This window comes from Sphingomonas sp. (assembly GCF_035714405.1).
In the GTDB taxonomy this organism is placed as follows: Bacteria; Pseudomonadota; Alphaproteobacteria; order Sphingomonadales; family Sphingomonadaceae; genus Sphingomonas.
In genome coordinates this window covers 1-96,222 of sequence record NZ_DASTMA010000001.1, presented here as the reverse complement: position 1 = coordinate 96,222, position 96,222 = coordinate 1, and the positions used below count along the sequence as shown (strand labels likewise).

Annotated in this window: 95 protein-coding genes; 47 read left to right on the top strand and 48 right to left on the bottom strand. The window is 67.6% G+C overall.

Going from position 1 to position 96,222, the window contains the following annotated elements; genetic code table 11:
• Positions 1 to 760: peroxidase family protein (locus VFQ64_RS00470; RefSeq protein WP_325101326.1), on the bottom strand; the 760-nt coding region annotated here is incomplete at its 3' end.
• Positions 761 to 885: 125 nt separating this feature from the next.
• Here VFQ64_RS00470 and VFQ64_RS00465 point away from each other — a divergent pair.
• Complete coding sequence (locus tag VFQ64_RS00465) at positions 886 to 1,824, top strand: hydrogen peroxide-inducible genes activator (protein ID WP_325101333.1); 939 nt, start codon at positions 886 to 888, stop codon at positions 1,822 to 1,824.
• On the opposite strand, the gene VFQ64_RS00460 is transcribed toward VFQ64_RS00465, so the two are convergent.
• From VFQ64_RS00460 to VFQ64_RS00440, 5 genes are read right to left on the bottom strand one after another with little or no spacing between them, the layout of a single operon-like run.
• The gene (locus tag VFQ64_RS00460) at positions 1,775 to 2,695 is read right to left on the bottom strand and encodes a hemolysin family protein (protein WP_325101325.1); all 921 of its coding nucleotides are present in this window, start codon (positions 2,693 to 2,695) and stop codon (positions 1,775 to 1,777) included. The two genes, VFQ64_RS00465 and VFQ64_RS00460, sit on opposite strands and share 50 nt — an antisense overlap.
• A gap of 3 nt (positions 2,696 to 2,698) precedes the next feature.
• Positions 2,699 to 3,238 (bottom strand): rRNA maturation RNase YbeY, encoded by a 540-nt coding sequence (gene ybeY, locus VFQ64_RS00455; RefSeq protein WP_325101324.1) that lies wholly within the window; start codon positions 3,236 to 3,238, stop codon positions 2,699 to 2,701.
• Positions 3,235 to 3,633: a type II toxin-antitoxin system VapC family toxin gene (locus tag VFQ64_RS00450; protein WP_325101323.1), complete on the bottom strand. Its 399-nt coding sequence runs from the start codon at positions 3,631 to 3,633 to the stop codon at positions 3,235 to 3,237. The genes ybeY and VFQ64_RS00450 overlap by 4 nt, the downstream gene beginning before the upstream one ends.
• Complete coding sequence (locus VFQ64_RS00445; RefSeq protein WP_325101322.1) at positions 3,630 to 3,872, bottom strand: type II toxin-antitoxin system VapB family antitoxin; 243 nt, start codon at positions 3,870 to 3,872, stop codon at positions 3,630 to 3,632. Before VFQ64_RS00445 ends, VFQ64_RS00450 begins: the two co-directional genes overlap by 4 nt.
• A 45-nt stretch (positions 3,873 to 3,917) precedes the next feature.
• Complete coding sequence (locus tag VFQ64_RS00440) at positions 3,918 to 4,928, bottom strand: PhoH family protein (protein ID WP_325101321.1); 1,011 nt, start codon at positions 4,926 to 4,928, stop codon at positions 3,918 to 3,920.
• Between the two features lie 174 nt (positions 4,929 to 5,102).
• On the opposite strand from VFQ64_RS00440, the gene VFQ64_RS00435 reads away from it, so the two are divergent.
• The gene (locus VFQ64_RS00435; RefSeq protein WP_325101320.1) at positions 5,103 to 5,708 is read left to right on the top strand and encodes a hypothetical protein; all 606 of its coding nucleotides are present in this window, start codon (positions 5,103 to 5,105) and stop codon (positions 5,706 to 5,708) included.
• 8 nt (positions 5,709 to 5,716) lie between these two features.
• Here VFQ64_RS00435 and VFQ64_RS00430 read toward each other — a convergent pair whose 3' ends face one another.
• The 9 genes from VFQ64_RS00430 to VFQ64_RS00390 form a co-directional block, all read right to left on the bottom strand.
• Complete coding sequence (locus VFQ64_RS00430) at positions 5,717 to 6,760, bottom strand: patatin-like phospholipase family protein (protein ID WP_325101319.1); 1,044 nt, start codon at positions 6,758 to 6,760, stop codon at positions 5,717 to 5,719.
• Between the two features lie 36 nt (positions 6,761 to 6,796).
• Positions 6,797 to 8,110 carry a tRNA (N6-isopentenyl adenosine(37)-C2)-methylthiotransferase MiaB gene (gene miaB / locus VFQ64_RS00425; protein WP_325101318.1) on the bottom strand — a complete coding sequence of 438 codons (1,314 nt, stop codon included), beginning with the start codon at positions 8,108 to 8,110 and terminating at the stop codon, positions 6,797 to 6,799.
• Positions 8,111 to 8,138: 28 nt separating this feature from the next.
• On the bottom strand, positions 8,139 to 8,858 hold the full coding sequence (locus VFQ64_RS00420) for a lysophospholipid acyltransferase family protein (RefSeq protein ID WP_325101317.1): 720 nt from the start codon (positions 8,856 to 8,858) through the stop codon (positions 8,139 to 8,141).
• 116 nt (positions 8,859 to 8,974) lie between these two features.
• The gene (locus tag VFQ64_RS00415) at positions 8,975 to 9,397 is read right to left on the bottom strand and encodes a Fur family transcriptional regulator (RefSeq protein ID WP_325101316.1); all 423 of its coding nucleotides are present in this window, start codon (positions 9,395 to 9,397) and stop codon (positions 8,975 to 8,977) included.
• Positions 9,398 to 9,450: 53 nt separating this feature from the next.
• A complete protein-coding gene (locus VFQ64_RS00410; RefSeq protein ID WP_325101315.1) occupies positions 9,451 to 9,918 on the bottom strand; it encodes a GNAT family N-acetyltransferase in 468 nt (155 codons plus the stop codon).
• Positions 9,918 to 10,544: a tRNA (adenosine(37)-N6)-threonylcarbamoyltransferase complex dimerization subunit type 1 TsaB gene (gene tsaB / locus VFQ64_RS00405; RefSeq protein WP_325101314.1), complete on the bottom strand. Its 627-nt coding sequence runs from the start codon at positions 10,542 to 10,544 to the stop codon at positions 9,918 to 9,920. Before tsaB ends, VFQ64_RS00410 begins: the two co-directional genes overlap by 1 nt.
• Positions 10,545 to 10,575: 31 nt before the next feature.
• Positions 10,576 to 11,172, bottom strand: coding sequence for a malonic semialdehyde reductase (locus VFQ64_RS00400; RefSeq protein ID WP_325101313.1), 597 nt, complete (start codon positions 11,170 to 11,172; stop codon positions 10,576 to 10,578).
• Complete coding sequence (locus VFQ64_RS00395; RefSeq protein ID WP_325101312.1) at positions 11,169 to 11,738, bottom strand: NifU family protein; 570 nt, start codon at positions 11,736 to 11,738, stop codon at positions 11,169 to 11,171. The genes VFQ64_RS00400 and VFQ64_RS00395 overlap by 4 nt, the downstream gene beginning before the upstream one ends.
• Before the next feature lie 246 nt (positions 11,739 to 11,984).
• Positions 11,985 to 12,797, bottom strand: coding sequence for an aspartyl/asparaginyl beta-hydroxylase domain-containing protein (locus VFQ64_RS00390; RefSeq protein ID WP_325101311.1), 813 nt, complete (start codon positions 12,795 to 12,797; stop codon positions 11,985 to 11,987).
• Between the two features lie 151 nt (positions 12,798 to 12,948).
• On the opposite strand from VFQ64_RS00390, the gene VFQ64_RS00385 reads away from it, so the two are divergent.
• Complete coding sequence (locus VFQ64_RS00385) at positions 12,949 to 15,834, top strand: M16 family metallopeptidase (RefSeq protein WP_325101310.1); 2,886 nt, start codon at positions 12,949 to 12,951, stop codon at positions 15,832 to 15,834.
• Positions 15,835 to 15,868: 34 nt separating this feature from the next.
• Here the strand turns inward: VFQ64_RS00385 and VFQ64_RS00380 are convergent, their stop codons facing one another.
• From VFQ64_RS00380 to VFQ64_RS00370, 3 genes are read right to left on the bottom strand one after another with little or no spacing between them, the layout of a single operon-like run.
• On the bottom strand, positions 15,869 to 17,650 hold the full coding sequence (locus tag VFQ64_RS00380; protein ID WP_325101309.1) for an AMP-dependent synthetase/ligase: 1,782 nt from the start codon (positions 17,648 to 17,650) through the stop codon (positions 15,869 to 15,871).
• A gap of 58 nt (positions 17,651 to 17,708) precedes the next feature.
• The gene (ggt, locus tag VFQ64_RS00375; protein ID WP_414712843.1) at positions 17,709 to 19,451 is read right to left on the bottom strand and encodes a gamma-glutamyltransferase; all 1,743 of its coding nucleotides are present in this window, start codon (positions 19,449 to 19,451) and stop codon (positions 17,709 to 17,711) included.
• A gap of 40 nt (positions 19,452 to 19,491) precedes the next feature.
• The gene (locus VFQ64_RS00370; RefSeq protein ID WP_325101308.1) at positions 19,492 to 20,523 is read right to left on the bottom strand and encodes a quinone-dependent dihydroorotate dehydrogenase; all 1,032 of its coding nucleotides are present in this window, start codon (positions 20,521 to 20,523) and stop codon (positions 19,492 to 19,494) included.
• A 203-nt stretch (positions 20,524 to 20,726) separates the two neighbouring features.
• Between VFQ64_RS00370 and VFQ64_RS00365 the strand changes: the two genes are divergently transcribed.
• The 10 genes from VFQ64_RS00365 (at position 20,727) to VFQ64_RS00320 (ending at position 29,909) form a co-directional block, all read left to right on the top strand.
• Entirely contained in the window at positions 20,727 to 21,578 is an 852-nt protein-coding gene (locus tag VFQ64_RS00365) for an AraC family transcriptional regulator (RefSeq protein WP_325101307.1), read from the top strand.
• Positions 21,579 to 21,645: 67 nt separating this feature from the next.
• Positions 21,646 to 22,080, top strand: coding sequence for an SUF system Fe-S cluster assembly regulator (locus tag VFQ64_RS00360; RefSeq protein ID WP_325101306.1), 435 nt, complete (start codon positions 21,646 to 21,648; stop codon positions 22,078 to 22,080).
• The gene (gene sufB / locus VFQ64_RS00355; protein ID WP_325101305.1) at positions 22,077 to 23,555 is read left to right on the top strand and encodes a Fe-S cluster assembly protein SufB; all 1,479 of its coding nucleotides are present in this window, start codon (positions 22,077 to 22,079) and stop codon (positions 23,553 to 23,555) included. Before VFQ64_RS00360 ends, sufB begins: the two co-directional genes overlap by 4 nt.
• Entirely contained in the window at positions 23,555 to 24,037 is a 483-nt protein-coding gene (locus VFQ64_RS00350) for a DUF29 domain-containing protein (protein WP_325101304.1), read from the top strand. The genes sufB and VFQ64_RS00350 overlap by 1 nt, the downstream gene beginning before the upstream one ends.
• Positions 24,031 to 24,891: a Fe-S cluster assembly ATPase SufC gene (gene sufC, locus VFQ64_RS00345; RefSeq protein WP_325101303.1), complete on the top strand. Its 861-nt coding sequence runs from the start codon at positions 24,031 to 24,033 to the stop codon at positions 24,889 to 24,891. The genes VFQ64_RS00350 and sufC overlap by 7 nt, the downstream gene beginning before the upstream one ends.
• Before the next feature lie 109 nt (positions 24,892 to 25,000).
• Positions 25,001 to 26,068, top strand: coding sequence for a SufD family Fe-S cluster assembly protein (locus VFQ64_RS00340; protein WP_325101302.1), 1,068 nt, complete (start codon positions 25,001 to 25,003; stop codon positions 26,066 to 26,068).
• A 234-nt stretch (positions 26,069 to 26,302) separates the two neighbouring features.
• Entirely contained in the window at positions 26,303 to 27,541 is a 1,239-nt protein-coding gene (locus VFQ64_RS00335) for a cysteine desulfurase (RefSeq protein ID WP_325101331.1), read from the top strand.
• Complete coding sequence (locus tag VFQ64_RS00330) at positions 27,538 to 27,990, top strand: SUF system Fe-S cluster assembly protein (RefSeq protein WP_325101301.1); 453 nt, start codon at positions 27,538 to 27,540, stop codon at positions 27,988 to 27,990. The genes VFQ64_RS00335 and VFQ64_RS00330 overlap by 4 nt, the downstream gene beginning before the upstream one ends.
• Positions 27,990 to 28,343 (top strand): iron-sulfur cluster assembly accessory protein, encoded by a 354-nt coding sequence (locus VFQ64_RS00325; protein WP_325101300.1) that lies wholly within the window; start codon positions 27,990 to 27,992, stop codon positions 28,341 to 28,343. Before VFQ64_RS00330 ends, VFQ64_RS00325 begins: the two co-directional genes overlap by 1 nt.
• A gap of 174 nt (positions 28,344 to 28,517) precedes the next feature.
• Positions 28,518 to 29,909, top strand: a complete 1,392-nt coding sequence (locus tag VFQ64_RS00320; RefSeq protein ID WP_325101330.1) for an amino acid permease — start codon at positions 28,518 to 28,520, stop codon at positions 29,907 to 29,909.
• Here VFQ64_RS00320 and VFQ64_RS00315 read toward each other — a convergent pair.
• Positions 29,906 to 30,517 (bottom strand): hypothetical protein, encoded by a 612-nt coding sequence (locus tag VFQ64_RS00315; protein WP_325101299.1) that lies wholly within the window; start codon positions 30,515 to 30,517, stop codon positions 29,906 to 29,908. The genes VFQ64_RS00320 and VFQ64_RS00315 overlap by 4 nt on opposite strands.
• A 76-nt stretch (positions 30,518 to 30,593) precedes the next feature.
• Positions 30,594 to 33,281 (bottom strand): aconitate hydratase AcnA, encoded by a 2,688-nt coding sequence (gene acnA, locus VFQ64_RS00310; RefSeq protein WP_325101298.1) that lies wholly within the window; start codon positions 33,279 to 33,281, stop codon positions 30,594 to 30,596.
• 481 nt (positions 33,282 to 33,762) lie between these two features.
• Between acnA and VFQ64_RS00305 the strand changes: the two genes are divergently transcribed.
• The 3 genes from VFQ64_RS00305 (at position 33,763) to VFQ64_RS00295 (ending at position 37,268) form a co-directional block, all read left to right on the top strand.
• Entirely contained in the window at positions 33,763 to 34,464 is a 702-nt protein-coding gene (locus VFQ64_RS00305) for a Crp/Fnr family transcriptional regulator (protein WP_325101297.1), read from the top strand.
• A gap of 4 nt (positions 34,465 to 34,468) precedes the next feature.
• On the top strand, positions 34,469 to 34,705 hold the full coding sequence (locus VFQ64_RS00300) for a hypothetical protein (RefSeq protein WP_325101296.1): 237 nt from the start codon (positions 34,469 to 34,471) through the stop codon (positions 34,703 to 34,705).
• Positions 34,706 to 35,342: 637 nt separating this feature from the next.
• A complete protein-coding gene (locus VFQ64_RS00295) occupies positions 35,343 to 37,268 on the top strand; it encodes a ribonucleoside-diphosphate reductase subunit alpha (protein WP_325101329.1) in 1,926 nt (641 codons plus the stop codon).
• 106 nt (positions 37,269 to 37,374) lie between these two features.
• Here the strand turns inward: VFQ64_RS00295 and VFQ64_RS00290 are convergent, their stop codons facing one another.
• Positions 37,375 to 37,647, bottom strand: coding sequence for a DUF2171 domain-containing protein (locus tag VFQ64_RS00290; RefSeq protein ID WP_325101295.1), 273 nt, complete (start codon positions 37,645 to 37,647; stop codon positions 37,375 to 37,377).
• Positions 37,648 to 37,703: 56 nt separating this feature from the next.
• Between VFQ64_RS00290 and VFQ64_RS00285 the strand changes: the two genes are divergently transcribed.
• The 3 genes from VFQ64_RS00285 (at position 37,704) to VFQ64_RS00275 (ending at position 39,840) form a co-directional block, all read left to right on the top strand.
• Positions 37,704 to 37,907, top strand: coding sequence for a hypothetical protein (locus VFQ64_RS00285; protein ID WP_325101293.1), 204 nt, complete (start codon positions 37,704 to 37,706; stop codon positions 37,905 to 37,907).
• A 28-nt stretch (positions 37,908 to 37,935) separates the two neighbouring features.
• Positions 37,936 to 38,991, top strand: a complete 1,056-nt coding sequence (locus tag VFQ64_RS00280; protein ID WP_325101292.1) for a ribonucleotide-diphosphate reductase subunit beta — start codon at positions 37,936 to 37,938, stop codon at positions 38,989 to 38,991.
• 291 nt (positions 38,992 to 39,282) lie between these two features.
• On the top strand, positions 39,283 to 39,840 hold the full coding sequence (locus VFQ64_RS00275) for a hypothetical protein (RefSeq protein WP_325101291.1): 558 nt from the start codon (positions 39,283 to 39,285) through the stop codon (positions 39,838 to 39,840).
• Positions 39,841 to 40,165: 325 nt separating this feature from the next.
• Here VFQ64_RS00275 and VFQ64_RS00270 read toward each other — a convergent pair whose 3' ends face one another.
• Positions 40,166 to 40,516, bottom strand: coding sequence for a GIY-YIG nuclease family protein (locus tag VFQ64_RS00270; protein ID WP_325101290.1), 351 nt, complete (start codon positions 40,514 to 40,516; stop codon positions 40,166 to 40,168).
• 140 nt (positions 40,517 to 40,656) lie between these two features.
• Here VFQ64_RS00270 and VFQ64_RS00265 point away from each other — a divergent pair, with 140 nt between their 5' ends.
• Both VFQ64_RS00265 and VFQ64_RS00260 read left to right on the top strand, forming a co-directional pair.
• Positions 40,657 to 41,205, top strand: a complete 549-nt coding sequence (locus tag VFQ64_RS00265) for an alpha/beta hydrolase (protein ID WP_325101289.1) — start codon at positions 40,657 to 40,659, stop codon at positions 41,203 to 41,205.
• Positions 41,202 to 41,711 carry a hypothetical protein gene (locus tag VFQ64_RS00260; protein WP_325101288.1) on the top strand — a complete coding sequence of 170 codons (510 nt, stop codon included), beginning with the start codon at positions 41,202 to 41,204 and terminating at the stop codon, positions 41,709 to 41,711. The genes VFQ64_RS00265 and VFQ64_RS00260 overlap by 4 nt, the downstream gene beginning before the upstream one ends.
• 32 nt (positions 41,712 to 41,743) lie before the next feature.
• Here VFQ64_RS00260 and VFQ64_RS00255 read toward each other — a convergent pair whose 3' ends face one another.
• From VFQ64_RS00255 to VFQ64_RS00245, 4 genes are all read right to left on the bottom strand, one after another.
• Complete coding sequence (locus VFQ64_RS00255; RefSeq protein WP_325101287.1) at positions 41,744 to 41,980, bottom strand: hypothetical protein; 237 nt, start codon at positions 41,978 to 41,980, stop codon at positions 41,744 to 41,746.
• Positions 41,981 to 41,993: 13 nt separating this feature from the next.
• On the bottom strand, positions 41,994 to 42,707 hold the full coding sequence (locus VFQ64_RS00250) for an EAL domain-containing protein (RefSeq protein ID WP_325101328.1): 714 nt from the start codon (positions 42,705 to 42,707) through the stop codon (positions 41,994 to 41,996).
• Between the two features lie 227 nt (positions 42,708 to 42,934).
• On the bottom strand, positions 42,935 to 43,219 hold the full coding sequence (locus VFQ64_RS15565; protein WP_414712842.1) for a UrcA family protein: 285 nt from the start codon (positions 43,217 to 43,219) through the stop codon (positions 42,935 to 42,937).
• Between the two features lie 179 nt (positions 43,220 to 43,398).
• Positions 43,399 to 44,241 carry a hypothetical protein gene (locus VFQ64_RS00245; protein ID WP_325101286.1) on the bottom strand — a complete coding sequence of 281 codons (843 nt, stop codon included), beginning with the start codon at positions 44,239 to 44,241 and terminating at the stop codon, positions 43,399 to 43,401.
• Between the two features lie 215 nt (positions 44,242 to 44,456).
• Here VFQ64_RS00245 and VFQ64_RS00240 point away from each other — a divergent pair, with 215 nt between their 5' ends.
• The 4 genes from VFQ64_RS00240 to VFQ64_RS00225 all read left to right on the top strand — a co-directional run bounded on the left by VFQ64_RS00240 (position 44,457) and on the right by VFQ64_RS00225 (position 47,494).
• Complete coding sequence (locus VFQ64_RS00240) at positions 44,457 to 45,185, top strand: LuxR family transcriptional regulator (protein ID WP_325101285.1); 729 nt, start codon at positions 44,457 to 44,459, stop codon at positions 45,183 to 45,185.
• A 193-nt stretch (positions 45,186 to 45,378) separates the two neighbouring features.
• Positions 45,379 to 45,870 (top strand): polymer-forming cytoskeletal protein, encoded by a 492-nt coding sequence (locus VFQ64_RS00235; RefSeq protein ID WP_325101284.1) that lies wholly within the window; start codon positions 45,379 to 45,381, stop codon positions 45,868 to 45,870.
• 38 nt (positions 45,871 to 45,908) lie between these two features.
• Positions 45,909 to 46,247: a hypothetical protein gene (locus VFQ64_RS00230; RefSeq protein WP_325101283.1), complete on the top strand. Its 339-nt coding sequence runs from the start codon at positions 45,909 to 45,911 to the stop codon at positions 46,245 to 46,247.
• Positions 46,244 to 47,494 (top strand): SH3 domain-containing protein, encoded by a 1,251-nt coding sequence (locus tag VFQ64_RS00225; protein WP_325101282.1) that lies wholly within the window; start codon positions 46,244 to 46,246, stop codon positions 47,492 to 47,494. The genes VFQ64_RS00230 and VFQ64_RS00225 overlap by 4 nt, the downstream gene beginning before the upstream one ends.
• Before the next feature lie 6 nt (positions 47,495 to 47,500).
• On the opposite strand, the gene VFQ64_RS00220 is transcribed toward VFQ64_RS00225, so the two are convergent.
• Both VFQ64_RS00220 and VFQ64_RS00215 read right to left on the bottom strand, forming a co-directional pair.
• Entirely contained in the window at positions 47,501 to 50,134 is a 2,634-nt protein-coding gene (locus VFQ64_RS00220) for an EAL domain-containing protein (protein ID WP_325101281.1), read from the bottom strand.
• Between the two features lie 624 nt (positions 50,135 to 50,758).
• Positions 50,759 to 51,178, bottom strand: a complete 420-nt coding sequence (locus VFQ64_RS00215) for a hypothetical protein (RefSeq protein ID WP_325101280.1) — start codon at positions 51,176 to 51,178, stop codon at positions 50,759 to 50,761.
• 198 nt (positions 51,179 to 51,376) lie between these two features.
• Here VFQ64_RS00215 and VFQ64_RS00210 point away from each other — a divergent pair, with 198 nt between their 5' ends.
• Entirely contained in the window at positions 51,377 to 51,733 is a 357-nt protein-coding gene (locus VFQ64_RS00210) for a PRC-barrel domain-containing protein (protein WP_325101279.1), read from the top strand.
• A gap of 12 nt (positions 51,734 to 51,745) precedes the next feature.
• Positions 51,746 to 51,886 carry a hypothetical protein gene (locus VFQ64_RS00205; RefSeq protein ID WP_325101278.1) on the top strand — a complete coding sequence of 47 codons (141 nt, stop codon included), beginning with the start codon at positions 51,746 to 51,748 and terminating at the stop codon, positions 51,884 to 51,886.
• 26 nt (positions 51,887 to 51,912) lie between these two features.
• Here VFQ64_RS00205 and VFQ64_RS00200 read toward each other — a convergent pair whose 3' ends face one another.
• Complete coding sequence (locus VFQ64_RS00200) at positions 51,913 to 52,122, bottom strand: addiction module antidote protein, HigA family (RefSeq protein WP_325101277.1); 210 nt, start codon at positions 52,120 to 52,122, stop codon at positions 51,913 to 51,915.
• 78 nt (positions 52,123 to 52,200) lie between these two features.
• Positions 52,201 to 52,509 carry a type II toxin-antitoxin system RelE/ParE family toxin gene (locus tag VFQ64_RS00195; RefSeq protein WP_325101276.1) on the bottom strand — a complete coding sequence of 103 codons (309 nt, stop codon included), beginning with the start codon at positions 52,507 to 52,509 and terminating at the stop codon, positions 52,201 to 52,203.
• A gap of 125 nt (positions 52,510 to 52,634) precedes the next feature.
• Here VFQ64_RS00195 and VFQ64_RS00190 point away from each other — a divergent pair, with 125 nt between their 5' ends.
• Positions 52,635 to 52,853 (top strand): hypothetical protein, encoded by a 219-nt coding sequence (locus VFQ64_RS00190; protein ID WP_325101275.1) that lies wholly within the window; start codon positions 52,635 to 52,637, stop codon positions 52,851 to 52,853.
• Between the two features lie 246 nt (positions 52,854 to 53,099).
• Here the strand turns inward: VFQ64_RS00190 and uvrB are convergent, their stop codons facing one another.
• Positions 53,100 to 55,289 (bottom strand): excinuclease ABC subunit UvrB, encoded by a 2,190-nt coding sequence (gene uvrB / locus VFQ64_RS00185; RefSeq protein ID WP_325101274.1) that lies wholly within the window; start codon positions 55,287 to 55,289, stop codon positions 53,100 to 53,102.
• A gap of 63 nt (positions 55,290 to 55,352) precedes the next feature.
• Here uvrB and VFQ64_RS00180 point away from each other — a divergent pair, with 63 nt between their 5' ends.
• Both VFQ64_RS00180 and VFQ64_RS00175 read left to right on the top strand, forming a co-directional pair.
• On the top strand, positions 55,353 to 55,904 hold the full coding sequence (locus VFQ64_RS00180) for a DUF3617 domain-containing protein (RefSeq protein ID WP_325101273.1): 552 nt from the start codon (positions 55,353 to 55,355) through the stop codon (positions 55,902 to 55,904).
• A gap of 38 nt (positions 55,905 to 55,942) precedes the next feature.
• Complete coding sequence (locus VFQ64_RS00175; protein WP_325101272.1) at positions 55,943 to 56,971, top strand: alanine racemase; 1,029 nt, start codon at positions 55,943 to 55,945, stop codon at positions 56,969 to 56,971.
• A gap of 159 nt (positions 56,972 to 57,130) precedes the next feature.
• On the opposite strand, the gene VFQ64_RS00170 is transcribed toward VFQ64_RS00175, so the two are convergent.
• A complete protein-coding gene (locus VFQ64_RS00170) occupies positions 57,131 to 60,484 on the bottom strand; it encodes a TonB-dependent receptor domain-containing protein (RefSeq protein WP_325101271.1) in 3,354 nt (1,117 codons plus the stop codon).
• Between the two features lie 318 nt (positions 60,485 to 60,802).
• Between VFQ64_RS00170 and phaR the strand changes: the two genes are divergently transcribed.
• On the top strand, positions 60,803 to 61,354 hold the full coding sequence (gene phaR, locus VFQ64_RS00165; RefSeq protein WP_325101270.1) for a polyhydroxyalkanoate synthesis repressor PhaR: 552 nt from the start codon (positions 60,803 to 60,805) through the stop codon (positions 61,352 to 61,354).
• Here the strand turns inward: phaR and VFQ64_RS00160 are convergent.
• Positions 61,302 to 62,774: a hypothetical protein gene (locus VFQ64_RS00160; RefSeq protein WP_325101269.1), complete on the bottom strand. Its 1,473-nt coding sequence runs from the start codon at positions 62,772 to 62,774 to the stop codon at positions 61,302 to 61,304. The two genes, phaR and VFQ64_RS00160, sit on opposite strands and share 53 nt — an antisense overlap.
• Before the next feature lie 93 nt (positions 62,775 to 62,867).
• Between VFQ64_RS00160 and VFQ64_RS00155 the strand changes: the two genes are divergently transcribed.
• Positions 62,868 to 63,584, top strand: a complete 717-nt coding sequence (locus VFQ64_RS00155) for an SIMPL domain-containing protein (protein WP_325101268.1) — start codon at positions 62,868 to 62,870, stop codon at positions 63,582 to 63,584.
• Between the two features lie 119 nt (positions 63,585 to 63,703).
• Here the strand turns inward: VFQ64_RS00155 and VFQ64_RS00150 are convergent, their stop codons facing one another.
• Together VFQ64_RS00150 and ada are read right to left on the bottom strand one after the other, a co-directional pair.
• Positions 63,704 to 65,233, bottom strand: coding sequence for a CpaF family protein (locus VFQ64_RS00150; protein ID WP_325101267.1), 1,530 nt, complete (start codon positions 65,231 to 65,233; stop codon positions 63,704 to 63,706).
• A 77-nt stretch (positions 65,234 to 65,310) separates the two neighbouring features.
• A complete protein-coding gene (gene ada / locus VFQ64_RS00145) occupies positions 65,311 to 66,336 on the bottom strand; it encodes a bifunctional DNA-binding transcriptional regulator/O6-methylguanine-DNA methyltransferase Ada (protein WP_325101266.1) in 1,026 nt (341 codons plus the stop codon).
• Positions 66,337 to 66,848: 512 nt separating this feature from the next.
• Between ada and VFQ64_RS00140 the strand changes: the two genes are divergently transcribed.
• From VFQ64_RS00140 to VFQ64_RS00115, 6 genes are all read left to right on the top strand, one after another.
• Positions 66,849 to 67,397 carry a F0F1 ATP synthase subunit delta gene (locus VFQ64_RS00140; protein ID WP_414712841.1) on the top strand — a complete coding sequence of 183 codons (549 nt, stop codon included), beginning with the start codon at positions 66,849 to 66,851 and terminating at the stop codon, positions 67,395 to 67,397.
• A gap of 3 nt (positions 67,398 to 67,400) precedes the next feature.
• Positions 67,401 to 68,930, top strand: a complete 1,530-nt coding sequence (atpA, locus tag VFQ64_RS00135; RefSeq protein ID WP_325101327.1) for a F0F1 ATP synthase subunit alpha — start codon at positions 67,401 to 67,403, stop codon at positions 68,928 to 68,930.
• 141 nt (positions 68,931 to 69,071) lie between these two features.
• Complete coding sequence (locus VFQ64_RS00130; RefSeq protein ID WP_325101264.1) at positions 69,072 to 69,947, top strand: F0F1 ATP synthase subunit gamma; 876 nt, start codon at positions 69,072 to 69,074, stop codon at positions 69,945 to 69,947.
• A gap of 25 nt (positions 69,948 to 69,972) precedes the next feature.
• Positions 69,973 to 71,454 (top strand): F0F1 ATP synthase subunit beta, encoded by a 1,482-nt coding sequence (gene atpD / locus VFQ64_RS00125; RefSeq protein ID WP_325101263.1) that lies wholly within the window; start codon positions 69,973 to 69,975, stop codon positions 71,452 to 71,454.
• Entirely contained in the window at positions 71,451 to 72,035 is a 585-nt protein-coding gene (locus VFQ64_RS00120; protein ID WP_325101262.1) for a hypothetical protein, read from the top strand. The genes atpD and VFQ64_RS00120 overlap by 4 nt, the downstream gene beginning before the upstream one ends.
• Before the next feature lie 4 nt (positions 72,036 to 72,039).
• The gene (locus VFQ64_RS00115) at positions 72,040 to 72,294 is read left to right on the top strand and encodes an ATP synthase F1 subunit epsilon (RefSeq protein WP_325101261.1); all 255 of its coding nucleotides are present in this window, start codon (positions 72,040 to 72,042) and stop codon (positions 72,292 to 72,294) included.
• 6 nt (positions 72,295 to 72,300) lie between these two features.
• On the opposite strand, the gene VFQ64_RS00110 is transcribed toward VFQ64_RS00115, so the two are convergent.
• Both VFQ64_RS00110 and VFQ64_RS00105 read right to left on the bottom strand, forming a co-directional pair.
• Positions 72,301 to 73,566 carry an O-antigen ligase family protein gene (locus VFQ64_RS00110; protein WP_325101260.1) on the bottom strand — a complete coding sequence of 422 codons (1,266 nt, stop codon included), beginning with the start codon at positions 73,564 to 73,566 and terminating at the stop codon, positions 72,301 to 72,303.
• Positions 73,567 to 73,725: 159 nt separating this feature from the next.
• Positions 73,726 to 75,894 carry a primosomal protein N' gene (locus VFQ64_RS00105; protein ID WP_325101259.1) on the bottom strand — a complete coding sequence of 723 codons (2,169 nt, stop codon included), beginning with the start codon at positions 75,892 to 75,894 and terminating at the stop codon, positions 73,726 to 73,728.
• 107 nt (positions 75,895 to 76,001) lie between these two features.
• On the opposite strand from VFQ64_RS00105, the gene VFQ64_RS00100 reads away from it, so the two are divergent.
• Entirely contained in the window at positions 76,002 to 76,889 is an 888-nt protein-coding gene (locus VFQ64_RS00100; RefSeq protein ID WP_325101258.1) for a tyrosine recombinase XerC, read from the top strand.
• Positions 76,890 to 77,019: 130 nt separating this feature from the next.
• On the opposite strand, the gene VFQ64_RS00095 is transcribed toward VFQ64_RS00100, so the two are convergent.
• The 4 genes from VFQ64_RS00095 to rsmI all read right to left on the bottom strand — a co-directional run bounded on the left by VFQ64_RS00095 (position 77,020) and on the right by rsmI (position 80,048).
• Positions 77,020 to 77,622: a DedA family protein gene (locus tag VFQ64_RS00095; protein WP_325101257.1), complete on the bottom strand. Its 603-nt coding sequence runs from the start codon at positions 77,620 to 77,622 to the stop codon at positions 77,020 to 77,022.
• Between the two features lie 4 nt (positions 77,623 to 77,626).
• Entirely contained in the window at positions 77,627 to 78,619 is a 993-nt protein-coding gene (gene gshB, locus VFQ64_RS00090) for a glutathione synthase (RefSeq protein ID WP_325101256.1), read from the bottom strand.
• 245 nt (positions 78,620 to 78,864) lie between these two features.
• Complete coding sequence (locus VFQ64_RS00085) at positions 78,865 to 79,218, bottom strand: YraN family protein (RefSeq protein ID WP_325101255.1); 354 nt, start codon at positions 79,216 to 79,218, stop codon at positions 78,865 to 78,867.
• A complete protein-coding gene (gene rsmI / locus VFQ64_RS00080; RefSeq protein ID WP_325101254.1) occupies positions 79,215 to 80,048 on the bottom strand; it encodes a 16S rRNA (cytidine(1402)-2'-O)-methyltransferase in 834 nt (277 codons plus the stop codon). The genes VFQ64_RS00085 and rsmI overlap by 4 nt, the downstream gene beginning before the upstream one ends.
• Positions 80,049 to 80,118: 70 nt before the next feature.
• Here rsmI and VFQ64_RS00075 point away from each other — a divergent pair, with 70 nt between their 5' ends.
• On the top strand, positions 80,119 to 81,276 hold the full coding sequence (locus VFQ64_RS00075) for a penicillin-binding protein activator (protein WP_325101253.1): 1,158 nt from the start codon (positions 80,119 to 80,121) through the stop codon (positions 81,274 to 81,276).
• Positions 81,277 to 81,366: 90 nt separating this feature from the next.
• Here VFQ64_RS00075 and hemW read toward each other — a convergent pair whose 3' ends face one another.
• A complete protein-coding gene (hemW, locus tag VFQ64_RS00070; protein ID WP_325101252.1) occupies positions 81,367 to 82,521 on the bottom strand; it encodes a radical SAM family heme chaperone HemW in 1,155 nt (384 codons plus the stop codon).
• Positions 82,522 to 82,533: 12 nt separating this feature from the next.
• Here hemW and VFQ64_RS00065 point away from each other — a divergent pair, with 12 nt between their 5' ends.
• The 3 genes from VFQ64_RS00065 to VFQ64_RS00055 all read left to right on the top strand — a co-directional run bounded on the left by VFQ64_RS00065 (position 82,534) and on the right by VFQ64_RS00055 (position 84,733).
• Complete coding sequence (locus tag VFQ64_RS00065) at positions 82,534 to 83,097, top strand: CAP domain-containing protein (RefSeq protein WP_414712840.1); 564 nt, start codon at positions 82,534 to 82,536, stop codon at positions 83,095 to 83,097.
• Positions 83,098 to 83,171: 74 nt separating this feature from the next.
• Positions 83,172 to 83,831: a DUF969 domain-containing protein gene (locus VFQ64_RS00060; protein ID WP_325101250.1), complete on the top strand. Its 660-nt coding sequence runs from the start codon at positions 83,172 to 83,174 to the stop codon at positions 83,829 to 83,831.
• Positions 83,828 to 84,733: a DUF979 domain-containing protein gene (locus VFQ64_RS00055; protein WP_325101249.1), complete on the top strand. Its 906-nt coding sequence runs from the start codon at positions 83,828 to 83,830 to the stop codon at positions 84,731 to 84,733. Before VFQ64_RS00060 ends, VFQ64_RS00055 begins: the two co-directional genes overlap by 4 nt.
• Before the next feature lie 212 nt (positions 84,734 to 84,945).
• Here the strand turns inward: VFQ64_RS00055 and VFQ64_RS00050 are convergent, their stop codons facing one another.
• From VFQ64_RS00050 to VFQ64_RS00025, 6 genes are all read right to left on the bottom strand, one after another.
• Positions 84,946 to 86,106, bottom strand: coding sequence for an alpha-hydroxy-acid oxidizing protein (locus tag VFQ64_RS00050; protein WP_325101248.1), 1,161 nt, complete (start codon positions 86,104 to 86,106; stop codon positions 84,946 to 84,948).
• Between the two features lie 260 nt (positions 86,107 to 86,366).
• Complete coding sequence (locus VFQ64_RS00045; protein ID WP_325101247.1) at positions 86,367 to 87,302, bottom strand: DUF808 domain-containing protein; 936 nt, start codon at positions 87,300 to 87,302, stop codon at positions 86,367 to 86,369.
• 276 nt (positions 87,303 to 87,578) lie between these two features.
• A complete protein-coding gene (locus tag VFQ64_RS00040) occupies positions 87,579 to 88,247 on the bottom strand; it encodes a L,D-transpeptidase family protein (protein WP_325101246.1) in 669 nt (222 codons plus the stop codon).
• An 88-nt stretch (positions 88,248 to 88,335) separates the two neighbouring features.
• Positions 88,336 to 89,295 carry an aldo/keto reductase gene (locus VFQ64_RS00035; protein WP_325101245.1) on the bottom strand — a complete coding sequence of 320 codons (960 nt, stop codon included), beginning with the start codon at positions 89,293 to 89,295 and terminating at the stop codon, positions 88,336 to 88,338.
• Positions 89,296 to 89,297: 2 nt separating this feature from the next.
• Complete coding sequence (locus VFQ64_RS00030; protein WP_325101244.1) at positions 89,298 to 89,486, bottom strand: hypothetical protein; 189 nt, start codon at positions 89,484 to 89,486, stop codon at positions 89,298 to 89,300.
• A gap of 7 nt (positions 89,487 to 89,493) precedes the next feature.
• Positions 89,494 to 89,814 carry a hypothetical protein gene (locus tag VFQ64_RS00025; RefSeq protein WP_325101243.1) on the bottom strand — a complete coding sequence of 107 codons (321 nt, stop codon included), beginning with the start codon at positions 89,812 to 89,814 and terminating at the stop codon, positions 89,494 to 89,496.
• A 152-nt stretch (positions 89,815 to 89,966) separates the two neighbouring features.
• Here VFQ64_RS00025 and VFQ64_RS00020 point away from each other — a divergent pair, with 152 nt between their 5' ends.
• The 4 genes from VFQ64_RS00020 (at position 89,967) to VFQ64_RS00005 (ending at position 95,999) form a co-directional block, all read left to right on the top strand.
• Complete coding sequence (locus VFQ64_RS00020) at positions 89,967 to 90,938, top strand: metalloregulator ArsR/SmtB family transcription factor (RefSeq protein ID WP_325101242.1); 972 nt, start codon at positions 89,967 to 89,969, stop codon at positions 90,936 to 90,938.
• Positions 90,935 to 91,876 carry a methylenetetrahydrofolate reductase [NAD(P)H] gene (gene metF / locus VFQ64_RS00015; protein ID WP_325101241.1) on the top strand — a complete coding sequence of 314 codons (942 nt, stop codon included), beginning with the start codon at positions 90,935 to 90,937 and terminating at the stop codon, positions 91,874 to 91,876. The genes VFQ64_RS00020 and metF overlap by 4 nt, the downstream gene beginning before the upstream one ends.
• Before the next feature lie 154 nt (positions 91,877 to 92,030).
• Positions 92,031 to 93,077 (top strand): homocysteine S-methyltransferase family protein, encoded by a 1,047-nt coding sequence (locus VFQ64_RS00010; protein WP_325101240.1) that lies wholly within the window; start codon positions 92,031 to 92,033, stop codon positions 93,075 to 93,077.
• A 159-nt stretch (positions 93,078 to 93,236) separates the two neighbouring features.
• Positions 93,237 to 95,999, top strand: a complete 2,763-nt coding sequence (locus VFQ64_RS00005) for a vitamin B12 dependent-methionine synthase activation domain-containing protein (RefSeq protein ID WP_325101239.1) — start codon at positions 93,237 to 93,239, stop codon at positions 95,997 to 95,999.
• The last annotated feature ends 223 nt before the right edge of the window (positions 96,000 to 96,222 follow it).

Below are 96,222 nucleotides of genomic sequence, written 5' to 3'. Positions count from 1 at the left end.
TCATCGCCATGCGGCTGAACGTGGCGCGCAGGTCACGCGCCGAACCGCGGGTGTCGGGCTTGCCGCCGGGACCTTCGGGATTGACGTAGATCAGGCCGTGCTGGATCGCGGCGAGCGGGCTTTCGAGCGCCAGCCCCGCCTCCTCGTCGATCCGGGTCTGGCCGAGCCATTCCTCCTCCGTGCCCCAGTAGATGTCCTTTTCGGGCTCGAAGATGTCGGCGCGACCGCCGGAGAAGCCGAACACCGGCCCACCCATCGATTCGATCGCGACGTTGCCGGTCAGGATGAACAGGTCGGCCCAGCTGATCTTGCGACCGTATTTCTGCTTGATCGGCCACAGCAGGCGACGCGCCTTGTCGAGGTTGCCGTTGTCCGGCCAGCTGTTGAGCGGCGCGAATCGCTGTCCGCCCGACGACGACCCGCCGCGTCCGTCACCGGTGCGATAGGTGCCGGCCGAGTGCCACGCCATGCGGATGAAGAACGGGCCGTAATGCCCGTAGTCCGCCGGCCACCAGGGCTGGCTGTCGGTCATCAGCGCGGTCAGGTCCGCCTTCACTGCGGCGTAATCAAGCTTCTTGAACGCCTCGGCGTAGTTGAAGTCCTCGCCATGCGGATCGGGCGAAACGCCGCCCTGATGGAGGATGTGCAGCGACAGCGCCTCCGGCCACCAGTCGCGATGGGTGTGGCCGAGCAGGCGGCGCATCGCCGCGGGCTGCTTCTTGGGATCGTTGATCGGGCTGCCGGTGGTGATGGCGTCCATGTCGATGCTCCTCTGGGTGCCGCACACCCCTGCGAGGCGCGCGTGAATCGTGCGTGGCGGTGCTATGGACGTGTTCGACAAATCACTCCAATGAATGAATGCGATTTGTTCGATAGGGATTTACGATCAGTACGCCGCTCCCGTCGCTCCGCCAGCTGACCTATCTTCTGGCGCTTCACGAGCATCAGCATTTCGGTCGCGCGGCAGCGGCCTGCTTCGTCACGCAGTCGACGCTGTCGGTTGGAATTGCGGAGCTGGAACGGCTGCTCGGCACCGCCCTAGTCGAGCGGTCGAAGCGCTCGGTGCGCTTTACCGCGCTGGGAGAGGAAGTGGTCGCGCGGGCGCAGGACGTGGTGCGCGCAGCGGAGGACCTGTACGCCGTCGCGCAGGGCGCGCGCGAGCCGCTGGTCGGGCCGTTGCGGCTGGTGGCGATCCCGACCGTGGCGCCCTTCCTGCTGCCGCGCATCCTTGCCGACCTGCCGACCACCGCGCCGCGCGTGAAGCTGTTCGTGCGCGAGATGCTGACCGGCGCCGCCTGTGAGGCGCTGGCGCGCGGCACGGCCGACTGCGTGCTGCTCGCGCTGCCCGCCGATTGCGGCGAGGTGGAGACGTGCGAGGTAGCGGTCGATCGGCTGGTGCTGGCGGTGCCCGCTGCGGAGCAATCGGACACCATGATCCCGATCGATACAATCGACACCGACCGGCTGCTGCTGCTCGAGGACGGTCACTGTCTGCGCAACCATGCGCTCGCCGCCTGCAATCTGGCGCATCCGCCGGTCGACGCGCCGCTGGTCGCATCGACGCTGCAGACGGTGGTGCAGCTGGTCGAGGCGGGGCTGGGCATCACCTTCCTGCCGGACATGGCAGTCCGTGCCGGCATCCTGTCCGGCTCACGCGTCGCCAGCCAGCGGCTGGAAGGGCAGGCGGAGCGCCGCATCGCCCTGGCCTGGCGCAAGGGCCATCCGCGCGGGGCCGAGTTCCGGCTGCTGGGCACCCTGATCCGCGAGGCCGTCGCTAGGCCTCTTCCGGTTCGGGCACGGGTGGGTGGAGGCGCAGCCGGTTGATCCGGCGCTCGTCGGCGTCGATCACCTCAAGCTTCCAGCCGGACGGGTGGTCGAGACAGGTACCGATCGCCGGCACATGGCCGGCGAGCATCGCGGTGAGCCCGCCGAGCGTGTCGATGTCGCCGTCCGTCTCGCCCAACCGGCGGTCGATCGTCTCTGCAACGTCGTCCAGCTCGGCGCGCGCGTCCGCCTCCCAGGCGCCGCCATCGAGCGGGACCATCAACGCGGTCGGCGCCTCATCATGCTCGTCCTCGATCTCGCCGACGATCTCCTCGATCAGGTCCTCGATCGTCACCAGCCCCTCGGTGCCCGAATATTCGTCGAGCACCACCGCCAGGTGGACGCGGCTGGAACGCATGTCGGCGAGCAGATCGAGCGTCCCGCGCGCCATTGGCACATAGAGCGGCTGGCGGATCAGCTCGGCGAGCGTGGAAGGGTATTCGGCGCCGGTCGCAAGGATCGCGAACACGTCCTTGATATGGACCATGCCGATGATCGTATCGAGTTCGCCGCGATAGACCGGCAACCGGCTGTGCCCGGCTTCCGCGAACAGCTGCACCAGACGGGCGAAGCTGGTGCCTTCCTCCACCGCGACGATGTCCGCGCGCGGCACGCCGACGTCGCCGGCGTCGCGCTCGCCGAAATGGAGGAGATTGCGGACCATCTGTCGCTCCAGCGGTGACAGGTCGCCCTTCGCGTCGGGAGCGGGATCGCCCTCGTGCCGGTCGATCGCCTCCTCCAGCTGCTCGCGCAGCGTGTCTTCCTGCTGGTCGCCGAAGATCAGCGTCTTCAGGCCGCGCCAGATGCCGCTTTCGTTGAGGTCGGCCCCGCCTTGAATCCTTGGGCTGGTGCTACTTCGGTCCTCGGGCAAGTCTCAGTCGTCCTCGCGGATGAGATAAGGGTCGGCAAGCCCCAGCGAGCGGAGCACGTCGGTCTCGATGGCCTCCATCGCCTCGGCTTCGTCATCGTCCTGATGATCGTAGCCTAGCAAATGCAGGACGCCATGTACGATCAAATGGGTTGCATGCTGTTCGGTTCCGATACCGCGCTCCGCCGCTTCGGCCGCGCAGACGCCGTGCGCGAGCACGATGTCGCCGAGCAGCACCTCGCCCCCCGTGGCGCTTGCGCCACCGACTTTGGCGTCGGAGTTCTGGGTGACGGTATCGAGCAGGTCGGGCTGGATCATCGGAAAGGACAGGACGTTTGTCGCCTTGTCCTTGCCCCGGTACTGCGCATTGAGCTGGCGGACCTCTTCGTCCGAGGTCAGCCGTACCGACACCTCGATCAGCGCTTGCGAGGTGGCGAGTTCACCATGAGGCGTCCGTTCCAAGGCGGCCAAGGCGGCACGGGCGGCAAGCGCGGTCCAGTCGGCGTCGGGCCAGGAAGGCACGTGGGAGAGTTCGACGTGAATCATCGTAAATCAGTGTGAATGAAGTCTTGACCCTTGTAGAGCAGATCGGCGCTGTTGGTCTTCGCACAAGCATAAGCAAAGCAGTCGCCCATGTTCAGCTGGGCCGGATGCCCCGTGCCCTTCCCATAGCGCTGCTGCGCCCACACCGCTTCGTTCGCTTCGGCGCCCCCGATCGGGACTATGGCGATGCAGAAGCTGTCGATATACCTCCTCACTTCGAACAGGCCGCCGGACAACCCGTCGACATGATCCCGCGCAAGGGCCCGGGATGCCTCCCACATCGCTATCCCGTTGGTGAGAGGGCGATGGCTCCGCTCAAGCGCCGAGATGAGTTCATCCATCTCAGGCTCGCCGCGACAAATGGCGACTAGGGCAGAGGCGTCGACGAACAGGTTCATTCGCCGTCATAAAGCGAGTCGTAGAACGCTTTGTCGATCACGACGTCAGGATCAAACCGCAAGTTCGACGTCCGCCGCAGCTCGGCCGCTATCTCGTGCAGGGACTTCTTGGGCACGTCTTTCGCCAGCTCGTTGGCAAGAGCGAGCTTGACTGCCGCTGCCTTGGTCAGACCACGCCGCTCCGCCAATTCCTTAGCCAGTCGAAAGGCTTCAGCATCCTTGACGTACAGCGCGCCCATCGCAATCTCCTGGATATCCGTTGCTAGTGTTGGATATCCTGGCTGTCAATCCGCGCCCTCATATGCCTCGACGATCCGCCCGACGATCGGATGCCGGACCACGTCGCCGGCGGTGAAGCGCGCCATCGCGATGCCCTCCACCCCTTCCAGCCTGCGCACCGCGTCGGCCAGACCCGACGCCTCGACGCCGCCGGGGATGTCGACCTGCTTGGGGTCGCCACAGATCACCATGCGGCTGTTCTGGCCGAAGCGGGTGAGGAACATCTTCATCTGCGCCGGCGTGGTGTTCTGCGCCTCGTCGAGGATGACAAAGGCGTCGGCCAACGTGCGACCGCGCATGAAGGCGATCGGTGCGACCTCGATCTCGCCGGACGCGATGCGGCGCTCGACCTGCTCGGCGGGCAGGCAATCGTAGAGAGCGTCGTAGAGCGGGCGGAGATAGGGGTCGACCTTCTCCTTCATGTCGCCGGGCAGAAAACCGAGTCGCTCGCCCGCCTCCACCGCGGGGCGCGACAAGATCAGCCGTTGCACCGAGCCGGTGATGAGCTGCGCCACCGCCTGCGCGACCGCGACATAGGTCTTGCCCGTGCCCGCCGGCCCCAGCGCGAAGATCATGTCGTGGCTGGTCAGCGCCTGCATGTAGTGGGCCTGCGCGGGCGTGCGCGGCACGATCGTCTTCTTGCGCGTCCGGATCATGATCGACGCGCCGCCCCCCGGACCAGTGGCGCCGCCATCGGCACGGATGATGCCGTCGAGCGTCGGCTCCGCTGCCATCGCGATCGATGCGTCGACCAGCCCGGTATCGACATCCTCGCCGCGGCCGATGCGGGCATACAGGTCATGCAGCACATCGCGCGCGACCGCGACCTGCTCGGCCGGACCCTCCAGCCCGACTCGGTTGCCGCGCGCGGTGATGTACACGCCCAGCCGGTTCTCCAGCGCCACCAGGTTCTGGTCATATTGGCCGAACAGACGGCTGAGCGCCTGCGGCTTGTCGAACAGCACCTCCACCCGGCTGCGGTCACCGGACTGGGCGGGAACGGGCTTTCGGCTCATGCAATCCTTTCGGCGCGGAAGTTGAGGGGAAGTTTAGGCATAAACGTCGTGGCGCCAAGGTCGGCTCCACCCGCATGGAATGCAAGCGGCGCGTGGCCAAGCCTTGTCAGTCTTTAACCTTGTAGGACAGCGCCAAGGCGCATAGCCTGATGGCGGGGAAAATGGGGGAGTAGGATGCGGTGGATCATCCTGGGCGTGGTTGTGATGGCCACGCCGGCAACGGCGCGATCGCTTTTCACGGTGGGGCAGCGCATCGAGGTGAAGGTGGGCGCCAACTGGCGACCCTGCGTCGTTACCGATCCGGGCGCCAAGTATCGCGTCGCGCGCGCCAAGTGCCCGGCCTTTCCGACCCCCACCTACACCTATCCGGCGGGCGAGGAAGTGTTCGCACCTCAGGGCACATCCGACGTGCGCTTCCCCGGCAGCAACGCGACCACCTCCCCCTATGCCGGCCAGCGTCCGAGCGCGGGCGCGACGGGTCGCGCCGTTCCCATGTTCTTGCCAGCGGCAGTGGCGATCCGGCCAGCGGCGTTCACGACTCCCGCCGCGTTGCAGCGGTGCATCGTCGGGCGGCGGGTTCAGACCCCAGGCGGCTTGGCGGCCAGGGTGATCAGGGCACGCGGTGCGCTGTGCACGATCCAGACCGATGTGCCGAGCTATGTCGATGGCACCTTCGCGGCATCAATGCTGCGGCCGTTGGCGAGCTCCAGTAGAAAGCAGACCGCTACCTATGCCCCGCCGATACGGGCTGACTTAGGCCCCGTCCACGCGGCGCGCTAACCGGCTCGTTACAACCCCGGTTCGCCGATCGCGAGCCGGTGCAGGTGCAGGCCGGGGGCTTCGGCAATGGGAATGCGCCCGTCGCCGAGCATCGCCAGCATCTCGCCCGCGTCGCGGCCGCCGCAATCCCAACGATCGCGGATGGTTGCAGGCGAGAAGTCGAACGCCTTGCCCACGACTTCGCGGCTCTGGTCGCCATAAATGAGGTGGACGAACGTGATCGCGGGAACCTGGCCTGCATCCGGGCCGCGCAGGCGCTCGGCGAGCAGCCGATGCCAGGCCAGGATCGCGCGGCGGCTCTGGGTCGCGAAGTTCAGATCCTGGAGGCGGCTGGCGACCTCGGTCAGGGTCTTGGGCCGGTTGGCCTTGAGCGGGAGCAGGTCCACCGCGACGATCAGCAGCTTGCCAACCCCGGCATGCTCCAGCACGGCGTCGATCGGGAGATTGGCGGCGATCCCCGCATCGCCGAGCAAGCGTCCTTCTAGCTCGACGGGAGGAAAGGCGGGCAGCAACGCCGAACTGGCGCGGATATGGTCGGGAGTGAGCGTCATGTATGCGGTGTCGAACACGACGTCGTCGCCGCTCTCGACGTCGACGGCGGTGGCGCAGTAGCGGGGGCTGCTGGCGTTCAGCCGCTCGAAATCGACCATCCGCGCCATCGCCTCGCCCAGCGGCGTGGTATCGAACAGGCTCGGCGGCTCGGTGTTGCCGAACGGCCAGGCGGGCATGGTCAGGCTCCGCGGCGAGAACATGCCCGTGCGCCCTGTCAGCATCGCCAGCGGCACCGCCAGCGTCCGCCGCCACTCATCAATCGGGCCGTCGTCGGCGGCTTGGGTCAGCCCCGGACGCCAGAACGCGCGCAACCGCCCGACGCGATCCTCCGGCGCGTTGCCGGCGATCAACGCACCGTTGACCGCACCCGCGGAGCCACCCGAGACCCAGTCGGGGAGCAGACCGGCGGCGTGGATCGCCTCGTACACGCCGCCTTGGTAGGCACCCAGAGCGCTGCCGCCGCCGAGCACCAGGGCGAAGAGATAGTCTCGGTCGATCATCCCAGCGCAACGCGCAAGCACGCGACGCGGGCCCGGTCAGGCCGCCTGGCTGATCCGTTCCAGGCCGCTCAGCGAATTCGGCCCGGCCTGGACCAGCTCCACCTCCACCAGATCGCCGACCTGCGCATCGGTCAGCAGATGGACCGATTGCAGCCAGGGCGACTTGCCGAGCATCTGGCCGGGCAGCTTGCCGCGCCGTTCGATCAGCACCGTGCAGCTGCGACCGAGCGTGGCGGCGTTGAACCCCTGCTGATCCCGGTTGAGTGCCGTCTGGAGGCGCTGGAGGCGGTCGTCCATCACCTCCGGCGCGACTTGGTCGGCCATGGTCGCGGCGGGGGTGCCCGGCCGGGGGCTGTATTTGAACGAGAAGGCCTGGGCGTAGCCGACCGCGTCGACCAGGCTCAGCGTCTCGGCGAACTCCGCCTCCGTCTCGCCGGGAAAGCCGACGATGAAGTCGCCCGACAAGGCGATGTCTGGCCGCGCCGCGCGAATGCGGTCGAGGAGGCGGAGGTAGCTGTCGCGAGTGTGGCTGCGGTTCATGGCGCGAAGCACCCGGTCGCTGCCGGCCTGCACGGGCAAATGCAGGAAGGGCATCAGGCTTTCGACATCGCGATGCGCGTCGATCAGGCCCTGGGTCAGATCGTTGGGGTGGCTGGTGGTGTAGCGGATGCGGTGCAGGCCGGGTAAGCGGTCGAGCGTGCGGATCAGGTCGTGGAGGCCGCGCGTCCCGTCCGCCCAGGCGTTGACGTTTTGGCCGAGCAGCGTGATCTCACGCGCGCCGGCGTCGACGAGGGCGCGGGCCTCCTCGACGATTGCGTCAAAGGCGCGGCTGACCTCCGCACCGCGGGTATAGGGGACGACGCAATAAGTGCAGAACTTGTCGCAGCCTTCCTGAACGGTGAGGAAGGCGGACGGTCCCACCCTGCGCCGCGTCGGGAGCTGGTCGAATTTGGTAAGCGCGAGGAGGTCGGTGTCGAGCGCGGGTGCGCCGGCGGCGGCCTGGCGGACCAGGGCCGGCAGGGTGTGGTAGGCCTGCGGCCCGACCACCACGTCGACCTTGGCGCGCGCGATGATCTCCGCGCCCTCGGCTTGCGCGACGCAGCCGGCGACCGCGATCATCGGTTCACGGCCGTGTTGCCTGGCGTGTTTCCGCAGCCGGCCGATGTCGGAATAGACCTTCTCGGTCGCCTTTTCGCGGATGTGGCAGGTGTTGAGCACTACCAGATCGGCGGCGTTCGCGTCGGCCAAGGTCAGGCCGTCCGCGGTCATCAGCTCGGCCATGCGCTCGCCGTCATAGACGTTCATCTGGCAGCCGAAGGATTTGACGTGGAAGGTTTTCGGGGCGGGCATGACGCCGCGCTTAGCAGAAGGACGCGGCTTACGGGAGGGTCGCCTCGATCCGCCGCCGCGCTTCAGCCGCGATCGCCTTGCGGCCGGGAAAATCGGCGGGGGCGAAGGGTTCGAGGAAGTGGAGATTGACCGGGAAAGCGCCGCGCCGGCGGAACACGCGGGCGCCGTGCGACGTGCCCGGCTCGTCGCCGATCCAGGCGAGCTTCGGCGTGGCGGCGCCATAGTCGATGCGCACCGGCTGGACCATCAGCCCGGGCGGAGGCGGCTCCAGCACCGCCAGCAGCGCCGCCTTGAACGGCAGCAGCGTCGCACCGTCCCCGGTGGTGCCTTCGGGAAAGATGGTGACGGCCCAGCCGGAATCGAGCGCGGCGCGGATCGTCGCGACCTGCTCGGCGATGCCCATCCGGTCGCCGCGGCGGACGAACAGCGTGTGGTTGAGGCGGCAGAGGAAACCGACCAGCGGGTGGTCGGCCAGCTCCGACTTCGCGACGAAGGCGGTGCCGGTGGCGCCGGCAAGGACCGGAATGTCGATCCAGCTCAGGTGATTGGCGAGGAAGACGACGTTGCGCGCGAGCGGCGTACCGCTGACCCGTGCGCGCGCACCGGCGATGCGGCCGAAGTGGCGGAGGAACCGGCGCGGCCAGGGAGAGGGGAGGCGGAACAGGCGCCATAGCCCGTGAAGGGCGAGGTGGAGGGCGAGCGTGAGGGCCAGCGCCGCAAGGCGGAAGGTGAGGCGGAGGTTACCCATGCCTGCCTCAAGCGGCCCGCCGCGGCAAAGCCGCGTCGACGGACGGGCGCTTGGCCCCGCCGGCCGGGCGTCCGCGTCTCGCCACCAGCTGGCGCTGCCGGCGTGCGCTCACCGCCTCAGTCTTTGCGACCGAGGCTGACGCCATACAGCTCCATCCGGTGGTCGACGAGCCGGAAGCCCAGCTTCTCCGCGATCGCCTTTTGCAGCTGTTCCAGCTCCGGGTCGACGAACTCGATCACCTTGCCCGTCTCGACGTCGATCAGGTGATCGTGGTGCGCCGCGTCGGACGGCTCGTAACGGGCCCGGCCGTCGCCGAAGTCGTGGCGGTCGAGGATGCCGGCCTCTTCGAACAAGCGGACCGTACGGTAGACCGTCGCAATCGAGATGCCAGGATCGACGGCGGAGGCGCGCGCGTACACCTTCTCGACATCGGGATGGTCCTCGGCCTCGGACAGCACGCGCGCGATGACGCGGCGCTGCTCGGTGATGCGCAGCCCCTTCTCGTTGCAAAGGGCCTCGAGGTCGATGTTGCGCGGCATGGCGGCACCCTACGCTCAAAGCCTTATTGCGAAAAGCGCTAATCCGTTCGCAACTAGAGCGCGCGCGAATAGGTGTGAGCGTCAAACGACTGACCGGTCTTGCCGCGATAATAGCCGCGCCGCTCGCCGACCTTGGCGAAGCCCTGCGCGACGTAGAGGCGGGCCGCGTCGTTGCCGGCCCGCACCTCCAGATGCATCCGCCGCACCCCTTCCGCTGCCGCCTCGCCCATCGCGCCGCGGAGCAGGGCGGCGGCGACACCCCGCCGGCGGTGCGCGGGAACGGTCGCAAGCAACAGCAGCTCGACCTCGTCGAGGACCGTGCGGACCATCGCGAAGCCGGCGGGTTCGTCGTCGAGTTGCGCGAGCAGCAGGCGGACGCCCGGCATGGCGAGCACCCCCAGGCACTGGGCGCGCGTCCAGGCTTCGCCGAATCGCGCGTCGAAGGCCTCCGCCATTAGCGTGTCCACCACGTCGATGTCGCGGGGGGAGCCGGCACGGAGCAGCAGGGAGCGGGTCGCCATCAGCGTGCCGAGCGGGTCGGGGGAGGCTTGGCATCGGGGGCACGGCCGTAGAGCGGGCGTGGCGGCAGTTGCGCAAGGTCGGGCGGCAGGAGGAGCGCATCGGTGGCGCGCGGCAGGGCGCCGACGGGTGCTGCGCGAGGGTCGTCCTCATGCAGCCAGCGTAGCCCGTCGCCCACCGCGCGCATGTGCGCGATCCGCATCCGCGCGACCGCGGGTGGGAGCGATTCGAGCGGGCCGAGGGCGGCAAGCGGGGCGGCGAAGACCTGCATGAACACTTCGCCATGCCCGCCCTCCAGCACCGCCGCAAGCGGTCCGGCCGGGTCATCGGATAACGCAGCGGCGGCAACCAGCGCGAGTGAGGAATAGCCGGCGACGCTCGCATTCCAGCCTAGCGCCAAGCCGCGCGCGGCGGCGATGCCGACGCGGATGCCGGTAAAGCTGCCGGGGCCGACATCGACCAGAATGTGCCGCGCGCGACCGCCACCGGGCAGCGCCGCGATCATCGGCACCAGTTTCTCGGCATGGCCGCGGCCGACGTGATCTTCGCTGCGCGCGATCACCACGCCGCCCTCGATCAGCGCGACCGAGCAGGCGGCGGTGGCGGTATCGATGACTAGGGTGCGCACCTGCGTTCTCTCCCCCGGCCGGGAGCAGGAATCAAGCAAGCCGGTTGAACGTCTCGAAATCGGGCCGGGGCAGGCGGCCATAGACGCTGGCGGGATCGCCATGGCCCAGCGTGCAGATGAAGTTCGTCTTCACCGCCGGCGTGTCGGCGAAGAACGCCTTGTCCACCTCACCCGCGTCGAAGCCGGACATCGGACCGGTGTCGAGGCCGAGCGCGCGGGCTGCGATGATGAGATACGCGCCCTGCAGGGAGCTGTTGCGGAACGCCGACGCCGCGCGCAACTCCGCGTTGCCGGTGAACCAGCTCTTCGCATCGACGTGCGGGAACAGCCAGGGTAGTTGCTCGTGGAAATCATGATCCATGCCGATGATCGCGGTCACCGGCGCCTGGCGGATCTTGGGTGCGTTCTGCGCCGAGCAGCAGGCGGCGAGCGTCTCCTTCGCCTGCTCAGTCCGCACCCAGACGATGCGGGCGGGCATCTGGTTGGCCGAGGTCGGCCCCCACTTCATCAGCTCCCATAAAGCGCGGAGCTCGTCGTCGGTGACGGGCTGGTCGGTGTAGCCGTTAAAGGAACGCGCGGTGCGAAAGATCGCGTCGAGCGCGGCGTCGTCCAGGCGGGGCGTCGTCATACCGCGCGCACCTCGGTCACTTCAGGGACATAGTATTTGAGCAGCTGCTCGATTCCTTGCTTCAGCGTCGCCGAAGAGGACGGGCATCCGGCACAGGCGCCCTGCATGCGCAGGTACACCTTGCCCTTGTCGAAGCCGCGATAGACGATGTCGCCGCCGTCGTTCGCGACCGCCGGCCGGACGCGGGTGTCGATCAGCTCCTTGATCTGCTCGACGATGTCGGCGTCGGCGGGATCGTCGGTGAACTCCGCATCGGGCGCGGGCACGCTGAACCCGGCGCTCGGGCGGAACAGCGGCATGTTGGCGGTGAAATGCTCGAGCAGCAGCTGCAGCACGTCGGGCTTCAGGTCGCGCCAGTCGGTGCCGGGCGCCGCCGTCACCGACACGAAGTCGCGGCCGAAGAACACGCCGGTCACGTCGCCCAGCCCGAACAGCGCGTCGGCAAGCGGACTTGCGGTCGCCTCCTCCGGTGTCGCGAAGTCGCGGGTGCCGCCGTCCATGACGGTGCGCCCCGGCAGGAACTTCAGCGTGGCGGGGTTCGGCGTGGTCTCGGTCTCGATCAGCATGGGCGGCATGTGGCGCGGGCGTGCGGGGGGCGCAAGGGAGTAGGAAGTAGGGAGTAGGGGACGCAGCACCGGTCCTGCCTCGTCTTCCCCGGCGAAGGCCGGGGCCCAGGTCCCATGAGCTCAGTTGCAGAGGCTGGTCCTTAGCGCCGAGCATCTCGCACCTGGACCCCCGCCTGCGCGGGGATGGATAGGTTAGGGCGAGCTGCGCGATCAACCCAGTCCCTACTCCCTGCTCCCTACTCCCTCTCACACGTCCAGCTGCTTCACCGCGCGGTTCCAGTGACCGATATTCGCGCGCGCCTCCTGCACGAAAGCGGACCGTTTGACCACGCCCAGGAACGTGTCCGCGATCCAGCGACCGGGATTACGCAGCGGTCGCTCGAACTGGATCAGCAGGACGACGCGGGTGCCGCTCGTCTCGTTCCAGACTTCGTGGTCATAGGTATCGTCGAACACCAGCGTCTCGCCCTCCGCCCAGCGCACCACCCGGTCGTCGACCCGCATCCGCACGTCGCCATCGCGCGGCACGATCAGCCCAAGGTGGCAGGTGATCAGCCCCTTGGTGACACCGCGATGCTCGGGAATGTGCGTGCCGGGCGCCAGGATCGAGAAGAAGGCGGAGTTGAGCCCGGGGATGCGCTCGACGAGGGCTGCGGTGCGCGGGCACCGGTCGGCGTTGTCGTCGATGCGATAGCCATAGCCCCAGAGGAAGAAGGACCGCCACTTGCCGACCTCCGCGATCGCGCGGTGGTCGGGCGAGATGGTGGCGAGGCTGGGCGCGGCATCGCCCTGGAGCGCGACGGCGATCGCCTCGTCGCGGATCGCCTCCCAGTTCGAGCGCAGGCTCTGCGTCCAGTGGAAATCACGGACGTCGAGCACGGGCTCGTTGGAGACGAGCGAGCTCGATGCGATCAGGCGGTCGAACAGCCCGCGCAGATGCTTGCCAACGCGGATGACGAGCGGGCGACCGGGTTCCGGCCGCATCGGCACGACGCGGCCCGGCTCGCCCGGCGCCTGCCAGGATGGGGAGATCGGGCGTAGATCGACGCCGGCGGCCATTGTTCACCTTGCAATCAGACATGGGAGCCCGTCAGGGCACGATCCGCAGCGGCTAGCCAAGGTTCGGGACGAAAACATGGCCGAACCAAGCCTTTACCCGCTGCAACTAAGATTGCTGGCAGGCGGCGGGCAGGGGGGCTAAGGGCCGGGGATGGCGTTTCTTTCGCGCGCGTTCGGCGCTTCGCTTCTCGTCCCCCTCATCCTCGTCACCGGCCACCCCGCGATGGGGCAGCAGGCGGGCAGGCCCGCGCCTGCCGCCCGGCCGGCGACTACGGCCGTCGACACGCGCCCCTGGCTGTACGAAGGCAGTGACATCCCGCCGGATCCGGCGTGGCAGTTCGGGACTTTGCCCAACGGCCTGCGCTATGCGGTGCGGCGCAACGGGGTGCCGCCGGGGCAGGTGTCGGTGCGGGTGCGGATCGACGCGGGTTCGCTGCACGAAAGCGACAGCGAGCGCGGCTTCGCGCACTTCCTGGAGCACCTGTCGTTCCGCGCCTCGAAATATGTGCCCGACGGCGAAGCGAAGCGGGTGTGGCAGAATTTCGGCGCGACCTTCGGGTCGGACACCAACGCGACCACCAGCCCGGTGTCGACGACCTACAAGCTCGACCTGCCGTCCGCCACGGCCGACCGCCTCGACCAGAGCCTGAAGATCCTGTCGGGGATGCTGGCGAGCCCGGTGCTGGATGACAAGACCATCGCCGCGGAGCGTCCCGTCGTGCTGTCGGAGCAGCGCGAGCAGCCGGGGCCGCAGGTGCGTTTCTCGGACCTGCGCAACCGCGTCTTCTTCGCCGGCCAGCCGCTCGCCGAGCGGTCGCCGATCGGCAGCATCAAGACGCTGGAGGCGGCGTCGGCCACCTCGGTGCGCGCGTTCCACGATCGCTGGTATCGTCCGTCGCGAACGCTGGTGGTGATCTCCGGGGACATGGATCCCGCCATCTTCGGCCAGCTGGTGGCGAAGAACTTCGCTGGTTGGCAGGGTGTCGGCCCCAACCCGGTCGACCCCGACTTCGGCAAGCCCGTCGCCACCGCGCCGACCACCGGCGCGCTGGCGGAGCCCGGCCTGCCCACCGTGGTCCAGCTGGGCGTGGTGCGGCCCTGGACGTTCAACGCCGACACGGTCGTGTTCAACCAAAAGCGGCTGGTGGACGTGCTGGCGACGCGCGTCATGAACCGGCGGCTGGAAGCGCGCGCGCGCGCCGGCGGCAGCTATCTGCAGGCGTCGGTCGAGCTCGACGACATCGCGCGCTCGGCCAACATGACGATGGTGACGGTGCTGCCGGTCGGCACCAACTGGGAAGCCGCGCTGGCAGACGTCCGCGCAGTGATCGCCGATGCGCAGGCGACGCCGCCGAGCCAGGCGGAGGTCGACCGCGAATATGCCGATTTCGACACGATCATGCGCCAGGAGGCAGACACCGCCCGCGTCGCGATGGGCAGCAAGCTCGCCGACGACATGGTCGAGGCGCTCGACATCCGCGAGACGACGACCACCGCCGCTGCATCCTATCAGATCCTCAAGGGCGCCCATGCCAAGGGCATGTTCACTCCGGCCGCGATCTTCGAGTCGAGCAAGCGGCTGTTCCAGGGCACCGCGACCCGCGCGGTGGTCGTGACCCCCGTCGCGCAGGCGGAAGCACCGAGCAAACTGGCCGCCGCGCTCGCCGCGCCGGTCTCCACCGCAGGCGTGACGCGCCGCCAGCAGGCTGCGGTCACCTTCGCGGCGCTGCCGGCGCTCGGCGCCCCGGGCAAGGTCGTCAGTCGCGAGACGCTGCCCGACCTCGACATGGAGCAGGTCACCTTCGCCAACGGGGTACGGATGCTGCTGTTCCCCTTCACCTCCGAGACCGGCCGCGTCTATGTCCGTGCGCGGTTCGGCGGCGGCTACGGCCAGCTGCCCGCCAAGCGCGGCGCGCCGATCTGGGCGGGCGACATCGCGCTGGTGGCGAGCGGAATCGGCAAGCTCGACCAGGGCGATCTCGACCAGCTCACCGCCGGCCGGGTGATGGGGCTCGACTTCGGTATCGACCAGGACGCCTTTTCGTTCAGTGCGATGACCTCGCCCGCCGACCTGCCCGATCAGCTCAGGCTGATGGCCGCGAAGCTCGCCCGTCCGGGCTGGGATCCGGCGCCGGTGGCGCGCGCCCGCGCGGTCAAGCTCGCCGCCTTTGCGGGCCAGGACGCTTCACCGACCGGGGTGCTGTCCCGCGACTTGGAGGGCCTGCTGCGCGATGGCGACCCGCGCTGGAGCTCGCCATCGCGCGCCGAGATCGAGGCGCTCAGCCCCAAGGCGTTCCGTGCGCTGTGGGAGCCGGTGCTGGCGAGCGGCCCGCTCGAGATCTCCGTGTTCGGCGACGTCAAGGCCGACGCGGCGATCACGGCGGTGGCCGCCAGCTTCGGCGCGCTGCCGCCCCGCGCGCCCGCAAAGATCAGCGCCGCGCCGAGCCGCTTTCCCGCCCACCGCGCGAGTCCCGTGCGCCTGACCCATAGCGGCGCGGAGAACCAGGCGGTGGCGGTGATCGCCTGGCCGACCGGCGGCGGTGTCGACGCGATCGGCGACAGCCGGCGCCTCGACGTGCTGTCGCAGGTGTTCAGCGACCGGCTGTTCGAACGGCTCCGCCAGACCGCCGGCGCCAGCTATTCGCCCAGCGTCGGCAGCCAGTGGCCGATCGGCGCGGCGAGCGGCGGCCGCATGCTGGCGGTCGGGCAGGTGACGCCCGACAAGACCGGCTATTTCTTCCAGCTGGCGCGCGAGATCGCGGCCGACCTGGTCGCGAACCGCATTCCCGACGAGGAGCTGCAACGCATCCTGCGCCCGATGGGCCAGTACATCGTCCGGGTCTCGTCCGGGAACCAGTTCTGGCTGCAGCAGATGGCGGGCGCCGCTTATGATCCCAAGCGGGTCACGGCGACGCGGACGATGATGCAGGATTTCGTCTCGATCACGCCCGAGCAGCTGCAGGCGATCGCGGCGAAGTATCTGCGGCCCGACAAGGACTGGACGCTCGAGGTGGTGCCGAAGGCGGTCGCGCGCTGATCGCCTCTTTCCCCCTGAAGAGGGAGGGAACGCCTCACTGCTTGTACAGCGCGTCCAGTCGGTCGCCGTACACACCTCGGATGACGTGGCGCCTGATCTTCAGGCTGGGCGTCATCTGCTCGTTCTCGATCGCGAACGGCGCGTCGGCGATGATGAAGCGGCGGACGCGCTCGGTCACCGACAGGTCCTTGTTGACCCGCTCCACCGCCGCGCCCAGCGCCGTGCGGAACTCCGCATTCTCCGCCAAGGCCGCGAAGTCGCAGCTCTTGCCGCTCCTGGCGCACCATTGCTGCACCCACTCCGCGTCGGGGACGAGCAGCGCCACCATATAGGGGCGGCGGTCGCCGGCGATCATAGCCTGTGCGATCTCGGGCTGCAGCGTCAGCATGCCCTCGACCTTCTGCGGGGCGACGTTGTCGCCCTTGTCGTTGATGATGAGATCCTTCTTGCGGTCGGTGATCTTCACCCGCCCGCGCGTGTCGATGATGCCGATGTCGCCGGTGTGGAGCCAGCCGTCCTTGAGGACGCGCGCGCTTTCCGCGTCGTTGCGCCAATAACCGTGCATAACGAGCTCGCCGCGCAACAGGATCTCGCCGTCCCCGGCGATCCGCACCTCCGTATCCTTCAACGGTGGCCCGACCGTGTCCATGCTGACGCCGGTCGAGGGGCGGTTGCAGGAGATCACCGGGCCGGCCTCGGTCTGGCCATAGCCCTGCAGCACGGTGACGCCGATCGAGTGGAAGAAGATGCCGACCTCCGGCGTCAACGGCGCGCCGCCCGACACCATCGCCTTCATCCGGCCGCCGAACTTCTTGCCGATCTTGGGCTTGAACAGCCGATCGACGATCAGCTTCAGCGGCCGGTCGGTCCAGCGCAGCGTCCCGCGATAGTCGCGCTCGCCGATCGTCAGCGCGCTGGCCAGCAGCCGCTGCGACAGCCCGCCCTGTTTGGCGATCGCCTTGGTGATCCGCTGGTGCAGCACCTCGAACAGGCGTGGCACGACGAACATCAGTGTCGGGCGTACCTCCTCCATGTTGCTCGCCAGCTTCTCCAGCCCCTCGGCGTAGTAGATCTGCCCTGCGACGCCGATCGGGAAGAACTGGCCGCCGGTATGCTCATAGGCGTGGCTGAGCGGCAGGAACGACAGGAAGGTCTCCGGCTGGGCGATCCCGAAGTCCTCGGCGATCACCGCGGTGCAGCCCGCGACATTGTGGAGGATGGCGCCGTGATGCTGCATCACCCCGCGCGGCGCACCGCCGGTGCCGCTGGTGTAGATGATGCAGGCGAGGTCGCCGCGGCCGAAATCGGCGGCGATGGCGGCCGGCTCGGCGGGGTGGCGGGCGATCAGGTCGCGCAGGTCGTGATGCTCGACGGTCGCGGGGAAGCGCATCTCCTCCATGCCGATCACGAGCTGGCCCTGGTTGGACTTGAGCACCGCGGGCATCAGCGTCTTGGCGAGCTTCGCGGTCGACACAATCACCGCGCAGGCGCCGCTATTCTCCAGGATGTGCTGGTGATCGCGCTCGGTGTTGGTGATGTAGGCCGGCACGGTGACACAGCCGGCGGCCATGATCGCGAGGTCCGACAGGCACCATTCGGGCCGGTTCTCGCTGACCAGCATGACGCGGTCGCCGCGCTTCAGGCCCAGCGCGCCGAACGCGGTGGCGAGGCTCGCGACCTGGCGCGCGGCGTCGGTCCAGCTGATCGACCGCCACTGGCCGTCCTCCTTGCTCCACAGGAACGGCCGGTCACCCTGTTCTGTCGCGCGGGTGAAGAACATCGCGACGAGATTGGGAAAGTCCTCGATCTTGTGCATTCTCTCTCCTGAGGCTGCGCGCGGATACATGCCCGCGCGCTGGCGTGTCCGTTCGGCTTTATTCGGGCGGCCGGTTGGGCGGCAGCACCGCGCGCCTGATCTCCGTCACGCGCCCCGTCGTGTCGATCGCCACCCCCTCGCTGCGCGGATCGGCGGCGCCCACCCAGCGGCCGCCGACCCGCTCGACGGCGTTGGCCTTCAGGCCGAGCGGCGCGACGACGATCTTCTGCCCGCGCGCGCGCAGCGCCGGCACCATGGCTTCAAGCTCGGTGCCCTCCTCGGCGACGGCGTTGGGTCCGGGCGCGAAGATCAGCCCCATCGCGATCGCGTCCTGCGCGGTCATCTTCCAGTCCAGCACGCCGACCAGCGCCTTGGCAATCTGGGCGATGATGGTCGGTCCGCCAGCGGCGCCGATCGTCAGGCGGACGCTGCCGTCGGGATTGTACACGATCGTCGGTGACATCGACGAGCGCGGCCGCTTGCCGCCCTCGACCCGGTTGGCGACGAGGAAGCCGTTCTTCTCGGGTGCAAGGTCGAAGTCGGTCAGCTCGTTGTTGAGGATCGTGCCGTCGATCGAAAGCCCGGAGCCGAACACGCCTTCGACGGTGGTGGTGACGTGGACGACATTGCCGCGCGCGTCGGCGACCGCGAGGCTGGTGGTGCCGGCGACCTCGCCTGCGGGCACACGGGTGCGCGGCGGCGCGCCGGGCGGGGTGCCCGGCAGATAGCTGTCGCGCGCCTTGTCGGCCGAGATCAGCGCGGAGCGTTCGCGCAGATAGGCCGGATCGAGCAGCCCCGCGACGGGAACGGAAACATAGTCGGGATCGCCGATGTACAGGTCGCGGTCGGCATAGGCGAGACGGGAGGACTCGGCGAAGAGGTGCCAGCTGACCGGATTGGCGCGGCCCAGCTTGCCCATGTCAAAGCGTTCGAGCTGCTTCAGGATCATCATCACGGTGAGCCCACCCGATGACGGCGGGCCCATGCCGCAGACCTTGTAGACGCGATAGGTGACGCAGACCGGCGGTCGCGGCTTGGCGGCATAGCTGGCGAGGTCGCCCGCCGTCATCGCCGACGGGTTGCGGGTGGCGGTGTTGACGGCGCGGACGAGCTTCGCCGCCTGTGGGCCGACATAGAAGCTGTCGGCGCCGAGCCGCGCCAGCCGGGTCAGCAGCGCCGCCTGCGCCGGATTGCGGAGCCGGTCGCCGGCCTGGAGCGGCTGGCCGTTCGCACCCGCATACAGCGCGCGGGTCTCCGGCACGAGGTGCGCGGTATAGGTGGCGGCGCTGCTCGCGAAACGGGGACTGACGATCCAGCCGTCGCGCGCGAGCCGGATTGCCGGCTGGAACAGCCGCGCCCAGGGCAGTCGGCCGCCCTGGCGATGCGCCAGCACCATGCCGCGCAGTGCGCCCGGTACCCCGACGCTACGGCCACCAGGGACCGCATCGCGGCGCGACAGCGGCTTGCCGTCGGGGCCGAAGAACCAGCGGCCGGTCGCCGCCGCCGGCGCGGTCTCGCGCGCGTCGATGGTGGCGAGCTTGCCGTCGGCATTCGACGTCACCCAGAAGCTGCCGCCGCCGATCCCCGAGCTCTGCGGCTCCACGACGTTGAGCGCGAGCATGGTCGCAATGGCGGCGTCTGTGGCGCTGCCGCCCGCCTTCAGGATCTCGACGCCCGCCTGCGCCGCGCGCGGATCGGCGGCGCTGACCATGCCTTCCGCGCGCGCAGGCGGCGCGGCCTTGCGCGCATCCGCGACGGCAAGCGGCAGGGCGAGGGCGGTAAGCGCGACCAGCATCTTCATCGCCGCGAACCGTAGCGGCGGGGGCGGGGGGTGCAAGACGCTATCCTGCCCCTACGGCGTCCGCCACGCCGGCGAAGCCGTCGCGCGCCAGGCAGGCGTCGAGCTCGCGCAGGATGCGAGCGGGTAGCGCTGGCCCGCCATAGACCAGCGCGGTGTAGAGCTGGATCAGGCTCGCCCCGGCGCGGATGCGGGCATAGGCTTCCGCCCCCGAGCCGATCCCGCCGGCCGCGATCAGCGGCAGCTGCCCGCCGGTGGCCGTGCGGAAGGCGCGCAGCTTTTCCCGTGCGAGCGCGGCGAGCGGCGCGCCGGACAGGCCGCCCGCCTCACCGGCGTCCGCGCTACGCAGCGGCGGGCGCGACACGGTGGTGTTGCCGACGATCAGCGCGTCGATCCCCCCTTCCAGCGCGGCGGCGGCGATGTCGTCGATCTGCGCGGAGGTCAGGTCGGGCGCGACCTTGAGGAACAGCGGAGTCGTGCCCCGCGACGCGACGCAGCCGGCGAGCAGGTCGCGCAGCGCCGGGCCGTGCTGGAGGTCACGCAAGCCGGGCGTGTTGGGCGAGCTGATGTTGATCGTCAGATAGTCGGCATGAGCTGCGGCGGCGGCGACCCCGTGGGCATAGTCGGCGATGCGGTCGGCCGCATCCTTGTTCGCGCCGACGTTGATGCCGAGCACGCCGGCCCGTTTCGTCGGCAACCGCGCCAGGGCGGCGGCAAGCCCGCCATTGTTGAACCCCATGCGGTTGATGACGCCGGCGTCCTCCGCCAGGCGGAACAGCCGCGGGCGCGGATTGCCCGGTTGCGGCAGCGGCGTCAGCGTGCCGACCTCCACCGCGCCGACCCCGAGCGCGAGTAGCCCCCCGACCGCGCGGGCGTCCTTGTCGACGCCGGCCGCGACGCCGAGCGGATTGGCGAACCGCAGCCCCGCCACGCTGGCCGCGAGGCGGGGATACCGATCCGCGCGCGCGCCCAACGGCGAGCCGAGCCGCGCCCAGCTGGCGAGCGCGGCGATGGTCAGCCCATGCGCGCGCTCTGGGTCGAGCGTCCTGAGCAGGTTGAAGGAGAGTGAGGTCATGCCCGCTCCTCGCATCGGCCGCTCCCAGGGTCAAAACCGCGCGGTCGTATTCGTCCAATACGGCCGATCGCCGATCTGCGATACGCAAGCTGCGACCCAAGGGCTGCACCTTGCAGCCCTACCTTCCGGCCCGGTTGACTTTGGTCAGCCGGGCCGCTTTTCTTCGGCGACCGCGGGGGCGGTACAGGGGGGGGTGAGTCGCGATGGCCGGCGCGGAGCTGGACTATGTGCTGCCGGCGGCGGACCTGCAGCCTTATGTGACGCTATTCTATCGCTTCCACTCGCCCGCGCCCATCCATGACGAGGTCGAACGCGCCCAGCAGGCGCAGCTGCGCTTTCGGCTCTCGCCCGGCGCCGGCGCCTATCACATGCACGACGGGACGCAGCAGGGGGCCGCCGCGATCCACCTGCTCGGCCCGACCACCTGTCCCACCCGCGCCCGGGCCGAGGGACCGCTGCTCGTGTTCGGCATGGGGGTGACGCCTGCCGGCTGGTCGGCGCTGCTCGGGAGCGACGCCTCGACGATGCTAAATCGTGTCGTGGATGCGACGACCTTGTTCGGCGACCAACTGCTGGAGACCGCCGTCGCGCTGCGCAACGCGTCCGACGCGGCGGCAATGGCGGCGGCGGCGGAGCCGTTGCTGCGACGGCTGGTCGGAAGCGGCCGTAAGGGGGAATGGGCGCCGACGCTCACCTTCGTCCGGATGGTGGACGAGTGGCTGGCGGGCTCGCCCTCGCCGGCGTTGGGTGCGCTGCTGACGGAGACCGGGCTGTCGCGGCGTCAGGTCGAGCGGCGCTGCAACGCGCTTTACGGCGCGCCGCCCAAGCTGCTGGCGCGCAAATACCGCGCCTTGCGCGCGGCGGTGACGATGGCCTCGGGGGGAGAGGAGATCGAGGGCTTCTATGACCAGAGCCACATGATCCGCGAGGTGAAGCAGTTCACCGGCCTCACTCCCCGGCGCATGCGCGAGGCGCCCGGCGCGCTGACCAAGCTGACCATCGCGCACCGACGCGCGCTGGAAGGGCAGGTCCACCGCATCATTTCGGATACCTAAGCCGGTTGACGCGGGCCGATGGGGGGACCATCTGCAATCCGAGCGATCTAGTCCGAATTGAGAGCAGATGCGTCTGTCGAGCCTTGCCGACTATGCCGTGGTGATGATGGCCGCCGCCGCCCGGCGCAGCTGTGCGTCTTCACGGCTGACGGCGACGGTGCTCGCCGAGGAGACCGGCGTGCCGCTGCCGACCGCGCAGAAGCTGGTCGGCCGGCTCGCCGCCGCCGGCCTGGTCGAGAGCGCGCGGGGAGCAGGGGGCGGCTTCCGCCTCGCCCGGCCCGCCGACGCGATCAGCCTCGCCGACATCATCGAGGCGGTCGAGGGCCGCATCGCCATGACGACCTGTGTCGACGAGGAGCGCCACGATTGCGCGCTCGACGGCCACTGCCTGGTCAAGCCGCATTGGGGCATCGTCAACGAAGCGATCCGCGGCGCGCTCGCCGGCGTCAGCCTCGCCCATCTGTCCGTCGCGCCCATCCCGGCGCCCAAGGTATTCGCATGAAGAACGCCGAGGCCCATGCGGCCGTCGCCAAGACCTATGAGTGGGGCTTCCACTCCGACATCGAGCAGGACTTCGCGCCCAAGGGGCTGAGCGAGGATACGGTCCGCTACATCTCCGCCAAGAAGAACGAGCCCGAGTGGATGCTCGACTGGCGGCTGAAGGCGTTCGCGCTGTGGCAGACGATGGCCGCGCCCGACTGGGCCAAGCTCAACGTGCCCCCGATCGACTATCAGGACGCCTATTATTACGCCGAACCCAAGGCCAAGCCGAAGCTGGGGTCGCTGGACGAGGTCGATCCCGAGATCCTGCGCGTCTATGAAAAGCTCGGCATCCCGATCCAGGAGCAGAAGATGCTTGCCGGCGTCGAGGAGCTGGGCGACGACGGTCTGCCCAAGCGCCGCGTCGCGGTCGACGCGGTGTTCGACTCCGTCTCGGTGGCGACGACCTTCCGCGCCGAGCTCGAATCGGCGGGCGTCATCTTCCGCTCGATCTCCGAGGCGATCCGCGAATATCCCGATCTCGTCCGCAAGTGGCTGGGCAAGGTCGTGCCGCAGCGCGACAACTATTTCGCGACGCTCAACAGCGCGGTCTTCTCCGACGGCACCTTCGTCTACATCCCCGAGGGTGTGCGCTGCCCGATGGAGCTGTCCACCTATTTCCGCATCAATGCCGAGAACACCGGCCAGTTCGAGCGCACGCTGATCGTCGCGGACAAGGGCAGTTACGTCTCGTATCTGGAGGGCTGCACAGCCCCGATGCGCGACGAGAACCAGCTCCACGCCGCCGTGGTCGAGCTGGTCGCGCTCGATGATGCCGAGATCAAATATTCGACCGTCCAGAACTGGTATCCCGGCGACGAGAACGGCGTCGGCGGCATCTACAATTTCGTCACCAAGCGCGCGCTCTGCCAGGGCCGCAACAGCAAGGTGGCATGGACGCAGGTCGAGACCGGCTCCGCGATCACCTGGAAATACCCGAGCTGTGTCCTTGCAGGCGAGAACAGCGTCGGCGAATTCTATTCGGTCGCGGTGACCAACAACCGCCAGCAGGCCGACACCGGCACCAAGATGATCCACCTCGGCAAGGGCTCGCGCTCGACCATCGTGTCGAAGGGGATCAGCGCCGGCCGCAGCGACAACACCTATCGCGGTTTGGTTAGGGTCGCCCCAACCGCCGAGGGCGTCCGCAATTTCACCCAGTGCGATAGTTTGCTGCTAGGGGACCAGTGCGGCGCGCACACCATCCCCTACATCGAGGTCCGCAACCCGAGCGCACAGATCGAGCACGAGGCGACGACGAGCAAGATCAGCGAGGACCAGCTCTTCTACGCCATGTCGCGCGGCCTAGATGCGGAAGCGGCGGTCGCCCTTATCGTCAACGGCTTCGCCCGCGAGGTGCTCCAGCAATTGCCGATGGAGTTCGCGGTGGAGGCGCAGAAGCTGTTGGGGATCAGCCTCGAGGGGAGTGTCGGGTGATGGCGACACAGCTTTACGAAGCGGACTTTTTCGAATGGACCCAGCGACAAGCGGCTGTGCTGCGTCGCATGGCGGCTGAGCGCGCCAACACCGAGCTGGACTTGGAGAATCTTGCCGAGGAGATCGAGAGCGTGGGCGGCTCGGACAAGAAGCAGGTGAAAAGCCGATTGACGACAATCCTGGAGCACATGCTCAAGATCGCCTACTCGCCGGCCTATGAACCGCTGAATGGCTGGCGAGGTACGATAAGAGTACAGCGGCGCGATCTGCTTGCGACGTTCGAGCAAAGTCCATCCTTGCGTCGCGTCGTTCGAGATGAATTCGAGCGCGCCTATAAAGAGGCGGCTGAGGATGCGCGGCTATCGCACATCGACCTCTCGCTTGCCCCCATCCCGACGACCTGTCCTTTCGATTTAGAGGCGCAGGTGCTCAATCCAGACTGGCTCCCGGAGCCGTTGATCAGGCCTCCCCACGAATGCTGATAATCGAAAATCTTCATGCCGAGATCGACGGCAAGTCGATCCTCAAGGGGCTCTCGCTCACCGTCAACGCGGGCGAGGTGCACGCGATCATGGGGCCGAACGGCGCGGGGAAGTCGACGCTCGGCTATGTGCTGGGCGGGCGGCCGGGGTATGAGGTGACGGCGGGGAGCGTGCGCTTCCTTGCTCCCCTCCCTGGAAGGGAGGGGCCGGGGGTGGGTGCTGAGTCTCCTGCGATCGCGAAGCTTCCACCCACCCCCGACCCCTCCCTTTCAGGGAGGGGAGAAGAAGGATGGCTCGACCTCCTCGCCCTCGACCCGCACGAGCGCGCCGCCGCCGGCTTGTTCCTCGGCTTCCAATACCCGGTCGAGATCCCCGGCGTCTCCAACGTCCAGTTCCTGCGCGAATCCCTCAACGCGCAGCGCGCCGCACGCGGCGAGAAGCCGCTTTCGGGCGCCGAGTTCCTGAAGCTTGCCCGCAGCGAAGCCGCCCAGCTCGATATGGACGCCGACATGCTCAAGCGCCCGGTCAATGTCGGCTTCTCCGGCGGCGAGAAGAAGCGCAACGAGATGGTGCAGATGGGCATCATCAATCCCACTCTCGCGATCCTGGACGAGACCGACAGCGGCCTCGACATCGACGCGCTGCGTATCGTCGGCGACGGCATCAACCGCATCATGCGCCAGAAGGAGGGGGGGCCGGCCAAGGCCGTCATCCTCATCACCCATTACCAGCGCCTGCTCGACTATGTCCGTCCCGACTTCGTCCACGTCCTCGACAGCGGCGTCATCACCCGCACCGGTGGCCCGGAACTGGCGCATGAGCTGGAGCGCCAGGGTTACGGGGTGGCGGCGTGATCTCCCTTCGTCATGCTGAACTTGGTTCAGCATCCATGCGCGACACCAGCCTTGCGCCCTATGTCGAAGGTACCGCGTGGAACCTGAAACAAGTTCAGGGTGACGGAGAGTGACCCTGCTCGAACTCCCCTCCACCCGCGCGGAGGCATGGCGTTGGGCCGATCTCGGCGCGTTGTCGGCGGCTGCGGCACTCGCCCCGGTGGCTGCGCCCGAGCATGAGTTCCTCGACCTCCCCGGTGCGCGGCTGCTGTTCGTCGACGGCAAGCTCGACGAGTCCCGCAGCAAGCTCGACCGCGTTGTCATCGAGGACCAAGCCCCCGGCGATCACCCGCTCGGCAAGCACGCGCGCGGGTCCGGCTGGGCGCTGCGCCTCGACGCGGACGCCGCCGCCGATCCGGTGCAGGTCGTCCACATCGCCACCGGCCGCGAAAATCACCTGCCCGCCACCATCGACCTCGCCGACGATGCGGTTGCGCAGGTGGTGGAGACCTATGTCGGCGCCGGCTGGTCCAACCGCGCCACCCGCATCCGGCTCGGCCGCTCGGCGCGGCTGCAGCGATCGGTGCGGCTGCTGCAGACCGCCGGGTTCGTGTCGCTGCGCGACGAGGCAGAGCTGGGGCAGGGCGCCCGCCTCGTCGCCACCTTCCTCGGGGCCGGCGACGCGGGTTCACGGATCGACGGCCATGTCCGGGTCGGCGAGGGGGGCTATGCGGAGGTCGGCGGCACGCTGCTGACCCGCGGCGAGCAGCGCCAGGAATGCGCCGTCCGCGTCAACCACGCCGAGCCCAACGGCCAGTCCCACCAGCTCTGGCGCGCCGTCGCCGCCGACCGCTCCACCGCCAGCCTCGCCGCCGCGGTCGAGGTCGCCCGCCACGCGCAGAAGACCGATGGCGAGCAGTCGCTGCGCGGGCTGCTCCTCCACCGCACCGCGACGGTGAACCTCAAGCCCGAGCTGGAGATCTTCGCCGACGACGTGAAGTGCGCGCACGGCGCCACCGTCGGTGAGCTCGACGCCCGCGCGCTGTTCTACATGCAGTCGCGTGGTATCCCCCGTGCCCGGGCGCAGGCCTTGCTCACCCGCGCCTTCGTCGCCGACGCCCTCGGCCGCATCGGTGACGAGAGCGTGCGCGCGGCGTTCGAGGCGGACGCCGATGCCTGGCTGGAGACGGCGCTGTGATTTTGCTGTCCTACAAAAGCCGTGTTTGCCAGTGTCTCACCACAGGCGATCGGTACGGCCCTATGCGGGCTTCCGCCGGTCGGACGGTCAAGCGGCAAGCATCGCAGCAATGTGATTTTAGTGTGACCTTTCGCGCCGGAGCGGTGGCTGTCGATGCCTGGCTGGGGCGGGTGTTGCAGTTCCCCTCCCGCTTGCGGGAGGGGCTGGGGGAGGGGATGTCCCGTGACTGACGTCCTGCTCGCACAAGCCCTCCCCCAATCCCTCGCGCGAACGGGAGGGGAGCCCCTCGATCACGTCGCCGACTTCCCGGCGATCCCGGAAGGCTGGGCGTATCTCGACACCGCGGCCACCGCGCAGAAGCCGCAGGTGGTGATCGACGCGATCACGCGCGGCTACGACACCAGCTACGCCACCGTTCATCGGGGCGTGTATCAGCGGTCGGCCGACATGACGCTGGCCTATGAGGCCGCCCGCCGCCGCGTCGCGGGCTTTATCGGCGCGGGCTCTCCGGACGAGGTCGTCTTCGTCCGCGGCGCCACCGAGGCGATCAACCTGGTCGCGCAATGCTGGGCGGCGATGCAGCTCCGCGCCGGCGACCGCATCCTGCTCTCGCATCTGGAGCACCATAGCAACATCGTGCCGTGGCAGATGGCGGCCGAGCGCGTCGGCGCAGCGATCGACGTGGCGCCGCTGACCGCGGACGGTCGCATCGACCTCGACGCGGTCGAGGCGATGCTGACCGAGCGCCACAAGCTGGTCGCGCTGGCGCATGTCTCCAACGTCTTGGGTTCGGTCCTTGACGCGCGCCGCGCCGCCGACCTCGCGCACCGGGTCGGCGCGAAGCTGCTGCTCGACGGCTGCCAGGCGGTGCCGCGCATGCCGGTCGACGTCGCCGCGCTGGACTGCGACTTCTATGTCTTTTCCGCCCACAAGCTGTACGGCCCGACCGGCATTGGCTGCCTGTGGGCGCGGCCTGAGCTGCTCGACGCGATGCCGCCGTGGCAGGGCGGCGGCGCGATGATCGACCGCGTGTCGTTCGAGCGCACCACCTATGCCCCGCCGCCGGCACGGTTCGAAGCGGGGACGCCGCACATCGTGGGCGCGCTCGGGCTGGCGGCTGCGATCGACTATGTCGAGGGGATCGGCCTGGAGCGCATCCATGCGCACGAGTCAGCACTCGTCCGCGCCACGCGCGACGCGCTGGGCCAGATCAACTCCGTCCGCCTGTTCGGGCCGGAGGACGCCGCCGGCATCGTTTCCTTCACGATCGAGGGGGTGCATCCGCACGATATCGGCACCATCTTGGACGAAAGCCGGGTGGCGATCCGCGCCGGCCACCATTGCGCGCAGCCCCTGATGGCGGCGCTAGGGATCGATGCGACCGCGCGGGCGAGCTTCGGCGTGTACAATGGCCCGCAAGACGTCGACGCCTTGGTTGCAGGCATCGACAGAGTAACGAGGATCTTCGGATGAGCTACGAGATCGAGGAAGTGGAAGGCGTTGCACCGCCCCCCAAGGCGAGGGTCGAGACCGCCGCGGAGACCTTCGAGCGCAAGCGCGACTATCTCGAAGGCTTTCTGGCGCAGAAGCCGGTCGAAGAGCCCGTAGGCGGGGCGGGCGGCGCGCTGCAGGAGCAGGTGATCGAGGCGCTGAAGGAAATCTATGACCCCGAAATCCCGGTCAACATCTATGAACTCGGCCTGATCTATGGCGTCGAGGTGACCGACGACGGACACGCGGTGGTGATGATGACGCTGACCACGCCGCACTGTCCGGTCGCAGAGTCGATGCCGGCCGAGGTCGAGCTGCGCGTCTCCGCCGTCCCCGGCATCGCCACGGCCGAGGTCAACCTTGTCTGGGAGCCCGCCTGGGATCCTGCCAAGATGTCCGACGAGGCCCGCCTCGAACTGGGGATGTTGTGATGGCCACGACCCTGCGCGCCCGCCCGGCCGCGCTCAACCTCACTTCGACCGCCCATGCGCGCATCGCCGACCTGATGGCCCGCGCGCCCGCCGATGCAATCGGGGTCAAGCTGTCGACGCCGCGCCGTGGCTGCTCCGGACTGGCCTACTCGGTCGACTACGTCACCGAAGCCAAGCCTTTCGACGAGCGCATCGACACGCCCGGCGGAACGCTGTTCGTGGACGGCGGCTCGATCCTCTACCTGATCGGCTCCACGATGGACTGGGTGGAAGACGACTTCACCGCCGGCTTCGTTTTCCAGAATCCCAACGCCAAGGGTGCCTGCGGCTGCGGCGAGAGCTTCACGGTGTAGCGCGCACGGGCGTAGCCACGCTACGTCCGAGACGCGCAAACGCGGCCGGCGGGCGGCAGAGCCGACCCGTTCGACGTAACGACGCGGCTTTGCCGCGGCGCGTGCTGAATACGTTGTCCCTCGTGCGAAGGTCGCGCATGGATGCTGAAACAAGTTCAGCATGACGGGGAGATGATGACAGGACTGTTCCGCAAGAAGCTGGTGACCGAACAGCCTGCCGACCGGCAGCTCGCCCGCACCCTGTCCTGGCCGCACCTCGTGGCGCTCGGCGTCGGCGCCATCGTCGGCACCGGCATCCTGACGCTGATCGGCGTCGGCGCCGACCGCGCCGGGCCGGCCGTGATCCTCTCCTTCGCGATCGCCGGCCTGATCTGCGCCTGTGCAGCCCTCGCCTATGCCGAGATGGCGACGATGATCCCCGCCTCGGGCAGCGCCTATACCTACAGCTACGTCGTGCTTGGCGAGGTCATCGCCTGGGTGATCGGCTGGTCGCTGATCCTCGAATATTCACTGGTGGTGTCCACGGTCGCGGTCGGCTGGTCCGGCTACATCTATCCTCTCCTGGAACCTTACGGTTTCGCGAAAGAGTACGCGCAAGGCCCGCCGCTCGGAGGCATCATCAACCTGCCGGCAGTGTTCATCATCTTCGTCGTCGCCGGCCTGCTGACACTCGGCACGAAGGAAAGCGCGACCCTCAACGCGGTGCTGGTGGTCATCAAGGTCATCGCGCTGGCGGTATTCGTCGCGGTGGCGCTGCCCTATTTCGATGCCGCCAACCTCGAGCCCTTCTCGCCCTTTGGCTTCGCCAAGCACGTCTCGCCCGACGGCACGGAGCGCGGAGTGATGGCGGCGGCGGCGATCATCTTCTTCGCCTTCTACGGCTTCGACGCGATCTCGACCGCGGCGGAGGAGGCCAAGAACCCGGGTCGCGACCTGGCGATCGGCATCGTCGGCTCGATGCTCGCCTGCGTCCTCATCTACATGCTCGTCGCGGTGACGGCGGTGGGGGCACTGAGCTACACCCGGTTCGCAGACAGCCCGGAGCCGCTGGCGCTGATCCTGCGCGGCATCGGCCAGCCTGAATTCGCGACCTTTCTGGCGATCTCCGCCGTGGTCGCGCTGCCGACGGTGCTGCTTGGCTTCCTGTTCGGGCAGAGCCGCATCTTCTTCGTCATGGCACGCGACGGCTTGTTGCCGGCGCGCCTCGCCCGCGTATCGAAGCGGGGTTCGCCGGCGCTGATCACCTGGCTGACGGCGGCGCTGGTCGCGATCATCGCCGGGCTGATGCCGATCGACGCGATCGCGGCACTCGCCAATGCCGGTACGCTGGCGGCGTTCGTCGCGGTGTGCGTCTGCATGTTGGTGATGCGTCGGCGGGCGCCGGACGCCCCGCGCACCTTCCGCACCCCGCTGGCGCCGCTGGTCGGCACGGTCGGAATCGTCGGCTGCATCTACCTGTTCTTCAGCCTGCCGTCACAGACCCAACTCTACTTCCTCATCTGGAACGCGATCGGGCTGGTCATCTACTTCGCCTATGCCCGGCCGAGGGCATCGGCGCTCGGCTAGGGGAGGATACCCGCCCACTCGCTCTCATGGCTGCCCTCGTGGTTCGCCATGCCCGGCTTGGTCAGATAGCCGCGGGCGTCAGGGACGTGGCTGTAGACCCGCTTCTTGGGCACCTCGTGCCAGGTCAGGTTGAACGCCCAGCGGACCGGGAAGAACTCCATATCGGCATAGGGCAGGTGGTCGTGGACCCACCAGGCGATGCGCTTCCAGTCGCCCTCGGCGGTGAATCGGTTGGCGAAGTCGGGCACGACGATGCAGGCGGTCGCGCCCATGTTGCCCTTGAAGTCGCGCTTGTCCCAGATGTGTCCGGCGAGATTCGCCTCGTTCGACGCGCAATTATAGCCCTTGGCATGGCCGAGCGCGTTGACCTCGGCAGAGCGGTAGGCGGAGCGGATCGCGATGCGGCCGAACGCGTCCTGCAGCGGCTCCAACAGATCCTCGCACAGCCGCGTACCCGCCGCGATTGCGAGCTCGGGATCGTCGGGGATGTTCGATAGGCCGTGGATGGACGCGATGTCGGAGTAAAGGAAATCGCGCATGTAGAAGGTGCGCGACAGCTGGACGCGGCCGAGCTCGCCCAGTTTCGCGACCGTTTGCGGCTTCTTCATAGCTGTCCCCACGGCGACACCCTAACCGATCGCGCGGGGTTGCGCGACCGGCTGGACTGTCCCGGTGCGGGACGGGTCAGGCGGCGAGCTTCCTCAGCACATATTGCAGGATGCCGCCGTTGAGGAAGTATTCGAGCTCGTTGACGGTGTCGATCCGACAGCGGGTCGCGAACTGCTCGGTGGCGCCATCGGCACGGGTGAGGGTGACCTGCACCTCCTGGCGCGGGCGCAGGCCGGCGACATTCTCGATTGTGAACGTCTCGGAGCCGTCGAGGGCGAGCGTCTTGCGGGTGACGCCGTCCGAAAACTGGAGGGGGAGGACGCCCATGCCGACGAGGTTGGAGCGGTGGATGCGCTCGAACGACTCGGCGATGACCGCGCGCACGCCGAGCAGGTTGGTGCCCTTGGCCGCCCAGTCGCGCGAGGAGCCGGTGCCGTATTCGAGGCCCGCGATGATGACCAGCGGGGTGCCGTCCGCCTTATGGCGCATGGCGGCGTCGTAGATCGGCATCGTCTCGCCCTGGTACCGGGTCATGCCGCCTTCAACGCCCGGCACCATCTCGTTCTTGATGCGGATGTTGGCGAAGGTGCCGCGGACCATGACGTTGTCGTTGCCGCGCCGCGCGCCGTAGCTGTTGAAGTCGGCCCGGGAGATCTGGCGCTCCATCAGCCACTTGCCGGCAGGGGAGTCCGCCTTGATGCTACCGGCGGGGCTGATGTGGTCGGTGGTGATCGAGTCGCCCAGGATCGCCAGCGGGCGGGCGTCGATGATGTCCATCACCGGCCGCGGCTGCATCTCCATGCCCTCGAAATAGGGCGGGTTGGCGATGTAGGTCGAGCCGGCGCGCCAGGTGTAGGTATCGGAGCCCTCGACGGTGATGCCGCGCCAATGCTGGTCGCCGGCATAGACGTTGCCATAGCGGGCCGAGAACATGCCGGCATCGATATTGGCGGTCATCACCTGCGACACCTCGTCGTTCGAGGGCCAGATGTCGCGGAGATACACGTCGGTGCCGTCGGTGCCCTGGCCGATCGGGGTGGTGGTCATGTCCTGCGTGACCGTACCCTTCAGGGCATAGGCGACGACAAGCGGCGGCGAGGCGAGGAAGTTAGCGCGGACGTCTGGCGACACGCGGCCTTCGAAGTTGCGATTCCCCGACAGCACACTCGCCGCGACCAGATCATTCTCGTTGATCGCCGCCGAGATCGGGACGGGCAGGGGTCCGGAATTACCGATGCAGGTCGTGCAGCCATAGCCGACGAGGTTGAAGCCCATGGCGTCGAGATCCGCGGTCAGACCCGCCTTGTCGAGATAGTCGGTGACCACCTGCGAGCCCGGCGCCAGCGAGGTCTTGACCCACGGCTTCGGCGTCAGGCCAAACGCGCGCGCCTTGCGGGCGACGAGGCCGGCGGCGACGAGGACGGACGGATTGGAGGTGTTGGTGCAGCTGGTGATCGCGGCGATCACCACATCGCCGTCGCCGATATCGTGGTCGCGCCCCTCGACCGCGCAACGCTCGGCATGGTCCTTATGATAGACCTTGGCGAGGTCGGTGTTGAAGACGTTGTCGACCTCGGTGAGCGCGACCTTGTCCTGCGGACGCTTAGGGCCGGCGAGGCTGGGTACGACCTTGCCCATGTCGAGCTCGAGCGTGTCGGTGAACACCGGATCGGGCATGTCGGCGGTCCGCCACATGCCTTGCGCCTTGGCATAGGCCTCCACCAGCGCGATCGTCTCCGCCGGCCGCGCGGTGAGCTTCAGATAGTCGATGGTGCGCTCGTCGACCGGGAAGAAGCCGCAGGTCGCGCCATATTCGGGCGCCATGTTGGCGATGGTGGCGCGATCCGCCAGCGTCATGTGGTCGAGGCCGGGGCCGTAGAATTCGACGAAACGGCCGACCACGCCCTTGGCGCGCAGCAACTGCGTGACGGTCAGCACCAGGTCGGTGGCGGTGATGCCCTCCGCCAACGCGCCGGTCAGCTTGAAGCCGACGACCTCGGGGATGAGCATCGACACCGGCTGGCCGAGCATCGCCGCCTCCGCCTCGATCCCGCCGACGCCCCAGCCGAGCACGCCCAGCCCGTTGACCATCGTCGTGTGGCTGTCGGTGCCGACCAGCGTGTCGGGATAGGCGATGGTCTTGCCGTCGCCATTTTCTCCTTGGGCTTCGGATGACCACACCGCCTGGCTGACATATTCCAGGTTGACCTGGTGGCAGATGCCGGTGCCGGGAGGGACGACCTGGAAGTTGGCGAGCGCCTTCGACCCCCACTTCAGGAACTCGTAGCGTTCGATGTTGCGCTGGTATTCGAGGTCGACATTCTGCGCCGCCGCCTGCGGTGTGCCGAACTCGTCGACCATGACGGAATGGTCGATGACGAGATGGACCGGCACCTGCGGGTTGATCTTGCCCGCGTCGCCGCCGAGCTTGGTGATCGCATCGCGCATCGCCGCAAGATCGACCACGCAGGGCACGCCGGTGAAATCCTGCATCAGCACGCGGGCGGGGCGGTACTGGATCTCGCGATTGGGCTGGACCGGGTTCTGCTGCCAATCGACGATTGCCTGGATGTCGGCCTCCGTAACGGTGATGCCGTCCTCGAAGCGGAGCATGTTCTCCAGCAGCACCTTCATCGAGAAGGGAAGGCGGTCGATGTTGCCGTACTTCTCGGCCGCCCTGGCGAGCGCGTAATAGTCATAGGCTTTGCCGCCGGCCTGGAGCGTGGTGCGGGCGTTCAGGCTGTCCTGGCCGATGGCGGTCATGCGCGGTCCTTTTCGTGTTGCGGCGGGCCTTAGCAAGGGGGTGCGGGGCGGGAAAGGGCCACTTCCGCCATGCTGGGCCTGAGCTGGCACCCAGCGTGTTTCTAGCGGCAGTGGGGTGAGCTAGCGGCGCGATATCCTCGTCATGGTCGGGGGGAAGTCATCATTCGCGCCCATCGTTCCTGTATCGGCAGGGTATGACACGCTTGAACCGCGCGCATGGCAGCCGGGGAACGCGATCACTGGTCACCAGCCTTCATGAGACCGACGGCTGCGCGCTTGGGAACTCGATGCGCAATCAGCTATGTCGGTGATGCGAAGCATGGAGGGGGATTTTCGACAAGCTCATCGGGGGTCGAAAGGCGTTTCGATCCCCGCGATACGACTGGCCGTTGATCCAAAAGAATTTTCTTCTTAAATCCGGGAGGACGACGAACGGCTCTGACGGACTACCATGCAGACTAATGACGATGGCTTTGGCGCGATGACGCGGAAGCTGGAGCGACTTGGGACGCTCAACGAGCAGGATCGCAGCGCACTTCGCGACCTTCCACTTACGGCTCGCAGAACGGCTGCCGGGCAGCACCTCCTTCGTGAAGGTGAGGACTCCACGACCTGCTACGTGCTGCTGAGCGGCTATGCCTGCCGGTACAAGACGACGAGCGCGGGCGCACGCCAGATCGTGTCTTTCCACATGGCCGGCGACATCGTGGACCTTCAGCACCTGCTGCTCTCCCGAGCCGATCACAGCATCCAAGCCATGACGGAGTTGACGTTTGCGGCGACGCCGGCAGCGGAGCTCAAGAAGCTGGTACAATCGCACCCGGCCATCGCCGAGGCGCTGTGGCGGGACACGTTGATCGACGGTTCCGTCTATCGCGAGTGGGTGCTGAACGTCGGCCGTCGGGACGCCAAACAGCGGGTCGCGCATATGCTGTGCGAATTCGCGGCGCGTCGTGAGAAAGCGGGACTCGGTAGCCCCGCGTCGTTCGAGCTGCCGATGACGCAAGACGACATCGCCGATGCGACGGGGCTTACCAATGTCCACGTCAATCGCATGCTGGCGTTGCTGGCGGCGGAAGGCCTGATCGCGCGAGACAAGCGGCACGTCGAGATCGAGGATTGGGAGAGGATGTGCGAGGCAGCCGACTTCGATCCTGCCTATCTGCACGCCCTAGCGGCCTGACACAGTGGCGATCACATACGCGCCCGCCCGGCTCGACTCCGCCTTTGGCGACAGTGAGGCCGTGCTGGCGATGCGCGACGGCAGCCTGTTCGCCGTTCTCTCCCGACTAGGCGATCTCCATGGCGATCTCTTCGGTTATTGGTACGTGGAGGCGATCTTCACCGTAGATCAAGAGGGACTCGGCGGCGTGTTCCCGAACCTGGATGCCTTTGAGGCGCACATGCAGCGCCAGCTGGCCTGACACCACGGCTCTGGCACTCGGGGGGCTTTCGCCACGACGCGTTATGGGCGAGCTAAGTCTCCTCTGATCGGGCATGGTGGAAACTTGGTTGCGGCACAGCCCGACCGCAGCGCCTGATCTTGCAAGATTATGAGTAGCGGCAGCCGTCGCGTCTTGGCGATGGTCGTCGTCGTGACGGCGGGATGGGCGCCGGCGGCCGCAGGCGAGTTCTTCGACGCGGATGGGCATCGGGCGACAAGCGTCACGGGCGGATACTCGGCGCCGGGCCCACCCACAGCTATTTATTTTCGTTCCTCGCTTGTTCCCTTGCCTTCGAAAAACCCGGCGGAAGTCCATGCGTCGCGTCATCCGGGCAGCGCCTGGACAATCCTTCTCGCCATGAACCGATTGCTTCAGCCCGCATTTACCGTATTGCGCGCAGCCCGGCCTTGGCACAATCTCTTGGGGTTGCGTCGGGGGACGGGCCCTATGACTGGTAGAGAGCAGGATGCTCGGGCGTTGAGCTCGTGGGAGTTGTGCGCGTCTTTCACAACGCGACGGCCCTGTTTTGTTCTTCACCATCGGGTGTAGGATGGGCGGGTGCCGCCGATTCGAACGGGCCGTGAACACGGACGGGTGACGAAGGAGCGTTTGCGTGATGGACTTCAGGGATATGAGCGAGATGCCGACCGACACGATCGAAGCCGCTCCGGCGACCGCGACGACCGCCACCGCCCCGGCCGCGGGGTCCGTCGCTGGGCCGGCGCGCCAGGACAGCCATTCCGTCCGGCCGCAGCTCTATTCGGTCGAGGTCGATCATAGCCGCGACGCGCTGCTGACCGATTTCGGCAAGGAGACGCTCAAGGACCGCTATCTGCTGCCGGGCGAGGGCATCCAGGACCTATTCGTCCGCGTCGCCTCCGCCTACGCCGACGACGCCGGCCACGCGCAGCGGCTGTACGACTACATCTCGCGGCTGTGGTTCATGCCCGCCACCCCCGTCCTCTCCAACGGCGGCACCGGGCGCGGCCTGCCGATCTCCTGCTACCTCAATTCGGTCCCCGACAGCCTCAACGGCATCGTCGACACCTGGAACGAGAATGTCTGGCTCGCCTCGCGCGGCGGCGGCATCGGCACCTATTGGGGCAATGTCCGCGGGATCGGCGAGCCGGTCGGGCTGAACGGCAAGACCAGCGGCATCATCCCGTTCGTCCGCGTGATGGACTCGCTCACGCTCGCGATCTCGCAGGGTTCGCTCAGGCGCGGCTCGGCGGCGGTCTATCTCGACATCTCGCACCCCGAGATCGAGGAATTCCTGGAGATCAGGAAGCCATCGGGCGACTTCAACCGCAAGGCGCTCAACCTCCATCACGGCGTCCTCATCCCCGACGCCTTCATGGCAGCCGTCCGCGACGGTGCCGAATGGGTGCTGCGTTCACCGAAGGATCAGTCGGAGCGCGGCCGCGTCGACGCGCGCGCGCTGTTCCAGAAGCTGGTCGAGACCCGGCTGGCGACCGGCGAGCCGTACATCGTCTTCGCCGACCATGTGAACTCGACGATGCCCAAGCATCACCGCGAGCTGGGGCTGAAGGTGTCGACCTCGAACCTCTGCTCCGAGATCACGCTGCCGACCGGCACCGACCATCTCGGCAACGATCGCACCGCGGTCTGCTGCCTGTCGTCGTTGAACCTCGAGACCTGGGACCAGTGGAAGGATGAGAAGGGCTTCATCGAGGACGTGATGCGCTTCCTCGACAATGTCCTGCAGGATTATATCGACCGCCACGAACCCGGCATGGAGCGCGCCGCCTATTCCGCCTCGCGCGAGCGATCGGTGGGCTTGGGCGTGATGGGCTTCCACTCCTTCCTCCAGGCGCGCGGCCTGCCGTTCGAGGGCGCGATGGCGAAGTCGTGGAACTTGCGGATGTTCAAGCACATCTCGGCGCAAGCGGACGAGGCGTCGATGCAGCTGGCGGTCGAGCGCGGGCCCTGTCCCGACGCCGCCGACACCGGCGCGATGGAGCGTTTCTCCTGCAAGATGGCGATCGCCCCGACCGCGTCGATCTCGATCATCTGCGGCGGCACGTCCGCCTGCATCGAGCCGATCCCCGCCAACATCTACACCCACAAGACGCTCAGCGGCTCCTGGTCGGTCAAGAACCCGTATCTGGAAAAGCTGCTGATCGAGAAGTCGAAGAACTCCGACGCGGTCTGGAACTCGATCCTCGAACAGGGCGGTTCGGTCCAGCACCTCGACTTCCTCTCGGCCGAGGAAAAGGACTGTTTCAAGACCAGCTTTGAAATCGACCAGCGCTGGCTGCTTGAACTCGCCGGCGACCGCACGCCCTTCATCGACCAGTCGCAGTCGCTGAACCTGTTCATCCCGGCGGACGTCGAGAAGTGGGACCTCTTGATGCTCCACTTCCGCGCCTGGGAGCTGGGCATCAAGTCGCTCTACTATCTCCGCTCCAAGTCGGTGCAGCGCGCCGGCTTCGCGGGCGGCGTCGAGGCGGACAACACGATCGAACTGGCGAAGTACGAGCTTGAGTCGACGGATTACGACGAATGCCTGGCATGTCAGTAGGATGCAGGCAGCCTGCTCGTGCTCAAGCACGAGCAGGACTCGCCACGGCGGGCAGCGGTGCCGTGCAGCGGCTCCGTTTGACGGCGTTGTGTGAGGGATTGAAGCGTCAGAGCGGCTCGCCCGACTCCTCTTCCTCGAACGTCACCGCCACGTCGGCCTTGGCGGACAGCCGCACCGTGTCGCCCTCCACCGCAGCGACCAGCCCGAGCGGGATGTAATGGTGATGGTCGGAATGCCCTTCAGCGCCCTCTATCTGCGCGCCCGAGTCCTTCTTGGTCAGCTTGATGCGCTGTCCTTCGACTTTGTCGACCGTGCCGAGATGGACGCCGTCCGCGCCGATCACTTCGGCATGTTCCTGGATCTGGGTTGTGTCGACCATCGTTCATCTCCTGTAATTGGTGCGCTCCCGCAACGCATCGCATCGGAGTTGGTCGCATGACCCATGGCACCGCCATCATGTTCGCCGTCGCCGCCGTCCTCGGGCTGATCGGCGTCGTCATGCTGCTCCGCCTCAAGTCCAGCCAGACCACCGAGCGCCAGGTCTATGCCTTCCGCATGGTCGGCATCATGCTCGTCTCCGCGGCGATCGTCCTCGTCTTCAGCGCCTGGGCGACCTGGCAATGGACGGTCGCACCCTAATTCTTTCAAGCTTACCCGGAGTAACCCCATGTCCCTCCTCCACGCCTCCAAGCAGTACAAGCCGTTCGAATACCCCTGGGCGTTCGAGTTCTGGAAGCGTCAGCAGCAGCTCCACTGGCTTCCCGAAGAGGTGCCGCTGGGCGAGGATTGCCGCGACTGGGCGCAGAAGCTGTCGGACCACGAGCGCAACCTGCTCACCCAGATCTTCCGCTTCTTCACCCAAGCCGATGTTGAGGTGCAGGACTGCTATCACGAGAAATACGGCCGCGTCTTCAAGCCGACCGAGATCAAGATGATGCTGACCTCCTTCTCCAACATGGAGACGGTGCACATCGCCGCCTACTCTCACCTGCTCGACACCATCGGCATGCCCGAGAGCGAATACGGCGCCTTTCTCGAATATGCCGAGATGAAGGAGAAGCATGATTACATGCAGAACTTCGGCGTCGACAATGACGAGGACATCGCGCGTACGCTCGCCATGTTCGGCGGCTTCACGGAAGGGGTGCAGCTGTTCGCGTCCTTCGCGATGCTGATGAACTTCCCGCGCTTCAATAAGATGAAGGGCATGGGCCAGATCGTCACCTGGTCGATCCGCGACGAGACCCTGCATTGCGAGGGCATCATCAAGATGTTCCACACCTTCTGCCAGGAGCGCCAGTGCCTGACCAAGGCGGTCAAGGACGACATCGCCGACGTCTGCCAGACGACGATCCGGCTGGAGGACAATTTCATCGATCTCGCCTTTGAGATGGGCCCGGTCAACGGCATGACCCCCAAGGAGATCAAGAAGTACATCCGCTACATCGCCGACTGGCGTTTGAACCAGCTCGGGCTGAAGCCGATCTACATGATCGACGAACACCCCCTCCCCTGGCTCGCGCCGATGCTCAACGGCGTCGAGCACGCCAACTTCTTCGAACAGCGCGCGACCGAATATTCCAAGGCCGCCACCAAGGGCCAGTGGAACGAGGTCTGGGACTCGTTCGACAAGCGCCAGAAGGCGAAGGCCGGCCCGGCGGCGAACGATGCGCCGGAGGACAGCGCGGACATGTTCGCGCGGGCGGGCGTGGCGGCGGAGTAGGGTGCGGGCGGCCTGCTCTAGCGCAATCTAGGGCAGGACTCGCCACGGCGGGCAGCGGGACCGGCGCAGCCGGTCACGTCTGACGGCGTGGCGGATCAACGAAAGGCGTTCGCTAGTTAGAAGAAATTGCGCCGCTACATGACCAACTGCACAGGTAGCGACCCTACATAACGCTTCCTTTATGTGTCACGCTTATGCAGAACATAAAGCGAACGGAACAGACCGTGGCCATTATCCGCCATGCGTGCGGTTTAAGCTAGACGAGCTAAGCGGCTTCGTCTAAGAAGCACTATGGCGTCCTTCGATGAAGCCCTTGCCGCATACCGTACCCGCATCGGGCAGTTGCTCGATGCGAAGCGCTCTTACGAGCGGCGAGCCGAAGAGTATGCCCAGGAAGCCGCACTACTAGACGCGCGGATCAAGGGCCTGATGGAAGCGAAGGAGCTCCTGTCGGCTGAGGCGCTGGGTCGGTCGGAGGCGGTTGAAGTTATTTATGCCCCTCGCCGACGCCAGCGCAGCCTGACCGGGCATTGGCAGCAAATCATGCAGCTCGTGGATGGCGACGACGGGTTTGGCTATGATGATTTGGCAGAAGCCGTTGCGTCAGTCGGGCATGACGCAAATCGCGATACACTGCGCTCGCAGATGTCACTTTATAAAAACGGCGGCTTGGTCGAGTCTAAAGGAGACGGCCGATTTCGGCTGACTGAGGCCGGACGCCGTGCTGCTGGGATTGCTGGGGACCAGTCCCCGAACGAGAATGGGCCGGTCTCCGCCGGCTCAGACGACCGGGACGGGGGAGGTACGAACTCCCCCGCACCCGATTTTGAACCCCAAACCAACCACTAGGAAGGTAGGTGCCAGCGTGACGGCGATATTAGGACGATAGCCGGTTAAACCGGCAGGCCCCGGCCGCCACGCCGGGGCCTTACCTATATATTCGTGACGAAACCGTCAATTCGAAGGATATTGGTGAAATGGCAGGAAAAGGTGGCGGGAAACCGCCGACGCCGCGCGATAGCGGCAAAACTCCCTCGTCAATCGCTGGCCGTGTGCTCGGCGGAGGGAAGCCGAGCCCGACCGAGGCCCGCATTCTTGCGGCCTCCGTCATGTCTCAGAACCAGAAATCATAAGCCACAAGGCACACTCCACCTAGCGACGTAGTGCGCCGAACTCAGCGTGTGGGCGTCTGGACAAATCCAGACACTTGCACGCTGTTTCCGCTAATGAGAGCACTCAATTGCGGTAAAAGCGCATTCGTCTTCCAGTCGCGATGCCAGCGCTTGAGCTGCTTCTCGCGCAGGATCGCGTGCTCCATGTCGCCGAAGAACTCGACATGCACCAGGCGGGTGACGCCGTAGCGGCTGGTGAAGCCCTTGATCTGCTTCTCGCGGTGCTGCCACCAGCGACCGAGCGGGTCCGAGGTGACGCCGATGTAGATGGTGCCGCGGCGCTGGCCGGCCAGGATGTAGACCGTTGGCGTTCTTACCCTCATGCCGCCGCCCCCTTTGCCGCCGTCGCGCATGGATGCTGAAACGAGTTCAGCATGACGGAGGGCAGGCGGCAAGCCTACGCCACCCCGCCATCCCGTCGCCCGCTCGTCGCACCCACCGGACCCCACGCCCCAACCCCGCGTTGTCCCCCGAAACAGGGGGCGCAAACCGGATGCCGGTCGACTGCAAGATCTTCGTCGGCGGCGGGTTCGACGACCACGTCACCCACATCGTCGAGAACTACGCCGCGCGCTACGCCACCGCCAACCCCGCCGCGCAGGTCCACTACCATAGCTGGAAGCGCGGGGGTGCCATTCGCGCCATCATAGACGGCCTGACCCCGCAGGATCGCGTGACGCTGATCGGCCACAGCTATGGCGGCGATACTGCCTTCTCCGTGGTCACGGCAACGGCGCGCGCCGTCGACATCCTGGTCTCCATCGACCCGGTCGGCCGCTTCCGCCCCGCCTGGACCACGATCCGCGCCAAGGCGCGCGTCTGGCTCAACGTCCGCGCGGAGCCCAGCGCGGAACGCCGGACCTTCGACGACACCATCGCCTGGATCGGCGGCCAGTACCCGCGCCCGCCCGCGCCCGGTCAGGCGGGCGCGCCCGACTTCGGCATCATCGCCAATGCCACCCACGGCGCCTTCAGCACGATGATGAACGCGAGCATGGCCGGGCGCAGCGGCCGGCAGCTGCTGGGGGGCAACCCCGCTTGAGCCGGCCGCTCCGCATCGCGCTGCTGAGCGTGGTCGCCCTCCTGGCCGCGGCGGCGCTCGCCTTCTGGCTGCTCTTTCCACGCCATCGCATCGCCCCGGTGACCATCGCCGGTGTCACGCAGACATCGCAGCGGATCGACGTGACCTTCTTCGCACCGGAGGACCTAGATCGGCTGCGCAAACGGCTGCGCGTCGGCTTCATCACGGCCACCCTGTTCGCCTGCGACGATCGCGAAACCGCGACCCGGGAGGTGGTGACGCAGGGCGACGGCTATTTTATCGACCGAGGGCGGGTCGAGAAGCGCCAGCCGATCGACAATCAGGGTCACAAATACGGCGCGACCTTCGATGCGACCTTGGCGCGCACCGACGATAACGGCCGCATCCGCCTCATCCCCCCCGCCGCGGCACCCGGCGGCCTGTGCTTCGCGCTGGAGGGCGGCAGCCAGTTCACCGGCCGGATCTGGTCCGACCCGATACGCCTGCCGGCCCGATCCGGTCCTTAGCCTATCTGCGCCGCCCGATGCCGCGATGCGGCTCAGCTCGGATGCGCGACGGTCTCGGCCGCATCGTCTTCCGGCGTCGCATCGTCGGCGCGCTCGGCCTCGTCGAGCCGCATCTGCTCGTACGCGATCTCCAGGTCGGCGACGCCCGAGCCGGTGGGCTGGATCGGCAGATCGGCGAAATCTTCCGGCGGGGTGTCGGCGGGGTTCGGATCGACCATCATTCTCTCCTCGGCATGGTGCCACGGCACGAACGCACGTCGCGCGCGCATAGGCCCACTCCGATCAGGCGGTGCGGCGTTGCCGCTCCGAATCCAGCGTCATCGGCGGCAGCGCCTCAAATGCCGGCCTGGCGAAGTAATAGCCCTGAAGATAGCGCACCCCGATCGTCCGCAGCGCGTCGAACTCGCCCTCGGTCTCGACGCCCTCGGCGATGACGGTGACACCGAGCGCGGCGCACATCCGGGTGACGGCCTCCACGATCATCCGGCGCGGCAGGCTGGTGTCGATGCCGCGGATCAGCTCCATGTCGAGCTTGATGATGTCCGGCTGGAACCGTGCAAGCAGATTTAGGCCGGCATGGCCCGCGCCGAAATCGTCGAGCGCGGTGCCGAAGCCCATCTTCTGATAGGTCGCGATGATGTTGGCGACATGGCCTGGATCGACCATCTCTTCGTTCTCGGTAAACTCGAAGATCAGCCGGTCGGTCGGAAAGCCGACCCGCTTCGCAGTCTTTAGCGTGAGTTGGATACAGGCGGCGGGCGAATAGACGGCGTTGGGCAGGAAGTTGATCGACAGCCGCGCCCCCGTCGCGATCAGCCCGGCCGCGGCCGCCGCCTCGATGGCCTTGACCCGGCATTGCTGGTCGAAGGCATAGCGGTTGGCGGCCGAGACCTGCGACAGCACGCTCGCAGCACCCTCGCCGGCGGGACCGCGCACCAGCGCCTCGTAGGCGAAAGGCGCGCCGGTCAGGATGTCGACGATCGGCTGGAACGCCATCGAAAAGGCGAAGTCGAGCTCCGCGCCGTTTCGGCAGCCGGCGCAAGGCGCGTTGGGAACGTTGGCCATGTCGCCGATATCGCACCGAACCCCTAATAATCCGCTGCCACGGGGCTCTGCGCTTTGGAAGACGCGTAAAAATCTCGTGTGCTCGCAGTGTGAGCACCCTGTGCAGAGCCGCCGGAACGTGCGACGCTCGGACGTTTCGAACAGCGGGAGCGGAGCGGTCAGCGGGCGGAGAGCTGGTGGCTCACTGGCAGCCTGGCGGCGGCAACGACCTGCCCGATCCGAACGGCGGCTTGCTGCCGTGTCTGCGCTATGCAAGCCGACCTCCACGCCAACGCCTCCATCGTTCGGCCACCGACATCGCAGACCCTCCGGGTGGCGATCGCTACCCGACGCTCCAGACGCCGCACGTCGGCATCCCGAGTCAGGTCGAGATCGCTCGATCTCACCTCCATCGTCAGGCGGTCGTCGGTGGCGAGCCCCAGGGCCGAGACCGGGGGCGGCAAGTGCGAAAAGTCCAAGCAGGAAGCTCATTTCATGTCCCATCGACGCTGTCGCGAGGAGATGATCGCGACCGGATAGACTCTGGCGGCACGGCGGTGGCGGAGCATCCCCCCTAGTTCCGGGGGGGGGGGGGACATCGGCCGGCACGAACCCCCGTCGCCGGCGCCATGACGGGCCCGCGCTAGCCCGTTTTCCTCGTGACATGCACCGTCCGGGTCCAGCCCGATCGCGACGGCTCGCCGCGAAGGTGCGAGCGGCGCCAAAAGGTGCGACCCAAGCGGTTCACCATGTGTCCGCGCACCGTGTGCAGCCTGGCCGGTTCACGGTCGCCGCTGGTTTCCCAAGCCTGTGCGCTCTGGCCAGTCGATAGCTCAAGCCGAACCTCGATATGATCCAGCAAAGGCGGCTTGCCCTTGCGCCGACGCTGTCGGTTGAGGCGCGTAAGATCGACATCGCGTTTGTTTAGGCAGGTGCGCTCCGCCAGCAAGGCCGAGAAGGCGAAGGCGAACTCCAGCCCGGGAAGGACATTCGCGATGATCTGGCCGGCAGCCGAGCGTGCCGCTGCCGGCGGCAGGCTGTCCATGTGCCGCTGCCATCCAGGCGCCACCGCAAACGTCAGGTTGGCGGCAAGAGGGTGCGACCCGGGCCGCAAGGCCCACGTGCCGCCCGGCGCATCTGCCGCCATCGCCTCGTCATCGAGGTCGAAGCCGGCGATCATCTGCGCGACCACCGGCTCGCCGGTCTTCTGCTCCCAGAAGGTCGTCAGCCGCCCGCTGCGCCCGCGATCGCAGGCCTCGACGAGAACGCCGCTCCGCGAGCCTGACATGGCATCGGCGGAGGGCTCGCATGGCCATTCCAGCCAGAATGCGGAGGTTGGCAGGCGCAGGAACTCATTGCGAGGGATCAGCATGCCGCGCTCGGTCCTCAGCAAGGATCGGCAGTAGGACTCGACGTTGGCGTCGACGATGAACCGCGTCTGGCATGCGTCGATGGTGGTAGAGAACTGGCCCGCGCCCGGCAGCAAGTAGCGTCCCGTACCATCCTCGATGTCGATTGCCGACGCCGCCTGTACGACCTGATCGAGAAGCTTCACTGCCCCAGTTCCCGGGCGCGAACCCCGCGCCTTTCAGGACTCTGATGCGGGCGGGAGGGTGCCGCACCCCCCCTAGTTGAGGGGGGTTCCGCAAGTGGCATAGTCCGCTAAGACACCTGTCGGGCGCCTGGTCGCGCCGGAGGACCATGGTGTCGATCCCACCCGAAGCGGTCTGGCGCGCGTTCGATGTTCTGGCCGCGATGCGGCGATGTGCGACACGCGACGAGCTGGACGCGGCCATGGCCGAGGCGCTGGGCGGGATCGGGCTGCCCTGGTTCAGCCTCGCCCGCTTCTTCGCACGCGACGGCACCCCGGCGACGGCGGTGCTGCAGGGGCGGTTCGAGCCCGGCTGGGCCGAGCGGTACGTCGAGCAGAACTACGCCGCATCGTCACTGATCGCGCGCGAGCTGCTTACCCGCAGCGACGCCTATTCCTGGAGCGAGGTCCTCGCCCGCACCGGCGACCCGGTGCAGGACCGCATATTCCACGAGGCCCGCGAGCACGGGTTGCGCGACGGCCTGTTCACGCCGATCCGGTGGACCGATCACAGCTATGCGGCCGTGGTCACCGCCGGACACGACGCGGAGCTCGACGATCCCGTATACCGCACCATGACCGAGGTCCTGTCGACCTATTACGCACATGAATGCCGCCGGCTGGGCGTGGCGCCACCGCCCGCGGGTACGATCCTCAGCCCGCGACAGCGAGATTGTCTCGCCTGGGTCCGCCACGGCAAGAGCTCGACCGACATCGCCGAACTGCTGGGGATTTCCGCTCAAACCGTGGAGGAGCATGTTGCCGAGGCATGCAGGAAGCTGGGGGTGAGAACGCGGGTCCAGGCGGCAGTCGAAGCGAGCCTGCTGGGCATCATCTAGCCACCCACGCCGATATGGCGTCGAACGGCCGCGTCGGTCTGCAGGACCATCGCCGTCCCGGCGGCAGGCCGGCCGCCGTGCACAAGGTCAGGCGTCCCGAAGCAAGACAGCGCCACGCCGACCGCTGTTGCCAGAACGCGATTCGGATGCGAGCGTGAATCCAGTATTAACGCCAACAACTCGGGGACAAGAGATGGCTCAGGAACAGGCGCGCAGCAATGTCGGCGCGGTCGCCAGCGGATCGGCTCAGGGGCAGGAGGCAGCAGCACCCGCGGCGGCCTCGGTGATGGGCCGCGACATCCTGGTGACCGGCAATATCGAGGCGACGGTCGATCTGATGATCGAGGGCCGCGTGGTCGGCGACGTCACCTGCGCGACGCTGGTGCTGGGTGTGGAGAGTTCGGTGGTGGGGACGATCCGCGCCGACCGCGTCCGCATCTCCGGCAAGGTCGAGGGCGCCCTCGACACCACCGACCTTGCCATCGAGGCGACCGCTCAGGTCAAGGGCGACATCAGCTATTCGCGCATCCGCGTCGCCAACGGCGCGATCGTCGAGGGGTCGTTCACGCATCGCCCCGCACCGGCGGAGGAAATGCCGGAGACCAAGCTGAAGCTGGTCGACGTGCAGCCCACGACGCCGGCCGCGCCGGTAGTGCCCGCCAAGCCCGCCAAGGTCTTCGAGTGACCGCACAGGACGCGATCCTCGACGTCTGAGGCGGTAACATGGGCAGCGTGACCTATATCGACGAGCATCGGGAGTTCGCGGAAGCGTTTTCCGAACTGGCCGGCATCCTCGACCGCGCCTGTGCCGGAAGCCTTTCCGACCGCAAGCTGGCGCAACGCTATACCGATTGCCGGCAGACGCTAATCGGGCAGCACGAGCGTTCCTCAGTGCCCGGGTTCGTCGTCCAGTGCGTCTCACTTTACCGCTTCGTCGAGTTCATCACGCTGTACCATCCCGACATCTCGCAACGGCGCGCCTTCATCGCGCGCGAACTGGGGCGCCCACCGGCGAAGCGGGCGACAGCGCGCGGGATCGACATCTTCGACGCGCCACTATGACGACAGGCACCCCCGATCGGCGGGCGGCGCGGCCGCTGCTGTGTCAGCTCGGGCGGCATGCGCCCGAACGGCTGCCGATCTGGAACGACGGCTATTATTTCTCCCGGTGTCGGCGGTGCGGCGCCGATATCGTCAGGCCGCTCGACGGCGGGTGGCAGATCCCCAGTGGCTTTCGCGTCGTCTGGCAGGGCGGACGCCCCGCCGACGAACCGACGCCGCTGCTGAAGCCCGAGGCGCCGGTGCGCGTCGCAGAGCCGATGGAAGAGCCTTCGGAACCGGCGATGGTCGCGGCGCCGCCGATCGCCGAGGCGGACGAAGACCCGCCTCTGAAAAACGACGAGGCGGTCGAGACGCAGGCGACAACCGAACCCGTTTGGGCGCGATCGGAAGCCGACGAGCCCGTCCCGTCCGGTCCGGGCGAAGACGTGTTCCCGATGGCTGCCGATCCGATCGAGATCGAGCAGGCGGCTAAGGAGCAGCCGACACCGATGGTGCCGGACGAGGTGCCGACACCCGAACCCACCATGGAGGAAGAGCTGCCGGCACCGACTTCGACACGAAGATCGCTGATCCCGGACTTCATGGATGACGGCGCCGCGGCACGCCCGATCGCGAGTGGCATTCGCACGGACGACCGGGTGCCGCCGCCACCAGCCTCGCGCTTGGGCGACGGTGTCAACGCGGCCAGCTTGTCCTCGATGTTCCGCCGCATCGCGGACGCCCGCGAGCGGGAGCAGGAAGCCGAGTCCGGCAGCGTCTGGCGCAGCCGCCGTTTCGGCGCCGCCGCCGCGCTGGCCTTTGTCGCCGGTGCTTTCAGCGTCTGGGCGTTGGGCCTGACGGACGCCACCCGGCCGGCAGCGCCGCCGGCCGAGTATCGCATTCCAGCGTCTGTCACCGGAGGGCCACAGGTGGCCTCGCCCGCAGCCGGGGTGGCGGCGCGTCGATCGGCCGGTACGGACGACGCAGCCGACGCGGAGCGACGCGCGACGGTGATCGCCCGAGCCGATGCCGGGCGCGTGGGGGCAGGGGACAACAAGCGCGTCGCGCGAACCGATGCTGGCGGCGACCGGGTTGTGACCGCAAGTGTGCTGAACTGCCGCAAGGCGCCCTCGACCCAGGCGTCGGTGAAACTGAAGATGGTGCGCGGCGTCCCGCTGACCGCGTCCCGCCAGAGTGGCGAGTGGTCCTACGTCGTCCGGCGCGGTCACCAATGCTGGGTGCAGACCAAGTTGATCGGGCCGCGCTGACGGGGCTCAGCCCGCAATGCGCCGGAGCTTCGGGCTCGCCTGATTGAGACGCTCGAGGTTGAAGCTCTCCGCGAACTCGAGACCCGCGCGGCCGTCATGGGCCCAGCGCACCCGCGCCGCGAACATCTGATCTTCCACCAATTCGATCAGCACCTCGACGCCTTCACCGTCGCCGTCGAACTCGATGCCGTCGACCATAGCACCGGTCGACGAGATGTTGCGGATGCGGACATCGCCCTCGGCGCCGTTGATCGACAGCCGGGCGGAGCGCAGCATCTTGGTGCGTGGGCTGCGGCTGACGCGGTAGCCGTCCGGCGAGGCGTCGCCCGCGCCTTCGCCGAGCTGGCGCAAGACCTCCTCGACGCGCACCGGCTTGCCGTAGATATAGCCCTGGATGTGGCTGCAGCCGAGGCTGCGGACGAGCTCGATCTCGTCCTCGATCTCGACACCCTCGGCGGTGGTCTCCATCCCCAGCGTGTCGGCCAGGGTGACGATCGCCTTGATGATCGCGCTGTTGCGGCTGCCCGGCTGGGCGGCGCCCTTCACGAAGCTCTGGTCGATCTTGATCTTGTCGAACGGCGCGGTGCGCAGATAGCCCAGCGAGGAATAGCCGGTGCCGAAATCGTCCAGCGCGAGGCGGACGCCCAGCGCCTTGAGCGCGCGGAACATGGCGTCGGACGACTGCTTCTCGTCGAGAAACACGCCCTCTGTGATCTCCAGCTCGAGCCGGTCGGGCGCGAGGCCGGAACGCGCGAGCGCGTTAGTCACGAGCGAGGGCAGCTGTGGATCAGCGAACTGGATCGGCGAGACGTTCACCGCGACGCGCACCGCCTGCGGCCAGCGGCTCGCTTCCATGCACGCGGTGCGCAGCACCCACTCGCCGATCGCCCCGATCAGGCCGGTCTCTTCGGCCACCGGGATGAATTCGGCGGGCGACACCAGCCCGCGCGTCGGGTGTTGCCAGCGCACCAGCGCCTCATAGCCGACGATCTTGGCGTCCTTGGTCGAGACGACCGGCTGATAGGTGAGGTGGAACGCGCCGGTGGCGATCGCCTGGCGTAGGTCGTCCTCAAGCTGCTGACGGCTCTGCGCGCCGACTAGCATCTCGGCCGAATAAAAACGGTGCACGCCACGCCCGTCGCCCTTGGCGGCATACAGCGCCAGATCGGCATTGCGGGTCAGCGTCTCGGCATCGTCGCCGGGCTTCACCGCCAACGCGATGCCAATCGAACCGCCGATCGAGATCGAGGCGCCCTGGATGAAGTAGGGCTGCGAGATCGACTTGATCAGGTCGCGCGCGAGGATCGTCAGCGCCTCGCGGTTGTCGATGCCTGGCAGCAGCACCTGGAACTCGTCACCGCCGAGTCGCCCCACCATGCCGGCGTCACCGACGCCGCGCTGCAGACGCTGCGCCACCTGCTTCAGCAGCGTATCGCCGGCCTGGTGGCCGAGCGTATCGTTGACCGCCTTGAACCGGTCGAGGTCGAGCAGGAACAGCGCCACGGGACGGAACGCGCCGCGGGTGTGGGCCAGCGTCTTGTCGAGGCTGAGCCGCATGTGCTGACGATTGGCAAGGCCGGTGAGGCCGTCGAACATCGCCAGCCGCGTGATCTCCGCCTCCGACCGGCGGCGCTCGGTCAGGTCCGAGCCGGAGCCGATGAAACCGACGAAGCGTTCGCCTTCCTCCACCAGCGGACGGCCCGAGATCGACCACCAGCGGTCGTTGCCGGCGCTTTCCGCGGCGCGGACCGGATAATCGTGGAACGAGGTGCGCGACGACATGTGGAACGCGAGCGTCCGCTCCGTGCCGGGAGTGGTGCCGTCCATCTGGAAGACGTCCGTCAGCATCCGCCCCACCGGTGTGACGCCGGCGACCCGCGTCAGCTCCGCCGCGACCGATGCGGACAGATAGGTGAGGCGGCCGGACCGGTCGGCTTCCCAGAACCAGCCGGTGCCCTGGCCCTCGAACTCGGCGATCATCTTGGCCGCCATCCGGCCTTCGCTCGCCTGCGCTGCCTGCGCGATCGCGGCATCGACGTCGTGACGCGCCAGACGGCGGGCACAGGCGCCCAGGCAGCCGAGAAACGCCGCGGCGACCGCGAGGGCCGTGCCGAATCCGGCAAGTCCGAGCAGCGCCACCACCAGCCCGGCGCCGAATCCCAGCGTCGCGGCGCGCACCGGCTGCAACGTGATCGCGGTGATGCCGATCGCGCCCGCGGCGGCGACGAAGCTCCCCAGCTGCGGCGCGCCCGATGGCATCCGCGCCGCCGTCCACAGCAGCATCAACAGCCCGGCCGCGATACCGCCGGCAAAGGTCATCAATACCCGATTAAGCGTATGGATCGGCCATTGCCGCGTCATCGGCAGCGCCAGCAGGCCCCAGATCATTCCGGCCAGCGCGGTGACGAGGCCGACGCCGGCATAGGCCAGCGCGCCGGGCGCGGTGCCCGCATAGGCCGGCATGCCGACCGCGACCGCCGCGCCGACGGCCTGCGCGCTCATCGCGATCGGCCAGACCGCCTTAATCTGGGCAAGATTGATCGCGCCGGCATCGGCCAGCGGCGCGCGCTCGTCCTCTGCAAGCCCGAGCAGAACGGCGGCAGGTACGCGATCACGAGGTTCTGGGCTGAGGCGGAACATGCTGCCGTCTGCTTAGGGCGGCAGGGTTGCAGGAATGCCTAATGCGGATGGTTGACGCCGCGTTTACCTCTCGGAAGCTTTAGCGGTTCGGCACCGCCTGACTAGCCTCGCCTCCCGCTAGGTTGGGCCGACAGGCGTCCGGCCAACGCGCAATAGGACTCCGCGGTCATGCCGCGGGCGAAGCCCGCGCCGTCGTCCGGCGGGTTCGGCTGTGCCGACGCGGGCCCCCCGCTTGCGTGGCTTGGTTGCACCTTCGCTGCAACCCTGCGCGCCGCGCGTGAGAAGGGGCTGCCGAACGGGGTTTCCGTTCGACAGCCCCCTAACATGGTCAGCGGCCGGAGAGCTCCAGCCCGGGAGACCATGAGGCCTCTGCAACCTTTGAACGCGCGCGTTGACTGGAGGAGGATTCCTCCCCCGCACATTCGGCAGTATTAGAAGCCAGTCCCCCGAACGAACTGAACCGACCCCATTGCTGAACCATGAGACATCGGATCACCTCCTTTCGCTTGTTGATAGCCAATACGACCGTCTCCGATCGTGAGCACAATGTGCGGGCGATCCGACCGACTTACAAGTCTTGTTTTGCGGGTGCGAAGTCGTCAGGATCGCCGGCCGCCCCCATGTTCAGAGGCGGCAATCCTCCACAACCCGGCCGATTTCTGCCCAGGCGGGCAGCACCAGCGGCGCCGCACCGGTCTGCGACAGCGCGAAGCGGCCGCGGCTGAACGCCATTGCGTCTAGCAACGGGTCGGCGGGCGTCAGCGTCGCTGCGAGATAGGGCGGCGTACCGCCGGTGGCGCCCGTGGTTACGGTCCGCGCCAAGCTGGTGGTGCGCACAGTAAGCGGCGCGGGGGAGGCGCCCGGGATGGACAGGAACACGCGGCCGCCCTGGCGGTCGCAGCGCAGCACCGCCAGCGCCACCGCTCCGATCTGACCGAACATCGCCACCGAGCCGCGCGTGTCGCGGCTGTATGTCCATGTCCCCGAGGTGACCGGCCACTCCAGCCAATTGGCGGCGACAGGGGGCGGCAGGGGGCGAGGCACGGGCGCGACGACTCGCGGCGGCGGCGGTGGCGCCGGAGCGGGCCGCGTCGGAACGCAAGCAGCGGCAAGCGGGAGCAAAAGAGCGGGGAGCAGACGCATCGCCAGCTCTATGCCCCAGCCTCGCGCGCCCCTCAACCGGCGCTGGTCGCGGGAACCACGCGGTAGGCCGCAGGGTTGGGCGGGAGAGGAGCCGTTCGCATGACCACCACCACCGCCACGCCGACGCTGATGCTGGTGCAGGCCAACGCCGTTCATACGCCCAGGGTGGAGAGCCGGGAAGGCACCGCGATCGGCGCCGTTCACGCCTATATGATCGACAAGGGTTCGGGGCAGGTCAGCCACGCGGTGCTCAGCCTTGGCGGGTTCCTGGGGATGGGTAAGAGCTTCTATCCCGTGCCCTGGTCGCTGCTGCAGTTCGACGCGGTGCGCGACGTCTATGTCGTGACGGTGGAACGCAAGCTGCTGGAGGGCGGGCCGAGCTGGGCGAACAACGCGCCGCAGTTCGACGCCGACTACGCCGAACGGGTAGCGGGTTATTACGGTCGCGCGAGCTGAGGAGGAATGAGGATGGAAAAGGACAATGCCGCGCAGGAGATCGCCGAAGATCTGCTGACCGACCCCGACAAGGACGCCGCCAAAAACCCGCCGCCTGCTCCACCGCAGACGATCGACGCGGAGCCGAGCGGGGCTGGCGCGAGCGACCGCTAGTCGGCGCTTGGCACGGGCAGCGCGAGCTACGCTGCGCGTGGGACGATTCGGTCCAACGCATCCCCTTCGCGTCGAACGACTTCTTCCAGGTCATAGAGGTTCTGCAGACGCAGGAAGAAACCGTCGGACATGCCGAAGTAGCGCGTCAGCCTCGCGTCGACCGCCGCGTCGATCGCACGCCTTGCCGCGAGAAGCTGCGCCAGCGTGTCGGCCGGGATGCCGGCCCCGATCGCCACCTCCCCACCGGGATTTCCGCGCCGATCAGGAAGTCCTCGCGCAGGACGTCGCCCGGATGGACGTTGTCCAGCCGATCGTCAGCCGCGATGATAGTCTTCGATCCCGACATCCTCGGCGCCTCCGTCCGACCAGCGAAAGGTGATCCGCCACTGGTCGTTGATCCGGATGCCATATCGCGGCGGCGCCATGCCTTTCAACTGCTCCAGACGATTGCCTCGCGGGGCCCGCATGTCATCCAGGCGCTCGGCGGCCTCCAGCTGACGCAGTTTGCGTCGGGCGGTCTGTTGGATATCGGGAGGCAGCTTGCGACTGCGCTCGCCCGGCCAGACGCGTTCGGTTTCGGTGTCGACAACCGAGCGGATTATGGTTCCTCCTGATGGAGGCACCTTATTTGGTTGGGCAAGCTCTCGTTGCCGACCTCAGGCTATGCTGCGTTGCGAAAAGGCGTCACTTCCCCCATATACCACTCATCGCGCCGCATTCCCTTCGCGATCCACCCAGGAGATCGCCCATGTCCCGCGCCGTCAACGTCAACGCCACGCCCGCCGAAGTGTCCGCCATGTGCAACAAGCACAAGGCGACGATCAGTGCGATCGAGGCGCTGCCCGCAGGCGGCACACGCGTGGTGCTGATGAACGCGGACGACGCGGCGGTCATCACCAAGGCTTACGCCAAGAAGCTGCTGGCGACGGACGCCGCGCGGACACCGCTGTCGACGCGCTGGCGGTAGCATCCGGGCGACGTCCGGCTTGGATGAAGCGTTTCCCGACGGAACCTTGTTTGATCTAAGGGTCGTCCGACGAGTCGGTGATTCATGCTTGTCAGGCGATGCCGCCCACAGGTCCGCCTCCGCGGCGAAGGCCGGGGTCCAGTTTCGGGCCTGTTCGTGGCGGTGGGCTGACCGCTCATAGTGGGCGCGTGGCACCTGGGCCCCGGCTTTCGCCGGGGAGGCGTGTTACTCAAGCCGTGTCGACAGCTAGGCCCTGCGCCGCGACTTGAACTGCTGGCTTTTGCCGTAGCGGGTCTTGCGAGTGCCGGGCTTGCCCTCGTTGCTGCGGCCCATCAGCGGCGCCTTCTGTTCGTGCGCGGGCAGGCCCAGCTCGTCATTCTCGAGCTGGCGGATCTCGTCGCGCAGGCGGCCGGCGGTTTCGAACTCGAGGTCCGAGGCGGCCTTGCGCATCTGCTTCTCCAGGTCTTCAATATAGGCGCGCAGATTATGACCGACCATGTGCGGGCGGTCGTCGTCGATCGGTACAGTGACCTGGTCGCCCTGTGAGACATGGGCGATGATGTCGCCGATGTTGCGGCGGATGGTCGTCGGCGTGATGCCGTGGATCGTGTTGTACTCCTCCTGCTTCTCGCGGCGGCGCGCGGTCTCGTTCATCGCGCGCTCCATCGAGCCGGTGATGCGGTCGGCATAGAGGATGACGCGGCCGTCGACGTTGCGCGCGGCGCGGCCGATGGTCTGGATCAGCGAGGTTTCGGAGCGCAGGAACCCCTCCTTGTCGGCATCGAGGATCGCGACCAGCCCGCATTCCGGGATGTCGAGCCCCTCGCGCAACAGGTTGATGCCGATCAGCACGTCGTACACGCCCAGCCTGAGGTCGCGGATCAGCTCGATCCGCTCCAGCGTCTCGACGTCGGAATGCATGTAGCGGACCTTGATCCCCGCCTCGTGCATATACTCGGTCAGGTCCTCCGCCATGCGCTTGGTCAGCGTCGTGACGAGGGTGCGGTATCCTGCTTCGGTGGTCTTGCGGCACTCGACGATCAGGTCCTGCACCTGCTCCTCGACGGGCTTGATCTCGACCGGCGGGTCGATGAGTCCGGTCGGGCGGATGACCTGTTCGGCGAAGACGCCGCCGGTCTGCTCCATCTCCCAGCTGCCCGGCGTCGCGGAGACGCTGACCGTCTGCGGCCGCATCGCGTCCCATTCGTTGAAGCGTAAGGGGCGGTTGTCGATGCAGCTCGGCAGGCGGAAGCCGTACTCGGCCAGCGTGATCTTGCGACGGTGGTCGCCGCGCGCCATGCCGCCGATCTGCGGGACGGTGACGTGGCTTTCATCGACGAACAGCAGCGCGTTCTCGGGGATGTATTCGAACAGCGTCGGCGGCGGCTCGCCGGGCAGGCGGCCGGTGAGGAAGCGGCTGTAATTCTCGATGCCGTTGCAGCTGCCGGTCGCGGCGATCATCTCCAGATCGTAATGGGTGCGCTGCTCCAGCCGCTGATGCTCGATCAGCTTGCCCTCCGCCTCCAGCTCTTTCAGCCGCTCGGTCAGCTCGTGGCGGATCGCGTCGGCCGCCTGCTTCATCGTCGGGCCCGGCGTGACGTAGTGCGAATTCGCATAGACGCGGACGTTGTTGAGGCTCGCGATCTTGGTGCCGGTCAGCGGGTCGAACTCGGTGATGCTCTCGATCTCGTCGCCGAAGAAGGAGATGCGCCAGGCGGCGTCCTCGTAATGCGACGGAAAGATCTCCAGATTGTCCCCCTTCACGCGAAAGGTGCCGCGGCCGAAGGCGGCATCGTTGCGCTTGTACTGCAGCGCGACGAGCTTGCGCACGGTCTCGCGCTGATCGGCGACCTCGCCCTTCTTCAGGTCGAAGATCATCGCCGAATAGGTCTCGACCGAGCCGATGCCGTAAATGCACGACACCGACGCGACGATGATGACGTCATCGCGTTCCAGCAGCGACCGGGTCGCCGAATGACGCATCCGGTCGATACCCTCGTTTACCGAGCTTTCCTTCTCGATGTAGGTGTCGGAGCGAGGGACGTACGCCTCTGGCTGGTAATAGTCGTAGTAGCTGACGAAATATTCGACCGCGTTCTCCGGGAAGAAGGACTTGAACTCGCCATAGAGCTGGGCGGCGAGGATCTTGTTGGGCGCCAGGATCAGCGCCGGGCGTTGCAGCGCCTCGATGACCTTGGCCATGGTGAAGGTCTTGCCCGAGCCGGTGACGCCGAGCAGCACCTGATCCTTCTCCCCCGCCAGCGCGCTCTGCACGATCTCGGCGATCGCGGTCGGCTGATCGCCGGACGGCGTGTATTCGCTGACCAGCTTGAAGGGCTTGCCGCCCTCGATCTTGGGGGGGCGGGCCGGGCGATGGGGCACGAAGTTGCCGCCGGTCTCGGGCTCGGCCAGGCTGGTGCGGATTTGTATCGTCATGCCCTTCCGATATGGTGCGGTGACGACGGAGGTGCAATCGCGCCGCCATATGGGGGAAGTCACATGCGCCTGCCGATCACCCTGGTTCCGCTGGCGCTCGCGGCGTGCGGGTCGCAGCCTTCGGTCACCGCGCAGAACGCCTCAGTTGAAGAGGTCAACGCGAAGATGATGGCGGCAGGCGGCGCGACCTTCCTGTCGCCGGGGCAGTGGCGTTCGACCGTCACGGTGAGCAAGCTCGACATGCCCGGCCTGCCGCCCGAGGCGATGAAGGCGGTGCAGGCCGAGCTGACCAAGCCGCGCCAGACGCTGAGTTGCCTCACGCCCGAACAAGCGAAGAAGCCGGCGGCGGATTTCTTCGCTGGCAAGGACAGCAAGGATTGCCGCTACGACTACTTCCGGATGGAGGGGGGCAAACTGGACGCGAAGATGACGTGCAGCGCAGGCGGTCAGGCGATGGTGGCGGCGTTCGACGGCACCTATGCGCCGGAGACGTTCAAGCTGGCGATGACGATGAAGGGTGCCCGGGGCGGCGCGGCGGCGGCGGCGTCGATGCCCGACATGGCGCTGACGGTCGACTCCAGGCGGGTGGGGGAGTGTACCGGCAAGGAGGGGTGAGCTAGCGCGCAACGACGCCACCCGCTAGCGGCGGCGGCATGGACGCTCCCCTCCGCCTCCGCATCGACGGCGCCGCGCTGGCCGGCAATTGGCGCGCGCTCGCCCGGCTGAGTGGCAGGGCGGCGTGCGGCGCGGCGGTGAAGGCCGACGCCTATGGCCTGGGCGTCGAGCGCGCGGTGATGACCCTCGCCAACGCCGGATGCCGCGACTTCTTCGTCGCGACCTGGGCGGAGGCGGCGGCGTTTCCGCCATTCGGATTGCCCTTGTCGGTGCTGCACGGGGTGCGCGAGGCGGACCTGCCGTTGGCGCTGGCGATGCCCGCGCGGCCGGTGCTCAACACCGCCGGGCAGGTCGCGCGCTGGAAGGCGGCAGGGGGTGGCGTGTGCGACGTGATGGTCGACACCGGTATGAACCGGCTGGGCGTGTCGGTGGCGGAAGTGCGCGACGGGCTGCTCGACGGGCTCGCGATCGAGACGCTGATGAGCCACCTGGCGAGCGCCGACGAGGACAGCGGGCTCAACGAGCGGCAGCGCGCGGCGCTGGCCGGGCTGGCGGGGGTAACGGGCGCGCGGCGGCTGAGCCTCGCCAACTCGGCAGGGATCGCATTGGGCGAGCGCTATCATTTCGACCTGACCCGGCCAGGCTTGGCGTTGTATGGCGGCGTACCGCGCGCCGAGCTGGCCGGCGTGGTCCGGCCGGTCGTCTTCCCGCAAGCGGAGGTTCTGCAGCGGCGGACGGTGCGGCAGGGCGAAACGATGGGGTACAACGCCACCTGGACCGCGCCTTGCGATACGGAGGTGGCAATCCTCAACATCGGCTATGCCGACGGCTATTTCCGCGGGTTCTCAGGGGCGGGACGGGCGCTTGCCGGCGAGGCGGTGCTGCCGGTGATCGGGCGGGTGTCGATGGATTTGGTCGCGGTGGACGTTGGCACGGCGCCGGGCCTGCGCGAGGGCGACTGGGTGGCGGTAGACCTCCGCCTGCCGGAAGCGGCGCGGACTTCGGGCATGTCGCAATATGAGCTGCTGACGAGTCTTGGCGGCCGGTACGCGCGGATCTGGGGCTAGGCGCCGATCCGATCCTGCCGAACCGGCCTCGCCGGCGCAGGGCTCCCGTTCCTGAAGCAATCGACACGAGCAAGTGCGAAGGCGCGCCGCCCTCAGCCACAAAGAAAAGGGGCGAAGGTTGCCCTTCGCCCCCTTTTGGGCAGTGATGCCGGAGCGCTCCTAGAAGCGGACCCGCGCACCGGCATAATAGCTGCGCCCACGGAAGTCGTAGATCGCCGTGCCGACGCCCGTCGCCGTGCTGCCCAGCGGCGGCAGCTGGTTCAATACGTTGTCGACGCCGAAATAGAAGCGCAGCCCCTTCGACCGGTCGCCCGCGCCAGTCTGAGAGTCGCCACCGGCGTTCCACTCGAACCGGATGTCCGAATAGGTGATCACCGGATACTCCTGCGGCTGAATCGCGTCGACATTCGCCGCCGGCAGGCCGTTCACTCCGCCTCGGAAATTCTCGTAGGTCGAAGTGAACTGCTCGCCGATGAAGCGTAGCCGATAGCCGAAGGTGAACTCCTTGAACCCCAGATCGATGTCCAGACGGGCCTCGTCCTGCGGAAAGCCCGACTCGCTCAAGATCCGGTTCTCGAAGCTCGGGTTCGTCGGGTCCTCGAAGTTGCTGTTCCGCAGATTATGGACATAGATGAGATTGGTCGAGAAGCGCAGGTTCTCGCCGAAGTTGGTCCGGTACTGCAGATTCACATCGATGCCCTCACGCTCGCGCTTGGCGAAATTGAGGGGCGCGTTGATCAGCGAATTGCCGAGCACCGCACCCGGCAATTCGCCGTTCGGACCCGAACCCGCGCCCTGGAAACGCGTAAAGGCGCTACAGAACACATTCGTCGTAGTAGGCAGGTCGACGCAGTTGTTGAGGATACCCTGAACCGTAACGGTGCTGATGATGCCGTTAACCCGGATATTGTAGTAATCCACCGTGAGTGCCAGCCCGGGCACGAAGCGCGGCTGCAGCACCGCACCCAACGTGTAGGAATCGGACGTTTCCTCCGCCAGGTTCGGGTTCGAGCCACTGACGATCGCCAATGAGTAGGCCCGGTCGGGAAGGTTGACCAGATTGGCCTGGCCGACCGTCGCGACGCAGTTTGCCCGCCGCGTGGCGCTGCCACCATTGATGCGCGTCGTGTCGCAGGGGTCGGTGATGTTGTTCGCGAAGTTTGGCACCAGCGGGAAGCCGGTTTCCGAGACATTCGGTGCGCGCACCGCGCGCGCGTAATTGCCGCGGATGCGCAGGTCGCGGATGGGAGACCACTGCGCGCCGGCGTTGTAGGCGTAAACGGTGCCGATGCCGCTCTTGTAGTCGGAAACGCGTCCTGCCGCGCTGACCGTCAGTTCCTGGAAGAACGGCGTGTCCTTGAGCAGCGGGATCTGGATCTCGCCGAACGCCTCCTTCACCTCGAACGCAGGGGGATCGAACACCGGGATCGACACGCCGTTGTTGAAGCCCTGCGTGGTGACCGCGTCCTGCTGGTAAAACGCCTTCTCACGTCGATATTCGCCGCCGACCGCGAACCGGACCGGACCGCCGGGCAGCTCGAACAGCTGGCTGAGGTCACCCGAGACGAAGGCTTGGCCGACGATCTGCTCAAGGCTCGCCTCCGCCGAGAAGGTGCTGCTGAAGTACGCGATTGCTGCGCTGTTGTCGGCCGCGCCGAACGGGTTGTACGGCCGGCAGGCGGCGACATCCGCGGCCAGGCGCGCAGTGTTAGCGGCCCGGTTGGCCACCGCTACGGTGTCCGTCCGCTGATCAGGAACGACTGCGGTCGGGTCAAATTGCGAGCGGCACTGGATCGCGCCCGTCAGCGGATTGCGACCAGCATCGAGCGCCAATGAGAAGCGCTGGCGATCGATGAAGCCGCGGGTCGTCTGGGTCTGGTCGAAACGGCCATAGTTGCCCGAAATCTCGTACGACCAATCACCATTGAAGGTGCCGCGGGCGCCCAGCACGGCTCGGTAGGTGTCACGCTGGAAATCCTCGTCGCGCAGACCGACGTCGAGCAGGTTGCGGCTGACCTGGACACGGAAGGTCCCAGCGTTGATCGCGGCGATGTCGGTGGGCGTCAGGTTTCCGGCGGCCGGGCATGTATCCTGCAGGCTGGGGCGGCAGCCCGAGGCGATGATCAGATTGGTCAGCGTTGTACGGTCGGCAGGGTTCAGGAACGGATTGTCCAGACGCGAGCGCTCGCGGAAGTCGCCAACCGAGCCCTGAGCTGCGCTCGGCGACTGGACGAACGACGGGCCCGCGTTGTTGCCGAGCGCGTTGACGCGGTTGTACTTGCCCTCGAAGAACAGCTCCAGGGCGGGCGCAAACTCAAAATGCGCCAGCAAGTTGAAGTTGTAACGCTCGAGCTCCGGCAGGATCGACACCGTCCGGCCCTCGCGCCCGGTCTGGCCATTGCCACCGATCCGAGACGCGTTGATGCCCGTGCCGAAACGCGTGCCCGTCTGCTCGACCAGCCGGCCGTCACCCGAGAAGATGAAGGAGCAGCTGAATGCAGCGCCATTGTTGTTGGTCGGGCCATTGTTGGCCGCTGACGCATTTCCACAAAGTCCGTTGGGCGCGTTGCGCTGATTGATCGCGATCAGGCCGTTGGGGCTGATGGTGCCGCTGCGCACGTCGCTTAGGAAAACCGCGTCGGAAAAGCCGTCGCCGCCGTTCACCAGCGGGTTGGCGGTCGTGCCGGCGTCCGCGTCGACCGTGAACAGGCCGGCCTGGGTCCGGAACGACGGCACGTCCGACGCGAACACGCGCTCCTGCCGCGAATACTCGCCGTGCAGGGTGATGTTGCCTCGGCCACCGGCGAAGTTCTTGCCGGCCATCGCGGAGACGTACTGGTTGCCGCCAAAGCCCGCCTCTGTCGTACCGGCGGTGGCGCGCAGCTGCAGCCCGTCGAACGAGCGACGCAGCACGAAGTTGACGACGCCCGCGATCGCGTCCGACCCATACACGGCCGAATTGCCGCCGGTCACGATGTCGACGCGCTCGATCAGGTCGTTTGGAATGGAGGCGACATCGGGCGACACCGCATTGTTGAGGATGTCGGCCGGGACGTGGCGGCGCCCGTTGACCAAGACCAGCGTCCGCGAGGTGCCTAGGCCGCGCAGATCGAGCAGGTTGAGGCCGGCGATACCGATGCCCGACCCCGGATTCTGCTGGGAGAAGGTAGACGCCAGCTGCGGCAGATCGTTCAACAGTTCACCGACATTCTGATCGGCGGTCTGGAAGATCGCGTCGCCGCCGATCGAGGTGATCGGCACGTCGGCGGTAACGTTGGGGCTGCGGATGCGCGATCCCGTGACGACAACGTCGGTCGCCGCAGGCGCATCGTTCGTGTCGGATAGCGAGTCGGCGGTGCCCTGCTTGCCCGACTGGTCGGCCGCGGTTTCAGAGTCGCCCTCCGACTGCGTCTGCCCCTGGCCAGTGGCCGGCGTGGTCTGCGCGAAGGCGGGCGCGCTGATGAGGAAGGTACCGGCGAGCGCGGTCGCGCCAAGGAGACGAGAGATATTCATGATCGGCAATCCCCGAGAGTCGTGGAGCGCCTTCTAAGAGGCACTTGATGTGCCCGATGCCGAAAACGGGTAGTTCGACGCAACGGGAAACATGGTCCGACCGGGCACGGCTCGGTTCATTTTCAATTAATGTGACAGATTAGACACAAAATGTGAGGCACTGGTTTACAACGCTAAGTCACTGGAACTGCGATGTTCGTCGGCACGTCGCCGGCGGGCCTCGGCGCTGATTGCTGCGCAGCATCATCGACCGATGTTGCAGCGCGGAATGGATCGGCGTAGCGGCCCCAGTCATCAGCTTCTTGCATCGGAACGGCCATGAAAAAGCAGGCGGAGGGTGCCGGCACGGGCCCGGTAACCATCAAGAAATACGCCAACCGGCGGCTCTACAACACCGAGGCTTCGTCCTACATCACGCTCGAGCACCTGGCGGCGATGACGCGCGAGGGTCGCGACTTCAAGGTGGTCGACGCCCGCACCGAGGAGGACATCACCCATAACGTCCTCACCCAGATCATCATGGAAGCCGAAGGTCGCGGCACGACACCGATGCTGCCGGTCAACTTCCTGCGCCAGCTGATCTCGATGTACGGCGACTCGATGCAGGCGGTGGTGCCTGGCTATCTCGAAGCGTCGATGGATAGTTTTCGCCGCAACCAGGAGCAGTTCCGCACCGCCGTCGAGGGCGCCTTCGCCGGCTCTCCGTTCGCGGAGATCGCCAAGCGCAACATGGCAATGTTCGACGCCGCCGCGCAGGCCTTCAAGCCGGCGCAGAAAGGGGCCGGGCCCGAGAGCAAGGACGCGCAGATCGCCTCGCTCAAGGCCGAGCTGGCGGCACTGCAGGATAAGGTCGAGCGGCTGGCGAAGTAGCGCGCGCATAGACCAGCGTGTTCCAGCCCGAGCGCCGGATCTTGAGCACCAGCCGGTACTCCGGCAGCACCGCCTTGAGCGCCGCAAGACTGCCCCGGTTCCAGATCGCCAGCCTTCGGTCGCTGGTGACGATCACCGGCGGCCGCACGGCCAGGATGCGCCGCACCTCCGCCGCCTCGTCGATCCCGGTCGCGCCCTGTTCGGTCGAATAGGCGAGCAGGTTGGGAAAGGCGTGCGTCGTCGGCAGGCAGGCGCGGGCGAGTAGATAGGTTACCGTGTCGCCGATGAAGACGTAGGGGCAGCCGCGGTCGTTGTGCGCCGCCACCGCCGCCGCGACCGTGCGCGCGCCGGTCGCGTCGTCGCGCCGCGTCAGCCAGGCGACGGCTGCAATGGTCGCCATCAGCCCCAGCGTCGCCACCAGCAGACGCGAGGACCGGCCCAGCGCCGGCGCGGCGGCGATGGTCAGCGGCACCAGCAGCGGCAAGGCATAGTGATCGAACCAGGTGCCCACGACCAGAAACCCGGCCAGCGCGGCGGCAAGCCATGCGGCCGCCACCGCCGCCTCCTCGCTCCGCCGCCACCGCCACGCCAGCACGGCGGCTAGGATCAGCGGCGACAGCTGCGCGGCGATGCCCAGCAGCCGCATCGCAAGCTGGTCGGCGGGGTAGGGCGGGCGCAGCAGGATCGAGGTGAAGTTGGCGAACCACCATGCTTCGATATGGCCATGCGCCGCGTACCAGCCCGCCGCCGCCAGCGTCGGCGCGAGGCCCAGCGCGGCGAAGCCGAGTGTTGCCGAAAGCATCGCCGCCCGGCTCGCGCCAGCGCGGCGGAGGTAGAAGAGATGCGCGAGGCCGACGAACGCGCCCTCGACCGCGGCGGTCTGCTTGATCTGGATGGCGACGCCCGCGAGCAGGCAGGCGAGCATGCCGCCGGCGACGATCGCGCCGGTGCGTCGCGCAAGGGCGAGTGTAGGGAGGCGCAGGCACACCAGCCCGGCGATCGCGACAGGCAGGTTGTAGAGTACCGGCGACTGCCCGCCGCGTCCGCCGAGCAGGGTCAGGCCAAGGAGGTATGCCGCGCCCGCCGCGACTGCCCCTCGCTCCGTCGCGCCGAGCAGCCGGGCGGCACGCGCGATCACGATCGCGCTCGCGGCTGCGAAGGCGGTGGCGGCGAGCTGATAGGCGAGGATGCCGTCCCCGCCCAAGCTGCGCAGCCCGGCATAGAGCAGGAACAGCCCGACGGGCTTCCTGTCCCACACATCGACGTACGGAATCGCGCCTTGCAGCAGGCGGTCGCCGACGAGCAGGTACCATTGCTCGTCGACATGGATGACGGGGTTGCCGAAATCAGACGCGCGTAACACCAGCGCCATCGCCAGCAACAGCATGGCGGAGCTTGAAGCGAGCGAGGGCGCCTTCATGCCGCGGCCCGATAGGACAGCGGTCGCCCCGTCCCAAGCGGAACCGGGCCGACGCTCATATCGTTTCGCACCCGGACCAACGGAGTTCTCCCCATGCGCAGCCTCCTGGCTCTCGCCCTATGCTCGCTGTCAACGACCGCCTTGGCGCAGGTGCAAGTCACGCCGAGCCCCGACGCGCCGGTGATCACGCTGTCGGTGCAGGAGACGGTGGAGGTCGCCCCCGACATCGCCACCGTCGGCGCGGGGGTGGAGACGATCGCGCCGACCGCCGCGGCGGCCTTGCAGCAAAACTCGGTCAAGATGCGCCGCGTGATCGCCGCCATCCGCGCCGCCGGGGTCGCCGAGCGCGACGTGCGCACCAACACCGTGCGCGTCGGCGCGCGGTACGATTATCCCAATCGCGTGCGCTCGTTCCAGGGCTATGCGGCGACGAACACGGTGACGGTGCTGCTGCGCGACATCGCTGCGGTGGGCCCGTTCCTCGATCGGGTCACGGCGGCGGGCGCGACGGAGGTCAACGGCCCGACCTTCGCCGTCGAGCAGGCGAACCGGTATAGCGCGACCGCCAGGGATCGTGCGGTGGAGCGTGCGGCGGGCGAGGCGCAGGCCTATGCGCGGCGCGCGGGGTTCAAGCAGGCGCGGCTGCTGTCGATCATGGAGGGCGGCAGCTTCGTGCAGCCGTTCGACATCGTCGTCACGGGCGAGAGCCGGCAGTCGGCAGCTCCGGTGTCCGCGCCGCCGCCGCCGGTGCTTGGCGGGCAGCAGTCGGTGGGGGTGTCGATCACGGCGATGTACCGGATGGAGCGATAGAAGGGCTCTGCTGAGCGGCCGTCACGGGAATGAATTCCATGATGTCGGACGGGCTCGCTAATGCGACCCGCCGGCCGGCCTCAGGCGTCTCGCGCTTAGCTGCGCTAAGCGCGTGCGCCTTAGAGGCACGCCTCCAAATACGCCTGGTCGAAGCCGAACTGCTTGGCCTTTTCCAGCGTGTAGGGGCGCAACCCCATCGCGCGGTACTCGCCGACGATCTTGCCGTCGGCGGACTCGCTCAGATATTCGAACTTGAACAGCTCCTGGGTGACGATCACCGGGCCTTCCATGCCGATCACCTCCGTTACGTTGGTGACGCGGCGGCTGCCGTCGCGCAGGCGCTTGACCTGGATGATGAGCTCGACCGAGTCCGCGATCTGGCGGCTGATCGCCTCCTTGGGCACCTTGATGTCCGACATCATCACCATGTTCTCCATACGCGCCAGCGCCTCGCGCGGGGAGTTGGCGTGGAGGGTACACATCGAGCCGTCATGGCCCGTGTTCATGGCCGCGAGCATGTCGAAACACTCGGAGCCACGGATTTCGCCCAGGATGATGCGGTCCGGCCGCATGCGCAGCGCGTTCTTGACGAGATCGCGGATGCTGATCTCGCCCTGGCCTTCGAGGTTGGCGGGGCGCGTCTCCAGCGGCAGCCAGTGCGGCTGTTGCAGGCGGAGCTCGGCCGCGTCCTCGATCGTCAGCACGCGCTCGCCCGGGTCGATCATCTTCGACAAGGCGTTGAGCATCGTCGTCTTGCCCGAGCCGGTACCGCCCGAGATGACGACGTTGAAGCGGCTCGCGCCGGCGATCTTGAGCGCGGTCGCCATCTTGGGCGACATCGAGCCAAAGCCGGCCATCATGTCGAGCGTGATCGGCTTGGCCGAGAACTTACGGATCGAGATCGCGGTGCCACGCAAGCTCAGCGGCGGCACGATGACGTTGACGCGGGAGCCGTCCTTCAGTCGCGCATCGGCAAGCGGCGAGGTCTGGTCGACCCGGCGGCCGACCGAGTTAACGATCCGCTGCGCGATCTGGAACAGATGCTCCTCGTCGCGGAACTGGATCTGCGCCAGCTCCAGCTTGCCCTTGCGCTCGACATAGGTCTGCTCGGGGCCGTTGACCATGATGTCGGAGATGTTGGGATCGGCGAGCAGCTCCTCGAGCGGCCCCAGGCCCAGCAGCTCGTCGACCAGCACCTTTTCGAGCGCGAACTGTTCGCGGCGGTTGAGCGTGAGCTTGAGCTCGGCCAGCACCTCGCCGATGATCGGGCGGAATTCCTCGGCGAGCTCGTCCTTGCCCAGAGTCGCCGCCGCCTCGGGATCGACGCGCTCGAGCAGGCGCGGCAGCACCTGTTCCTTTATCTTGTGGATCGAGGCCTCGAAGCCCTCGGACCGGCTGTTGCCGGCGTCGCCGCTCGAGTTCTGGCGATCGGTCAGGCGCTGCAGCGCGTCGGCGTTGGCGCCGGGCATGGTTCCCGCCAGATCGTCCGTCTCGCCGCCCATCGGCAGGGAGTCCAGCGGCGGAAACTGCGACCCGCCTTCGGATTCGGCAGGGGCGGCCGCGCCGCCTTGCATCGGCCGCGCGACGCCGAAGGCCGGCCGCGGCGCCCCCGTTCCCCCCATTCCGTTACGACGCCCAAACGCACTCATAGAAGGCACACCCTCGATAACGAGATGGGGCGTACGGGGCGGAGGTTTAGATTTAACTAACTATGCGTGGCCACCCGCTATGCTCCGCCCTCGCGATCGAGCAACGCGCGCTTGCGCTCCAGGCCATAGGCATAGCCGCCGAGCGACCCGTCGGTCCGTTTGGCGCGGTGGCAGGGGATCAGCACCGCTAGCGTGTTGGCGCCACACGCGCTGCCCGCCGCCCGCACCGCGCGTGGGTTGCCGGCGGCGGCGGCCAACTCGCTATAGGTCCGCGTCTCGCCCGCCGGGATCGCGCGCAACGCCTGCCATATGGCCTCCTGAAAGGCGGTGCCGCGCTGGTCGAGCGGCAGTTGGTGATCGCGTTCAGGTGACTCGACGGCGTCGACGACATCCTCCGCCAGCGCCTGCAACGCCGCCGCGCCCGGCTCCACCACCGCCGCCGGAAAACGACGCCGGAGGTCCGCTTCGCCTTCGTCGAACGCAACGCGACAAAGGCCCTTGTCGGTGGCCGCGATCAGCAGCGGCCCCAGCGAGGTCGCCGCGACCGTCCAGCGGATGGTGACGCCACGGCCACCCTGTGCCCACACGCTCGGCGTCATGCCCAGACGCGGCGCGGCGGCGGCGTAGAAGCGGCTCGGCCCGGAATAGCCGACTGCATAGATCGCATCAGTCACGCTGGATTCCTCTCGTAAGGCGACGGCGGCATGATCGGCCCGCCGTCCGCGCGCATAGGCGGCGGGAGTGACGCCGGTGGCGCGCTTGAACAGGCGGTGGAAATGATGCGGGGCATAGCCGACTCGCCCTGCCAGCGCGTCCAGCGCAATGCCGACGTTACGGTCCAGGATGGTCAGCGCCTCGGCAACGGCGACCCGGTCGCGGCCCATCTCGTCGGGCCGGCAGCGCAGGCAGGCGCGAAAGCCTGCCGCCCGCGCCGCCGCCGGATCGGGATAGAAGGCGACGTTCTCGCGACGCGGTCGCCGCGCCGCGCAGCTCGGCTTGCAGTAGATGCGCGTGGTCCGCACCGCGACGACGAAGCGTCCGTCGGCGGCGCGGTCGCGGGCGCCGAAAGCGGCCCAGGCCCGTTCGGGATCGATGCTGGTCATGCGGGCTGTGTAGCGCGGTACGGGCGGACAGACATCCCGCGGCTTGCTGTCAAACTCTCCCGCCGGCCGGGCGCTTCTTCAAAGGCGCTTAGTTGGTGCGACACCTTATCACTTATGTTATTGCCAGCGCCGGGTGGATGACTGACGGGCCTTCGGGGGGACCGGCGAAATGAACATTGTACAGCGATTTCGCTGCTTGCTCGGCAGGCACAAGCGGGATCGGCAAAAAGCCGTCTACGACGGCCAGGAGTTTCGCAGCGTCTGCAGAGGTTGCGGAAACGCGATGGTGCGCAGCCCGCACGGCTGGATGATGACGGCGGACGATTCGTCGGACCATGCCGCTTCCAGCTCGGGCTAACGTCCTCTGCGAACCCCGCGCGGCTTGCATCACGGCACCGCCGCTGCTAACCGCGCCGCACTCACGGGGCAGGCGCTTTTGCGTCGTCATTGCCGCGTGAGCGAAACCCGTTGACGACGAGGACAAGCATCGCGTGGAGGCTTCCAGCGGTAATATAGGTGGTAGCGTCCAGGCCAGCCTTGGCGGACGCTATGCGCTTGCGCTCTTTGAGCTCGCTCAGGGCGCGAAGACGATCGACCAGGTCGAGGCGAGCCTGAGCAGTGTCCGCGCGGCGCTCGATCAGTCGGACGATTTCCGCGCGCTGGTCGCCAGCCCGGTGATCCAGCGCGGCGCCGCGGCGAAGGCGGTGCTCGCCACCGCGGATGAGCTCGGCGTCGATGCGACCACCAAGAGCTTTCTCGGCGTGCTCGCGGAGAACCGACGGCTGGGGCAGCTGCCGCAGATCATCCGCGCCTTCCGCAAGCTGGCCGCCAACCATCGCGGCGAAACCACGGCCGAGGTGACCAGCGCGCACCCGCTCTCCGACGATCAGGTCGTGGAGCTCAAGCAGCAGCTCCGCCAGCGGCTCGGCCGCGAGGTGTCGGTCGACCTGGCGGTCGATCCCGAGCTGCTCGGCGGGCTCGTCGTCCGCATCGGTTCCCAGATGATCGATTCGTCGATCCGTACCCGACTGAACGCGCTAACCAGCGCCATGAAAGGCTGAATGATGGACATCCGCGCCGCGGAAATCTCCAAGGTCATCAAGGACCAGATCGCCAATTTCGGCACCGAGGCGCAGGTCTCGGAGACCGGCACCGTGCTGTCGGTCGGCGACGGCATCGCGCGCATCTATGGCCTCGACAATGTCCAGGCGGGCGAGATGGTCGAGTTCGCCAACGGCGTGCAGGGAATGGCGCTCAACCTGGAGGCCGACAATGTCGGCGTCGTGATCTTCGGCTCGGACGCCGAGATCCGCGAGGGCGACACCGTCAAGCGTACCGGCACCATCGTCGACGTGCCGGTCGGCAAAGGCTTGCTCGGCCGCGTCGTCGACGGCCTCGGCAACCCGATCGACGGCAAGGGCCCGATCGTCGCCGAGAAGCGCAGCCGCGTCGAGGTCAAGGCGCCCGGCATCATCCCGCGCCAGTCGGTCAGCGAGCCGGTGCAGACCGGGCTGAAGGCGATCGACGCGTTGGTGCCGGTCGGCCGCGGCCAGCGCGAGCTGATCATCGGCGACCGCCAGACCGGCAAGTCGGCGATCGCGCTCGACGCCTTCATCAACCAGAAGGGCGTCAACGCCGGCACCGACGAGTCGAAGAAGCTCTACTGCGTCTATGTCGCGGTGGGGCAGAAGCGCTCGACGGTCGCGCAGCTGGTCAAGACGCTCGAAGAGAACGGTGCGATGGAATATTCCATCGTCGTCGCCGCGACCGCGTCCGAGCCCGCGCCGCTGCAGTTCTTGGCGCCGTACACCGGTACCGCGATGGGCGAGTATTTCCGCGACAACGGCATGCATGCGCTGATCGTGTTCGACGACCTGTCGAAGCAGGCGGTCGCCTATCGCCAGATGTCGCTGCTGCTGCGCCGTCCGCCGGGCCGCGAGGCGTACCCCGGCGACGTGTTCTATCTCCACTCGCGCCTCCTGGAGCGCGCCGCCAAGATGTCGGACGCGAACGGCGGCGGCTCGTTGACCGCGCTGCCGATCATCGAGACGCAGGCGGGCGACGTGTCGGCCTACATCCCGACCAACGTCATCTCGATCACCGACGGCCAGATCTTCCTGGAGACCGACCTGTTCTTCGCGGGCATTCGCCCGGCGATCAACGTCGGGCTGTCGGTCAGCCGCGTCGGCTCGGCCGCGCAGACCAAGGCGATGAAGAAGGTGTCGGGCAGCATCAAGCTGGAGCTGGCGCAATATCGCGAGATGGCGGCGTTCGCGCAGTTCGGCTCGGACTTGGATGCCTCGACCCAGAAGCTGCTGGCCCGTGGCGCGCGCCTGACCGAACTGCTCAAGCAGAAGCAGTTCGCGCCGATGCCCTTCGAGGAGCAGACCGCTTCGATCTTTGCAGGCACGGCGGGTTATCTCGATGCGGTCGCGGTGAACGACGTCACGCGGTACGAAGCGGCGATGCTGTCCGATCTGCGCGCTAACCACGGCGGCGTCCTGACGAAGATCCGCGAGACGCGCGACCTGGGGGATGAGGCGAAGTCGGGGCTGAAGTCGGCGCTCGACGCTTTTGCGAAGACGTTCGCCTGAGGGGTGTAGACGCGCACAAACATACTCCGTCACCCCGGACTTGATCCGGGGTCCATTTCTCTTCAGGCGTAAAGCTGACGGATGGATAAATGCCGGATCAAGTCCGGCATGACGGAACAGAGGGAATGGTAACGAACTAGCATGGCGAGCCTCAAGGCCCTCAAGATCCGCATCGGCTCGGTGAAGTCGACGCAGAAGATCACCAAGGCGATGAAGATGGTCGCCGCCGCCAAGCTGCGCCGTGCGCAGGAGGCGGCGGTTGCCGGCCGTCCTTATGCCGAGCGGCTGGAGCGGGTGATGGCGGCGCTGGCCGGGCGCATCGCGAGCGGCCCCGGCGTGTCGCCGCTACTGGCGGGCACCGGCAAGGACCAGGTGCATTTGGTCGTCGTGGCGACATCGGAGCGCGGTCTGGCGGGCGCCTTCAACACCAACATCGTCCGCGCCGCGCGCCGCAAGGCCGAGGAACTGACCGCGCAGGGCAAGACCGTCAAATTTTATCTTGCGGGCAAGAAGGGGCGCGTTCTCATGCGCTTCTACCCGCAGGCGATCCTCTTCGATCATGAAATGGGCGCGATCAAGAAGCTAGCCTTCGACGATGCGCGCACCGTCGCCGACGATCTGATCGCCCGCTATGCCGCTGGCGAGTTCGACGTCGCGCATCTGTTTTATGCGAGGTTCGTCAGCGCCTTGGTCCAGGAACCGACCGGCCGCCAGATCATCCCCGTACCGCTCCAAGCGCAAACTTCGGGAAGTTACACCGACGCGGTGACCGAATACGAGCCGAGCGAGGAAGCGATCCTCGCCGATCTCCTCCCGCGCAACATCGCCATCCAAGTCTTCGGCGCGTTGCTGGAGAATGCGGCCAGCGAACAGGGCAGCCGCATGAACGCGATGGAGAATGCGACCAAGAACGCCGGCGACATGATCAACCGCCTGTCCATCCAATACAACCGCACGCGCCAAGCCGCGATCACGACCGAACTGGTCGAGATCATCTCGGGCGCCGAAGCGCTCTAAGACATTCGAAGCAGGAAGAACCACGATGGCAACCGCCGCTGAAGACATCCGCCCGACCCAGACGACGGGCCAGAGCAACACCACCGGCACGATCTCGCAGGTCATCGGCGCGGTCGTCGACGTGTATTTCCCCGACAATCTGCCCGCGATCCTCTCCGCGCTGGAGACCGACAATAACGGCAACCGCCTGGTGCTGGAAGTCGCGCAGCATCTCGGCGAGAACACCGTGCGCACGATCGCGATGGATTCGACCGAGGGACTGACCCGCGGCCAGACCGTGCGTGACACCGGATCGCAGATCAGCGTTCCCGTCGGTCCCGCGACGCTGGGGCGCATCCTCAACGTCATCGGCGAGCCGATCGACGAGCGCGGCCCCGTCGCCACCGACATGCGCCACCCGATCCACGCCTCGGCGCCCCCCTTCGTCGATCAGTCGACCGAGAGCGCGATCCTGGTCACCGGGATCAAGGTCATCGACCTGCTCGCGCCTTATGCGCGCGGCGGCAAGATCGGCCTATTCGGCGGCGCCGGCGTCGGCAAGACCGTGCTGATCCAGGAACTCATCAACAACATCGCCAAGGGCCACGGCGGCGTCAGCGTGTTCGCGGGCGTGGGCGAGCGCACCCGCGAGGGCAACGACCTCTATCACGAGTTCCTCGACGCGGGCGTCATCGCCAAGGACGCCGACGGCAATCCGACGCCGGAAGGTTCCAAGGTCGCGCTGGTGTTCGGCCAGATGAACGAGCCGCCGGGCGCCCGCGCCCGCGTCGCGCTGTCGGGCCTGACGATCGCCGAATACTTCCGTGACGTTGAGGGGCAGGACGTGCTGTTCTTCGTCGACAACATCTTCCGCTTCACCCAGGCCGGTGCCGAAGTGTCGGCACTGCTCGGCCGCATCCCTTCGGCGGTGGGCTATCAGCCGACGCTGTCGACCGACATGGGTGCGCTCCAGGAGCGGATCACCTCGACGAACAAGGGCTCGATCACGTCGGTTCAGGCGATCTACGTCCCCGCGGACGATCTGACCGATCCGGCACCTGCAACCTCGTTCGCCCACTTGGACGCAACGACGACGCTGAACCGCGCGATCTCCGAACTCGGCATCTATCCCGCGGTCGATCCGCTCGATTCGACCAGCCGCGTGCTGGAGCCGCGCACGGTCGGCCAGGAGCATTACGACACCGCCCGCGCGGTGCAGGCGACTCTCCAGCGCTACAAGTCGTTGCAGGACATCATCGCGATCCTCGGGATGGACGAGCTGAGCGAAGAGGATAAGCTGACCGTGCAGCGCGCACGCAAGATCCAGCGCTTCCTTAGCCAGCCGTTCCACGTCGCCGAGGTCTTCACCGGCATCCCCGGCAAGTTCGTCCAGATCGAGGACACGATCCGCAGCTTCAAGGCAGTGGTCGACGGCGAATACGACCATCTGCCCGAAGGCGCCTTCTACATGGTCGGCGGCATCGACGAGGCGGTCGCCAAGGCCGAGAAGATGGCGCAGGAGGCGTGATCCTGGCCGCCGCCATGCTGGCGGGCGCCCTGGCGCCTGCCACCGTGGCGGCATCGCCGCTGGCGGACCGCGTCCCTGACGTCGCCACCCGCTTCTGTATCGACTTTCTTTCCCGCGCCGTCCCCGTTCCGGCGGTCGGCCCGGAGGAGGAGCGGGTGTTCTCGGGCTATGGCCTGAAGCCGGGCGTTCCGAACGCCGCGCTGCGTGGATTGGGGCGCGGCGGTGCTACGTTGCTGGCACGCGCTACCCTGGCGTCGGGAGAGGGGCCGGATGGCGCCTTCGTCGTCGCGGTCGGCGGCAGCGCTGGCGAGACATGCCGCATCATCGTCTATCGTGCTCCGCCCGACGGACAGTTCGTGCCGCGCGCCATCAAGGCCATCACGATGGAGCGCCTCGGCTGGAAGGCGCTGCCGGCTGTCGTCCCGCCGGCCGCCCCGCTCCGCCTGCGCCTCATCAAGCGTGACGCGGCTGGAAAGCCGTTCATCGCGAACCTGATCGCTCCCGACGATCTCGGGCCGGTGGCGATGATCGTCACCGTCGCCGCATTGCCCCCGTCCGCCACCATTCCGCAAGGTTTCTGATCCGATGCCTCTCCATTTCGAACTCGTCACCCCCGAAAAGCTGCTGCGGTCCGAGGACGTCCACATGGTCACCGTGCCGGGCACCGAGGGCGATTTCGGCGTGCTGGAGGGGCATGCGCCGTTTATGGCGACGATCCGCGACGGCGAACTCCAAATCCATCGTACCGCCAACGCCGCTCCCGAAATCGTTGCGATCCGCGGCGGGTTTGCCGAGGTCGATGCGAAGGGGCTGACCATCCTCGCGGAGCATGCTGGCTGACGGAGATCAGGTGGCGCGGCTTTGGCGCACAAGCGGCACGTTAGCGCGCTCGCGGGCGGCGAACAGGACGCCGAATCCGATCATGACGAGCATGATGAACCGTGGATAATAGAGCATGCCTTCCAGCAGGCTCATGATGAGAAGCGCATAGAGCGTGCCGGTGAGCGGACGCAGTGCATCATCCTTCATGCCCGTCCGGTGCGTCGCGCCGATCGCGCGGCCGAGCAGCCACAGGCCGCCTGCCGCCCCGACTAGCCCCCAGGAAATGAGGAATTGCAGCACGACATTGTGCGGCTGGGTATGCGACCAGCCGGTGTACACCTCCCAGAAGGTCGAACCCGATCCCCAGCCGAACACCGGGGCGTCGCGCCAGCGCATGAAGGTGTCGTGCCATAGTTCCAGCCGACCGGATGCCAAAGCGCTCGCGTCGTGCACGTCGGACCGACCGAACAGCGTAAATTCCGCTAGACCAGGATCGAACATGATCGCGCCGAGCATCGCAAGTGCGCTGAGGCTACCCACGCGAACGATGGCACGCGCGTCAGGCAGGCGGCGCAGGCTGGCCCAGGCGATCAGCGCGACGACAGCCATCGCCAGCACCGCTGCGCGCGTTCCCGACCAGAAGGTCAGTCCGGCCGCGAGCAAGTAAAGCAAGTCGCCAAGTCGGCTCTCCTCCCTCTTGCCGTAAAGCATGGCGATCATCAGCCCAGCAGCGATCGCGCCGGTCCATGAGCCGAAGTGACGTACGCTGATGAAGCCCGGCATTGCCGATGCCCATTCGATCGTGCCGCCAGGTACCGTCCACTCGGGCGGTGGCAGCTGGAATTTCCAGATGGTCAGGAGCGTGAGTGCAACGAGGCCGGCCCCGAGCCAGGGAAAGAACGCCGACAATCGTTCCGGTTGCACCGGGCGCGCCAGAAAGAAGATTGCTGCGCAGAGCCGGAGATGAACCACGGTCGTGATGGAAAGCGCGAGCGAAGCCGCGACGTTCTTCGACGAAAACGTGCTGCCGACGATCAGGCCTATGGTAAGCAAGGCGAGCGCCGCGGTGATGTCTTTGGGTAGTTTTCCCAGGATCTCGCCATCGCGATAGCCGGCTCTGACCGCGGCCTGGATGATGACGATCTCGCACGCGACGAATGGAAGTTCCATCAGCCGGGTCCATTCAGCCCAGGCAGGGTACATCTGGTGCATGTAGGTGGGATAGATCATCGCCGACAACACCGGCATGACAACGCCTATCGCGATGCCGAGCCAGCCGTACAGGTCCAATCGCGCCAATGAAGCTCTTGCGGATAGTGTTTGGCTCACCTGTGCCTCGCTGGCTGTGTCTCATCGGCCGGGACCGAAGGCGATAACCTTCATCCACGTCGGTACGGTGCCCTAATCAGACAAGGTTAACGGTGCGTTGTCGGTGTGCGCGGTCGATGATCACAGGAAGTTGTACGGGTCCACATCCACCGTCACTCGCACCTTGGCAGGCCAGTCGAGCGGACCCAGCCAGTCGCGGATGACGTCCTGCACGTCGAGCGCGCGGCGCGCGTGGACCAGCAGCCGGTAGCGGTGGCGGCCGCGCAGCATTGCGAGCGGGGCAGGCGCGGGGCCATATACGGCCATGCCGTCGACCTGGGGCGCGGCGCGGCTGATCTGTACCGCAGTCGCGTGCGCGGCGGCCTGATCCTCCGACGACACGATGATCGCGGCGTAGCGACCGAAGGGCGGAGCGCCGGCCTCCCGCCTGGCGTCGGTCTCGGCCAAGTAGAAGGCGTCCGAATCTCCGGTGACGAGGGCCTGCATCACCTGTGCCTTGGGGCTGTGGGTCTGGATGAAGACACGGCCGGGTTTGTCGCCGCGCCCGGCACGCCCGGAAACCTGGCGGATCTGCTGGAACGTGCGCTCGGCCGCGCGCAGGTCGCCGCCCTCCAGCCCCAGATCGGCATCGACGACGCCGACCAAAGTCAGATTGGGAAAGTGATAGCCCTTGGTCACCAATTGGGTGCCGACGACGATGTCGATGTTGCCGGCTTCCATCCGGCCGACGAATTCCGCCGCCTTTGCCGGGCTCCATATCGTGTCGGAGGTGATGACCGCGGTCTTGGCCGCTGGAAAGAGCGCGGCCACTTCGTCCGCGATCCGCTCCACGCCCGGACCGCAGGCGACCAGCGTATCCTCTCCCTGACATTCTGGGCAGACGCGCGGCACCGGTTCGACATGGCCGCAATGGTGGCAGGCGAGCCGTCGGGTCAGCCGGTGTTCGACCATCCACGCGGTGCAATTCGGGCATTGGAAGCGGTGACCGCACGTCCGGCACAGCGTCAGCGGGGCATAGCCGCGGCGGTTGAGGAACAGCAGCGACTGTTCGCCCTTCGCCAGCGTCGCCTCCATCGCGCTCACGAGGCGCGGACTGAGCCAACGGCCGCGCTCGGGCGGTTCGAGGATCAGGTCGATCGCCTCGATCGTCGGCATTTCCGCCGCACCGTAGCGGCCGGGCAGCTTCAGTTCAGCGTAGCGGCCAAGTTCCACCTGCTGGCGCGTTTCGATCGCGGGGGTGGCGGATGCCAGGATGATCGGGCAGTCTTCGAACTTGCCCCGCATCACCGCGACGTCGCGCGCGTGGTAATGGACGCCGTCCTCCTGCTTGAAGCTGGTCTCGTGCGCCTCATCGACCACGATCAGCCCGAGATTGGCATAGGGCAGGAACAGCGCGGATCGGGCACCGACCGTGACCAGCGCCTGTCCGGTCGCGATCGCGCGCCAGGCGCGGCGGCGCTGGGTGGAGCGCAGGCCCGAATGCCAGGCCACCGGCTCGCAGCCGAAGCGATCGTGAAAGCGCTTGAGGAACGGCTCGGTCAGCGCGATCTCGGGGAGCAGGACGAGAGTTTGGCGGCCGTCGCGGATGGCCTGCGCGATGCCCTCGAAATACACCTCGGTCTTCCCCGACCCTGTAACCCCGTCGAGCAGGGTCGGCTCGAAACGGCGCGCTGCCACAGCCGCGATCAGTGTTTCTGCGGCATCGCGCTGGTCCTGCGACAGATCGGGCGCGCCATGGGCGGGATCGGGGATAGGGAACGGGCTGTCGACATCGACCTCCACGGCCTCGATCGCGCCGGCCTTGCAGAGCCCGCGGATGACCGCGTCGGACACGTCGGCAGCGGTGGCCAGTTCGCGGATCAGACCCTGGCGGTCGCCGATCCGCTCCAGCGCCTGCACACGCTGATGGGTGATGCGATCCGGAATCGTCCCCGTCGCGCGATATTCGGTGACCTTGCGCGCGCCCTCCAGCGCGGAGGTGGAGGCGAGCGCCATCCTGACGACAGCCGCCGGCGGGGCGAGGTAATAATCGGCGGTCCATTCCACCAGCCGGCGCAGCGGCGCTGCGATTGGCGGCACATCGGCGACGGCGAGCAGCGGACGCAGCCGGTTGTCGCCGACTTCGGCATCCGACGGCATCCGATCGGCTTCCCAGACCACGCCGAGCAGCTGGCGCGGGCCGAGCGGCGCGACGACGATCGATCCGGGTTCGACCGCCATGCCGTGTGGCACGCGGTAATCGAGGGGGCCGAGCGCGGCGTTGAGGACGAGGACACGGGCACGCGACATCACGGCCGCATATGGGGGGTCGCAGCGGAGTAGGAAACCGGATTCATGACGCGCGATTCCAGGCTGGCCGGTTTGCTGTTCGCTTGCGAGGAGCCTAGTCCGTAGCGATGGCGGACCCGTTGCCCCTGCGCTTTGCGGCGTATCTTGCGCATGAACGGCGCCGTTCGCCGCATACGGCGCGCGCCTATGCCGCGACCGCCGAGCGGCTGACGAGCTTCCTTGCGGAACATTGGGGGACGCCGGTGGGGCGCGACGCGCTGGCCAAGGCGACGTCGGCCGATCTGCGCGCCTATCTGGCGTGGCGGCGGGGCGAGGGGCTGACGAACGCGTCGGCGGCGCGCGAGCTGTCGGCGGTGCGGGCGTTCCTGGGCTGGGCCAACGGCGCGTCGGCGACGCCGCGGCTGACCGGTCCCAAGGTCAAGCGCGGGGTGCCGCGGCCGATCGCGCCGGACGAGGTTCTGGCGCTGGCGGGCGAGGTGGCGGAGGATGCGGCCGAGCCGTGGATCGCGCTGCGCGACTGGGCGGTGCTGCTGCTGCTTTATGGTGCGGGCCTGCGCATCTCCGAGGCGCTGGCGCTCACCGGTGCGGCACTGCCGCTGGGGGAGACGATCGTCGTCACCGGCAAGCGCGACAAGACGCGCATCGTGCCGCTGCTGGCGCGGGTGCGCGCGGCGATCGAGGATTATGTGCAGAACTGCCCCTGGCCGATCGCGCGCGACACACCGTTGTTTCGCGGCGCGCGTGGGGGGCCGTTGTCGCCCGCGGTCATCCGCCGGTCGGTCCGCGGCGCCCGGCGGCGGCTGGGGCTGGGCGAGCGGACGACGCCACACGCGCTGCGCCACAGTTTCGCGACCCACCTGCTGGGACGGGGCGCCGATCTGCGCGCGCTCCAGGAGTTGCTCGGCCATGCCAGCCTGGGGTCGACGCAGATCTATACCCAGGTCGATGCCGCGCATCTGCTCGACGTCTATCGCAACGCACACCCGCGCGCCTGACCGAACAATCCGGCCAAAATTCCGGAAAGTCACATGCTACACGCATGAAGTGTGACCGTCCGCGCGCATTCGTAGGCTCACATATCCTCCTGCGCCGGTGCTGCACCATGCGCCGCGTGTAGGACAGCCGTTATCGCGCTTCGGGGCGCCAGGTCGCCACGCGGTAGAGATAGGCGATCACGATCGCCACGGTGATGGCGATCGCCACCGGCCCGACATAGCGATCAAGTTCGCGAAAGCGCGAGCCCAGCAGCAGCCCGGCGGCAGCGAGCACCGTGTTCCAGATCGCGCTGCCCGCTGCGGTGAAGCCGAGGAACTTCCAGCGCGGCATCCGGGTCATCCCCGCGGGCAGCGAGATGATCGTGCGGAAGGTGGGCATGAAGCGGAACACGAACACCACCCAGCCGCCGCGGCGCACGAAGAAGCGGTGGAGTCGTTCGACATCGTTCCACGTCATCGTCAGCCAGCGTCCATGCCGCTCGACGAAAGGGCGCAGGCGCTCGTAGCCGATCCGCCGCCCCACCCAATACCAGAAGTAATTGCCCGCGACGGTGCCGAGAGTCCCCGCGACGACCAGTGGCACGAATGCCATGTGTCCCTGGGCGACCGCGATGCCGCCCAGGCCCATGATGACCTCCGACGGGACGGGCGGCACGATGTTTTCCAGCGCCATCAGCAGGAAGATGCCGAAATAGCCGCCCCACACGATCAGGCTGACGATGAACGCGGTCACCGCCTCAGCCCTGCACCGGCGCCCCGGATGTTGTCTCGGTTGGCGCCCTTGCCCCAATCCGGGCTTCGATCGCGTCCCAGATCAGCCCCGCGACATCGGTGCCGTCAAATCGCTCGATCGCGACGATGCCGGTGGGCGAGGTAACGTTGATCTCGGTCAGCCATTTGCCACCGATCACGTCGATACCGACGAAGATCAGCCCGCGCCGCTTCAGTTCCGGGCCGAGCGCGGCGCAGATTTCGCGCTCCGTCTCGGTCAGCTCGGTCTTCTCCGCCGACCCGCCCACCGCCAGATTGCTGCGGATTTCGCCTTCGCCGGGCAGGCGGTTGATCGCGCCAGCGACGACGCCGTCGACCAGGACGATGCGCTTGTCGCCCTTCGCCACGTCGGGCAGGAAGGCCTGGATCATGTGCGGTTCGCGCCAGGTCTGGTTGAACACCTCGATCAGCGCGGACAAGTTCGCGCCGTCCGACTCGACCTTGAAGATCGCCTTGCCGCCGTTGCCGTGGAGGGGTTTGACGACGATGGCCCGGTGTTCGGCCAAAAAGGCGCGCGCCTCCTCCAGGCTGCGGGTAATGAGCGTGGGCGGCATGAAGCGCGCGTAATCGAGGACGAACACCTTTTCCGGCGCGTTGCGGACGCTGACGGGATCGTTGACGACCAGCGTCCGGTGCGCGATCCGTTCCAGCAGGTGGGTGGCGGTGATGTAGCCGAGGTCGAACGGCGGATCCTGCCGCATCAATACCACGTCGGCGTCGTCGCCCAAATCGAGCCGGACGGGCGGCCGGTTGCGGAAATGGTCGCCCTCGACCCGCTGGACGGTGACGTGATGTGCCGCCGCCCAGACATGGCCATCCGAATAATTCAGGTCTTCGGCGGTATAGTGAAACAGCCGGTGCCCGCGCGCCTGCGCCGACAACATCAAGGCAAAGGTGGAATCGCCCGCGATCGCGATGCCGGTGATCGGGTCCATCTGAACGGCGACAGTCAGGGTCATGACGATTCCTCGAGTCGGAGGGGGTAGGCGCGGGCCGATCCCGCGTATTTTACGGGCACCGCGCGGGCGTCCAAAATTCGGAACCGGACACTACGTCCCCCCGGATTCGTGCGGTTAGGGTATTCAAATACCTGCTCCGCGAGAGGGTCGAAGACGCGTCGGGCAAGCATCGGCATGGCGGGGCTATAACCAAGTGCCCCGGTGTAGGACAGGGTTCGCAAAGGCGTCCGTGGCGGGCCGTCGGCTCACCCAATCCAGGCATTTTCGACGTGTTGCGGACGTGTGCCCGGCGCGATCAGGATGACGTCGACGCGGATATCATCGCCCGGTCCGGCATAGCGCTCCATCAACACTTCCGCCGCCGCGGCGACGCGGGCCAGACGACGTTCGTCGATCGCGAAGTCGAGTTCGGCGGCGGTGGCGCGGGTTTTCACCTCGACGAAGGCGATCAGATTGCCGCGCCGGGCGACGAGATCGACCTCGCCTGCCTTCGTACGGACGCGGCGGTCGAGGATCGTCCAACCTTTCAGGCGCAACCACCACCCGGCCAGCCGCTCGCCGCGCCGGCCGGCGGCTTCGGCGGTTCGGCGGTCCCTCACCCCTTCATCTCCAGCGCTCGCGCGTAGAGCGTCTTGCGGTCGAGGCCGAGGGCCTTGGCGACTTCGCCGGCGGCCTTGGAGGCGGGGAGGCGGGTCAGCGCTTCGGCGAGCGCGATGTCCGCATCGGCCGCGCTGGCGGGTTCGGGGGCGCCGGGGGGAGCGACCACGATGACGATTTCGCCCCGCGGCGGCGCATCGGCATAGCGTGCCGCCAGGGTGGCGAGGGTGCCGGTGACCGCTTCTTCGAACCGCTTGGTGATCTCGCGCGTCACCGCCGCTTCGCGGTCGCCCAGGCCCGCGGCCAGCGCGGCGAGACACGCGCCGAGGCGGGGGCCGGATCCGTAGAGGACCAGGGTCGCGCGGATCTTGGCGATCTCGGCGATCGCCTCGGCGCGCGCCTTTTCCTTAGGAGGAAGGAAGCCGACGTAGAGAAAGCGATCCGTCGGCAGCCCGGCCAGCGTCAGCGCCGCCACCGCCGCGCACGGGCCGGGTATCGTCACGACGACGTGCCCCGCCGCGCGCGCATCGCGCACCAGTTTGTAGCCGGGGTCGGAGATCAGCGGCGTGCCCGCGTCGGACACCAGCGCGACGGCCTGCGTCGCCATGCGGGCGACCAGACCGGGGCGAACGCCCTCTGCATTGTGGTCGTGATACGGCGTCATCGGGCGCTTCGTGCCGATATGGCGGAGCAGCCCGGCGGTCACCCGGCTGTCCTCCACCGCGATCACGTCCGCCCGGCTCAATATGTCGGCGGCACGCGGACTGAGATCGCCGAGATTGCCGATCGGGGTCGCGACGATGTAGAGGCCGGGGTTCAGTGGAGCGTTCATCGGAGAGTTCATGGCAGAGGCGACGGTAGCATCGCAACGACGATGCGGTGGTCGGCGGGCACGTCCGTTAATGGTGCGGTGCTTTGGACTGGCGCTCGCGGGCGCGCTGGCCGCCTGTTCCACGGTCGTGCCGCGCGGGCCGGTGCAGGCGCCGCCGCCGCAGGTCGTGGCGCCCAACCCGAGCGATACCGAGGTGCAGGTCGGCATCCCGCGCGATGCCCAGCGCAACCGGGTCGCGCTGCTCGTGCCGCTGTCGGGCGGCAATGCGGGTGTGGGCCAGTCGATCGCCAACGCGACGATGCTCGCGCTGCTCGATACCCAGAACCAGTCGGTGCGGGTGACCAATTACGACACCGCGACAGGCGCGGCGACCGCGGCGCGGCGGGCCATCGCGGACGGCGCCCAGCTGATCCTGGGGCCGCTGCTCGCCGACGACGTGCGTGCGGTCGCGCCGATCGCGCGCGCGGCCGGGGTGCCCGTGCTCAGTTTCTCCAACGATGCCGGCGTCGCGGGGAATGGCACGTATCTGATGGGCTATGCACCTGCGCAGTCAATCAACCGTGTGGTCGCTTATGCAGGCGGCCGCGGGGTGACGAGTTTCGCCGGGCTGGTGCCCAACGGGCTTTACGGGCAGCGGGCATCGACCGCTTTCCTGCGCGCGGTGGAGGATGCCGGCGGGCAGGTCGCATCGTTGCAGACGTTCGCGCGGACACCCGGCGGGGTCACGGCCGCGACGGCGCGGCTGGCGGGGCAGGGGGCTTACGGCGCGGTGCTGATCGCGGATGGCGGCGCGACGGCGGCGCAGGCGGCGGGACAGGTGAAACGGGGCGCCAACGCCGGCACCCGCATCCTGGGCACCGAATTGTGGAATTCGGAAAGCGGGATCGCGGCGCGCCCGACGCTGGCCGGGGCCTGGTATGCCAGCGTGTCGGACACCTTCTACCGCCAGTTCGCGACCAAATACCGCACCCGCTTCGGCGCGACACCATACCGGCTGTCGAGTTTGGGCTATGATGCGGTGTTGCTGACGGTGCGGATTTCGCGCGACTGGCGGGTGGGTTCGCCGTTCCCGGAAACGCAGCTGCGCGACGCGGGTGGCTTTTCGGGGATCGACGGTGCGTTCCGCTTCGGCCGCGACGGCATTGCCGAGCGCGCGCTGGAGGTGAAGGAAATCCGGGGTGGGGCGACGACGGTGGTGTCGCCGGCGCCGAGCGGGTTCGTTAAATAGCCGACGAGCCGCGGGTCGCCCTCACCCTTCCGGCGCGTTCCGCGCCTCCCTCTCTCGCCCGGCGGGAGAGGGAATGGTGAGTTACGGACGTCATGCCGCCACCCGGTCCTTCACCACCAGCGGCAGGATCGCGTCGAGGAGCAGCGCGCCCGCTTCGGTGACGCGTAATCGCTGGGCTTCGCGGGCGACGAAGCCCTGACCCTCCAGCCGCACAACCGCCGCATCGTCGATCGGTGCCGTTCCGCCGGCCAGCTGGGCGATGCGCGTCAGATCGACGCCTTCGCGCAACCGCAGGCCCATCAAGAGCGCTTCGGTGGCGCGGGTGTGTGGGTCCAACGGTTCTTCCAGTTCGATGCCGTGGCCGTTGCGTGCGACCGCGGCAAGCCAGTTCTCGGGCTTGCGGCGGCGCTGGGTGGCAAGCCCGCCGCGGCGGCCGTGCGCGCCCGGACCGATGCCGGCGTAATCGCGGTAGCGCCAATACGCCAGGTTGTGGCGGCTCTCCGCCCCCGGCCGCGCGTGGTTGGACGTCTCATAGGCGGGAAGTCCGGCGGCGGCGGTGGTGGCGCGGGTCGCCTCGAACAGATCGGCGGCGGCATCGCCGTCGGGGATGGTCAGCCGCCCGGCGGCGGCGTCGGTGGCGAAGCGGGTGCCGGGTTCGATCGTGAGTTGATAGAGGGACAGATGCTCGGTGCCGCGCGCCAGCGCCTGCTCCAGTTCGTGGCTCCAGGCGGCGAGCGTCTGGCCCGGCAGCGCATAGATCAGATCGAAGCTGACGCGCGCGAACACCGCCTGCGCGACGTCGAGCGCCGCCAGCCCCTCGGCCACGCTATGGGCGCGGCCCAGAAATTGCAGCGCCGCATCGGCGAGCGATTGCAGGCCGAGCGACGCGCGGTTCACCCCCGCCGCCGCAAGATCGGCGAAGCGGGCGGCCTCGACCGACGACGGATTGGCCTCCAGCGTGATCTCGATACCGTCATCGAACCCCCAATGCCGCTCCGCTGCACTCAGGATCGCGGCGACCGTGGCGGGCGGCATCAGCGAGGGGGTGCCGCCGCCGAAGAACACCGAACCCAGCCGACGGCTGGGCAGTTCGCGCGCTTCGTGCGCCAGATCGGCGAGCAGGGCGGCTGCCCATGCCTGCTGATCCACCTCGGCGCGGACGTGGCTGTTGAAGTCGCAATAGGGGCATTTGGAGACGCAGAACGGCCAATGGACGTAGAGCGCCAGCAGGTTGTCGGACGGCATGATGCCGCCGATATGGCGTGGATGAGGATCAAGCGCCACCCGGTAGCCGCCTTGTTGCTGTCTGCCTGCGCCGCTGAGGGACCGGAGCGGGTGGTCGAACGCCGTACCTCGTCCGCGCCCGCCGATCGCGGCGCGGCCCTGTTGCGATCGGCGATGGTCGAGGGCCATGCGCGTGAACGCTCGAGCGCAGGGGTGGCGCCGCTGGCGTGGGACGATGCGCTGGCCGCCGATGCGCTGGTCTATGCCAAGGAGATGGCGCACACTGGGCGCTTCGAACATGCCGAACAACCGCACGACATCGGGCGGCAGGGCGAGAATCTGTGGACCGGCACGCGTGGCGCCTATGCCTATGCCGAGATGTTCGGGCATTGGGCGGCGGAGAAGCGGGACTTCGTCAACGGCGTCACCCCGGCGTTCAGCCGCACGGGGCGGTGGCAGGACGTGTCGCATTATACCCAGATCGTCTGGCGCACGTCCACGCGCTTGGGCTGCGCCTTGGCCAGCAACGCGACCGACGATTATGTGGTGTGCCGCTATTCTCCCACCGGCAACGTTGTCGGTAAGCGGACCTTGTAGCGATTGCGCCCGTGACAGAGGACTGAGTCCGCGCGCATACCGGCCCCGATGGTGCACGCTGCGATTCCCGGCCGATGATGGTGCTCGCCGGGATCGGGGTGATCGTGCTCGGCTTCCTCCTGCGCTTCAATCCGATGCTGGTGATCGCGGTGTCGGCCGCCGTGACCGGACTTGCGGCGGGCATCGACCCGCTGGCGGTGCTGGCGGCGTTCGGCAAGGCGTTCAACGACACGCGTTATGTGACGATCGTCTGGATCGTCCTGCCGCTGATCGGCCTGCTCGAACGCTTCGGCCTGCGCGACCGGGCGCGTGACCTGATTGCCGGTGGCGGGCGGGTGACGGCGGCGCGGCTGTTGGCGGGCTATCTGCTTTTCCGCCAGCTGACCGCCGCGCTGGGCCTGACCTCGATCGCGGGGCATCCGCAGACCGTCCGGCCGCTGCTGGCGCCGATGGCCGAGGCGGCGGCCGAGCGTCAGGCCGGCGGCCTCGACGATGCGCAGCGCGAGCGCATCCGCGCGCTCGCCGCGGCGACCGACAATGTCGGGCTGTTCTTCGGGGAGGATATCTTTCTGGCGATCGGTTCGATCCTGCTGATGAAGGGCTTGCTCGACCAGGCGGGAATCGTCCTCCAGCCGCTCGATTATTCGGTCTGGGCGATCCCGACCGCGGTTGCGGCGTTCGCGATCCACGGCGCGCGGTTGTGGCGGCTCGACCGGAGACTGTCGCGGCGATGATCGGGCTGCAATTCATCTACACCGTCGCCGGCGTGATGTTCGCTTTGTATGCGCTGGTCAGCTTGTACGATCGCCGACCCGCCAATGGCGCGTTCTGGGCGTTGCTGGCGCTCAGCTTTCTGGCCGGAGATCGGATTGCCGACGTGGGCAACGGCGTGCTGGTGCTGGCGCTGGTGGCGCTCGCCGCTTCCGGCGCGATGCGCGGTGGGCGAGCCGGAACGGACGAGCGGCCACGGGGGCGGGCGATCTTCCTGCCGATGCTGATCGTGCCCGCGGTCGCGCTGATCGGTGCGCTGGCGTTTCGCGGACCCAATGCGCTGGTCGATCCGAAGAACGCGACGTTGGTGTCGCTGGTCGCCGGCGCGCTGATCGCACTGGCGGTCACCTGCGCCTGGCTGCGGCCCGCCCCGTCGACGCCGGTGCGCGAGGGCCTGCGGCTGATGGATTCGATCGGATGGGCCGCGATCCTGCCGCAGATGCTCGCCAGCCTGGGTGCGATCTTTACGCTGGCGGGGGTGGGGCAGGTGGTCGGCGGGCTGGTCGATCATGCGATCCCGGCGGGCAGCATCATCGGCGCCGTAGCGGTCTATGCGGTGGGGATGGCGCTGTTCACGATGGTGATCGGCAATGCCTTTGCGGCGTTCCCCGTCATGCTCGCGGCGGTCGGGCTGCCGCTGCTCATCCGGCGTTATGGCGGCGACCCGGCGGCGGTGGCGGCACTGGGGATGCTGGCCGGCTTCTGCGGGACGCTGATGACGCCAATGGCGGCGAACTTCAACATCGTGCCGGCGGTGCTGCTGGACCTCAGCGACCGCAACGGGGTGATCCGCGCCCAGATCGCGACCGCGCTACCGCTGCTGGCGGTCAATATCGCGATACTCTATTGGTTCGGGTTCGGCTGATCGCAGGCTGTTCAGCTCACCGCGATGATCGGGATGATGATGGTCGCCCAGCATGCAGCCGAGATCGGCGCCGCGACGAGCAAGCCACGGATAAACCTTGCGCCCTTGGTCATCTCGCTCTCCCGGCTGTGGGCCTGACGACCCTCCAATTTCCGATTAACTTAAATGTATCGAAAGTGTAAAGGTTCCGTAAACCAAGTTCTTGCCGCCACCTACCGCCGGGTCGCGCCGGCGGTGCGGACGGCGGCGAGATCGGGGTAGCCGTTGACCGCCATCATCAGATCCGCCTCCGCCAGGATGCAGCGCAGGACGTGCGCGCAGCCCGCGGCGCCGTCGAGCGCCAAGCCGTAGATATAGGGGCGGCCGACACCGACCGCGCGCGCGCCGAGCGCCAGCGCCTTCACGACGTCGCTTCCCGAACGCACCCCGGAGTCGAACAGGACGGGCACGACGCCCGACGCAGCGACGACGCCGGGCAGCATGTCGATCGCGGCGATCCCGCCGTTCGCCTGACGCCCGCCGTGGTTCGAGCAATAGATGGCGTCCGCGCCGCCGTCGATCGCTCGGCGGGCGTCGTCGGGGTGGCAGATGCCCTTCAGCACGATCGGCAGTGTCGTCAGCGATCGGAGCCAGGGCAGGTCGTCCCACGTCAGCACCTTGCCGAAGGTGGCCGCCCATTGCCGGACCGCGGCGGCGGGGTCTTCCGCGACGGGCCGGGCCAGCATCCGCGCGAACACGGGGTCGCAGAAATAATTGGTCAGCACATGGCCGCGCAGCTGCGGGAAGTTGGCGACGTTCAGGTCACGCGGGCGCCAGCCGGTGACCCAGGTGTCGAGCGTGACGACGATCGCCTTGTAGCCGGCGGCCTCCGCCCGCGCGACAATGCTGGCGGCGAGATCGCGGTCGCGCGGCGTGTAGAGCTGGAAGAAGCCGGGGGTGTCACCCATCGCCCCCGCCACCGTTTCGAGCGGGTCGTTCGACAGGGTGGAGGCCATCAGCGGCACGCCGGTCTCTGCCGCGGCGCGTGCGGCGGCAAGATCGCCGTGGCCGTCCTGCGTCGCCAGCCCGGTGACCCCGATCGGCGCCATGAACAGGGGCGTGGGATAGCGAGTGCCGAGCAGTTCGATCGACAGGTCGCGGGTGGTGCAATCGACCATCATCCGCGGCACCATGCCCCAGCGCTGGAAGGCATCGGCATTTTCCCTTTGCGTGAACTCGTCGCCGCAGCCGCCCTGGACGTAGCCGAGCACCGAGGGCGGCATCGCGGCGGCGGCGCGTGCCTCCAGCGTCGCGAAATCGACCGGCAGCTTGGGCATCACCCCGCTCAGCCCGGCGCCGTAGATCGCGTGCTGGTAATCGCCGTAATGCGCCACGCTTCGCTCTCCCTTTTCGCCTTGCCTAGAACGAGATGACATCGGGTGGAACCTCCCCTCCCCTTCAGGAGTGCCGGGTGAACCGCGCCCCGCGCGGGTCGGTCAGGCCGGGAGCCTGACCGACCCGGCACTGGGCCGGGGGTGGGGCGCTTCCTCAGGCGCATCGCGGGAGGAGAGGCCCCACCCCAGCCCTCCCCTGAAGGGGAGGGAGGAGAAGGTGATCGACCTCAAGTCATCATGCTCCACCGCTTCCGCCGGCGTCAGTGTCCCTTGCGAGGGATGAGGTGGAGAACGCCTGCCACGATCGAACCCGCGACCAGGCCGACCACGCCCGCCCCGGCGGCCATCACCAGCCATGAGAGGAACCCGCCCGCCACGGGCCATGCATGGGCCGCGACCTCGCCCGCGTGTTCGAGTGCGTGCTGGGGTGCGGCCAGGCCGTAATGTTCGAGGCCGTGGAGCAGGATGCCGCCGCCGACCCAGATCATCGCCGCGGTGCCGACGATCGTCAGGGTCTTCATGACCGGCGGCATCGCCTTTACCATGCCGCGCCCGAGCGCGCGCACGCCCGCGTTCGAGCGTTCGGCGAGGTTCAGGCCGATGTCGTCGACCTTCACGATCAGCGCGACCACGCCGTAGACGCCGACGGTGATGCCGAGCGCCACGAGCGCCAGGACGATCGCCTGATTGAGGATCGGCTGTGTCGCGACATCGGCCAGGGCGATCGCCATGATCTCTGCGGACAGGATGAAATCGGTGCGAACCGCGCCCGAAACCTTCTCCTTTTCCAGCGCAACGGCGTCGATGGGGGCGGCTTCCTCGACCGTGGCGTGGTGGCTGCCGAACAGCGCCTCGATCACCTTTTCGGCGCCTTCGAAGCACAGATACGTGCCGCCGAGCATCAGCAACGGGGTGAGCAGCCAGGGCGCGAAGGCACTCATCGCCAGCCCTGCGGGAAGCAGGATCAGCACCTTGTTGCGGATCGAGCCGAGCGCGATCTTGGCGATGATCGGCAGTTCGCGCGCCGGGCTGAGGCCGGTGACATAGCGCGGCGTGACGGCGGCATCGTCGATGACGACGCCCACCGCCTTGCTGCCGGCCTTGCCCGCGGCGGCGCCGATGTCGTCGAGCGAGGCGGCGGCGAGCTTTGCGATGCCCGCCACGTCATCGAGCAGCGCGACCAATCCTGAAGGCATGTACGTCTCCTCTTGCCCTGTCCTTTTGGGCGCCGTCCTTTGGGGCGAAATCCTCCTGATCGAACGCCCGGCGGCGATCAATGGCCCGCGCGTGCGAATCACTGGGATCGGGCGGGTGCGCGATCGGAACCGGACAATCCGGACACTACGTCGCGCGCGAAAACACCTCCGGCACGCGCCAGGCGAGCGGGAGCCGCGGCGGGCGTGCGGGATCGGGCGGGGAGCGGCGTCCATGAGCGCGGTTCAAAGCAGATCCGCGGCGTGTAGGACAGGCGTTCAGGCGGCGGTGATCGGTCTGCCGATGGCGAGGCGTTCGCCGTTGGTGACGATGACCTTGTCGCCGAGCCGGGTGGCGCGGAACAGCCGGCGCGCGAAATCGACGGGAACGCCGACGCAGCCGTGGGTCATCAGCCCGGCCTCCATCTCGCTGCCGTGGATCGAGATGCCGTCGTTGGTGAGGCGCATCATATAGGGCATCGGCGCGTCGTAGAGATTGGAGACGTGGTCCGCATCCTTCTGCGTCACCGGAAAGATGCCGAGCGGGGTGGGTTTGTCATCGCCGCCATAGAGGATCGCGGCGGTGCCGATCTCATAGCCGCCGCGGAAGATCGAGAGCACCTGGGCATCCAGATCGACGGTGATGACGATGGCGCCGGGAGGCACGCCGGCCTCGTCCCAATAGGTGTCGCCGATCTTCATCACGCCGGGAACGTCGAGGATGCGGCGGACAACGTAGGGGGAGGGGGACGCGGCCGGGGGAGTAGTCGGGGCGGGGGCCTGGGCCGTTCGCGGCGGCGGGGCGAGGCGCGGTACTGCCTTGATGCGAAGGGCTTTGGGTGAGGGCGGGGCGAGGGGCGCGCGGTGCGCGGCGATGGCGACCATCCCCGCTGCTGCGGCGGGGAGGAGCAGGCCCAGGGTCGCCAGGATCGTCTTGGAGGAGGCCATGCGCGTCGTGTTGCACGCGTTGGGGCGCGGATGCCAGTGGCGCAAATGGCACGTACCGGGGTGGGACGGGCGGTGCGTGCGTCAACCTTTACGCGCCGGCGGCGTCCAGTCGGTCGCGCTGGTCGCGGGTCAGTTCCAGGGTCAGCGCGCGGAGCAGGTCCGCGACCTGCGCCGCGCTGGTGGCGCTGGCGATCGGAGCGGTGACGCCGGGTTGCGCGATGAGCCAGGCCAGCGCGATCTGGGCCAGCGTCGCGCCGGTTTCCGCCGCGACGCCGTCCATCGCGTCGAGCATCGCCCGGCCGCGACCTTCGAGCAAGCCCGCCATCCGGCCGCCGCGCACGCTCTTGGAGAAGTCCTGCGCGTCGCGATACTTGCCGGTGAGGAAGCCCGAGGCGAGGCCGTAATAGGGGACGACGCCGATGTTTTCGGTGACGCAATAATCCTGCAACTCGCCTTCGAACTTGTGGCGGCTGACGAGGTTATATTCGGGCTGGAGGACGTGATAGCGCGGCAGGCCGGCCGCCAAAGCGGCTTCGTTGGCGGATTTCAGGCGCGCGGCGGAGAAATTCGATGCGCCGACGACGCGGACTTTGCCCGCATCGACCAGCTTGCCGAACGCCTCCGATACGGCTTCCTGCGGCACCGAATCGTCGTCCTGGTGCGCGAAATATAGGTCGATGCGGTCCGTGCCGAGACGCTGGAGCGACGCTTCGCAGGCGGCGGCGATGCGCGCGGGGGCGAGCTTCTCGCCACCTTCGCCCGGCAGCATGCCGACCTTGGTGGCGATCAGTACCTGGTCGCGCTTGCCCGAGGTGCGCAGCCATTCGCCGATCATCGTCTCCGATTCGCCGCCACGGTGGCCCGGCACCCAGGCGGAATAAACGTCGGCGGTGTCGATCATCGCGCCGCCTGCCGTGCTCGCGCCCTCGACGAAGGCGTCGAGGACGGCGAAACCGGCTTGGCGATCCGCGGTCCAGCCGAAGACGTTGCCGCCGAGTACCAGCGGGGCGACGCGGAGATCGGTGGAACCCAGGCGGCGGCCGGTCATGCTTATCGGGCCTCAGCAGGTTGGGATTGCGTCAACGCGTTCGCGTCCATGCTGTTCGCATCGAGCATCGCGGCGGCCTGATTCAGCTGCTGCGCCTCGTCGGCGGTGACGCCGCCGGGCTGGTCGGGTTCGGCCGAACAGGCGGCCAGCAGGAGCGCCGCGCCCGCGAAAAGGATGGCGGCGCTCCTCATTCCCAGGTCAGTCGCGGATCGCGTTGCCGGCGCTCTGCAGCGCTTCGCCGGTGGCATCGGCCGCGCGATCGGCTCCGTTGGCGATCGACTGGCCGGCGCGATCGGCGCCCGCTTCGGCATCGGCACCGGCATTGTCCATTGCGGCGCCGGCGCGGTCGAGCGAGCGATCAGTCGCCGCATCGACATCGCCCACGGCGTTGTCGGTGGTCGCTGCGGTATCGGCGGCGATCGCGTTGCCGGCTTCGGCAGTCTCGTTCTGCGCATTCTGCGAGCAGCCGGCGATGCCGAGGGCGGCAGCGGCGAGGACGGGCAGGAGGATGATCTTCATGCAATTGGCTCCCTGATGGATAAGCGTCATCGTAAATTTGGACCCCGAATGATGGCGCCGATGCGCACGAACGATCCTGACCGCATCGGGATCCATGTCGCGCCATAGATGCGATTGACCGCATATAAAGATATCTTTATATCTGATACCCGATGACGCTCCCGCTCGACATCTTCCGCGCGCTTGCCGACGCGACCCGCCTGCGCATCCTGCAGCTGTTGCGGTCGATGGAATTGTCGGTCGGCGAACTGGCGCAGGTGCTGGGGCAGAGCCAGCCGCGGGTGAGCCGGCATGTGAAAATCCTGTGCGATGCCGGGCTGGCCGAGCGGCGCAAGGAGGGCAGCTGGGTCTTCGTGGCGCTGGGCCGGGCGCAGGCGGTGGCGCCGGTGGCCGCGGCGCTGGACGCGTGGGCGCAGGCCGAGCCGGATCATTGGGTGGTCGCGGACGCGGCGCGGCTGGCAGCGGTGCGCGCGGATCGGGCGGCGAGTGCCGCCGCCTGGTTCGAAAACCATGCCGACGAATGGGACGCGATCCGTGCGCTGCACGTCGCCGACGACGCGGTCGAGGCGGCGATGGCGGCGATGCTGGGCGACGAGCATGTCGGCACGCTGATCGACATCGGCACCGGCACCGGGCGGATGCTGGAATTGTTCGCCGGCGCGGCCGAGACGGCCTTGGGAATCGACCGCAGTTCGGAGATGCTGCGGCTGGCGCGCGTAAAACTCGCCGAGCAGGGCGTCCAGAATGCCGAATTGCGGCAGGCCGATCTCTATGCCCTGCCGATGCGCGACGGGGCGGCGGATGTCGCAATCGTCCACCATGTGCTGCATTTCGCGCAGCAGCCGGGCGCCGCGATCGCCGAGGCGGCGCGGGTGCTGGGGCCGGGAGGACGGTTGCTGATCGCGGACTTCGCGAGCCACGACCGCGAGGAATTGCGGATGCGCGACGGCCATACCCGGCTGGGGTTCGACGATGCGCAGATGGCGACGTGGTTCGCCGCGGCAGGGCTGGCGCCCGGCGCAATCGAGACGTTGGCGGGCGGCACGTTGACGGTGAAATTGTGGTTGGGGCGAAAGGCGGGCGCGCGGTTGCGCGCGCTTTCAAGCAAGGCAGAAGCGGCATGACGATATCGGTTCCGCAATTGGAAGAGGCCAGGCGCGCGCTCGACGGACCGCTCTATGCGGACGTCGCGGGCGACATGGATATCAGCTTCGAATTCTTCCCGCCCAAGACCGAGCGGATGGAGACGCAGCTGTGGGAAGCGGTGCGCGCGCTGGAGCCGCTGGGACCGCGCTTCGTCTCGGTGACCTATGGCGCGGGGGGGACGACGCGCGAGCGGACGCACGCCACGGTCGCACGCATCCAGCGCGAGACCAGCCTGGCGGCGGCGGCGCATCTGACCTGCGTCGAGGCGACCAGGGCGGAGATCGACGAGGTCGCGCAGGAATATTGGGCGGCGGGCGTGCGCCACATCGTCGCGCTGCGCGGCGATCCGCCGCAGCAGGGCGCCAGGTTCACGTCGCATCCGGGCGGTTACGAGAATGCCGCGGCGCTGGTCGCGGGGCTGAAGCGGCTGCATCCGTTCGAGGTGTCGGTCGCCGCCTATCCCGAATGCCATCCCGATTCGGCCGACGACCGCGTCGATCTGGACAATCTGAAGGCCAAGCTGGACGCGGGCGCCAGCCGGGCGATCACCCAGTTCTTCCACGAGCCGGAGACGTTCTTCCGTTACCGCGACAAGGTGGCGGCGGCGGGGATCGCCGCGGAGATCGTGCCCGGGATCATGCCGGTGACCAATTTCGCCAGCGTCGTGCGGATGAGCGCGCTGTGCGGGACGCAGGTGCCGGCGTGGATGGCGCGGCTGTTCGAGGGGCTGGACGATCATCCCGCCGCGCGCCAGCTGATCGCCGCCACGCTGGCCGCCGAATTGTGCCGCAAGCTGTATGCAGGCGGCGTGCGGCAGTTCCATTTCTACACGCTCAACCGGGCCGAACTGGCCTATGCGATCAGCCATCTGCTCGGCGTGCGCGCCAGGCCGGTGGCGCAGGTGGCGGCGGCTTGATTTTCGATCCTCCCCGCTGGCGGGGAGGGGGACCAGCGAAGCTGGTGGAGGGGGTTCTCCACCGGCGATACCCTGTGCGGAGAACCCCCGCCACCCCACGGCGTTGCCGAGCGGTCCCCCTCCCCGCGAGCGGGGAGGATCGAAGGTAGTAGAGATGAGTCCACGCCAATCATTCCAAGCCCAGGCCGCTACCCGCGTACTCATCACCGATGGCGCGTTCGGGACGGAGATCCAGAACTGGAAACTGGCGGAGGCGGATTATGCCGGCGATCTGGGGCTGAGCCATGACCAGAAGGGCAATAACGACATATTGGTGCTGACCAAGCCGGAGGTCATCGAATCGATCCACCGCGCCTATTTCGAGGCGGGGGCGGATATCGCCGAGACCAACACCTTTTCGGCCAATGTCATCAGCCAGGCCGATTACGGCGCCGAGCATCTGGTGCGCGCCATCAATGTCGAGAGCGCGAAGCTGGCGCGGCGGCTGGCGGACGAATTCCAGGCGCGCGATGGGCGCCCGCGCTTCGTCGCGGGGGCGATCGGGCCGACCAACAAGACGCTGTCGCTCAGCCCCGACGTCAACGATCCGGGCTATCGCGAGATCGACTTCGATTATCTGAAGGGCGTGTACCGCGAACAGATCGACGCGCTGCTGGACGGCGGGGTCGATTTCATCCTGATCGAGACGGTGTTCGACACGCTGAACGCCAAGGCCGGGGTGATGGCGGCAATCGAGGCGGGGATCGCGCTGGGCCGCGACGTGCCGGTCATGCTGTCGATGACGCTGACCGATCTGTCGGGGCGCAACCTGTCGGGGCATACGGTCGAGGCGTTCTGGCATGCGGTGCGCCATGCCCGGCCGCTGACGATCGGGCTGAACTGCTCGTTCGGCGCCGAGCAGTTGCGCCCGCATGTAAAGGTGTTGAGCGAGATCTGCGACACGCTCATCATGGTCTATCCCAATGCGGGGCTGCCCAACGAACTGGGCGAATATGACGAGATGCCGGCGACCACCGCCGGGCTGGTCGGCGAATGGGCGGATGCGGGGCAGGTGAACGTGCTCGGCGGCTGCTGCGGATCGACCCCGGCGCATATCAAGGCGATGGCCGAGCGGGTGAAGGGGGTCGCGCCGCGCAAGGTGCCGGTGGCCGCGGTGCGGACCCGGCTGGCCGGGCTGGAGCCGTTCACGATGGCGGCCTGATTTTCAGTCCTCCCCGCGGCGCGGGGAGGGGGACCGCGCCCGCAGGGCGTGGTGGAGGGGCAGCCGCAGGCGGCCCCCCTCGCGATTGCCCCTCCACCACCCGGCAAGTGCCGGGCGGTCCCCCTCCCCGAGCAGGCTCGGGGAGGACTAGGAAGAAGAATGACGACAAACTCCTCCACCAACTTCGTCAACATCGGCGAACGCACCAACGTCACCGGCTCCGCTGCGTTCAAGAAGCTCGTGATGGCGGGGGATTACACGCGGGCGGTCGAGGTCGCGCGGCAGCAGGTCGAGAATGGCGCGCAGATCGTCGACGTCAACATGGACGAAGGGCTGCTCGACGCGCATCACGCGATGACGACCTTCCTCAAGCTGATCGCCGCCGAACCCGATATCGCGCGCGTGCCGATCATGATCGACAGTTCGAAATGGAGCGTGATCGAGGCCGGGCTGAAATGCGTCAGCGGCAAGCCGATCGTCAATTCGATCAGCATGAAGGAGGGCGAGGAGGCGTTCCTCGCCTCCGCCCGGCTGTGCATGGCTTATGGCGCCGCGGTGGTCGTCATGGCGTTCGACGAAGTGGGCCAGGCCGATACGCAAGCGCGCAAGGTCGAGATCTGTTCGCGCGCCTATGACCTGCTGATGGGGATCGGCTTTCCGCCCGAGGACATCATCTTCGATCCCAACATCTTCGCGGTCGCCACGGGGATCGAGGAGCATAACAATTATGCGGTCAATTTCATCGAGGCGTGCAAGCAGATCAAGCAGCGCTGCCCGCACGTTCATATCTCGGGCGGGCTGTCGAACCTCAGCTTCAGCTTTCGCGGCAACGAGCCGGTGCGCCGGGCGATGCATTCGGTGTTCTTGTACCATGCGATCCCCGCCGGGCTGGACATGGCGATCGTCAACGCCGGGCAGCTCGACGTCTATGACCTGATCGACCCCGAACTCAGGACGGCGTGCGAAGACGTGGTGCTCAACCGCGATCCGGAAGCCGGCGATCGGCTGGTGGCGCTCGCCGAACGCTATCGCGGCACCGACGTGGTGGCGGAGAAGGCGGCGGCGGAGTGGCGCGGACTGCCGGTCACCAAGCGGCTCGAATATGCGCTGGTCAAGGGCATCGACGCGCATGTCGTCGACGATACCGAGGAATGCCGCCAGCTGTTCGCCGATGCCGGGGGGCGGCCGATCGAGGTGATCGAGGGGCCGCTGATGGACGGCATGAACGTCGTCGGCGACCTGTTCGGATCGGGCAAGATGTTCCTGCCGCAAGTGGTGAAGTCGGCGCGGGTGATGAAGAAGGCCGTCGCCCATCTGCTGCCCTTCATCGAAGCGTCGAAGGAGCCGGGCGCCAAGGGCAAGGGCAAGATCGTGATGGCGACCGTCAAGGGCGACGTCCACGATATCGGCAAGAACATCGTCGGCGTGGTGCTCCAGTGCAACGGCTTCGACGTGGTCGATCTGGGCGTGATGGTGCCGTGGTCGAAGATCCTGGCGGCGGCGCAGGAGAGTGATGCCGACATGATCGGGCTGAGCGGCCTCATCACGCCCTCGCTGGACGAAATGGTGACGGTGGGCGAGGAGATGCAGCGGGCGGGGATGACGATGCCGCTGCTGATCGGCGGCGCCACGACCTCCAAGGTCCACACCGCGCTGCGGATCGCGCCTGCCTATAAGGGGCCGGTGGTCCATGTGCTCGATGCGTCGCGCGCGGTTGGCGTAGCGACGACGCTGGTCAGCGACACCGGGCGCGACGCCTATGTCGCGGGGATCGCCGCGGATTACGAGGCGGTGCGGGTGGCGCGAGAGGGGCGGGGGCAGAACGACCTGCTGCCGCTGGCCACCGCGCGCGAACGCGGGTTCGTGGCGGACATGGCGTTGAAGGCGACGCCGGTCGCCAAGCCCGGCGTGCACGTGTTTGACGATTGGGATCTGGCCGACCTGCGCCAATATATCGACTGGACGCCGTTCTTCCGCGCGTGGGAACTGGCGGGTAATTTCCCGGCGATCCTGAACGACGCGGTCGTCGGCGAGAGCGCTACCGGGTTGTATGCGGATGCGCAGGCGATGCTGGACACGATCGTCGCGGAGAAATGGCTGACCGCACGGGGAGTGGCGGGGCTTTGGCCGTGCCGGCGTGACGGCGACGATGTGGTTCTAAAGCCCCTCCCCTTCAGGGGAGGGGTCGGGGGTGGGGCCTCTTCACAGGCTTCATCGCTCGTGGACAGGCCCCACCCCAACCCAGCATCGGGTGAACAGCGCCCCGCGCTGTTCAGGTCATCGCGGGGCTATGACCGACCCGACGCTCCTGACGGGGAGGGGCTAGACGAGATCAGGCTCCCCTTCCTGCGCCAGCAGATCGCCAAGCGCGAGGGGCGCGCCAATATGTGCCTGGCCGATTTCGTCGATCCGGCGGGCGACTGGATCGGCGGCTTCGCGGTCGCCATCCACGGCATCGACCCGCATATCGCGCGTTTCAAGGCGGGGCACGACGATTACAACGATATCCTGCTGAAGGCGCTGGCCGACCGGCTTGCGGAGGCGTTCGCCGAGGCGCTGCACGCGCATGTCCGCCGCGACCTGTGGGGCTATGCGCCGGACGAGCAGCTGACCAACGAGGCGCTGGTCCGCGAGCAATATCGCGGCATACGTCCGGCGCCGGGCTATCCCGCCTGCCCCGAACATTCGCTGAAACGCACCTTGTTCGACCTGCTTGGGGCCGAGGATGCGGTGGGGCTGGAACTGACCGAGAGTTTCGCGATGCTGCCGACCGCGGCGGTGAGCGGTTTCTACTTCGGCCATGCGCAGGCGGAGTATTTCGGGGTGGCGCGGATCGGGGCGGATCAGGTGGCGGACTATGCCACCCGGCGCGGGGTGGATGCGAAGCAGGCGGAACGCTGGTTGCGGCCGAATCTGGATTGAGGTTGGGGGGGCGTACCGGCGCCTTCGTCATCCCGGACCAGTCCGGTGTGACGGACCTAGAGCGTGATGACGTCACCTTTATCCGTTCGTGCTGAGTAGAGACCGAGTAGCCGCGCAAGCGGCGTATCGAGGACTCGTATCGAAGCACCGTTGGTACGCGAGCCACCTGTCCTTCGATACGCCCTCTCGACACGCTGCTGCGCAGCTACTCGATGGCTACTCA

What these genes read in the sequence shown, in the direction of transcription:
- VFQ64_RS00395 (WP_325101312.1), bottom strand. Translation starts at nt 11,738, where the DNA reads ATGCTGATCGAGACCGAGACCACGCCGAACCCCGCCACGCTGAAGTTC.
- VFQ64_RS00360 (WP_325101306.1), top strand. Translation starts at nt 21,646, where the DNA reads ATGCGTCTGTCGAGCCTTGCCGACTATGCCGTGGTGATGATGGCCGCC.
- gshB (WP_325101256.1), bottom strand. Translation starts at nt 78,619, where the DNA reads ATGACCCTGACTGTCGCCGTTCAGATGGACCCGATCACCGGCATCGCG.
- ybeY (WP_325101324.1), bottom strand. Translation starts at nt 3,238, where the DNA reads ATGATTCACGTCGAACTCTCCCACGTGCCTTCCTGGCCCGACGCCGAC.
- VFQ64_RS00285 (WP_325101293.1), top strand. Translation starts at nt 37,704, where the DNA reads ATGACCCATGGCACCGCCATCATGTTCGCCGTCGCCGCCGTCCTCGGG.
- phaR (WP_325101270.1), top strand. Translation starts at nt 60,803, where the DNA reads ATGAAAAAGCAGGCGGAGGGTGCCGGCACGGGCCCGGTAACCATCAAG.
- VFQ64_RS00430 (WP_325101319.1), bottom strand. Translation starts at nt 6,760, where the DNA reads ATGATCGACCGAGACTATCTCTTCGCCCTGGTGCTCGGCGGCGGCAGC.
- VFQ64_RS00075 (WP_325101253.1), top strand. Translation starts at nt 80,119, where the DNA reads ATGGTGCGGTGCTTTGGACTGGCGCTCGCGGGCGCGCTGGCCGCCTGT.
- VFQ64_RS00315 (WP_325101299.1), bottom strand. Translation starts at nt 30,517, where the DNA reads ATGAAGAAGCCGCAAACGGTCGCGAAACTGGGCGAGCTCGGCCGCGTC.
- VFQ64_RS00325 (WP_325101300.1), top strand. Translation starts at nt 27,990, where the DNA reads ATGGCCACGACCCTGCGCGCCCGCCCGGCCGCGCTCAACCTCACTTCG.
- ada (WP_325101266.1), bottom strand. Translation starts at nt 66,336, where the DNA reads ATGACCAGCATCGATCCCGAACGGGCCTGGGCCGCTTTCGGCGCCCGC.
- VFQ64_RS00415 (WP_325101316.1), bottom strand. Translation starts at nt 9,397, where the DNA reads ATGCCGCGCAACATCGACCTCGAGGCCCTTTGCAACGAGAAGGGGCTG.
- VFQ64_RS00065 (WP_414712840.1), top strand. Translation starts at nt 82,534, where the DNA reads ATGGCGTGGATGAGGATCAAGCGCCACCCGGTAGCCGCCTTGTTGCTG.
- VFQ64_RS00115 (WP_325101261.1), top strand. Translation starts at nt 72,040, where the DNA reads ATGCCTCTCCATTTCGAACTCGTCACCCCCGAAAAGCTGCTGCGGTCC.
- VFQ64_RS00235 (WP_325101284.1), top strand. Translation starts at nt 45,379, where the DNA reads ATGGCTCAGGAACAGGCGCGCAGCAATGTCGGCGCGGTCGCCAGCGGA.
- VFQ64_RS00175 (WP_325101272.1), top strand. Translation starts at nt 55,943, where the DNA reads ATGGACGCTCCCCTCCGCCTCCGCATCGACGGCGCCGCGCTGGCCGGC.
- VFQ64_RS00105 (WP_325101259.1), bottom strand. Translation starts at nt 75,894, where the DNA reads ATGTCGCGTGCCCGTGTCCTCGTCCTCAACGCCGCGCTCGGCCCCCTC.
- hemW (WP_325101252.1), bottom strand. Translation starts at nt 82,521, where the DNA reads ATGCCGTCCGACAACCTGCTGGCGCTCTACGTCCATTGGCCGTTCTGC.
- VFQ64_RS00305 (WP_325101297.1), top strand. Translation starts at nt 33,763, where the DNA reads ATGACGCGGAAGCTGGAGCGACTTGGGACGCTCAACGAGCAGGATCGC.
- VFQ64_RS00330 (WP_325101301.1), top strand. Translation starts at nt 27,538, where the DNA reads ATGAGCTACGAGATCGAGGAAGTGGAAGGCGTTGCACCGCCCCCCAAG.
- VFQ64_RS00155 (WP_325101268.1), top strand. Translation starts at nt 62,868, where the DNA reads ATGCGCAGCCTCCTGGCTCTCGCCCTATGCTCGCTGTCAACGACCGCC.
- VFQ64_RS00385 (WP_325101310.1), top strand. Translation starts at nt 12,949, where the DNA reads ATGGCGTTTCTTTCGCGCGCGTTCGGCGCTTCGCTTCTCGTCCCCCTC.
- VFQ64_RS00365 (WP_325101307.1), top strand. Translation starts at nt 20,727, where the DNA reads ATGGCCGGCGCGGAGCTGGACTATGTGCTGCCGGCGGCGGACCTGCAG.
- VFQ64_RS00265 (WP_325101289.1), top strand. Translation starts at nt 40,657, where the DNA reads ATGCCGGTCGACTGCAAGATCTTCGTCGGCGGCGGGTTCGACGACCAC.
- VFQ64_RS00040 (WP_325101246.1), bottom strand. Translation starts at nt 88,247, where the DNA reads ATGGCCTCCTCCAAGACGATCCTGGCGACCCTGGGCCTGCTCCTCCCC.
- VFQ64_RS00160 (WP_325101269.1), bottom strand. Translation starts at nt 62,774, where the DNA reads ATGAAGGCGCCCTCGCTCGCTTCAAGCTCCGCCATGCTGTTGCTGGCG.
- rsmI (WP_325101254.1), bottom strand. Translation starts at nt 80,048, where the DNA reads ATGAACGCTCCACTGAACCCCGGCCTCTACATCGTCGCGACCCCGATC.
- VFQ64_RS00400 (WP_325101313.1), bottom strand. Translation starts at nt 11,172, where the DNA reads ATGACGACGCCCCGCCTGGACGACGCCGCGCTCGACGCGATCTTTCGC.
- ggt (WP_414712843.1), bottom strand. Translation starts at nt 19,451, where the DNA reads ATGAAGATGCTGGTCGCGCTTACCGCCCTCGCCCTGCCGCTTGCCGTC.
- VFQ64_RS00220 (WP_325101281.1), bottom strand. Translation starts at nt 50,134, where the DNA reads ATGTTCCGCCTCAGCCCAGAACCTCGTGATCGCGTACCTGCCGCCGTT.
- VFQ64_RS00240 (WP_325101285.1), top strand. Translation starts at nt 44,457, where the DNA reads ATGGTGTCGATCCCACCCGAAGCGGTCTGGCGCGCGTTCGATGTTCTG.
- VFQ64_RS00055 (WP_325101249.1), top strand. Translation starts at nt 83,828, where the DNA reads ATGATCGGGCTGCAATTCATCTACACCGTCGCCGGCGTGATGTTCGCT.
- VFQ64_RS00270 (WP_325101290.1), bottom strand. Translation starts at nt 40,516, where the DNA reads ATGCGCGACGGCGGCAAAGGGGGCGGCGGCATGAGGGTAAGAACGCCA.
- VFQ64_RS00380 (WP_325101309.1), bottom strand. Translation starts at nt 17,650, where the DNA reads ATGCACAAGATCGAGGACTTTCCCAATCTCGTCGCGATGTTCTTCACC.
- VFQ64_RS00210 (WP_325101279.1), top strand. Translation starts at nt 51,377, where the DNA reads ATGACCACCACCACCGCCACGCCGACGCTGATGCTGGTGCAGGCCAAC.
- VFQ64_RS00450 (WP_325101323.1), bottom strand. Translation starts at nt 3,633, where the DNA reads ATGAACCTGTTCGTCGACGCCTCTGCCCTAGTCGCCATTTGTCGCGGC.
- VFQ64_RS00010 (WP_325101240.1), top strand. Translation starts at nt 92,031, where the DNA reads ATGAGTCCACGCCAATCATTCCAAGCCCAGGCCGCTACCCGCGTACTC.
- VFQ64_RS00445 (WP_325101322.1), bottom strand. Translation starts at nt 3,872, where the DNA reads ATGGGCGCGCTGTACGTCAAGGATGCTGAAGCCTTTCGACTGGCTAAG.
- sufB (WP_325101305.1), top strand. Translation starts at nt 22,077, where the DNA reads ATGAAGAACGCCGAGGCCCATGCGGCCGTCGCCAAGACCTATGAGTGG.
- VFQ64_RS00295 (WP_325101329.1), top strand. Translation starts at nt 35,343, where the DNA reads ATGGACTTCAGGGATATGAGCGAGATGCCGACCGACACGATCGAAGCC.
- VFQ64_RS00440 (WP_325101321.1), bottom strand. Translation starts at nt 4,928, where the DNA reads ATGAGCCGAAAGCCCGTTCCCGCCCAGTCCGGTGACCGCAGCCGGGTG.
- VFQ64_RS00250 (WP_325101328.1), bottom strand. Translation starts at nt 42,707, where the DNA reads ATGGCGTTCCAGCCGATCGTCGACATCCTGACCGGCGCGCCTTTCGCC.
- VFQ64_RS00060 (WP_325101250.1), top strand. Translation starts at nt 83,172, where the DNA reads ATGATGGTGCTCGCCGGGATCGGGGTGATCGTGCTCGGCTTCCTCCTG.
- VFQ64_RS00005 (WP_325101239.1), top strand. Translation starts at nt 93,237, where the DNA reads ATGACGACAAACTCCTCCACCAACTTCGTCAACATCGGCGAACGCACC.
- VFQ64_RS00025 (WP_325101243.1), bottom strand. Translation starts at nt 89,814, where the DNA reads ATGAAGATCATCCTCCTGCCCGTCCTCGCCGCTGCCGCCCTCGGCATC.
- VFQ64_RS00390 (WP_325101311.1), bottom strand. Translation starts at nt 12,797, where the DNA reads ATGGCCGCCGGCGTCGATCTACGCCCGATCTCCCCATCCTGGCAGGCG.
- VFQ64_RS00255 (WP_325101287.1), bottom strand. Translation starts at nt 41,980, where the DNA reads ATGCGCGCGCGACGTGCGTTCGTGCCGTGGCACCATGCCGAGGAGAGA.
- atpA (WP_325101327.1), top strand. Translation starts at nt 67,401, where the DNA reads ATGGACATCCGCGCCGCGGAAATCTCCAAGGTCATCAAGGACCAGATC.
- VFQ64_RS00190 (WP_325101275.1), top strand. Translation starts at nt 52,635, where the DNA reads ATGTCCCGCGCCGTCAACGTCAACGCCACGCCCGCCGAAGTGTCCGCC.
- VFQ64_RS00035 (WP_325101245.1), bottom strand. Translation starts at nt 89,295, where the DNA reads ATGACCGGCCGCCGCCTGGGTTCCACCGATCTCCGCGTCGCCCCGCTG.
- VFQ64_RS00045 (WP_325101247.1), bottom strand. Translation starts at nt 87,302, where the DNA reads ATGCCTTCAGGATTGGTCGCGCTGCTCGATGACGTGGCGGGCATCGCA.
- VFQ64_RS00180 (WP_325101273.1), top strand. Translation starts at nt 55,353, where the DNA reads ATGCGCCTGCCGATCACCCTGGTTCCGCTGGCGCTCGCGGCGTGCGGG.
- VFQ64_RS00230 (WP_325101283.1), top strand. Translation starts at nt 45,909, where the DNA reads ATGGGCAGCGTGACCTATATCGACGAGCATCGGGAGTTCGCGGAAGCG.
- VFQ64_RS00275 (WP_325101291.1), top strand. Translation starts at nt 39,283, where the DNA reads ATGGCGTCCTTCGATGAAGCCCTTGCCGCATACCGTACCCGCATCGGG.
- VFQ64_RS00030 (WP_325101244.1), bottom strand. Translation starts at nt 89,486, where the DNA reads ATGAGGAGCGCCGCCATCCTTTTCGCGGGCGCGGCGCTCCTGCTGGCC.
- atpD (WP_325101263.1), top strand. Translation starts at nt 69,973, where the DNA reads ATGGCAACCGCCGCTGAAGACATCCGCCCGACCCAGACGACGGGCCAG.
- VFQ64_RS00170 (WP_325101271.1), bottom strand. Translation starts at nt 60,484, where the DNA reads ATGAATATCTCTCGTCTCCTTGGCGCGACCGCGCTCGCCGGTACCTTC.
- VFQ64_RS00225 (WP_325101282.1), top strand. Translation starts at nt 46,244, where the DNA reads ATGACGACAGGCACCCCCGATCGGCGGGCGGCGCGGCCGCTGCTGTGT.
- VFQ64_RS00205 (WP_325101278.1), top strand. Translation starts at nt 51,746, where the DNA reads ATGGAAAAGGACAATGCCGCGCAGGAGATCGCCGAAGATCTGCTGACC.
- VFQ64_RS00020 (WP_325101242.1), top strand. Translation starts at nt 89,967, where the DNA reads ATGACGCTCCCGCTCGACATCTTCCGCGCGCTTGCCGACGCGACCCGC.
- VFQ64_RS00280 (WP_325101292.1), top strand. Translation starts at nt 37,936, where the DNA reads ATGTCCCTCCTCCACGCCTCCAAGCAGTACAAGCCGTTCGAATACCCC.
- VFQ64_RS00435 (WP_325101320.1), top strand. Translation starts at nt 5,103, where the DNA reads ATGCGGTGGATCATCCTGGGCGTGGTTGTGATGGCCACGCCGGCAACG.
- VFQ64_RS00320 (WP_325101330.1), top strand. Translation starts at nt 28,518, where the DNA reads ATGACAGGACTGTTCCGCAAGAAGCTGGTGACCGAACAGCCTGCCGAC.
- VFQ64_RS00100 (WP_325101258.1), top strand. Translation starts at nt 76,002, where the DNA reads ATGGCGGACCCGTTGCCCCTGCGCTTTGCGGCGTATCTTGCGCATGAA.
- VFQ64_RS00150 (WP_325101267.1), bottom strand. Translation starts at nt 65,233, where the DNA reads ATGAGTGCGTTTGGGCGTCGTAACGGAATGGGGGGAACGGGGGCGCCG.
- acnA (WP_325101298.1), bottom strand. Translation starts at nt 33,281, where the DNA reads ATGACCGCCATCGGCCAGGACAGCCTGAACGCCCGCACCACGCTCCAG.
- sufC (WP_325101303.1), top strand. Translation starts at nt 24,031, where the DNA reads ATGCTGATAATCGAAAATCTTCATGCCGAGATCGACGGCAAGTCGATC.
- VFQ64_RS00350 (WP_325101304.1), top strand. Translation starts at nt 23,555, where the DNA reads ATGGCGACACAGCTTTACGAAGCGGACTTTTTCGAATGGACCCAGCGA.
- metF (WP_325101241.1), top strand. Translation starts at nt 90,935, where the DNA reads ATGACGATATCGGTTCCGCAATTGGAAGAGGCCAGGCGCGCGCTCGAC.
- uvrB (WP_325101274.1), bottom strand. Translation starts at nt 55,289, where the DNA reads ATGACGATACAAATCCGCACCAGCCTGGCCGAGCCCGAGACCGGCGGC.
- VFQ64_RS00130 (WP_325101264.1), top strand. Translation starts at nt 69,072, where the DNA reads ATGGCGAGCCTCAAGGCCCTCAAGATCCGCATCGGCTCGGTGAAGTCG.
- miaB (WP_325101318.1), bottom strand. Translation starts at nt 8,110, where the DNA reads ATGCCCGCCCCGAAAACCTTCCACGTCAAATCCTTCGGCTGCCAGATG.
- VFQ64_RS00370 (WP_325101308.1), bottom strand. Translation starts at nt 20,523, where the DNA reads ATGACCTCACTCTCCTTCAACCTGCTCAGGACGCTCGACCCAGAGCGC.
- VFQ64_RS00290 (WP_325101295.1), bottom strand. Translation starts at nt 37,647, where the DNA reads ATGGTCGACACAACCCAGATCCAGGAACATGCCGAAGTGATCGGCGCG.
- VFQ64_RS00410 (WP_325101315.1), bottom strand. Translation starts at nt 9,918, where the DNA reads ATGGCGACCCGCTCCCTGCTGCTCCGTGCCGGCTCCCCCCGCGACATC.
- VFQ64_RS00420 (WP_325101317.1), bottom strand. Translation starts at nt 8,858, where the DNA reads ATGGGTAACCTCCGCCTCACCTTCCGCCTTGCGGCGCTGGCCCTCACG.